Source organism: Pantoea sp. SGAir0430, assembly GCF_043549295.1.
This window is the reverse complement of sequence record NZ_CP039428.1, coordinates 1-115,343: the sequence shown is the minus strand read 5'-3', so window position 1 is coordinate 115,343 and position 115,343 is coordinate 1. Positions and strand designations below refer to the sequence as shown.

Sequence of the window (115,343 nt, the reverse complement as noted above, 5' to 3'; positions counted from 1 at the left end):
TCTTGGGGGCACTTCCAGACCATCAACGTGCTCGGCCAGTTCCCGGCGGCGGTGATTGGCCTGACGCTGGTGCAGAGCGCGTACAGCGCGGAGATCATTCGCGGCGGGTTTCTCGGCGTCGATCACGGCCAGTTTGAAGCCGCTTCGGCGCTGGGATTATCGTCGTCGCGCCGCACGTTTCGCATCATTCTGCCGCAGGCGCTGCGCGCGATTATTCCCACCACCTTTAATGAGATCATCAGCCTCGCCAAGGGCACCTCGATGGTGTATGTGCTGGCGATGCCCGAGCTGTTTTACACCATCCAGATGATCTACAACCGCACCCAGCAGGTGATCCCGCTGCTGATGGTCGGAGCCGCCTGGTATCTGATCATCACCACCGTGCTGTCGCTGCTGCAGCACAGCGTCGAGCGCTGGCTGGCACGCAGCGTCACGCGTGAACCGCAACCTTCGCGCTGGCGCCAGTGGCGCAACCGCAGCGTGAACCCTGCCGTCAACGAGGAGCTGTCTCATGTCCGAAGCCATTGATTACCGCTATCTGCATACCACCGGCGCCATCAGTATTACCGGCGTCAGCAAGACGTTTGGCCGGCATAAAGCGCTCGATGATGTGTCGCTTGAGCTGGCTCCCGGTTCGGTGACGGTGATCCTCGGACCGTCCGGTTCTGGCAAATCGACGCTGCTGCGCACCATCAATCATCTGGAGCGCGTGGATGAAGGCTTTATTCAGATCGATGGCGATTACATCGGCTATCAGCGGCGCGGCGATAAACTCTATGAGCTGAAAGAGAAGGCGATTTTGCGGCAGCGCATCAACGTCGGCTATGTGTTCCAGAACTTCAATCTGTTTCCGCACCTGACGGTGCTGGAAAATCTGATTGAAGCGCCGATTGCCCATCGTCAGCTGTCGCGCCGGGCAGCGATCGATCGCGCCGGTGAGCTGCTGGATGTGGTCGGCCTGCGGCATAAAGCCGATGCCTGGCCGCGGCATCTCTCTGGCGGTCAGCAGCAGCGCATTGCGATTGCGCGTGCGCTGATGCTCAACCCGCGCGTGATGCTATTTGATGAGCCGACTTCGGCGCTCGACCCGGAACTGGTGGGCGAAGTGCTGGATGTGATTAAAAAACTGGCGCGATCCGGCACCACGCTGGTGATTGTCACGCACGAGATCGGCTTTGCGCGCGAAGTGGCGGATAACGTGGTGTTTATGGTTGACGGGCGCGTGGTTGAGCAGGGCAGCAGCCAGCAGGTGCTAAATCAGCCGCGTCATGAGCGCACCAAACGTTTCCTCGCCAGGGTGCTGTAATGAAGCCGGTGATTATACTCGCGCTGACGGGTGCGGTGCTGGCGGCACCCGCGACAGGTGCGCAACAGCTGGACGCCAGTAACAACGAAACGCCGATCACCATGGCGGCCAATCCGCAGGCGATCGCGAAGATCCCCGCCGGATTTCATTTTGTTCACCCCGGCTATTTAACCGTCGCCACCTCAGCCAATAATTCACCGCCGATTGGCCTCTGGGCGTCCGATAATAAAACGCTGATCGGCAGCGACCCGGACATTGCGCGCCTGCTGGCCGACAGCCTCGGTCTGAAACTCAGGCTGGTGCCGGCGGCGTGGGAGGACTGGCCGCTGGGCATCACGGCAGGGCGCTATGATGTGGCGATGTTTAATATCGCGGTGACCGAGGAGCGCAAGCAGAAGTTTGATTTCGCCACCTATCGCGCGGATAACCACGCCTTCGCGGTGAAAGCGGACAGTAAAATCAGCGCGATTCGTCGCCGGGAAGACGTGGCCGGCAAACGGATTATTGTGGGTTCCGGCACCAATCAGGAGCGAATATTACTGAGCTGGGATGAGAAAAATCGGGCGCAGGGCCTGGCCCCGGTGCAGCCGATTTATCTCAACGATGATGCCTCCGCCACGCTGGCGCTGCTCTCTGGCCGGGCCGATGCGTCATTTGGCCCGCAGGCCATGGCGGCGTGGAAAGTGGCTTCGCGCGGGCAAACCAAAATTGTCGGGCACGGACCGTTTCGCGCCTGGGTGGCGGTCACCACGAAGAAGGGCAATGGCCTGGACGTCGCGCTGCAGCAGGCGATCAACGGCGCTATCGCTGGCGGCCAGTATCACCAGGTGCTGGCAAGATGGGGTGAAGAGGGCGAGGCAGTGGAGATTTCGCAGGTTAATCCGCCCGGGATTGTTTATCAGGATAATTAGGGCGGGGTGGCAGAGCGGCGAGATGAGTTTTCACCCGTTCAACAACACAGGCAATAGCGGTAACGGCGCAATTCATTGCGCTATGTCGGGATGGGCATGGCGCTTCTGAACATCAGCGCGATAAATCGCGCCGCTACAGGATGTGCGGTTTACAAGTACCGGAATGACACTTCGCACGTAGCGTAGCGGCGCAATTTATTGCGCTATGCCGGGATGGGCATGGCGCTTCTGAACATTCGCGCGATGAGTCGCGCCGCTACAGCATCGTGCAATGTGATGTATTGCGTGAGGACACAGCAATCCGTCCACACGTCATCCCGCCCGGTTTATCCTGCTTTTTTTATCCACTGTAATGCTTCGGCGGCGGGCAGCGGGCGGGCAAAATGGTAACCCTGGAATAAATGGCAGCCCTTATTGCGCAGGTGCTCGAAATACTCCTCGCTCTCAATCCCTTCCGCCAGCACGTTCAGCCCCATCGCGCGCGACAACTCAATGGTCTTTTGCACCACAATCGCCGCCGATTCGTTTTCAAAAATGTGCATAATCAGGGATTTATCAATCTTAATATCATCAATAGCGAAATCACTCAGCGACTTAAGCGAAGAGTAGCCGACGCCGAAATCGTCGATCGCCCATTTGATCCCTAACTGGCTGAAGTGGTTGATGACATCCCCAATGCGCTGCTGATCGTAAATAAAGGTGGTCTCGGTAATTTCAAACTTCAGCCGCTCGGGACGGATTTTGTAATGCGACAGCGTCAGCAGCGTGTCATGGGTGAAGTCGCGGTGCATCAACTGCAGCGGGCTGATATTGATGGAAAACACCAGCGGGGGCAGCCGCAGCACGCGATCCCACTCAACGATTTGTTGCAGCATGCGCTCCAGCACCCACTTGCCAATATCGATAATCAGCCCGCTTTTTTCGGCTACCGGAATAAACACTTCCGGTGAGATAAAGCCTTTCTCCGGGTGCTTCCAGCGCAGCAGCGCTTCAAAACCGATGAGATTTTTGTCGCCATCGACCTGCGGCTGATAATAGAGCTCCAGCTGCTGGCGCTCGATGGCGGACGCGAGCTCGCGCTTGATAAGATCGGTGGCGGAATAATTGCCGCCATAGGTAAACACGGTCGACAGCAGTGCCGTCACCGGCACTGCACAATTGAAAACGGTAAAAACGGCTTCCTGCGGAATATTCAGATGAAAACGATTATTTTCCCAGATCAGACCGGTGGTGACAAAAAACAGATAACACAGCAGGCATAGCAGCGGAAATATTTTACTCAGATAAAAGGATTGCTGGCGCAACACCAGTGCCGAACCGACGATCAAGGCCACCAGATAGTTATATTCTGAACGCTTGCCGGCAGCGTGGTGATTATCCACCAGCAACAGCACGATGATGGTAAATAATAACGCATGGGTAATGACCGCCAGATGCCGCTCCAGCCGGTCGCTGAAGGCGCCGATGATGATGTAGCCCCCCAGCGCTATACTGGCGATATACAGACAGCCAATGTCATGATGACCGCGACTGAAATTCAGTGTTGCCATAAAGATACCGGCCACGATACTGGCGACGCCGGCAATCAGCAGCGTCAGGCGGAGCTTTTTTCCGGGCTATCACCCTGCAAAATGAAGGGCAGATTACGGATGCGCGACCAGGCTGAACTCAACAAAGGGTTCATAAACGGTTCCGGGTTTTATTGTCATGACGCGTGAAGGTGTAAACGCCACATAATATATTTAAGCGAGACGACTGTCATAATTGTTTTCAGATTATTTGCGCGTTAAGCGCGGATTTTTATATTTGACATAAGCGGCGTCAAATAGCGCTATTAACGCATTCAGGTGCAATATTTAACGCCGCCAGCGATAAGCGATGCGCTATACCGGCGAAGGCGCGCGCAGCGCGACCCGATTGTTCCTCGCCAGTGACGTCGCCGCAGAGTAGAATGACCATGCGGCGCGGCGACAGCGTGCCGGACAATAACAGCCGGAACCGCAGCCGGATACGCGTCACCAGGTTGGACTAACCCACTTTCAACATACTGATTGCAATGAAAATTCGTTTCTTATCTGCTAATGAACTCAAGCTGGCCGAGGTGCGTACCATCCTTGAGCCGGTGGGTGTCGAAGTGGTGCCCATTGCGCGCCGTATTGAAGAGATTCAGACCGAAAATGAGGTGGAGCTGGTTCGTGACAAACTGACTAAAGCCTTTTCAATCATTGGCCGCCCGCTGTTTGTCGAGCATACCGGCCTATATCTGGATGGGCTCAATGGCCTGCCCGCCGGTCTGACGCGCATCTTCTGGAGCCGGCTGAACGCAGAACGCTTTACCAAACTGGTGAACGGACTGGACAGCCCGGGCGTGACCGCCAAAACCGTCCTCGGCTACTGTGACGGGCGCAAAATGTACCAGTTTGAAGGTCAGCTGCGCGGCACCATTGCCCGGGAGCCGGCGGGGCCGCGCGAATTTCAGTGGGACTGCGTCTTTATCCCGGAAGGGCACACCCAGACATTCGCTGAAATGGGCGAACTGAAAAACGAAATCTCGATGCGCCGCCTGGCGCTGGATCGCTTTGCCACCTTTCTGAAAACTTCGCGGGGACTGGCATGAAACCGGAACTCAAACGCGCTTACGATGCCGGCAAACTGATTCTGTTCGCCGGTGCGGGCATCTCACGCAATCTCGGACTGCCGGAGTGGCACGAGCTGATTGCACATCTGGCTAATGAGCTGGGCTACGATCCGAAGATCTTCAATACCTACGGCACCCATTTGTCGCTGGCGGAGTATTACAAACAGCGCAAAGGCTCGCTCGGCCCGCTGCGCAGCTGGATGGATCGCGAGTGGCACCGTCCGGACATCGACGTGCGCAGCTCTGAAATCCACACCATGATCACCCAGGGCAATTTCTCGCGCATCTATACCACCAATTACGACCGCTGGCTGGAGATGGCGCATGAAGCGCACAACGTGCCGTACAGCAAGGTCGCTAATGCCGCCGATCTGGTGTCGCTGACCGAAGATAAGCGCCATATTATTAAACTTCATGGCGATTTTGACGATGATACCTCCATCGTGCTGGATGAGAGCAGCTACTTTGAGCGGCTCTATTTTGACTCGCCGCTGGATATCAAACTGACCCATGATGTCATGGGTAACTCCGTGCTGTTTGTTGGCTACAGCATCAGCGATTTCAATATCCGCCTGCTGTTTTATCGCCTGACCAAAATGTGGGGCCGCACCGGGCTGGCGACCGCACGACCTAAATCCTACCTGTTCACCAACCGTAATAATCCGGTGGCGAAAGAGGTACTGGGGCAGTGGGGCATTGAGATGATCGTGTCTGAAGAGGACGATCCACGCAAAGCGCTGGCAACCTTCCTCGAAGAGCTGCTGGCTTAAACGGCGAGCAGAAAACCGTTGGCGAAATAAAGCTGAATGAAATATACTGTATATAAACACAGTAAATGAGGTGCATCATGGCAGTCGAAACCAAATATGTTGTGGTCAGAAAGGGTGAAGAGAAGATGACGTTTGCCAATAAAAAAGACGCAGATGCATGGGACAAGATGCTCGATATGGCCGACGCGTTCACCGACTGGCTGCAGCAACATCAGCCAGCGATGGATGAGGCTCAGGCCGAAGCGCTGGGTATGCTGCTGGCCGAACAGAAAGACGCGGTGCAACACATTCTGCGCACCAGCAAACTGCCGGACGCGGTGAAAGACAGCGGCGAAACCGCTGCTGACGACAGCGATACGGCTGCGCCGGAAAAAGAGAAGAAGGTGCGTGCGGTCAAAGCCGCCTGAGGAACAGCGCGTTCGCTTTGCACTGCTGCTGAATCCGGGCCAGCCTCTGTGCTGGCCTGGGAACCGTGCTAAGGATCAGTGCGTGAAAAGAGAGAAGGTGCCTGAGTAGTAACTGACCATCCACGCCACATACATCAGCCAGACCACCATTAACCCTGCCAGACTCAATTTACCTGCCATGTTGCATTCCTCTTGTTATGCGGCGCGTTGCGCCCGTACGCAATAACCTGACAGCACAACGAAGTGGCGATCTTGCGCCAGATCAAATTCCCTCTTTTTTACTGCATCGTCTTAGCGTTTTTAATGGCGACCCGACGCCACAACAGCAGTTGATGGTTTTCTGATCGGACCTGCCAGGCCATCAAGTTCCCGGATTGTGCGCCGATAGAGTGATTACAGGGATGCAGGTGCACAGGGCGTGATTCTTTTTCAGTAATAAAGTGTCAACACCAGGAGCGCCGACATGGCCACAACCGTATCTAATAAGAAAAAAATGAGCACCCGCACACAAATGCTGCTGACGGGCGCCTTAACCATCACCCTCGGCTTCGCCGTGACTATCGGCGTGCTCAGCTGGCAGTCCAGCAATGAGCAAAAATCGCTGGCGGAAAGTTACTTACAGCAGATTGCGCAGAGTCAGGCGCTGCAAATCCAGCAGGAGCTGAGTTACGCACGAGATGTCGCTCACAACCTTGGCCACAGTCTGATTGCCCTGCCGGCTGCCGGTGTGCAGGACCGTAAAGTGGCCGATAAGCTGCTGGTCTCTGCACTGCGTGATAATCCGGACTATCTCTCTATTTCGGTCATCTTCGAAGAAAACGCATTTGACGGACGCGATGCTGAGTTTGCCTCTCAGGCTGGCGCGGCACCTAAAGGACGTTACGCCTATTTCGTCGATCGCGACCAGGGCGGCAATTTTGCCCTGCATCCGCTGACCTCAATCTTTACGCCAGGCCAGGGCGATTACTATCTGCTGCCGCAGAAAAGCCAGAAAGATACGCTGATCGAACCTTATAGCTATGCCTATAACGGTGTGCCAACGCTGCTGACCTCGGTGGCCGCGCCAATTATCAGCCAGGGCAAACTGTGGGGCGTGGTGACGTCCGATATCTCACTGGCGTCACTGCAGGAAAAAGTGAACAGCATCAAACCGTGGGAAGGCAGCGGTTACGCCATGCTGCTCTCGAGCGCGGGTAATGTGGTGTCTTATCCGGACAAAAGCCAGACCAGCAAAGCCTGGAAGGGCGACACACATAATTTCAGCAGTACGGTCACCGAACAGCATGACGCTATTCTGGGCGAGGATGCGCTGGTGGCCTGGCGGCCGGTGGTGATCGGTAACAGCGATCAGAAATGGTATCTCGGCGTGGTGGCCCCGGTGAGCAAAGTCATGGAAGCGGCGCACCGTCAGCTGATTAACGCGGTGATTTTAATGGTGATTAGCATCCTGGTGGTGTGCGCACTGCTTGGGCTGGTATTTAGTCGCAAAGTGCTGAAGCCGATTGGCGGTGAGCCACTGACCGCAGCCACCATTGCGCTGGCTGTGGCCGATGGCAAACTGGATAACGCTATCCCGCTGAAAGCGCGCGACAGCAGCAGTCTGTTCTTCGCCTTGCACACCATGCAAAACCAGCTGCGCGAGATTGTCGGGCAGATTCAGGATGCCAGCGCGTCGGTGCGCCAGGGCGCAGGTGAAATCGCCAGCGGCAACCTCAACCTCGCGTCACGTACCGAAGAGCAGGCGGCCGCGCTGGAACAAACTGCCGCCAGCATGGAGCAGATTACCGCGACGGTGAAACACAACGCTGCTAACGCGCATCAGGCGACGACGCTGACCGATAACGCCACGCACATCGCCAGCCGCGGTGAGTCACTGGTGGGCCAGGTAGTGCAGACCATGGCGCAAATCGACGACAGCGCGAAGAAAATCGGCGACATCACCGCCATTATCAACAGCATCGCCTTCCAGACCAACATTCTGGCGCTCAACGCCGCGGTTGAAGCGGCGCGCGCCGGGGAACAGGGACGCGGTTTTGCCGTGGTGGCGTCGGAAGTGCGTAATCTGGCACAGCGCAGCGCCAATGCGGTGAAGGATATCGCTGCGCTGATTGAAGAGTCCGGGCAGCGCGTCGGCAGCGGGGTGCAGCTGGTGCAGGATGCCGGTAAAACCATGCAGGAGATGACGCAGGCGGTAAACTCGGTGCGCACCATTATCGGCGAGATTGTTACCGCGTCAGACGAGCAGGCGCGCGGCATCAGCCAGGTAACGATCGCGGTGAACGAGATGGATGGCACCACCCAGCAGAACGCTGCGCTGGTTCAGCAGATGTCAGCCGCCGCCAGTTCGCTGGAAGACCAGGCGGCACAGCTGGCGCATACCGTGGGACGTTTTCACCTCAGCTGAGGTCGGTGACCGATCGCCGGCACGCTGCGTAAATCAGGACGGTCGCCACCTCAGGCGACCGTCCTATTCCTTTCATCCGTTTCGCCGTGACGGCATCATGCGCAGCAACGTATTGTCTTTAATCAGATAATGATGCACCAGCGCGGCCGCCGCGTGCAGACCAATCAGCCAGTAGCCGTATGGCGCGAGGGTTTCGTGCCAGTCGCTCAGCATATCGGCAAAGTCCGGCTCCGGGCTGGCGCTGACCGGCATCGGAATCGCAAAAATCCACCAGTTACGGCCCATGTAGAAGCGCGAAAGGATGCCGAGAATCGGCAGCACGATAAAGAACAGATAGATCGCCAGATGCATCAGATGCGCCAGTCCGGTTTGCCAGTGTGGCGGCTGGGGTTCGATTTTCGGGCTGCGATGGCGAAAACGCAGCACAATGCGTGACAGCATCAGCAACAGCACGCAACTGCCGGCGCTGAAATGTCCGACGATCATGGTGTAACCTTGCCAGGATCCGCGCGTGAATAAGCCGCGAAACTCCATGGTGCAGTAAGCGGTGGCCACCAGTACCAGCGTCAGCCAGTGAATAAAGATTTGCGCAGGGGCATATTTGTTACGCATAGCCAGTCCGAAAATAAGCGGTGTGGGATGCTTAACATAGCGAAAAACGCGCTGAATTAATTCATTTTTTGCCACATCCCGTCCGGCTTACTGTTCTGCTGCCTGCAACAGCTGACGCAGCAGGGCGGCAAGCTGCTGCTGCTGCCGATCGTCCAGCGTGGCCAGCAGCGCGTTCTGCGTTTGCGTATGCACCTGCAGCGCCTGATCAATCTTCGCCAGGCCGGCCGGCGTCAGCATCACCAGCGTGCTGCGCTTATCATCGGCATCGGCAACACGCGCAATCAATCCCTCTACTTCCAGCCGGTTAAGCCGGTTGGTCATGGCACCGGAGGTGACCAGCAGCGATTTGTAGAGCTGCGTGGGCGACAGCCGGTAAGGTGCGCCGGCACGCCGCAGCGTCGCCAGTACATCAAATTCACCGTCGCGAAAACCAAAGGGCGCCAGCGCCTCAGCGCGCTTTTTCGCCAGATGCTTCATCAGGCGCAGCATGCGGCCAAAAATCGCCATGGAAGAGGCGTCCAGCTCCGGCATGGCGCTGGCCCATTGCGCAACGACAAAATCTACGTGGTCAGTCATGTTAACTCTCATCAGTTCACGGCGGGCAATGTGTCGCTTTGTGCGCACCCGCTATCGTTCTTCCGCAAAGTATCTTAACGTTAAGATACTTTGGCGTATGGAGACAGAATGTGAATCGTACCTTACCTGCTATTGGCATGTTTGCTTTACTGGTTTTTGTGGTGGCGCTGAATTTGCGTCCGGTGATGGCGGCCATCGGACCGCTGTTCCCGCAACTGCAACACGATGCAGGGCTCAGTGCCACACAGCTGAGCCTGCTGACGACGCTGCCGGTCATTATGATGGGGCTGGCGGCGCTGGCCGGGCCGCTGCTGCGCAGGCTGGGTGAAGCGCGCGGCATTACCGCTGGCCTGATAGTGCTGGTGCTCGCGGGTGGCGCGCGTGGCGTTGATCACAGTGCCACCATGCTAACCGCCAGCGCGCTGCTGGCCGGCTGCGGCATCGGGCTGATCCAGGCGCTGATGCCCGCGCTCATCAAACGTCACTTCGCCTCGCGTGCCGGTACGTTAATGGCACTGTTCACCACCGGTATTATGGCCGGAGCTGCAGTGGCCGCAGCCAGCGCCGCACCGCTCGCCAGCCATGCCGGACTGACGATCGCCCTGATGCTGCCGTCGCTACCGGCGCTGATCGCATTGATTCTGTGGCTGCGCCTGCAACCTGTGACCACAAGAGTAAACACGCCACCGGCTGGCGGCGTACACCGCACGCCGCGTGCCTGGCTGTTAATGCTGTTTTTTGGCATCGGCACCGGTGCTTACACGCTGGTGCTGGCGTGGCTGCCGCCATTTTACATGCAACACGGCTGGCTGCCGGCGCAGAGCGGCTACGTGCTGGGCGCATTAACCCTGACCGAAGTCGCCGCCGGATTTATGCTCTCCGCGCTGATTCATCGCTGCCGCGATCGCCGCTGGCCGTTGCTGGTGGTGCTGGCTTCCATTCTGCTGGGGCTAATCGCACTGCTGTGGCTGGGCGGCGAACGCGCCTGGTTGCCGACGCTGCTGCTGGGATTGGGGATCGGTGCGCTGTTTCCGCTATCGCTGATCGTCACGCTTGATCATGCCCGCACGCCAGAAGAAGCCACTGCGCTGCTGTCGTTTGTGCAGGGCGGGGGCTATATGCTGGCCGCGCTGATGCCGCTGATAGCCGGCATTGTGCGCGATCGCGCGGCATCACTCGACAGCGCGTGGCAGATCATGGCGGCGGGCGTGCTGCTACTGATGCTGATGGCGCTGCGACTCAAACCCCAGCGATAACGGCAGGAAACCATTGTCAGGCGGGGTGCGCTGTTTTATAAACCGTGCAGAGTGAGAGGATCGATAAATCAGGAGCAATGATGTCCCCGCAGGTCGGTATTGGCGTATTAATTTTCCGCGATGGCAAGCTGTTGCTCGGCCAGCGTAAAGGCAGCCACGGTGCCGGTGACTGGTCGGCGCCGGGCGGCCATCTGGAGTTTGGTGAATCCCCGGAAGCCTGTGCGCGGCGGGAAGTGCTGGAGGAGACCGGTTTACAGCTGCACAGCGTACACAACGGCGCCTTCGTCAGCGATGTGTTTCCGGCGGTCAACCGGCACTATATTACGCTGCTGATGGTGGCGCCGGACGCCAGCGGTGAGCCGCAACTGCGGGAACCGGATAAGTGCGCAGGCTGGCACTGGTTCGCGCCTGAGGCGCTGCCTGAACCGTTATTTGCCCCGCTGCAAAGCTGGCTGGCGCGCGACGGTCTGGCAGCACTGCAGGCGCTGGCCCAGCGCAAAGATCGCTAACCGTATTGCTTCATCGAGGCTTCGGCATCTTCTCCGGCCGGGATGCGCATCGGTGCGGCGGGATCGGTCGCGGCACGCCACACGGCAGCGGCAACGTCCTGTGCTTTAGTGGTTGGCTGGGGCTGCTGCATGCCGGCGATGATGCCATCAAACATCGGCTGGTAAGGCTCGAGCAAGGTGTTTTCCATGCGCGGCCGGGCATTTTTGCCAAAGTCGGTGGTGGGAGCCATCCCGGGTAATACCAGTTTCACCTGAACATTAAAGGGTTGCAGTTCCAGCGCCAGCGACTCGGTAAAGGCGTTGACTGCCGCTTTGCTGCCGGTATAAACCGCCAGCAGCGGCAGGGATTTCAGCGTCACCGTCGAGGTCACATTGATCACCATGCCACTGTTTTTCGCACGGAACTGCGGGATGACCGCCTGCGTCATGGCGATGGTGCCCAGCGTGTTGGTTTCGAACACTTCCCGCACCGAGGACATCGGCGCGCCTTCCAGCGAGGTTAATAATCCGATGCCGGCATTGTTGACCAGCACATCAATCTCTCCTGCTTCAGCCAGCGTTTGCCTGATGCTGGCGGCATCGGTGACATCCAGTGGCAGCAGGCGCAGATGGGCGGATTCGGGAAACAGTTCGGCGCGCGGGGTGCGCATGGTGGCGATGACTTTCCAGCCGCGCTCCAGAAACCAGAGCGCGGTAGCATGACCAAAACCAGAAGAGCAGCCGGTGATTAAAATGGTTTTCATGGTTCACTCCTGCATTGCATTGGGTAAGAGCTCACTATAGAGTGCCACTACCGGACTCACTACAACATACAGTCCTGGTTTCATTTGCAGGAGTCCATTATGATCGATCCGCTCGCCGAAATGGTGTCACTGTTACAGCCCGGGGCGGCTTATTCCAAACGCGCGCGTGCCAATGGATTATGGCGTGTGCAGCGCAGTGAGACCGGCCAGCCGTTTTACTGCGTGGTGCTGGAGGGGCGCAGCCGGCTGGAAATGAAGGGTCATCCTCCGGTTGCGCTTGAGCAGGGGGATTTTGTCCTGATTCCGGCTGCGTGGGAGTTTTGCATGACCAGCGAGCAGCCACCGGCCGCAGATGCGCCTGATTCGATGCCGGAGATGCTTGCGCCGGGCGAAGTGTGGCTTGGCGATCGGCAGCAGCCAGCCGAGGTTCAGACGCTGATTGGTTACTGCCAGTTTGCCGCACCCGACGCGGAATTGATTGTCTCGTTACTGCCACAGTTTATTCATGTGCGTGGCGTATCGCGCCTGACCACGCTGGTGCAGCTGGTCAGGGATGAGTGCCGTGCACAGCGTCCGGCACGGCAGATCGTGCTGGAACGTTTGCTGGAATTACTGCTGATCGAAGCGCTGCGCGCAATGCCAGCGGCGAATGCATCGCCTGGCGTGATGCGGGGACTGGCCGATGAGCGGCTGGCCGGGGCGATTCGCGCCATCCACGCCAGGCCTGCCCATGGCTGGACGGTACCCCAGCTGGCGAAACATGCGGCGCTATCGCGCTCGGCGTTTTTCGTGCGTTTTCGCGATGCAGTGGGCATGGCGCCGATGGCGTATCTGCTGACGTGGCGCATGGCGCTGGCAAAAAATCTGCTGCGCAGCAGCCGCCTGTCAGTAGCCGACGTGGCTGAACGGGTGGGTTACCGCTCTGCCAGCGCCTTCAGCATCGCTTTCACCCGCTTCACCGGCCAGACGCCGAGCGGCTTCGCTGGCGCTGAACGGCGCAGCGGCACCGCAGAAGCTGAGCCAGCAATCGCTCGGGTAAGTTAACCACGCCCGGAGCAGCGGCCAGCGTAAGACGGGCCGCCATAAAGCGTGCAATGCCGTTCAGTTTAAAAATCACCCTGTTAATGCCGGTGCGCATCAATGCGCACCCTACAAAACAGTGCCATACCCTGTCGGGTCACCATTTATGGTGACCTTGGACACGTTAAAAACCGCGCAATTACCCTGTAGGGTCACCATTTATGGTGACCCAAAACATATTATAAAACCGCGCAGTTACCCTGTAGGGTCGCCATTTATGGCGACCAGGGAATACTTGCCTGCGCCACAGACGACCATACAAGACAGCCATAACGCTACAATATCGTTAAGCCGTTTTCACCGGTCAGCCAATCACCGGCTTAGCGTTTCGCCACCTGCTCGCCATCCGGGTTTTTGCCATGCCCGGCAGCAGCCAGCTCGGTATTAAAGTGGGAGACCAGCACCGAAAACGTTTCCTCTGCTTTCATGCGGTACAGCTGTTCGGACGGATGAATACAATCGGGTGACATCAGCGACTGCCAGTCTTTCATCTGCTGTATGCGCTGATACTGACGCGCCAGCGGCACCGATTCTGCTTTAGCCAGCGCGTCCAGTTTGGTGACGTAAGGTGCAACGTGCCATTTCTCCGCGCGGCCACAAATCGGGTGCGGCTCCTGTAATATCACCTGCTTACCCTCTTCACGGGCAATAGTAATCAGCTGTGTCATCACCTGGGTATATTTATCCGGGCTAACCTGGTAATCCTTTTCTATATCGCGGAAATGGAAATGGCGTGCATCGTTGGTGGCAAAATTCAGCAAAATGATTTTTGCCGGCGATTTCTTCATCTCTTCGCGCCAGCTTTTATTATTCTTGTAGAAATATTTGCCATTTAACAGGTCCATGGCCTGCGATGAGGACGCGCCTTTATTCACTACGCGAATGCCATCGCCATACTTCTCCTGTAGCCACTGGTTAATCAGAGCAATCTCATTGTCTTTAATATAAATTGCGCGCAATTTGCCATTTTCCTTTATCGCCATGGCACCGCGCGTACTGGAACCGCCATAGGCTTCAATAATAAAGTTATTATCGGGCTTGCCGCTTTCGGCGAATGCGGTATTGCACAGACAGGCTGTGGTAATCAGCAAAGTGACGATGCCAGATAGCGCTCGTTGCATAACAAATTTCCGCCTTTTGATACTCAAGGTTACATGGAGAATCGGTTGTTTACCGTAAGCGAATTACCTTAACAGGGGAGATTGCGGGTCAACAATCCGAAAGCACGGTTGCCGGGTGAAAATTAGGCCAACTCTGAGAAAAAAGCTGCTCGCTGAATAAAAGTTATTTAAATACAGCGACATAAAAACAAACCTTACCCAACAGTCACCCTTCAGCCAGAAAATCCCGCAGTGACGCCTGCTTAAAACATCATGGTTGCTTCAGGATATAACGCAGTTTGATTAGCGAATTTTCGCACTGCGAGTCGAACCGGATAATCCACAACCTGTTGTAAAGGAGCGGGTTTTCGCTGCTTTTCCGGCGGTTAGCTGCGAATATGCGCTGCCTGACGATAACTTTTACCATCAGAACATTCTGGCTTAAGCTTTATGGCCATTGCACAGTGGCATTCTTTACACTATGGCGAAATTCCGAAACGTTTCTAAACATAATGTATACAGATTAATCCGGTGTTAGCATTCTGACTGAATCATTATGATTGCGTTACAACTCATTTCAGGATGTGCAATGTGAAAACAGAATCCTTTTTATCCAGCCGTAATATTGGCCTGGATCTGCTGCGTGCCGGCCTAATTCTGGAAGGGGTGTTATTACACGCCTCACGGAGTTTGCCGGGAGAGAATGGCTGGTATTATGTCGCGCAGCGCGATCCCTCGGAAATATTTACGGCACTGCTGAGCATGGTGCACACCTTCAGGATGGAAGTGTTCTTCTTTCTTTCGGGCATGTTCTCCGCGCTGATTATTTTGCGAAAAGGGCAGAAATTCTTTACGGATAATCGCCGTAAGCGCGTCCTGATTCCGCTGATATCAGCCTATCTGTTTATTCCGCCGCTGATGTATTTTATCGCGGGACAGATGAATAACACCCCGCTGAGCCTCGAAGGCTGGCTAAACAGCTATACCATGATGCACCACCTGTGGTTCCTCGTGTCATTGTCGGTGATGTCGCTGCTGGTACCCGGCGCGTTTTATCAGTGGAGCGCCCGTCAGTTGGGCAAAATGTCGTTGCCAATGCTGATCGCCACGCTGGTGATTCTGGGTAACGCCTGCTTCGTGCTGAAGTTTCTGGTGAAAGGCCGCGGTGAATTTGTCGAGCTCATCCCGGTGACCGCACGTTTCCTCGTCTATTACACCGCCGGTTTTGCGTTATACGTCAACCGCGAGAAAATTGCCCGGTACGCCAACAGTAAACTGATGAATGGCTGGCTAGTGGCCGCGCTGGTGCTGGCGGTGTGGGCCGCCTGCTATGTCGTCGCGCATAACCACATCACCGGGGTGATGAAATATGTGCCGGTGATGCTGGGCAGCGTGCTGTCGGTGATGCTGTCCTACTGGCTGGTGTTTAGCTTCGAACGCATCAACGTGAAAGAGAGTCGCATTCTGACGGCAATTGTGGATTCCGCGCTGATCATCTATTTGCTGCACTATCCGGTGGTGATCATTTTCTCATGGCTGCTGGATGTCTGGTTACCGGATAACCTGTCAGTCCTGTATGTCCTGATCGATTTTGCCCTCGGCATTGCGCTGAGCGCGGTGTGTTACGCTATCGTCAAACGTTCACGCTTCGCCTCATTCATGTTTGGCCTCAAGCCGAAAGATAAAAAGGTGGCGGTGCCGGTCGAAGCGCGACTGTAATTGTCATCATGCCCGGCCGCCACTGGCGTGCCGGGTATTATTTCCCGCCATCTGATTTTTGCCATTTTCTGCATTTTTAGTTCCAGATAATTATCTCAGGCCGTTAGCGCAATTCCTAAAGCTTATCGCCGTCATCACAATTCCTTAAGTCAAACTGGACGTTGTAACCTGATCGCGGTAATACTCATTTCAACGGATTTCCAGCCGTAAGCTATTACGACAATATATTTCGCTTCGCTATTTCCCCGCACTGCGCATTCGCTGTGCGGCATTTGTCTTTTCTCTGGTGAGGAAAATAGTGTGTTTAAATTAAATCCCTTGTTACTGAGCCTGCTTGCTGCGCAGGGCTTAATGCTGTCTGCCACACCGGTATCGGCGGTGGTATTAAAACCTTTCACTCCCGAACGCAACGACAATAAAGTTGGCGCTTATTGCTTATGTAATGGTTCCACCCAGACGCTAAGCGACATACCGCGCTTTACCGCTGGAGAAAGTGGCATGAGCAGCGTCACGCTGGGTGAACTACAAAAGATTGGGCGTATTATTAATGACAATTTAATCGGCGAGCCCCGCCTGCAACTCGGCGCACAAAATTACGCTATTGGTATTCCGGATGAAGAAACAGGCAGTTATCGTGTCTATCAGGTTTATAACAGTGCGGAAATGATTGCGCCGGCGGAAATTAATGGCGCTACGGTAGTGCCAGATTATTATGATGTGAACGATAAGCAATATATTGATGCGCGCGTGGCGACAGTCACTAATGGCCGGTTAAATATCAATATTGGTCAGCAAGGCGCAGCCGCTAACGCCAGCACCAATCGCTGGTCAATGGCGGCCAAACAGAGTCAGTTATTTGCCAGCAGTAATAACGGCCAGATTAACTGGGACAGTAATAACCGCATCCGCTTTACCGCCGCCACGCCGCCGTACGGTGGCGATCGGCTGGCATTTGATGCCGGAGGTGTGGTGACCTACGCCGGTCTGTTTGATGTCACGCTCAAGGATGGCAGCAGCAACGCCTATTACGTCAGTAACCTCAATGAATTGCGTAACTATAACGACTGGCTGATTGACCAGATTAGCGGCGGCAACCTGAGCCCGGAAAGTTATAACGCCGCGCTGAACCAGGCGTTCAGCCTGCGCGACGGTCGTGTGGTTTACCGCATGAGCACCGGTAATTACGATGATGAAGTGGCTGCCGCACTCGGCGATCAGGTGGTGCTGAGTGCCGATGGCGCGAAAGCCAGTGTGAAAATCAATCGCGGCAAAACGCTGGAAGTGGCCAACAGCGCCAGCGCCGTGATGCGCGCCAGCAACGGTGCAACGGCGATTATCGCCGGAAAACTGGCGACCAGTAACGCGCTCTCATCCGAAGCGGGCGCGCTGGAGCTGATCAGCGGCGCGCGCGGTATCAATAATGGTGTCATCAACAGCGGTTTTTTCAACGCCGCCAATGGACGGGGCGTGGCGGAGGATTCCCTCGGCTATGCGGGCACGGCGGTGTCAGCGATTTATGACAGCGACTTCCGCAATAACGGCGTGCTCAATGTGCATATCGGTGATGCGCCGTGGGGCACCGCCGGCTTATTCCTCGGCAGCAGCAGTGCGGTCAACCACGGCAATATTAACATCGGCATTCACGATGTGGCGAACGGCTCCTCAGCAGCGGCGGTGAGTTTCAGCGGCGAGGGCAGCTTCGTCAACGCGCGCGATGGCACGATTTATCTCGGCCGCACACCGCAAAATCACAAGGGCGACGTCACGCAGGATGTCGCGGTCAGCCTCGGCGGTGGCATCAGCGCCATTTCCGGCCTGCTCGACTCACGTGCCATCAATGATGGTCGTATTGTTATCGGCTCAAAAGTCGAGAACGCCGTTGGCATGCGCATCGAGGCCGGGCCCAATGCGGTGTCACTGAATAACGGTGTTATCGATGTCAACGGTATGGCGCAGGCGCTACCGCGCGAAAATATCGCCATGCTGGCGATGGATTCCGGCAGCGGCGGCCAGGTGGGTAACCGCGGCACCCTCAATCTAAATGGCTATAACAGCACCGGCCTGAAAGTGATCGCCACGGCGGGCAACCAGGCGCACGCCTTCTCCAGCGGGGCGATCAACGTGGCGGGTGACGCCGACCGCTTTGGCGGCACCAACAATACGGCGGTGTGGGTAACTGGCGAACCGGGCGGTCACGCCAGTGCCGATATCACCGGCCCAATCCGGCTCAGCGGTAAAGCGGGCATCGGGATTCGTGCTGAAGGCCAGGCAACGGTAAACGTCAGTGCCGGCGGCATTCCCACCTCCAGCGGCAGCGACAGCATGCTGGATAGCGGACAGATCAGTTTCTACCGTATCGGCCCGGATGCGCGCATTAATTTGCCGGCCAACGGCCGCTACAGCGCCTCCGTGTGGAACGGCACGATTTTTCGCGTCGAGCAGGGCGCGGATTTTGACGGGCGCGGCCTGACTTTGTCGATGAACAGCCCGTTTGCGACCGGTGTGTACGGCAGCGGTGCCGGCACCGACATTAATACCCACGGCGCGACGCTGAACATCGCCAGCTTTGCCAGCGGGCTGACTATCACTGATGGCGCCCGCGCCACCATTGATGCCGCAACGCGTATTCACCTCAACGGGTCTGATGCCCGCGTCGCCATCGCTGACGGTAATCGCTATACGCTGCAGGGTAACGTTGTTAACCCTAATACGCAGTTCGATCCGAACACTTTACTGATCAATCAGGCGGCGATAGACGGCCGCACCAATAACCAGCAGCCGTTTACCGTGATGAATCATGCGCGGCTGGTGAATCGCGGCGCAATTTCCCTGCGGGGGGAAGGCGTAACGGGTATCTACGCGCAGTATGGCGCCACGGTCGACAACCGCGGCGATATCAACATTTTGCGTAATGGCCGGGCGCTGTTCGCCGATGGCTATCCGGGCGCCGACGACGGCAAAACCCTGACGGAGATTAACAATAGCGGCACGCTTAATCTCTACAGCGGTCAGAGCACCCAGCAAACCACCACCTTCGGTGCGGTCTCGTATCACCAGCTGGGGCGGATTAACCAGAACGGCACAATTAATCTGTACGGCGATAACGTGGTCGGCGCGAAAGCCTTTGCCGGCGGCCGTATTACGCTGGGCGCGAACAGCCGTGTGGTGTTCCATGACGCGCATCAGATCGGCTATCAGGCTTTTGATCCCGGCTCACGCCTGATCGTCAACGGCAGCCCGGTTGATGTCAGCAGTCGTAACTCGACGCTGTATGAAATCCGCAACGGCGCGTGGCTGTACAACCAGGGCTTTGGCAACGTCACGCTGAGCGGCAGGGACAGCACCGGCATCGTGGTCAGCGGGACGGATGCGCTGGTATCCAGCACCGATGTTTATCAGGTCACCGGTAAGGGTGCCACCGTGCTGCGTGCCAGCGATCGCGCGCAGGGGATTATTACCAGCCTAATCGCGCTGAACGGCAAAAACACCCTCGGCGCGCAGGCGACAGGCGATGGCACCGAGGTCTACGCCGCCTCGCTCATCACCGGCACCGGGCGCAACGCCACGGCGTTTGATGTCAGCGGCGACGCGCGCCTGTTTAATCAGCAGCAGGGCGTAGTGGATTTGCGTGGCCGCAACAGTACCGGGGCCCGGGTGCACGATGGCGGTAACTTTATCAACCGCGGCACGGTTAGCGTCGCCAGCGGCACCGGCGTGGATGTCAGCAGCGGTTATGGTCAGTATGTACCGCTCGACAGCACCTTACGCGTGAATGACGGCACCGCCGCGCTGCGCGTGGGCTCCGGCGGCGCGATGAAAATTTACGGCGACGGGCAGGGGGCCAGCACGCTGGCGGCTTACGGCAAAGCCGATGGTTTGCTGCTCGACAGCGGTGCGCAGCGCTTTGAAGCCAACGACATCATCATCGGTGCTTACGGCAGCGGCGCTGCGCTGAACAATCGCGCCGGCATCAGTGATATTTCGCTGAGTAATGTGCGCTTTGAGGCCAACGGTGGCACCGGCATTCGCTCTGCCACTTCGTTCGATCCGGCGGGTAGCGCGCAGATTCACGTCGGCGCAGGCGGTACCGGCTATAGTTTTGAAAACGCAGATGGATCGACCACGGGCAACGATTTAGTGATTGGGCGCGACTACCGCATTGAAGTCAACGGCAGTGGCACCGGCGTGCGTGCCAACACCCGTGGACGGGTGATCGCTCAGGGCCTGATTGATATCCGCGATGCCGATGGCGGTTCGGCGATTGTCACCCGCAGCGCCAGCCAGGTGGTTAACCAGGGCACCATCCGTTCACAAAGCCGCGTCGCACCGCTTATTGATCTGCGCGGCGGCGAGACGGTGTTTATCAACCAGGGCACGCTGGATGCGCCGTACGCCGATCAGGTGGTAGTGGCGGGCGGCGCGACCCGTGATGTGGTGGCACTGCTGGCGGGCAAAGTCACGGGCGAAGTGAACACCGGTAACGGCAGCGATACGCTGCTGGTAACGGGCGGTACGCTGGATGGCGGCCTGAGTATGGGCGACGGCAGCGCGAATCAGGCGACGGTGCAGGCTATCAGCCTGAACCAGACCCGCCATATCACCAGCGGCGGCGCGGATAGCACGCTGAACCTCAGCCAGCTCAATGCGCGCGGCGGTTCGTTCCGGCAGGACGACCTCACCAAAGGCACCAACCTCGGCGCGGGCTGGAGCACGCTGAACTTCATCGATACGCAGTGGACGCTGAGCGACAACATTAAACTGGCGCACAGCACCATCAATATCGATACCGGATCCACGCTGTTCGCCGGCGATGGCGTCAACGCGCGGCTGCAGGGGGCCAGCAATGATTCGCTGGTAGTGAATAATGCCGGCACGCTCGACCTTACCAACGGTGGCAATGTGGCGGCAAATACCCTGACCATCGAAGGTAGTCTGGCCTCCGCGCAGGGCCGCCTGAAACTCAATTCGACAGCCACCCACAGCGACGTGCTGCTTGTTAACGGTAACGCCAGCGGCACCACCTGGGTGGATGACCGCCTGCAGGGCGGCGGGCTGCTGGACAGCAATCGCGACAACGTCATCGCGGCCAGCGAAGGCGTCTCACTGGTGCAGGTGACCGGCAGCGCCAGCGCCGACAGCTTCAGGCTGAGCAATGGCTATGTGGCAGCCGGGCCGTGGCAGTATGGTCTGTACAGCTTTGCACCGGGCAGTAGCGCAGGCGGCAACGTATGGGACTATCGTCTGGCGAACAATTTCATCTGCAGCGATGGCTCACTGTGCCAGCCGCAGGCGGGCAGTGCGGTTAAGGCGGTGCGTCCGGCGGTTACGCCGCAGGTGCCGTCCTGGATCTCCGCACCGGTCGGGCTGGCGTACTACTCGCTGGCAGTCACTGACGATCTGCATAAGCGTCTCGGCGAACTGCGCCAGCAGCCGGCAGACAACGCAGAGATGTTTATCCGCTACCTCGGTTCGGATTTGCAGTATCGAAGCAATCGCGGCCTGGACGCCTGGGGTTATGACTTCGACCTCAACTACAGCGCCGTACAGCTGGGCGGCAATTTGCTGCGCGCCGATGGCGCTGAAGATAGCGTACGTGGCGGCGTCGCCTATACGCGCGGCAACACGCGCATTCGCCCGCATGCCGCTGACGGTTACAGCTCCACCAGCTTTGATAGCGATACGTTGTCACTTTATGGCACCTGGCTGCGCAGCAGTGGCTGGTATGTGGATGGTTCGCTGAGCTGGAGCGACTACCGTGGCGAAACCGACATTGCGCGGCAGAAAGCGGTCGCTAAACCCAAAGGGCACGGCTGGACGGCGTCAGTCGAGTCTGGCTATCCGCTGATGCTGGCGGGTGATGTGCGCCTGGAACCGCAGGCACAGGTTAGCTGGCTGCGTATGAACATGGACAGTTTTACCGATGCTGACGGCGCGCGCGTCTCCTATAACGATTACGATCAAACCATTGGCCGGCTCGGCGCACGTGTGGCGCGCAGCTGGCAGGACAGCAGTCAGAACCAGTACACGCCGTATCTGCGCGCTAACTACTATCGCGGCTGGGGCGGTACGGCGCAGGTCAGGGTCGGCACCAGCGACAGCGACCTGAGCCAGAGCTTCAGCAGCGGCAAATTTGGCCAGATGTGGGACGTCGGCCTCGGCGGCACGGCGACCCTCATCAACAACGTGGCGCTGTATGCCGAGGCGGATTACCGCAAAGAGATTGCCGGCAACGGCGTCAAAGGCTGGCGCTACAATGCCGGGGTGCGCTGGTCGTTTTGAACGCTTAAACGTGCAATTACAGGCGGCGCTGTGATGCGGCGTCGAACAGCATCGCACGTTCGCTGTCCAGCGTGACCGGTAAAATATCACCGGCGCGCGCGCCGGAACGCTGGGTGGTAAACAGCATCAGCGGGTGGCCAAACAGTGAACCGTGAATCAGTTCGGACAAGCCGGTCGGCTCCACCAGCGACACTTCAAGGGGCAGCGCATGCTGCTCACCCGGCTGCGCCAGGCTGATGTTTTCCGGACGGATGCCGTAAATGACGTCACGGCCAGCGGCCTGTGCCGCCCAGTGCGTATTCAGGGGCAACTGAGCGCTGTCGCTGATACGCACGCCGCTGGGGGTCATCACGCCGTTGATAAAATTCATCGACGGTGAACCGATAAAACTGGCGACAAACTTATTGGCCGGTGTGTCGTACAGCTCCAGCGGTGTGCCCACCTGCTGAATGACGCCGTGATTAAGCACCACGATGCGGTCAGCCAGCGTCATGGCCTCAACCTGATCGTGGGTAACATAAACGATGGTGTTGTGCATTTGCTGATGCAGTTTTTTGATCTCCACGCGCATCTGGCCGCGCAGTTGCGCATCGAGGTTGGAAAGCGGCTCATCAAACAGAAACACCTGCGGCTGACGCACAATGGCGCGGCCCATCGCCACGCGCTGCCGTTGTCCACCCGACAGCTCTTTTGGCCGGCGATCAAGCAGGTGTGTCAGGCTGAGAATCTCCGCCGCTCGCCGGACTTTCTCCTCAATCTCAGCACGCGGTCGTTTCTGAATTTCAAGGCTGAAGCCCATGTTGCGCGCGACTGTCAGATGCGGATAGAGCGCGTAGCTCTGGAACACCATCGAAATATCGCGGTCTTTCGGCGCCACCTCGTTCATCAGCTGACTGCCGATATGGATATTACCGCCCGTCGCTAACTCCAGGCCGGCAATGGTGCGCAGCAGGGTGGATTTACCACAGCCGGACGGGCCGACCAGCACCACGAACTCACCATCTTTAATGGTCAGATTGATGTCGCGCAGAACCTCAACGTTGCCATAGCGCTTTTCAATTTGCGCCAGCGTAATTTCAGCCATTATTTACCCCTTAACCGCACCGGCGGTGAGTCCCTGAACCAGATAGCGTTGAATGAAAGCGAAGAACAGACAGGCTGGAATTAACGCCAGCACGGCGGCAGCCATCATTTCGCCCCACGAAACGGCGAATTTGGAGACGAAACTGAGCAGCCCGACCGGAAAGGTCATGACTTCGTTTTTGTTGATCAGCATCAGTGAGAACAGCAACTCACTCCACGCGGCGGTGAAAACGAAGCCGAGCGTCGCCGCCATGCCGGGCAGCGTCAGCGGCATCAGCACGCGGTACAGCGCCTGAAAGCGGGTGCAGCCTTCCAGCATGGCGGACTCTTCGAGATCTTTCGGGATGGCATCAAAAAATGACTGCATCAGGAAGGTGGCGAACGGGACATTAAAGGCGCTGTAAATCAGAATCAGCCCCAGCAGACTATTCGTCAGTCCCAGCGGGGCCATCACCCGGTAAATCGGCGCAATGATCATCACCAGCGGAAACATCTGCGTAAACAGCAGCAGGGCCGCCATCACCATCTTGCCGCGAAACTGAAAGCGGGAAAAGGCATAGCCGGCACCCGCGGCAATCAAGGTGGTCAGCGCGGCAGTGCTGCAGGAGACAATGAGACTGTTCATAAAAAACGTGGGGAAATCACTGTCGGTCAATACCTTGGCAAAGTGGCTCAGGGTGAAACCGCCAGGTAACAGCGTCACGCCCTGACTGAACAGTAACCTGTCCGGCGTGACGGCAATTTTAATGATCCAGTACAACGGAAACAGCGCAAACAGCAAATAGGCGGCGATGCTGAGACGATGACCGATCAATGGTAACAGGCGCATGCGGACTCCTTACTTAAGTAACTGATGGCGGATGCGCAGCAGTACCAGCGCATAGCAGGTCATCAGCAGTAACAGACACACCGCCATCGCCGAGGCATAACCAAAATCCAGTTTGCGATAAGCGGTGGTGAAGATGTAACTGGAAAGAATCGAGGTTGAACCGGCCGGACCGCCGTCGGTCATCACCACGATCAAATCGGCAAAGTTAGCGATCCAGATGGTACGCAGCATCACGGTAATGGCGATCATCGGGGCGAGAAACGGCAGGGTGACTCGGCGAAACTGCTGCCAGCCGCTGGCACCGTCAATGGCTGCTGCTTCATACAAATCTTTGGGAATCGACTGCAGTGCCGCCAGTAAAGTGATGGAAAAAAACGGGATGCCGAACCAGACGTTAGCAATCACCGGCCCCCACATCGCCAGTTGCGGATCGGAAAGAATATTGTAGGGTTCACTGAGAATGCCCACGTCGCTGAGCCACTGTGGCAGCGGACCCACAACCGGGTTGAGCAGCCAGGACCAGGTCAGGCCGGAAAGAAACGCCGGCACCGCCCACGGTAAGAACACCAGCGCCTGCACCCAGCGGCGAAAGCGAAACTCGCGGTTAAGCAGCAGCGCCAGCGCGAGGCCGAAAAAGAACTGCAGCAGCAGTGAACTCAGCGTCCAGTTAAGGGTATGGCCGAGCGCGCGAAAGAAGCGGCGATCGTCGAGCATCTGCGCAAAGTTCGCCCAGCCAACCCAGCCGCTCTCCAGCGGATTGAGCAGGTTCATGCTCTGAAAAGCGTAAGAAATGCCGATCGCCATCGGCACGAAGATGAACAGGGCGATCAGCAACAGGCCCGGTGACAGATACCACCATGGCTCCGCAAGCCGGGTCCAGCGCCAGCGGCGGCGCGCCGGGCTGGCAGGAAGAGAGATTTCAGGCGTCATTTCAGGGCTCCGGTTTACGCGGGATTACTGGCTGGCGAGCCAGGCTTTTTGCTCTTTACTCAGATAGCTGGCCCAGTCCTGCACCATATCTTTGGTGTCGTTTTCGCCCAGTAACGTCTCCTGGCTGCTCTCTTTCACGATCACTGAATTGAAATAGCCCCAGCCTTTGAGATGGGTCGGCATGGTGAGCGGCACATAATTTGGATCGTTCAGCTCCTTAAACCAGCCGGCAAACTGCGGCGTCTGATAGAACGGGTCCTGTTCCGCACCTTTATAGATGGGTAGCGTGCCGACAAACTTCGCCCACGCCAGGTTGTTGGTTTTATTACTGAGGAAGGTAATCAGCGGCCAGGCGACATCGTTTTGTTTACCCTGTTTGAACATCGCCCAGCCGGTATAGCCGATGGTCGGGAAGGCTTTACCGGACGGTCCGACCGGCATGGGCGCCACAGCAAAATCCTCAGCCGCCATGCTATTTTTAATCGCGATCAGCGCGTCCGGATCCTGATCGAGCATCGCGCATTTGCCGGAATAGAAGCCCGAGACAATCTCGTTAAAGCCCCAGTTCACGCTGTCTTTAGGCGCGCCGCCTTGCTGATACAAATCGACCAGCAGTTGTGCTCCCTTTATCGCCCCCGGCTGGGTTAAGGTACTGTTGCCGTCTTTATCAAAGAAAGCAGGCGAACCGTTCATCGCCGCCATAAACATCATCCACGCATTGGTTCCCCCGACACCGCCGCGCATGCAGTAGCCGCTGATACCGTTACCTGACTGACTAATACGCTTCGCGTCGCTGGCAAACTCGTCCATTGTTTTCGGCGGCTCACTCAGTCCTGCCTGCTTAAACAGCTTTTTATTCCAGAACAGCGCCCGCAGGTAAAAACCGTACGGTACCATGGTGGCTTTGCCGTTCGCGGCCCGCGCCATTGCCAGCGTTTTGTCCGTCAGCTGGGCGCTTTCAGGCCAGCTTTTCAGGCGGGGTTCCAGATCTTCCAGCATATTGTTGCTGGCGTATAAGCCTTGCCAGGTATCGGGCATCTCCACCACATCCGGAACCTGTCCGCTCTGTAACATGGTGCCCAGTTTTTCAAATGCCTGACCCCACGGCAGCGAAATCAGCTCAATCTCGGTACCAGGATGCTGCGTCTTGTATTCGTCGAGCATTTTTTGCAGAAGCGCGGTACGTGGCGGGCTGGTGATGACTTCCACCACGGTGAGTTTGGCGGCGAGGCTGCAAAAGGCGCTGCCTAAACCCACGGCGAGTATCAGGGCTTTCAGGGCGAAACGTGTTGTCATGGCTGGTTCTCCGGAGCGTGATTAACGGTGAGTGGCGGCAGCAAGTGCCTGAGTCAGATCGGTCCAAAGATCGTCGGTCTCTTCGAGGCCAACAGAGATACGGATCAGGCGCGGCGAAACACCAAAATCCTGGGCTGAATTAAATTCACTGGCCTGATTAATGACCGAAATCGCCGGCATCACCAGGCTCTCGAAACCTCCCCAGCTGACACCCATGTGGAACAGTTGCAGGGCGTTGCAGAATTGCGGTATGTCGACCTGTTCGGTCACGGCAAAGGAAAACAGCCCGCTGTAACCGCGCAGCGTGGACCATTCAGGGGGATTGAGCCCGGGATGGCAAACCGCGCTGACCTGCGGATGGTCACGCAGCTTTTGCGCCAGCTGCAGGGCGCTTTGCTGATGCTGCTTCATGCGCAGCGGCAGCGTGCGCAGGCCACGCATCAGCAAAGACGCTTCGTTCGCAGACAGTTTGCCGCCAAGGAACGGACTAATGTGACGGGCAATGTTGTTGATGTGCTGGTGGCTGGCAATCACCAGGCCGGCCACTACATCGCTGTGGCCGCTGATGTACTTCGAGGCGGAGTGCACCACGATGTCGATACCACTCAGCAGCGGCTGCTGGAAAATGGGCGAAGCCCAGCTGTTATCAATCAACGTGACGACGCCCGCATCGCGCGCCAGCGTGGCCAGCTGCCGCAGGTTCTGTTCACTCATCACCCAGCTGGAGGGACTTTCCAGATAGAGCAGGCTGGCGCCGGACAGCGCGGCGGCCACCGCCGCTTCATCGTCGCCATCAACAAACTGCGTCGTGATGCCGAAACGCTGACAAAAGCCGCGCAAAAAGCGGTAAGTATCGGGATAGACATGATTGACGCAGACCACTTTCGCGCCTGGCTGAACCACACTCAAAATCGCGTTGCTGATGGCGGCCATGCCGCTGGCAAAGGCGAGGCAGGCGTCACCGCCTTCCAGCGCGGCAACTTTATCCTGTAGCGCTTTGACCGTCGGATTATCAACGCGGGAATAGAGCGGCTGGTCGCTCTCACCGCGAAAGCGGGCGATCATGCTGTCGTAATCGCTGAAGGTAAACAGCGAGGACTGATAAATCGGTGGCGTTACGGCGCCCTGTTCGTGGCGCTGGTCGTGGGTCAGCAGTGTCTGTTGCGCAATAGGTTTAGCGTTTGGCATGGATCACGTCCTTCATGTCGCGTTCGGTGATATCAAGAATCTGGTGGCAGAGGGCGCGCGCGGCCTGGCTGTCGCGGGCGCGGATGGCGTTAAACAGTTCACGGTGCAGGGGAAACGAGTCTGAAAACAGTGCCTGCTCTGGCGGGGATTCGAAAAAGGCGTGCAGCGTGTCGTAGACGCCGTTAAGCATCTGCAACAGCAGCGGATTACCGGCGGCGCGGTAGATGCTGGTGTGGAAAGCCCAATCCTCCGGCCCGGCGGAACCGATAGCCAGGTGCACACGCTCCATCTCTTCCAGCCGCCGTTCGATTTCCAGCAGGTCGTCGGCGCTGGCGCGCTGCGCGGCCAGCACGCAGGATTCGGACTCAATGATGCGGCGCACTTCCAGCGCATGAAGCATGTTGGCGGAGTCGTTTTTAAAGCGCAGAGAGAGAAAGCTGTCATGCAGACCGACTTCCGCCTGCAGAAAGGTGCCGCTGCCTTTTTTGCGCACAATGATGCCAAGTGCTTCCCAGCGCTTGAGCGCCTCGCGCACCGTATTACGGCTGACGCCCAGTTTCTCCGCCAGCTCGCGCTCCGGCGGCAGGCGACTGCCCGGCTGCGCGCCGGCATGCGCCATGTAGCGCGTGAGCGCATCAAGAATCAGCGTATCGCTGCGCGTCGGAATAATGGGATGGAGTTCAGCCGGGTCATGCATCGCTTTGCCTTAATTGGTCCAACATCTCTACCAAAGGCTTAGCAACCCGCATGCCAGAATCGTGAGCTTTTGATTTAGCGAGAAATTTGATGTCTTAATAAGTGCAGATTATGAGATCTGCTGGTGCAAAACCCGCCAGGGTGCACCGTGGTGTGGCGGTACACAGCCGTTGCCCAGGGAACGATAGTGGTGCGCGACCAGGCAAATCAGCAGCAGGATGTTGCTGCACTTAGCCGCGACACCGAGCACGCTAATGACAGCATCAGCCCGATTTTCGACAAAGAGAAGGAGCAGAAACGCCTGCAGACGGCTCAGCTGATCGGTGAACCAGGCAGCCAGGTTGCTGATATCGCCCGGACGCAGGGGCAGATTGAGGCGACGGAAGCAGGTAAGAAGGAACTGGCAAAAAACAACATAAACCAGCCGGATGCCGACGCGCCTGCGGCTGAAAAGAAAGCGTATCAGGAAGCGCTGGAAAACAGCAGTGATTATAAGAAGGCCATGGCACTCTGGGGCACCGGCAGCGATATCCAGAAGGGGATTCAGGCGGCGACTGCGGCGATTCAGGGTTTGGCGGGTGGCAATCTGGCGCAGGCAGCCAGCGGCGCAGCGGCACCGTATCTGGCCGAGCAGATACACAAATATACCGCTGACAATCAGGCCGCAAAAGCGATGGCTCATGCAGTGGTAGGTGCGGTAACATCGTGGGCGGCAGGCAACAGCGCGGCAGCAGGCGCGACCGGTGCGGTCAGCGGAGAGCTGATGGGTCAGTTGATCATACATTCGATGTATCCGGGTAAACAGGTGAGTGACCTGCAGAAGTCGGATAAGCAGATCATCAGTCACTGAGTACCCTGGCTGCAGGTCTGGCAGGCGGCGTGACCGGCGGCAGTAGCGCCAGTGCGCTGGCCGGCGCTCAGGCAGGGAAGAATGCGGTTGAGAATAATGCGCTGAGTGCAATGGCTGGCTCAGACCTTGGGTTCTGGCTGGGTAAAACACCAGAGTGTGATACAGCGTGTAAGGCCGGGATAGCCAAAGGGGTTGCAGAGGGTAACCTTGTTGTCTCTGCTGGCGTAAGTGCTGTGGCAGGAGGGGCAACGATTGTTGCCGCCACTCCTGAAATTGCTGCTCTCGCTAAGGCTGCACTGGAAGGATGTAAAGTAGCTCCAAGGATATGCCTGAATAATGCTGGTTTGCAGGTTGCTGAAGCTGTGACACCAGGGGGCGTAGGTGTTGCTGGCGCCATCGGGGTTGGTAAGACAGCGGTAGAAGCGATGGCAGCGAAGGCTGAAGCTGTAGCAGCTAATACGGCGAAAAATAGTCAATTAGCTAGTAATTCCAAAACATTAAATATTGCATAACATATTGGGATGTTACGTGATGCAGCTAAAGTAAATAAAGGAAACTTTGGCTTAGGAAATGCCACAACTAATGAAGCCAATATATTAGGAGAAGCATGGGGGGGGCCGGGTTACAGAATATCCAAAGATGGAACATCATGGGTAAGTGCTGATGGCTTAAGAGTCTATCGGCCACCTTCAGCTAAACCAAATAGTACAAAAGCTACAACAGGAATTCAGGCTAATTTCGAGCAAAAAGTAGCGCGTGGAGAGCCGCCGATTAGTAATGGCCATTTGGATATAATTAAATGAAAGCTTTATTAAAAGAATTACGTTCATTAGATATAGAAGATGATTTGCTCTTCTATTGGCCAGACGACCCTGAAGTTTTTGGGAGTTGGGTTAGGGCGATGATTGGCCCTGATAATGAAGAAGGAGCTGAGTATTTCGACATATTAATTTGTACTCCTAAATGGTTAGCCCTGGAGGCTGAAAAAAAAGACGTTTTTTGGGGTAAAGGGATGATCATCATTAATGAGTATAATTACGATAAAATTTTAGCCTTTATAAAAAAACAGATCGCTGATTGTCATGCAGATGATTGGCCCGAGATTGCTCAAAAGCTCAGCCGTTTTAGTTTTTGGCAATATGAGGACTATCAGCCTTATTAGAGTGAATCCCGGTCATTGCACCGGGATTTGTACATAGCCTGCCAGCCGGATGATTATCTGCCCCGGTTGTGCGATCACCTGGCTCCGCTTCGTATTCGAAAGCCATCACTTCCGGAAGTTGCCTGATAACTTTTTGTTGCGCCTGTGTCACGTCGCAAATTGCCTAAAACTGCAACCCCGGTTGGCATCCGGGAGCAACTTGATATCAATAAGATCAGTGAGTTATATGGATACCTGAGATCTGCGCATTATACTGGCTTCAGTTAACGCCGCCGCTTTGTCACTCAAAGCACCGTTCCTCACGCTGCGGTTGTCAGTCCACAATCCCTGACGTGCCGATCCATCCCGCAAATTTCCGCTCTCTGCCTGGTAAAGGCGCGCCTGCCTGACTACACCTTAAGCATCCTTGTTATCACTGTCCTTTCCGCTGCTTAAGCGGTTTTCAGCCTGCGCGACGGCATCCTGACGCGCCGGCACCTTTAGCGGCCAGACATGAGCTCTGGCCTGATTCGGAGTGAATGATGAAGAGTCGCAACCTGGCGCGATCGGCGGTCGCGTTTGCCACATTGAGTTGCCTGTATGTGCCGTTTAGCGCCCTGGCGTGGGATAACCTGACGGTTTTCGGCGATAGCCTGAGCGATGGCGGTAATGTCGGGCGCTTTACTTATGATGGCGCGCAACATCCACTGTATGACGAGATCCTCGCCGCACAGCTCGGGCAAACGCTGCAGCCGTCGTCGCGCGGTGGCAGCAACTATGCACAGGGCGGCGGCGTTACCGTGCCGGCGCTGGATGCCAGCCTCAATACGCAAGACCAGCTGGCTGCTTATCTGCAATCCACCGGCGGCCGCGCAGATAGCAACGGACTGTACATTCACTGGGTGGGCGCTAACGATATCGCGGCGGCGGTGACCAATCCGCTTACCGCGCGCGAGACCATCAGCAACAGCGCCAGCGCGGCGGTGTCGCAAATCAAAACCCTGCTGGATGCCGGTGCGGGGGCGGTAATCGTGCCAAACGTGCCGCAGCTTGGCTCCACGCCTTTCATGGTGCAGGCGGTGCTGAGTGTGCTGGGCCCGGCGGCGCAGTCGGCGATGGTCGCGGCGTTTGCCTCGCTGGACAGCCATGCCACGCCCGACGTGGCTGCGCGCCAGCAGGCGGTGCGCGACGCATTCGATCAGGCCGCCGCACAGGTATCGACCATCCCGGCGCTGCGTGCCGCGCTGGCGCAGCAGCTGTTTTCGGGCTGGCAGGTGCTCAGCGAGCAGGTGACGGCCCTCTCCGATGGCTATAACCAGCAGGAAGAGGCCGGGCTGGTGGCGCTGAATGGCAACATTGTGCGTGCCGACATCGCCGGCCTGTTCAACGAGGTAATTGCCAATCCGCAACGCTATGGCCTGAGCAATACGCTGGGGATGGCCTGTCCGGTCGGCACCTCTGCCGCCGAATGCACCTCATCAACGCCCGGTTTCAGCAACGCGCAGGCCTATCTGTTTGCCGACCGGCTGCATCCCAGCCCGGCGGTACATGCCATGATCGCCGACTACATTCAATCGATCCTCGACGCACCTGCGCAGGTGGCGGCACTGGCACGGGCGCCGCTGATGCTGTCGCGGGATATGCAGAACACCCTCGACGGCCATTTACAGCAGCAGCGTCAGCAGCCGGCCAGCGCCGGTCAGGTCAGCGTGTTCGGCGGCTATGCCGGTCAGCATATTGATTATCGCGGCGACAGCCTGCTTAACGGCGACGCTGATACTGGCAGCCTGACGCTGGGATTAGGCTATCAGTTCACGGATAACTGGCAGGCGGGTCTGCTGTTGTCGAGCACCGCGCAGCACCAGCATCCTTCGGCGCACTATGATTACAAGCTGCGCGGCAATTTGCTGGCGCTGTATAGCCAGCTGACGCTGCTGGAGCAGGGCTGGATCAACGCGGATGTGCATTATGCCGATCTCGATTTTGACAGCATCGAACGTCGCATCGATATCGGCCCGGCAACGCGCACCGAACAGGGCAGCAGCAGCGGCAAAATGCTCGGGCTGCGGGTGCAAACCGGCTGGGATGTGCCGATAGGCGAACACCTTTCTACCGGTCCGGTTGCCAGCTACGCACTGGATTATGTGCGGGCAGGGGGCTACAGCGAAAACGGCGACAGCAGCACCGCCATGCGCTTTTCCGATCAAACCCTGCATTCGCAAATCGGCGCGCTTGGCTGGCGTATCGACAGCAAACTGTGGCCGGTGAATCCGTGGGCGCAGCTCAGTTATAACCACCAGTTTGACGATACGCAGAACGCGGTGCGCGCCGGGCTGAAGTCAACGCAGACCGGGTTTGTACGCAGCGTCAGCGCCGGTGATAAAAACTGGCTGGATATGTCGCTGGGGGCCAGCGTGCCGCTGGGTGAAACGGTCAACGCCTTTGCCGGGGTTTCTGCGGTCGGTGGCAACAGCGCCTATCATCAGCTGAGCTGGAATATTGGCCTGAACGCGACATTTTGACGGCAACGCGCCAGTCGAAAATTTTCACTGGCGCGTTATCTCGCGTAAAAAATTAAACTGATGATCGCCGGAAATATTTCGATAATTCAAGCCATTCTTCTTCGTAAGTCAAATTAATCAGAACGTTCGTACCGGCGATTACCACAATTATTCTGCGATAAATCTGTAAAACGTAATTTTGTCGCTTCGCTTTCCTTCCGGAATCATATCGTTATTCTCTCTCGCCACATCACGCCGCTGAAAAGCTCCCGTATAAGCTGGTACAGGTCAATATATTAATTTTCAATCACTTATACTGCTGATGCTCTGTCGTATTACGTTAATAATTTATGGGGAACACCATGGCGAATACATCTGGCACCACCAGCACTACCACACCATCTGCCACCGGGACGGTGATTCAATTACATACCATTGACGATTTACGTAAACAGGAACCTGTTTCGATTGGCGAAATTGCGTCGGTGCTGGAATACAGCCGTGGCAGTCGGATGGGCGGCGGCGTGTTTGTCTACGATGCCACCGACAACAGCACGCCCGATGACGGCGGGCTGAATTTTGTGACGTCCGGTAAAAAGCGCTGGAAAAGAGTAGTCCTCGATTACAGCGCGGTCACGGTGGTGGATTTTGGCGCGATAGCCGATGGCACCACCGATTGTATTGATGCGGTGATCCGCATGTTTAAATGGTCGCAGCGTGTTTTACCCTCCGCGGGCATTCGCTTTACCGCCGGTGAGTTCAGCCTGTCCGGCTTTGATTTAGCGGAAGTGCTGGGCAGCGACAGAGAGATTAACCGCTTTAAAATTTCCGGCGCGCCGGTCAACTTCGGTTATTTCCCCACCACCACGCTGAAATTTAACTGGGGACCGAAACCGCGCAAAACCCATTTCTTCAGCGTGCGCGCACGCTATGTGGAAATTTCCGGTTTTGTGGTGAAAGGCATGAGTTCTGACAGCGGCGAAGACGGCGGCACGGCGTTTAATAATGTCGGCTTCTTTACCAACAGTATTATCGGTGGCCAGTTTCTGCGCGTCAGCAGTATGGAGTTTCGCTACCTCGGCGGGCGGGCGCTGGAACTGATTGATACGCTGGACTGTAAAATCGACCAGTTTTATTCACGTGGCTGTCAGGGCAGTATTGTCTATGCGCGCTGGTCCGATCGGGAAAAAGGCGCCTGGGATCATTCGACCGCGATTGAACTCTCCAACTTTAATTTGCAGCGCAGCACCAGACAGCCGGTATTCGATCTGCCGCGCTGTACGCAATCGTTTATTCGTAATGGCTGGATCGAGCACTCCGAATTCGCCGGCGATCTCACCAATGGTCAGTGGACGATTGAAGGGCTGGTGATTGAATCGACGCAAAATCCCATGAAGATGGGTTATTGCCGCGCGATGATTATCCAGAAAAGCGTGCACCGCGATAGCGCGGGCTTTGACTTCAGCAAAGAGGGTATTGAGCCATGGACGCTGCTGGCGGAAGGCGATCGTGGCGTGATGGAGATTTCCGATCTTGGCGCGATCATTCAGGGATCGCTGAGTTATGACTTCACCACCTCGCAGCATCACATGGATAACCGTGGCAAAGACGCGAAATGGTTTTACGTCGGCGAATTTAATTTTTCCGACGCCACCTCACAAATTCACGTGCGCATTGTCGGCAGTGCGCAGTATGTTTCCCAGTCGGAAACGCAAACCGATTACAGCTACCGGACACCGGAGGGCGTGGCGCATATTTATCTGCAGGCGCGCAACGACGATAACACCATTGGCAGCTGGTACAGCGAAGGCTCCTCACCCGTAATTAAGGTGCATATCGAGGGCAAAGGCGCACACACCAAACTGTACGTTAAAATTCCGGCCTATACCGGCTTCTCGATTGCGCTGGTGGAAACCAACGGGCGCGATCGCTACCAGTCCGGTCAGTGTTTTATTTTCCGCAAAAGTTTTACCGCCTGCAGTGCGGAAGAAGCTACGGCGCTGGACAACCAGCCGGTCGTCGCCTTTGAACAGCACTGGGTGGGCAATAAAGATGTCGGCTTTGGCTACAACAATAATAAAGAACTGCTGCTGCGTGGGCCGTTTTTTGAACGGCAGGAGCAGGACGCCACGGGGAAGTGGATCACCCGCCGTTTCCTGAAAGTCCGCGTGAACGGCGTGCCGCGCAGTATTGAATTACTCGATCCGGATAACCCGCGCTAACGCTTCAGGCCAGCAGAGGAATACTGCTGGCCTGAATAAATCATTTTCCCCAGCGCTGACGTAAATAATCGACTGCCTGCTGCGTCTGCGGCTGATTAAGGTAATCTTCGCGAAACAGAATGGTGCCGTCGATGTGCGGCAGCGATTCATTCAGATCGAGCTGTTTTTTCAGTTCGGGAACGCCGCCCTGAACCGTCCAGTCCGGCTCACTTTTCGAGGCTTCACCCACCTTATACAGCGCCACGCCGATGTACAGCCGGGTGTGCGTGGGCTGTACTACATTGGCCCACCAGCGCGCCAGGACGTCATAGCGCGCGGCCTGACGGGCAAACGGCCAGTACAACTGCGGCGCGATGTAATCCAGCAGGCCAAGCTGCACCCAGCGGCGCGTGTCTGCATAGGCTTCATCATAAGCCGCCGCACCGCGCGTATCGGAGCCGGCTGCATCGTGCGACAGATTACGCCATACGCCCGCCGGGCTGACGCCGAACTCAACGCCCGGCTTGAGCTGCTTAATCGTGTGGGAAACCTGTTCGATCAGCAGCTGGGTATTGTGCCGCCGCCAGTCGGCTTTGCTGGCAAAGCCCGCGCCGTACTGGCGGAAGGTGGCGCTGTCATTGAGCGGCGATGCCGCGGTTTCGGTGTAGAAATAGTCATCGAACTGAACGCCATCAATGGCGTAGTTTGACACCACTTCCGCCACGATGCTGGTGATCCAGTCGCGCGCCGCCGGAATGCCCGGATCGAGCACGAAGCGGTCGCTGGCGGTGCGGATCCAGTCGCGATGCAGCACAAACACGCTGGCCGGCTGCAGCTGGAGCGTGTTGTTTAACGCCGTCACAGTCGCAGGTTTGGTATTGGTCGACACGCGATAAGGATTAAACCATGCATGCACCTTCATACCGCGTTTGTGCGCCTCGTCGAGGATAAATTGCAGCGGATCGTAACCCGGATCCTGCCCGATATTGCCGGTCAGGGTATCGGACCATGGCAGGATGCGCGAACGCCACAGCGCGGTGCCATCGGGCTTCACCTGGAAAAACACCGTGTTGATACCCAGGCTGTGCAGCTTATCCAGTTTGGCCGTCAGCGCCTGCTGCTGCTGGCGAATACGCAGCGCCGGGCTGGCTGTAACGGAGGATATCGGCGGCCAGTCGAGGCGCGACACCGTGGTGAGCCAGACGCCGCGCAGCGGTTCAGTCTGCGCTGCGGGTTTAGCCGGAACAGGAGGTTTGGTCGGCGACGGAAACGGGGTGACCAGCGATTTAGGCGGCTCCGAGGCGCAGCTGGCCAGCAATAGCACGGCAGACAGCAGACGGGCGACGCGTTTAATGTGGGTAACAGAGAGGTAACGCGCTGAACAGGCTATGGTAAACTCCGTTTCTTGTAGTCCGTTATTCGCAGGCGTTCATTCTCTGATCCTCAGACATAATGTCAAGACATTGGCTGAGATGAATGCCGCCGCGGCGCTGTCGCGCGTCCCGCATCTTACAGGAGTTCTCACTATGCAATACGAAGACCTTTATCGCCGCATTGGCCAGATCATTTTTAGCTGTGGCCCCGACGGCGCGCAGGTGCTGGTGGTGCAGGCGGAGCTGTTTGCCGATGAGGAGGGCGGGCAGTTTCAGTTTAACTACCTTGATGAAAACGGCGAACCGGACTGGTTTGAGCCGGACGCGCGCGCGATTGGCGATCTCAGTGCCGCGCTGAAAGACTTTCAGCAATACTTTATCGAACATGAGATGACTGAAGGGCAGCCGGTGTGGACGCACTGCACCGTGACGATTAACGTGGCGGATGAGTCGATCAGTATTGATGTGCAGTAACGGCGGGCTTCCGTGCCCGTTAAGGCGAGCGTTACGAACGCAGCGCTACCATCTCCTCGCTGTTTTTACGCGCCGCGCGCTTGCGGTGCACTATCTGGCTGGCAACCAGCACCAGCAGCGTTAACAGCCCGGTGGCGATAATTTCTGAACGATGCTGCGCATTGAACAGCATTGACGTCAGTACGCCAACAATGAACACCATGGTGGCCCACGTCAGACCCGGGAACAGCCACATGCGATAGCTGAGCTGCTCGCCGCGCGCCTCGCGCTTTTTCCGCAGCACCAGATGCGAAGCGGCAATGACCAGATAAACCAGCAGCGCAATGGCGCCGGAGCTGGCCAGCAGGAACTCAAATACCGCGCTTGGTGCCAGATAGTTGGCGATCACCGCCAGAAATGCTGCGGCGGTAGACATCAGCACTGCGACCCACGGCGTGCCGCTGCGCGTGGTGCGCGAGGCCGCCGCTGGCGCATCCTGACGACGCGACAGGGAATAGAGCATGCGCGACGCGGTGTAAAGCGCAGAATTAAGACAGCTGCATACCGCGATCAGCACCACCACATCGACAATCTGCCGGGCATACGGCACGTTCATCATCTCCATCGCCGTCTGGTAAGACCCGGCTTTCATCAGCGACGGCGTGTTCCACGGCACCAGCGCCACCACCAGAAAGATCGACAGCAGATAAAACAGCGCAATACGCCAGATCACCGAGTTGGTGGCGTGGGTAATTTGCTTGCGCGGTTCGTTAGATTCGGCGGCGGCAATAGTGACGATTTCCGTGCCCATGAAAGAGAACATGGTGGTGAGAATGGCGGCGAGCACGGCACTGATACCGTTAGGCATAAAGCCGTTAGTGTCGTACAGATGTGAAATACCCTGCGTGCTGCTGCCGGGCAGCAGGCCAAACAGCGCCAGGCTGCCGGCACAAAGAAAGGCGACGATAGCCACCACTTTCAGCAGCGCGAACCAGAACTCAAACTCACCGTAGTTTTTCACGCTGAACAGGTTGCTGATGGTCAGGAAGCTGGTGATCGCCAGCGTGTATTCCCACACCGCCACCTGCGGGAACCAGCCGTGCAGAATGGTGCCGGCGGCGTTGGCCTCCAGCGGGATCACCAGTACCCAGAACCACCAGTAAAGCCAGCCGATGGTAAAGCCGGCCCAGCGGCCAAGAGACTTGTCGGCGTAAGTGGAGAAGGAACCGGAGTCCGGTGAGGCGACCGCCATCTCCGCCAGCATGCGCATAATAAGCACCACCAGCGCGCCGGCGGCGATATAGGCCAGAAGCACCGCCGGTCCGGCTTCGGCAATCGCATGGCCGGAACCGACAAACAGCCCGGCGCCAATCACTCCGGCAATCGACAGCATGCGCACGTGGCGGGGTTTCAGGCTTTGAGCCAGTACATCGGCATTCTGAGCAGTCATCAATATCTCTCCAGATCGTCTCTCAGGCAGGGCAGACCCCGCCTGTTATGCAGGTGAAACTTGCCTGCACGCGGCAGGCAAGCGATCGGACAATGGGTGGAACGCTAAGGCTGGCTGAGCAGGCTGTCGAGAATATCCAGCGCCTGACGGAACTGGGCATCCGGAATGGTGAGCGGATAGAGGAAGCGGATCACGTTACCCTGCGGGCCACAGGTCAGCAGCAGCAGACCGCGTGCCATCGCCTGTTGCTGCAGCGCCTGCGCCTGCTGCGCACTGGCAAACTCCACCGCTACCATTGAGCCCAGCGCACGCACGTCGGTAATCGACGCGTTAGCGCGGCGCGCGCGGTGCAGCAGTTCACTCAGCGTCGCGCCCAGTTCGCTGGCGCGCTGGCACAGCTGTTCTTCCTCGATGACATCCAGCACCGCATGCGCGGCGGCAATCGACAGCGGATTGCCGGCGTAAGTACCGCCCAGCCCACCCGGACCGGGCGCATCCATGATGTCAGCACGACCGCTCAGCGCCGACAGCGGCATACCGCCCGCCAGGCTTTTCGCCATGGTGATGAGATCGGGCTGCACGCTGTAGTGCTCCATGGCAAACAGCTTGCCGGTGCGGGCAAATCCGCTCTGTACCTCATCGGCAATCAGCAGGATGCCGTGCTCATCGGCCAGTGCGCGCAGCTGCGTAAGAAACTCTGCCGGCGCGATGTGGAAACCGCCTTCGCCCTGCACCGGTTCCAGTACGATGGCGGCCACATCCTGCGGCGCGATGTCGTGGCTGAACAGATCGTGCAGGCTGGCGATAGCGTCCTCAACGCTGATGCCGGTGACCGCGTTAGGGTAGCGGGCGTGAAACACCGAGGCCGGCATCGGGCCAAAATCGCGCTTATAGGGGGCCACTTTGCCGGTCATCGCCATGGTCATGAAAGTACGGCCGTGAAAGGCGTTACCGAAGGTGATGATGCCGTGACGACGGGTGGCGGCGCGCGCCACTTTAACCGCATTCTCTACCGCTTCAGCGCCGGTGGTGAAAAAGGCGGTTTTGGCTTTACCGGCAATTGGCACCCGCTGATTGATGCGTTCCGCCAGCGCCACATAGCTCTCATACGGCGTGACCTGGAATGCGGTATGGGTGAATTTTGCTAACTGATCGGCAATGGCCTGCACGATACGCGGATGACGGTGGCCGGTGTTGAGCACCGCGATGCCGCCAGCGAAATCAATCCAGCTATTGCCCTCAACGTCACGCAGGGTGGCGTTTTCGGCCTGATCGACATACCACTGACAAAGATTACCGGTGCCGCGCGGCAGCGCGTCATCTTTGCGTTGTTGCAACTGGCTGTTTTTACCTTCCATAACCTTTCCTTAGCGATAAGCGTCTTTACAAATCACGACAAACACGCTTATTTATGCCTGCACTGAGCGCGGTTGCCAGAGCCAATTTCACTGAGAAGGATGGAGCCAATTGCGGAGTTTGTACGCCGATCATGTATTGGAACGACTACAGTTTGTCGCGGAAGGCACGCTGCAGCAGCGCCTGCTGCACTGCATGCAGGCGGCGATTGTAGAGGGCATTTTCCCGCGCGGCTCACGCCTGCCGGCGACGCGTGATTTAGCGCGCGAGCTGGCGGTGTCGCGTAATACGGTGCTAAACGTTTATGAAAATCTGGTCGCGCAGGGATATGTCAGCGCGCGCACCGGCAGCGGCACCTGGATTGCAGAAAACCTGCCGGAAGGGAGCCTCAACAGCACGCCGGCGCTGCCGCTCAGTGAACCCCTGATGAGTAAACCGGCGGCGATTTCAAAACGCGGCGCCACGCTGCTCGGTCACGCCAATGCCTCGCCTTATCAGTGGGGCGCATTTGTACCTGGCGCGCCGGATGTGCGTGAGTTTCCGCATAAGTTATTTAGCCAGATTCAGTCGCGCCTGAATCGCGAACCTGACATCGAGCGGCTGATTTACAGCAGCAACGGCGGCTGTCCGCAGCTGCGCCAGGCGCTGGCTGAGTATCTCAGCGTGGCGCGCTCGGTGCGTGCCGACGCCGATCAAATTATCATTACCGAAGGCATTCATCAGGCGGTGGATCTGGTGACGCGCGTACTGTGCGACGCGGGCGATCCGGTGTGGATCGAGGAGCCAGGTTACTGGGGCACACGCAACCTGTTACGCATTAACGGACTAAAAATTCAGGCCAAAGCGGTGGATGAACAGGGCATTATCCCGGAGCTGGCAACGCGCAGCAAAGCGCCGAAGATGATTTTTGTGACACCGTCACACCAGTATCCGCTGGGTGTGCATCTCAGTCTGGAGCGGCGCAGGCAACTGCTCGACCTGGCGCGCAAACACAAAAGCTGGCTGGTGGAAGATGACTATGACAGCGAATTTCGCTTCGCCGGCCAGCCATTTCCGTCGTTGCAGGGCTTTGAGCCAGATGCGCCAGTGATCTACATGGGCACCTTCAGTAAAACGCTCTATCCCGCACTGCGTCTCGGCTATCTGGTGGTGCCGAAAGCGCTGGCGCAGCCGCTGCGCGTGGCGGCGGCCGAACTCTATCGCGGCGGCCATCTGCTGGTGCAGCGGGCGCTGGCGGAGTTTATTCAGAAAGGCCACTACATGACGCACATCCGCCGCATGCGCAAACTCTACAGTCAGCGCCAGCGCTTTATGATGACGCTGATTGAACGCTACCTGGGCGCGGCCTTTATGCCGGTGGTCAATCATGAAGCCGGACTACATCTGGTGCTGAATCTGCCTCCGGGCTGCGACGATGTGGCGATTGCCGCGCTGGCGCTGCGACGCGGCGTGAAGGTGCGGCCGCTGTCGCAATACTACATGCATCCGCAGGAGCGACGCGGTCTGCTGCTCGGTTACGCCTGCGTGGATGAGCGCCAGTGCCAGGATGCGTTTGGTGTGCTCAAAGCCTGCCTGGTGGAAGCGGGCATCGCCGGACGGGGATAGCCCCGGCATATGCCTTACGCCCGACCAATGCTGTCCAGTTGCGCAACCACCTCCGGGCTCAGCGTCAGCGCCGCGCTGGCCAGATTCTGCTGCAGATGCTGCGGCGAGGAGGTGCCGGGAATCAGCAGAATATTATCTGAACGCTGTAACAGCCAGGCGAGCGCCACCTGCAGCGTACTGGCGTTGAGCGTGCTGGCCACCGCGCTGAGCTGTTCCGACTGCAGCGGCGAAAAACCGCCGAGCGGAAAGAACGGCACGTAGGGAATGCCCTGCGCCGCCAGCTGGTCGATCAGCGCATCATCCTGACGATTGGCGAGATTATACAGATTCTGTACGCAGGCAATCGGCGTCATATGCTGTGCCTGCGCGACCTGACTGGCGGTCACGTTACTCAGGCCAATGTGCCTGATCAGGCCACGCTGCTGCAGTTTAATCATCGCCTCGATTTGCGGCTCCAGCGAGCCTTCTGCTGGCCCATGAACGCTCAGCATCGAGCGTAAATTGACTACCTCCAGCACGTCGAGCCCCAGATTACGCAGGTTATCTTCAACCGCCTGCGTCAGTTCCTCCGGCGTGCTGGCGGGCAGCCAGCCGCCTTTGGCATCACGTCGGGCACCCACTTTGGTCACCAGCACCAGATCGTCGGGGTAAGGATAGAGCGCTTTTTTGATCAGCTGATTGGTGATGTGCGGCCCGTAAAAATCACTGGTGTCGATGTGATTCACACCGGCAGCCACGGCATCGCGCAGCACCTGTAGCGCGCGGGCTTCATCTTTTGGCGGGCCAAATACGCCGGGACCGGCCAGCTGCATGGCACCGTAGCCGAGACGGGCAACCTGACGGTCGCCCAGCGTATAAGTAGTTGTAGCCTGTGACATGTAAACCTCCTTTATCGGATAGTGTTTAAATTGTAATCACAACGGTGCTGTGCGACTATCCGTGTAAATCAGGACAGACTGTACGGAGTGACGCACAATGGCGCTGGATATGGCGTTGCTGCATGCGGTAGTAGCGGTGGCAAAAGCCGGCGGATTTCGCGAAGCGGCGCGCATGAGCGGCAGCAATCCGTCGCGTTTGAGTGATGCGGTGCGGCGCGCCGAAGAGCAACTGGGCGTTCGGCTGTTCAATCGCACCACGCGAACGGTGGTACTGACCGAAGCGGGCCGGGCGCTGATGTCACGGCTGCTGCCCGCCATGAACGAAGTGGATGCGGCGCTGGATGCCCTGAACACGTTCCGTGACACGCCGGGCGGCACGCTGCGGCTGAACGTGCCGGTCAGCGCGGCGCGGCTGGTATTACCGGCGATTGTGCCGGGATTTTTGCAGCGCTATCCGGACATCCGGCTGGAGATCGTGGCGGAAAGTAATGTGCAGGACATTTTTCGCGACAGCTGCGATGCCGGTATCCGTTATGACGATCATCTGGAGCAGGATATGGTGGCGCTGCCGATTGGTCCGCGCGTGCAGCGCTTTGCCGCAGCCGCGGCTCCGGCCTATCTGGCGGCTTACGGTACGCCGCAGCATCCGCGCGACCTGATGCAGCATCGCTGTCTGTATGGTCGTTATGCCACCGGGGTGACGGCCGAATGGGAGTTCAGCCGCGGCGCGGAACGTATCACGCTACAGCCGCAGGGGCCGCTGATTTGCAGCATCGGTGCGGCGATGGAGCTGACGGTGTCAACGGCCATCGCCGGTGCTGGCGTGGTCTATCTGTTTGAGGACTGGCTGAAGCCGGCGCTGGCAAACGGCAGTCTGCAACCGATTCTTGCCGACTGGTGGCTCAGCTTTCCCGGCCTGTGGCTGTATTACAACGACCGCCGGCTGATCCCGGCACCGCTGCAGGCGTTTCTCAGCTGGATACGCGAACTCAATGCGACGCCGGGTTGACCAGCAGCCCGGAAACCAGCAGCCGGAAAGCCTGCACCGCACGCGGCAGCGCCGCGACCGGCTCATCGGCAGCGGCAATCCACAGCGCGGCATTGAGCGCGGCGCCGTTGACCAGTTGCGCCGCCGCTTCGGTATCGACCGGTTTCACCGTACCTTCCTCAATCAGCTCCGCCAGCATGGCGGCGGTGGTGCGCAGACAGGCGGTCTGATTAGGCCAGCGTGACGGATCGCCCAGCACCGCCGGGCCATCCAGCAGCATGATGCGCTGGACTTCCGGCTCCAGCGACATCTCGATATAGGTAATGGCTTCCGCCAGAAACGCGTGCCAGCGAGTGTGATACTGCTGTCCGGCTGCGCGCATCTGCTCAAGAATCTCACCATCAATCTGGTCAATAACCGCCTGCAATAACCCTTTCTTGTCGCCGAAATTATGATACAGCGCACCGCGCGTCAGCCCGGCGGCTGCCGTGAGGTCATCCATTGACGCTTCGCTGTAACCCTTCTGCGCAAACGCGCGTCGTGCAGCGGCAATCAGTTTGCCGCGTGTCTCTTCCACCTGGTCTGCCCGTCGTCTGGCTGCCATCGCTGTTCCTTAAATTTTTGCATTGACATACGCCGCGTATGTAAAACATAGTAATACATACGCGGCGTATGTTAAAGCGAAAGCGGGCATAGATAACCCGCTTTCTTCACTCATCTTCAGGAATACGATTATGAACAAACGCGATGCTGTTTTTCCAGCGGGCCGTCAGGCTTTGTACAACATCAATAAATACTCTGCGGCGATTCGCTCCGGCGACCTGCTGTTTGTTTCCGGCCAGGTGGGCAGTCGGGATGATGGCACCGCCGAGCCTGATTTTACGCGTCAGGTTAATCAGGCGTTCACCAATCTCGCGGCGGTGCTGAAGGCCGCCGGTTGCAGTTTCGATGACGTGGTTGATGTCACTACGTTTCATACCGATCCGGAAGCGCAGTTCGCCACGGTGAACGAAGTACGGCTGCGCTTCTTCGGCGATGAGCCTTATCCCAACTGGACGGCGGTGGGCGTTAACTGGCTGGCGGGCTATGATTTTGAAATCAAGGTGATTGCGCGCATTCCGCAGTGAGCCAGCGTGCGGCGATCAGTCTGTAACCCATAAAAAAAGCCGCTAACCGTTGCCGGTTAGCGGCTTTTTTACTTCACGCCTAATCAGGCGCTCAGCAGTTGATCAGCAGTTTTTTCTACCAGCGCCAGCAGCAGCTTGATGTCTTCCAGCGTGACGGTCGGGTTCAGCAGAGTCAGCTTCAGGCAGGTCACGCCTGCATGCTCGGTCACACCGACGTTAGCGCGGCCAGACTCCAGCAGCGCATCGCCGATACGCTGGTTGAACAGGGCGATCTGCGCGCTGTCGCTCAGCTGGGCTGGACGATAGCGGAACAGCACGCTGGCCAGCTGTGGCTGCATTACCAGCTCCAGACGTGGCTCAGATTCAACGAACTGCGCAACGTCCTGTGCCAGGCTCACACCGTGGTCGATAATCGCGGCGTACTGTTTCTGACCCAGCGCTTCCAGACCCATCCACAGTTTCAGCGCATCGAAACGACGCGTGGTCTGCAGTGATTTGGACACCAGGTTCGGCACGCCAGCTTCTTCATCGAACTCGGAGTTCAGGTAAGCCGCCTGATAACGCATCAGCTCATAGTGACGCGCGTCTTTCAGCAGGAACGCGCCGCAGCTGATGGTCTGGAAGTATTGTTTGTGGAAGTCGAGGGTGACGGAATCCACCAGCTCCAGACCATCCAGGTAATGACGATACTTTTCAGACAGCAGCAGCGCACCGCCCCAGGCCGCATCCACGTGCACCCAGATGTTGTGCTCAGCGGCGATGGCTGCGATTTCACGCAGCGGATCGATGGCGCCGGCATCGGTGGTGCCTGCCGTCGCGACGATCGCCAGGATCTGTTCGCCGTTGGCTTCAGCCTGAGCCAGTTTGGCTTTCAGGTCATTTACGTCCATACGGGCGAACTGATCCGATTTCACCTGCACCACAGACTGATAGCCGTGACCCAGCAGCGCCATGTTCTTCTGCACGGAGAAGTGGGCGTTTTCTGAGCACAGCACTTTAATCTTGCGCAGATCGCCAGTGATGCCGTGCTGCTGCACGGAATGGCCCTGACGCGCATAGAAAGCGTCACGTGCCAGCATCAGGCCCATCAGGTTGCTCTGCGTACCGCCGCTGGTGAACACGCCCGCATCACCGGCCGGATAGCCAACCTGCGCACGCAGCCACTCAATCAGTTTGATTTCAATAATGGTGGCAGAAGGGCTCTGATCCCACGAATCCATGCTCTGGTTAGTGGCGTTGATCAGCACTTCAGCCGCCTGGCTTACCACCAGGCTCGGACAGTGCAGGTGCGCAACGCACTGCGGATGGTGCACTGCCAGACTGTCTTTGAGGAAATATTCAATCGCACGTTCAATCGCGGCCTGGTTGCCCAGGCCGTTTGGATTGAAGTCGAGCGTGATACGCTCGCGCAGTTCGGCAACCGTTTTGCCCTGGTACATCTCAGGCTGTTGCAGCCACTGCACAACCGCGGCGCTGCTCTGGGCAATCGCCTGCTGGTACGCCTCAATGCTCGGGGCCGAGGCGGCCAGAATCGGGTTTACTTCAGACATTTACTCTTCCAGTCAAACAGGTTTGACGCCAGCGCCCAGCAGCGCCTGCTCAAATTTATCCAGGAACACGGCCAGCTCTTCGTTGCTGATTAGCAGTGATGGCAGCAGGCGCAGTACCGCACCGTGACGACCGCCACGCTCCAGAATCAGACCGGCTTCGAAGCATTTTTTCTGCAGCAGTGCAGAGAGTTCGCCGTCGGCCGGGAAGCTGCCCATGTGGTCTGCTGGCTCGTGTGGCTTAACGATTTCGATACCGATCATCATCCCGAGGCCGCGTACGTGACCAATAACCGGGAAGCGTTTCGCCATCGCGTTCAGCTGGGCTTTCAGCCATTCACCCTGTTCTGCCACTTTGCCGGCGATGTTCTGCTCGGTCAGGATCTTCAGCGTCGCCAGACCGGTTGCCATCGCCAGCTGGTTGCCGCGGAAGGTACCGGTGTGGTGGCCAGGTGACCAGGCGTCAAACTGCTTTTTGATACCCAGCACGGCCAGAGGCAGACCGCCGCCCACCGCTTTAGACATCACGATGATGTCTGGCTCAATGCCCGCGTGTTCGAAGGCAAAGAACTTACCGGTACGGGCAAAGCCAGCCTGGACTTCGTCGAGGATCAGCAGAATGCCGTGTTCCTGAGTCACTTTGCGGATGCGCTGCAGCCACTCAGCTGGCGCCGGGTTCACGCCGCCTTCACCCTGAACCGCTTCGAGGATCACGGCCGCAGGCTTACGCACGCCGCTTTCAACGTCGTTGATCAGGTTTTCGAAGTAGTAGGTCAGGGCTTTCACGCCAGCTTCGCCGCCGAGGCCCAGCGGGCAACGGTACAGGTGCGGGTAAGGCATGAACTGCACTTCCGGCATCATGCCGTCAACCGCTTCTTTCGGCGACAGGTTGCCGGTCACGGACAGCGCGCCGTGGGTCATCCCGTGGTAACCGCCAGAGAAGCTGATTACGCCGCTGCGGCCGGTGACTTTTTTCGCCAGCTTCAGCGCCGCTTCAACGGCATCAGCACCGGATGGACCGGTGAACTGCAGGCAGTACTCTTTACCCTGACCTGGCAGCAGCGAGAGCAGAGATTCGGAGAACTGATCTTTCAGAGGCGTCGTCAGATCAAGAGTATGTAACGGCAAGCCGCTGGTAATGACATTTTGGATGCTCTGCAGAACATCAGGATGGTTATGACCAAGTGCCAGCGTCCCTGCGCCAGCCAGACAGTCAAGATATTGTTTGTTTTCAACATCCGTAATCCACACGCCATTGGCTTTGGCAATCGCTAAAGGCAACTTGCGCGGGTAACTCCTGACGTTTGATTCAAACTCAGCCTGACGGGCTAAGAATGCGTCGTTGTTTCCGTTGAATGAGTTGGCACCAAAAGTATCAATACGGACTTTATCCGTCATCATATCTCTCCTTCAACCGGGGCTCGAACAGGCTGGCCGATTGACTAGTTGAACAAAAAAGTATCAGTGGCTCAAAAAACGCGGCCAATATAGAGCCTTTTGACGCACATCACAATGATTAATTTTGTTTAGAATTGTTTATTCTTTTCATATAGGAATCAGGACGTTGGACAGAAACTGGCCACTTATTTTAGCGCCGCGATATGAACAGGCGATTAAATAATCGTGTGAATAAAAAGACTTATGCCCGCCAGTGCCAGCCACGGACCAAAGGGCAGCACGTGATACAGCTCGCGTTGCCAGCCTAATCGGGCCAGCAGAACAAACAAAATTGCGCCTGTGCAAGCCAGTAACAGCACAAAGGGTAAAAGCACCCAGCCGAGCCAGGCACCCAGCGCAGCCAGCAGTTTGGCGTCTCCGCCACCGAGGCCGGGGCGCTTTTTTATCAGCTGATAGAGTCCACCCACTAGCCACAGCGCGCTGTATCCCGCAACTGCGCCGAACACCGCGTCATGCAGCGTTCCGGGCAGCCAGTGCAGCGCTTTGAACAGCAGGCCAAGCCACAGCAGTGAAAGGGTGAGAGCGTCCGGCAACAGCAGATGCTCAATGTCGATGAGGGTCAGCGCCAGCAGAATCCAGGCGAGCAGCAGGGCGGCAGGCAGGCGGCTATCGGGCGGCAGCAGCCAGGCCAGCGCCAGGCTGATCGCGGCGGTAAGCAGTTCCGTCAGCGGGTAGCGCAGGCTCACGCGGTGGTGGCAGTAGCGACAGCGTCCGCGTAATAGCAGCCAGCTCAGCAGCGGTAGCATATCGATCGCCCGCAGCGTGGTCTGGCAGTGTGGACAGTGCGAGCGCGGCAGCAGCAGGGGAATGCCGGGTTGCGGGTTCATTACCTGCTGCGGCAGGCGATAAATGACCACGTTGAGAAAGCTACCGACGCACAGCGCCAGCAGTGTACCGATTAGCCAGTAGGCGATTTCCATGATGTTTTCTCCTGCTGTCCATGCAGCGTTGGGTTTTTCTGTCGCCATCAATGGCGATCGTGCAGATCATGGCGCGGTTGCCGTGGGGGCGTATTTGTGCGTACCGGTGTGAACGGGGCGATTTTTTGCCCGGTTGCACGGCAGATTGCCATAAAGGTGCCGCATAACCTGTTTGCGCGATAAATCGCGCCGCTACCAGTTCTGTGCGGTTTGACGACAGGTCACCATAAATGGCGACCCTACAGGTTTCACTGCGTGCGCATTTATGCGCACCGCGAAATCGCGCCGCTACGGATTTGTGCGGTTTGACGACAGGTCACCATAAATGGCGACCCTACAGGTTTCGCAGGGCGCGCATTTATGCGCACCGCTATCAGTTCTGTGCGGTTTGATGGCAGGTCGCCATGAATGGCGACCCTACAAAACCTGTAGGGTGCGCATTGATGCGCACCGCGATCTGTCGCCAACCCTGGCCGGTGTGCGAGAGGCACAATACGCCGGTGGAGACGGCGTGGCGAGCAGCAAAGCGGCGTTGCAGCGATTTGCAGCAGGATTTACGAGCGGGTTCCAGAGAACAGAGGAGATATAAGCGGGGGATGCCTGAATGCTGTAGGCAGGCAATGACCAAATCGATGCGAAGACAGGCAAAAATCCAATCGATGGGCCAGCTGAGGCGGGCAACAATCTAATCAATACGCCAGCGGAGACAGATCATAATCCAATCAGTGCGCCAGCGAATTTACTGGCTCTGTAATTTACTGGCTTTGTTTAAACTGCTGCATGGCTTCCAGCACATTGCTGGTGGCGAGCGACATCACCCATTCGCTGTTGCGAAACACGTCGTAATGGCCGGCGTTATAGCGAAACACATACAGCTCACCGCGGAAACGCAATCCTTTTGTTTTCACGCCAATGTGATGCCGGCGCAGTGCTGCCTGTGAAAGTCTGTCAGTCGCGGTTCTCATCATCATTCTCCTGTCCAGCCTTTGGCGTCACTATCCCAGGGAAGAATAAGCAGCCAACCTTAGGATAACCTTAAGAACAGTATAGTCTCTTGGTTAATATATTGAAAAATAGCCACTTTAATTGCCGTGTGTCGTCATGCAGGCCAATGATGTCTGATCCGATGCTGATTTCCGGCCCCGGCGCGCAATCTTCTACCAATCTTCAACATCACGTAAAAAAGTCAGCGTGCCGCTTTGCCATTTAATGTTCAGTTAAGTTTTCCTCCGTATTTTGGTTTCTTATAGCGATAAAACAGACCTGCTTAAGTTTTGTTGCGCGCAGATGACAACAGCATATCAAACGCACTCGTTTAAGTAACGTTTAAACAAAAGGTTACAGCGTGTTTCATCAGGTTGTCATGCGCGGCAATAACGCTTGTTTTATTTTTCAGCATGTTTTCAGGCACAACAGTAAGGTTATCTTATGAGTTTCCTTCCGTTTTCGCGCCCGGCATTGGGTGAGGAAGAACTGGCCGCGGTGCAGGCGGTATTTGCATCGGGCTGGATTACCACCGGACCGCAGAATGCTGCGCTGGAGCAGGCGTTTTGTCAGCTCACCGGCAACCAGCACGCTATTGCTGTCAGCTCCGCCACAGCAGGCATGCACGTCACGTTGATGGCGCTGGGTATCCAGCCCGGCGACGAGGTGATCACCCCGTCGCTGACCTGGGTTTCCACGCTCAATATCATTACGCTGCTGGGCGCCACGCCGGTGATGATCGATGTGGATCGCGATAACCTGATGGTGAGCGCAGAACAGATCGAAGCGGCCATTACGCCGCGCACCCGCGCCATCGTGCCGGTTCACTATGCCGGTGCGCCGGCGGATATCGACGCCCTTCGCGCCGTCAGCGCGCGCCACAATATCCCGCTCATTGAAGATGCGGCCCACGCGGTAGGTTGCTATTACAAAGGCCGGCACGTCGGGCAGCAGGGCACCGCAATCTTCTCGCTGCACGCCATCAAAAACATCACCTGCGCCGAAGGTGGCATCGTGGTGACCGATGACGCGCAGCTGGCTGACCGCCTGCGCAGCCTGAAATTCCACGGCCTCGGCGTCGATGCCTACGATCGTCATACCCATGGCCGCAAACCGCAGGCCGAAGTGATCATGCCCGGTTTTAAATACAACCTGCCAGACATCAACGCCGCGATTGCGCTGGTGCAGCTGCAAAAGTTGCCGGCCATCAATGCACGTCGCCAGGCCATCGCCGCGCGCTATTTGCGTGAGCTGGCAGATACGCCGTTGCTGCCGCTGGTGCAGCCGGCGTGGCCGCATCAGCATGCGTGGCATCTGTTTATCATTCGCGTGGACGAAGCGCGCTGCGGTATCAGCCGCGATGCGCTGATGGAGCAGTTGAAAATCCATGACATCGGCACCGGCCTGCATTTCCGCGCCGCGCATACGCACAAGTATTACCGTGAACGCTATCCGCAGCTCTCGCTGCCGGCCACCGAATGGAACAGTGATCGTATCTGCTCGCTGCCCCTGTTCCCCGACATGCACGATGACGATGTAACGCGTGTGATTGCTGCCTTACGCCACCTTGCGGGAGCCTGAGATGCTGGAAGAAAAACCGATTCGCAAAGTCTCCGTGGTGATCCCGGTGTACAACGAAGAACAGAGCCTGCCGGAGCTGGTGCGCCGTACCGACGCTGCCTGCCGCACGCTCGGACTTGACTATGAAATCTTACTGGTGGATGACGGCAGCGCCGACCGCTCCGCGCAGATGATCGCCGATGCGGCGGATATGCCGGGCAGTCACGTGGTCGGCGTGCTGCTGAATCGCAACTACGGACAACACTCAGCGATTATGGCCGGTTTCAGCCATGTTTCCGGTGATGTGATCATTACGCTGGATGCCGATCTGCAAAACCCGCCGGAAGAGATCCCCAATCTGGTCAAAGCCGCGCAGCAAGGCTACGACGTGGTCGGCACCGTGCGTCAGAACCGTCAGGACAGCTGGTTCCGTCGCCGCGCTTCACGCACCATCAACCACCTGATTCAGCGCGTGACCGGCAAAGCGATGGGCGATTATGGCTGCATGCTGCGCGCCTATCGCCGCCACATTGTCGATGCGATGCTCAACTGCCACGAACGCAGCACCTTTATCCCGATTCTGGCAAACACCTTCGCGCGCCGCACCATTGAACTGCCGGTTACGCATGCCGAGCGTGAGTTTGGCGACTCCAAATACAGCTTCATGAAGCTGATCAACCTGATGTATGACCTGGTGACCTGCCTGACCACCACGCCGCTGCGTCTGCTGAGTATTGTCGGCAGCTTAATCGCGCTGGCCGGTTTCGCCTTTTCTCTGATCCTGATTGTGCTGCGACTGTTCCTCGGTGCCAGTTGGGCCGGTGACGGTGTGTTCATGCTGTTTGCCGTGCTGTTTATTTTTGTCGGCGCGCAGTTTGTCGGTATGGGCCTGCTGGGCGAATACATCGGTCGTATTTATAACGACGTACGCGCCCGTCCGCGCTACTTCATTCAACGTGTTATCCATCCGCAACAAGATGCCCCGTCTGTACAGGAAATTAAGCAATGAAAACTATCGTCTTCGCCTATGCCGAAATGGGCTGTGCAGGCATCACTGCGCTGCTGAACGCAGGCTATGAAATCAGTGCCATCTTCACCCATGCGGATACCTCGCCGGAGAGCCATGCGTTTCCTTCGGTAGCACGCCTCGCGGCTGAGCAGGGCATTCCGGTTTATGCGCCGGAAGATGCTAACCATCCGCTGTGGGTGGATCGCATCCGCACCATGCAGCCGGATTTTATCTTCTCGTTTTATTATCGCGCACTGCTGAGCGACACGATCCTGAACTGCGCGCGGGTCGGCGCGTTTAACCTGCACGGTTCGCTGCTGCCTAAATACCGTGGTCGTGCGCCGCTTAACTGGGTGCTGGTCAACGGCGAGACGGAGACTGGCGTAACGCTGCACCGCATGGTGAAACGTGCCGATGCCGGCGACATTGTGGCGCAGCAGCGCGTGGCGATTGACCCGCAGGATAATGCGCTGACGCTGCACCGTAAGCTGGTGGCCTGCGCCGGCCAGCTGCTGGAAGGCGCGCTGCCGCCGATGAAGCGCGGTGAGATTGCCGCCACGCCGCAGAACGACGCGGAAGCGACCGTGGTCGGTCGCCGCACGCCGGAGGATGGCCGCATCAACTGGGAGCTGCCGGCGGCTAAAGTGAATAACCTGGTGCGCGCAGTCACCGATCCGTGGCCAGGTGCGTTTGCGTATGCCGGCACGGTGAAATTCGTGGTGTGGAAAGGGCGGGTTCACCAGGATGCGCCCAGCGCCAAACCGGGCACGGTGCTGTCGGTTGAGCCGTTCCTGATTGCCTGCGGCGAGGGCGCGCTCGAAGTGGTCACCGGGCAGAGCGACAACGGTGTTTACATGAACGGCAGCCAGCTGGCGCAGAGTCTGGGCATGGTGCCGGGTGCGCTGCTTTACTCGCAGCCGGTTGCTGCGGTAAAACGCCGCACGCGGGTGCTGATCCTCGGCGTAAACGGCTTTATCGGCAACCATCTCACCGAACGCCTGCTGCAGGATGATAACTTTGAGGTTTATGGCCTGGATATCGGTTCCGATGCCATCAGCCGTTTCCTGGATGAACCGCGCTTCCACTTCGTTGAAGGGGATATCAGCATCCACTCTGAATGGATTGAGTATCACATCAAGAAATGTGACGTGGTGCTGCCGCTGGTGGCGATCGCCACGCCGATCGAATATACCCGTAATCCGCTGCGCGTATTCGAGCTGGATTTCGAAGAGAACCTGAAGATTATTCGTGACTGCGTGAAGTATAAAAAGCGCATCATTTTCCCGTCGACCTCCGAAGTGTACGGTATGTGTACCGATCAGCATTTCGACGAGGATCACTCCAACCTGGTGGTCGGACCGATCAATAAACAGCGCTGGATCTATTCGGTGTCGAAACAGCTGCTGGACCGGGTGATATGGGCCTATGGCGAAAAAGAGGGGCTGCGCTTTACGCTGTTCCGTCCGTTTAACTGGATGGGCCCGCGGCTGGATAACCTCAACGCCGCGCGTATCGGCAGTTCTCGCGCCATCACCCAGCTGATCCTTAATCTGGTGGAAGGCTCGCCGATCAAGCTGATCGACGGTGGTGCGCAGAAGCGCTGTTTCACCGATATTCGCGACGGCATCGAAGCGCTGTTCCGCATTATCGAGAACAAGCACAACAACTGCGATGGCCAGATCGTTAACATTGGTAACCCGGAGAACGAAGCCAGTATTAAAGAGCTGGCGGAACACCTGCTGGCCAGCTTTGAGCGCCACCCGCTGCGCGATCGCTTCCCGCCGTTTGCCGGTTTCCGTGAGGTAGAGAGCAGCAGCTATTACGGCAAAGGCTATCAGGACGTGGAGCACCGCAAGCCGTCGATTAAGAATGCCCGCCGACTGCTCGACTGGACGCCAACCGTGGCGATGGATACCACCATCGACAACACGCTGGACTTCTTCCTGCGCACCGTTGAGCTACAGGAAAAGCCATGAAGCGAGTGGGTTTGCGTGTTGATGTCGATACCTGGCGCGGCACGCAACTGGGCGTACCGGCGCTGCTGCAGCAGTTCAGCCTGCATCAGCTGCAGGCCAGCTTCTTCTTCAGCGTTGGGCCGGACAACATGGGGCGCCACCTGTGGCGCCTGATGAAGCCGCGCTTTCTGTGGAAGATGCTGCGTTCGCGCGCGGCCTCGCTGTACGGCTGGGATATTTTACTGGCCGGTACCGCCTGGCCGGGCCGCGAAATAGGCAAAGGGCTGGCTTCGATTATTCGCGCCACGGCAGATCACCATGAAGTGGGGTTACACGCGTGGGATCACTTTGCCTGGCAGACCTGGGCTGGCGTCTGGTCGCCACAGCAACTGAATGCGCAGATTGCGCGCGGTAAAGCGGCGCTGGAAGCCATTTTGGGTGACAGTGTCACCTGTTCTGCGGTGGCAGGCTGGCGCGCCGACAGCCGGGTACTGGATGCCAAGCAGCCGTTTGGCTTTCGCTATAACAGCGACTGTCGTGGCAGCGGGCCGTTCATTCCGCGCCTTAACGATGGCAGCCTCGGCACGGTGCAAATTCCGGTAACTCTGCCAACGTGGGATGAAGTGGTGGGCCAGCAGGTCAGCGCGGAAGGGTTTAACGACTTTATTCTCGCGCAGATGCATGCCGCCAGCGGTACGCCGGTCTATACCATTCACGCAGAGGTCGAAGGCATCGTCGGTTTGCCCGCCTTTGCCGATCTGCTGACGCGCGCGCAGCAGCAGGGCATACGGTTTTGTCCGCTGAGCGAGCTACTGCCGGACAATCTCAGTACGCTGCCGCAGGGCCATGTGGTGCGCGGGCACATTGCCGGCCGGGAAGGCTGGCTGGGTTGCCAGAGTTAACATTTTACAGGACCCAAGTATGGAAACACCGATGCGCAGCCGCACCCGCATAGTGCTGCTGATAGCGCTTTTTGCTCTCTATTATCTGATCCCGGTGCCGTTTCGTGATCTCTGGCAGCCGGATGAAACCCGCTATGCCGAAATTAGCCGCGAGATGCTGCTGAGCGGTAACTGGGTGGTGCCGCATTTTTTTGATTTGCGCTACTTCGAGAAGCCGATAGCCGGTTACTGGGTCAATAATCTTGGCCAGCTGTTATTTGGGCATAATAATTTTGGCGTGCGCGCCGGTGCGATTATCTGTACCACGCTGTGTGCCATGCTGATCTACTGGCTGGGCAAGCGGATGTTCGCCAGCCGCAAAATAGCGCTCACCGCCAGCGTGATCTTTCTTACCTCGCTGCTGGTTTACGGCATCGGCACTTATGCGGTGCTCGATCCGATTCTGCTGCTGTGGCTGGTGGCGGCGATGTGCAGCTTTTGGTTTGCTGCGCAGGCGCACAGTACCTCACAGCGGCTGACGGGGTATGTGCTGCTCGGCGCGGCCTGTGCCATGGGTTTCATGACCAAGGGCTTTCTGGCGCTGGCGGTGCCGGTGCTGGCGATTGTGCCCTGGGTGCTCTGGCAGCGACGTTTTGGCGAACTGCTGCGCTGGGGCCCGCTTACTGTGCTGGTGGCGGCCGCGATCAGCGCGCCCTGGACGCTGTCAATTCAGCATCAGGAAGGCGATTTCTGGCACTACTTCTTCTGGGTCGAACATATTCAGCGCTTCGCGGAGAGCGATGCGCAGCATAAAGCCCCGTTCTGGTATTACCTGCCGGTGTTGGTGGCGGGCTGTTTACCATGGCTCGGCCTGCTGCCGGGCGCGCTGAGCGGCGCATGGCGTCAGCGTCAGCAGCACGCTGCCGCGATCTATTTACTTAGCTGGGTTGTACTGCCGCTGCTGTTCTTTAGCATCGCCAAAGGCAAACTGCCGACTTATATCCTGCCGTGCTTTGCGCCGCTGGCGTTGTTGATGGCGCATTATGCGCACGGTAACACCGCGCGCCAGAAACAGGCGTTGGCGGTAAATGGCTGGATCAACCTGCTGTTTGGTCTGGGTGCCACGCTGCTGGTCGTAGTGGTGCTGGCACCCTGGGGGCTGGCGCACCATCCGGTGTACCCGCGCGATGAGTTGCTGCGGGTACTGTGCGCTGCGCTGGCATTTGCCGGCTGGGCGGTGATGGGCTGGTTAAGCCTGAAAACAGGTCGCTGGCAACTGGCTGCGCTTTGCCCGCTGGTATTGGCGCTGCTGGTCGGGTTTGCTATCCCGCAAAAGGTGCGTGATAGCAAACAGCCGCAGAGTTTCGTCAGCGCCGTTCGGCCTCAGCTGGCGCAGAGCCGCTATCTGGTGGTGGACAATTCCGGCATCGCTTCTGCGGTCGCATGGGAATTGCGCCGCAGCGATATCACTTTCTTCGATGAAAAAGGTGAGCTGGAGTACGGACTGGGTTATCCCGATGCAAAAACGCGCTACGTCGACGGGGAAGCTTTCGCCGACTGGCTGCGCCTGCATCGCCGACAGGGTCCGGTAGCGCTGGTGCTGCTGCTAAATTCTGACGAAAAGCAAGCGGATGCGCATCTGCCGGTGCCGGACGATGTCTATCAGCAGGGACGGCTGGTCTACTACGGCTATAACGCGACACCATGAATCTGCTGCTGATCCTGCTGGTAAGTCTGCTCAGTTGTGCCGCCCAGCTGTGCCAGAAACAGGCGGCCCACTGCGGCGGGCACCGCCTGTTCGGCTGGCTCGTGCTCAGCCTGCTGCTGCTGGGGACGGCGATGCTGCTGTGGCTGGTGGTGCTGCGCACCGTGCCGGTCAGCGTGGCTTACCCGATGCTGAGCCTGAATTTTGTACTGGTGGCGGTGGCGGCGCGCGTCATCTGGCGTGAGACCTACACGCGACGGCAGTGGCTGGGTACGCTGGCGATCGTTGCCGGGGTTGCGCTGATGGGGAGCCATCTGTGAAGGGCTGGCTGCTGGCGCTGGCCAGCGTGCTGCTGGTGTCACTGGCGCAGCTGCTGCTGCGCACGGCAATGCTCGCGCTGCCACCGCTGGATACAAGGACCGCGCTACCGTGGCAGCACGGCCTGATACCGTTAATCGGCGGACTGGCAGCTTACGGCTGCTCAATGCTGTGCTGGCTGCTGGCGCTGCGGCTGTTGCCGCTCAACCGGCTCTATCCGCTGCTCAGTCTGAGCTATGTGCTGGTGTGGCTGGCCGCCATTTCCCTGCCAGCCTTGCATGAAACCTTCCGCTGGAGCAGTCTCGCTGGCGTCATATTGATCGTCTGCGGCCTGCTGTGCGTGGCGCTGCCGCGCCGTTAACCGTTAATGCTGCTGCCACGGGTGATATTCACCCTGGCGGCGGCCTGGCGCCGTTTCCGGCAGACGCAGCAGGCCGAACAATGAAATCATCCCCAGCACTGCAACATACAGCGCCAGACCATACCAGTGGCCGTGGGTCACCTGCAGAATTTTCACCGCCACCAGTCCGAGTACGCCGCTGCCGATCAGCGAACCGATCTGCCAGATCACCGCGATACCGCTGCAGCGAATGTGCGTGGGAAACAGTTCGGGGAACCATGACGCCTGCGGGGCATAACACATGCTGTGACCCAGCGTCAGCGCCACGATCATCGCCAGCTGCGTGAGCCAGTAGCTGTTGTGCGCCAGCGCGAGAAAAAATGGCACGATCGAGAGCATGATCAGCAGCGTGCCGATCAGATAAACCGGCTTGCGACCGATGCGGTCGGAAAGGGCACCCATCAGCGGGATCGCCAGTACTTCGAGGATCACCGCGACGATCATACTGTTCATCAAAATGCCGGCATCAAGCTGATTAGCCTTACCCCAGGCAAGGATGATGACGGTAAACAGGGCGAAGGCGCAGGCTTCGATCAGTTTCGCTGCCACGCCGTTGACCACCAGCCGCGGATTACCACGCAGCACCTCTTTTAACGGCCTGGATTCTGCCGCTTTGGTTTCACGAATGGCGGCGAAGACCGGCGATTCATCAATGCGCAGGCGAATAAACAGGCCGACAATCACCAGCAGCGCGCTGAGCAGAAAAGGCACGCGCCAGCCCCAGTCCATCATCTGCTCCGCGTTCAGCGCGGCATTAAGCACAGCGAACAGCGCCAGCGGCAGCAGAAACCCGACCGGGGCACCAATCTGCACCCAGCTGGCAAAGAAACCGCGCCGGGAAGGCTGCGCATATTCGGCCGTCATTAATACCGCGCCCGCCTGTTCGCCGCCGACGCCAAACCCCTGCAGCAAACGGATGGCAATCAGTAATACCGGGGCCCAGACGCCAATTTTTTCGTAGGTTGGCAGCAGACCAATACAGAACGTGCCAAGGCCCACGATCAGGATGGTCGCCACCAGCGCCTTTTTGCGTCCCACTTTGTCGCCGATGTGCCCAAACACCATGCCGCCAATGGGACGTGCGAGGAAGCCAACCGCATAAGTGGCGAAGGCAGCGAGTGTGCTGACCAGCGGATCGTGGCTGGGAAAAAACAGATGGCCAAAGAACAGTACCGCTGCCGTACCGTAAGCGAAAAAGTCGTAATACTCTGCCGCCGTGCCTATCGCCGAGGCGCTGGCGACGCGGCGGATCAATGATTTAGGGTGAGCTTCAGCGGTATCAGATTGAGCAACAGTTGAAGAGGCCATGACAAATCCTGAAGAGGTTAAAGAGTGACTACCATACAAGAAGGTTTGTGCAGTTGTTGCGCGATTGATCACAAAGCGTGGCGACTCCCGGCGTAAAGGGGCCGATCTGCTGTGCTTCCATAACCACCTCGCCCGATCTTCATTCTCCTTATTTCGGCTGATGTAAATCCATCAAAATAAACCGGTCAAAAGGCTTGAACTCACAATTTGAAAAGCAGGTTTCAAATATAAATTAACATGAAATAAAAATGCCGATAGCCTGGACGCGCTGCTTTGTTCTGATGCTTTTCCTAACGCATTTTTTACCAGGAGGTATTATGGAAAAAGAACTTTATCTCTCCACCAACACCGCGTCCGGCCCCAACAGCACAACAAAAACCGAACCCTTCGTAAAAATCATCGCGCTGGTGGCGACACTCGGCGGGTTGCTGTTTGGTTACGATACCGGCGTGGTATCCGGCGCGCTGCTGTTCATGCGCAGCGATTTACATCTCACGCCGTTCACTACCGGGCTGGTGACCAGTTCACTGTTATTCGGCGCTGCCTTTGGCGCACTGCTGGCAGGGCACTTCGCGGATGCCCTCGGCCGCCGCAAAATCATCATCACGCTGGCCTTTATTTTTGCCCTCGGCGCGGTCGGCTCTGCCTTCGCACCTGATGTGGTGACGATGATTGCGTCACGCCTGTTTCTTGGTATTGCCGTTGGCGGGGCGGCTGCCACTGTGCCGGTGTATATCGCGGAAATTGCCCCGGCGAATAAACGCGGTCAACTGGTGACGCTACAGGAGCTGATGATTGTCTCTGGCCAGCTGCTGGCCTATGTCTCCAATGCGACCTTCAATGAAATCTGGGGTGGCGAACATACCTGGCGCTGGATGCTGGCCATCTCCACCGTACCCGCCGTGCTGTTGTGGATCGGGATGATCTTTATGCCGGAAAGTCCACGCTGGCACGTCATGCGCGGCAACACCGCTGGCGCGCGCAGGGTGCTGGAGAAAACCCGGGCGGCGGAAGACGTAGAGTGGGAGCTGGAGGAGATCGAAGAGACCATCGAAGAGCATCGCCAGCAAGGCAAAGGTCGCCTGCGTGACCTGCGCACGCCATGGTTGCGCAAAGTGTTTTTACTGGGAATTGGCATTGCCGCCATCCAGCAGCTGACCGGTGTGAATACCATCATGTACTACGCGCCAACCATGCTCACTGCTACCGGCCTGAGCAACGATGCGGCGTTGTTCGCCACCATCGCCAACGGCGTGATCTCGGTAATCATGACGCTGGTGGGGATCGTGATAATCGGTAAGGTTGGCCGTCGTCCGCTGGTGCTGATAGGGCAGATGGGCTGTACCGCCTGCCTGTTCTTTATCGCCACGGTGTGCCTGCTTATGCCGGAGTATCACGCCGGTGGTGCGGTTAATCTGCTGCGGGCCTATCTGGTACTGGCCGGAATGCTGATGTTTTTATGTTTTCAGCAGGGCGCGCTGTCACCGGTAACCTGGTTGCTGCTGTCGGAAATCTTCCCGGCGCGCATGCGCGGAATTTGCATGGGTGGTGCCGTTTTTGCCTTGTGGTTTGCCAATTTCGCCATTTCCATGGCCTTCCCGCTGTTGCTGGCCGCCTTTGGCCTGGCCGGGGCGTTTCTCACCTTCGCCGTGATCGGCATCGGCGGCGCCCTGTTTGTACTGCGCGCTATCCCGGAAACCAAAGGGCGCAGCCTGGAACAGGTCGAACACTATTTCTATGAATTGTATGACGGCAAAGGCTAAATGTGAGGGCGATCAGATGGCGCTCAGGCTGATGTAAATCACTCAAAGAAGCCGCAGAGCGGGCAAAAAAGATAACTTACTATCAGGGCATGTCAGTACCTTGCAGCAAACAGAACCTTACCCAGTGATTATTATCCAGGAAAGATCATGACCTACAAAATAAGCAGTGACCGATTCTGTGTTAACCGTAAAATTGCCCCTCATCTCAGCATGGCGGAATTCTTCGCGCTGGTGGAACAGCTGGGATTAAATAAAGTTGAAATACGCAACGATATGAAAAGCGGCAGCGTGACCGACGGCGCAGGCGGTGAGGAAGTGCGTCGCCTGGCAGCGCAGCATCAGCTTGAGATCGAAACCATCAACGCGCTATATCCCTTCAACCAGTTAGATGATGCGGTGCTGGAAAAAACGCGCGCGCTGTTAGCCGATGCGCGCGCCACCGGGGCGAAAGCGCTGGTACTCTGTCCGCTCAATGATGGTACGCCGGTAAGTAATGAGCAAACCGTACAGGCGCTGCAAACCCTGGCGCCGCTGTTTGCCGAATATGGTGTTGCCGGGCTGGTTGAACCGCTCGGTTTTCCGCAGAGTTCACTGCGCTCCACCGCGCTGGCGCAGCAGCTTATCGCTCAGGCCGGCGTGCCGTTTAACATCGTACTCGATACCTTCCATCACCACCTGTACGAAGGCGCTGAACAGGATTTCGCCGGTGGCGTAGACGTGAATCACATCGGCCTGGTGCATCTCTCTGGCGTAACGGATGCGCGCCCGACTCATCAACTCACCGACGAAGAGCGCATCATGCTGAGCGCGGATGACCTGCTGAAATCCCGCGAGCAGGTGCAGCGCCTGGAAGAGATGGGCTATCGCGGTGTTTATGCTTTTGAGCCGTTTTCTTCGGTGATGGAGAGCTGGAGCGCTGAGGATATTGCGCGCGAAATCCGCAGCAGCATTGACTACCTCAACCACTAACCAATCCGACATTTCGCTGAAGGAACCTCGCATGACACTCAATATTGGTGTAATCGGCACTGGCGCTATCGGCCGTGAACACATTCGTCGTTGCAGCCAGGTGCTGCAGCATGCGCGCGTGGTCGCGCTTAATGATATCAATCGCAACAACTGTGAGCAGGTGATTAACGAGCTCGGCTTGCAGGCGGAGATTTACGACAACGCGCACGATTTAATCGTCGCGCCGGAGGTGCAGGCCATTCTGGTTACCTCATGGGGCCCGACGCATGAAGAGTTTGTGCTGGCAGCCATCAAAGCCGGCAAAGCGGTATTCTGCGAGAAGCCACTGGCGGTGACCGCGCAGGGCTGTATGAATATCGTCGAAGCGGAAATTGCCGCGGGCAAAAAACTGGTGCAGGTGGGTTTTATGCGACCGTACGACAGCGGCTATCGCGCGCTGAAAGCGGTTATCGACGGCGGCACCCTGGGTGAGCCGCTAATGCTGCACTGCGCGCACCGCAATCCGGCGGTTGGCGATGCTTATACCACCGATATGGCGATCACCGATACGCTGATCCATGAACTCGACGTGCTGCGCTGGCTGCTGAACGATGATTATGTCAGCGCGCAGGTGATTTACCCACGCAAGACCCGCCACGCGTCATCGCACCTGAAGGATCCGCAGATTGTGCTGCTGGAAACCGCGAAGGGCATCCGCATTGATGTCGAGATCTTCGTGAACTGCGCCTATGGTTACGACATTCAGTGTGAGGTGGTTGGCGAGAGCGGCATTGCCCGCCTGCCTGAACCAATGTCAGTACAAACCCGTCACGCGGCGCAGCTCTCCACCGGCATTCTGACCGACTGGAAAAAGCGTTTTATCGCTGCGTATGATGTTGAGCTGCAGGATTTCATTAACAACGTGCTGTCGGGCAAAATGACAGGCCCGTCGGCGTGGGACGGCTATGCCGCCGCCGTGGCGGCCGATGCCTGTGTTGCGGCACAGAACAACGGTGACATTGTCCCGATTACCATGCCGCCACGTCCGGCTTTTTATCGTTAATCCCGCCACATCGCGGCTGGCGCACCCTAACCGGTGCGCCTTTATGTGACATTGTCACCTCTTGACAGCCATCTTCCCGTCAGTCACCGCCGCGCCTCACATTTGTTACCGATCCCGTGTATCATCGCCGCCTTTATGTTGTGCAAGGAAAAGTGTGATGACGGAGAGCGTAATGGCGCGCCGCCAGCCCTCGGTATGGTGGGGCGCCATGATCATCTGTGGGACGGTAGTGGGCGCCGGTATGTTTACGTTGCCGATCGTGATGGCCGGAGCGTGGTTTGGCTGGGCGCTGCTGCTGCTGGGCATCAGCTGGGGCGCAATGCTGCTCTCCGGGCTGCTGTTTATGCGTGTCAGCCTGCATTATCCGCCGGGCGCGGGTTACGATACGCTGACGCGCGATTTGCTCGGGCGCGGCTGGGCCAGTATCAATGGCCTCAGCATCCTGTTTGTGCTGGGCATTCTCACCTACGCTTATATTTCAGCCAGCGGTCCGGTTTACCAGCACTCGCTGAATCAGCTTGGCGTGCCGCTCTCAACCGCCGGGGCCAAAATCGCGCTGACGTTGTGTGTCGCCGCCGTGGTATGGCTCGGCACCACCGGCGTCAGTCGTTTGATGACGTTCTGCGTGCTGGCAAAAATCCTGCTATTGATTTTGCTGTTCGGCGGACTGTTAACCCAGGTCGATGTGCCCTCACTGTTCGCTGCCGCCGCGCCGGGAGACAGCTACTGGCCTTACGCGCTGGGCGTGCTGCCGTTCTGTCTGGCCTCTTTTGGCTATCACGGTAACATCACCGGACTGGTGAGTTATTATCAGCGCCGCGAGTCGCCGGTGACACGCGCGCTGGTGCTGGGTACGCTGATGTCGCTGGCGCTGTACCTGTTCTGGATTGTCTGCACCATGGGGAATTTGCCGCGCGCTGCGTTTCCTGACATCGTGCAGCAGGGTGGAGATATTGCCGCGCTGATGGCCGCGCTGCGCGATCATCTGCACGTGCGCGCGTTGTCGCTGATGATGTCGGTGTTCTCACATTTTGCGGTGATTGCCTCGTTTCTCGGCGTGACGGCAGGCCTGTTTGATTTCATCGCCGACCGCCTCGGCTGGGGGCATTCCCCGCGCGCGCGTCTGCAAACCGCCTGCCTGACATTTTTGCCGCCGCTGCTCGCTTCGCTATGGTGGCCGCATGGCTTCGTCGCCGCCATCGGTTTTGCCGGTCTGTTTGCCACGCTGTGGGCGGTGATTATTCCGGCGCTGCTGGCGCGGCGTGCGCAACAGCGTTTCGCCGATCGGCCGCGTACGCCACTGGCGATTAGCCTGGTGCTGCTTTTCGGCGCGCTGAATGTGCTGGCATGGACGCTGAGCTGGCTGGGTGTGTTACCGCAATTTGCTGCGGCCTGAGTGGCGAGAACCATGGGGTTCATAGGTATTCGTAGCGGCGCGATTTATCGCGCGAATCTGGCCACCGCGCCGTTGTAGATTGTGCGATAAATTGCACCGCTTACGGTCACAGCACCAGCTCGTAGCGGCGCGATTTATCGCGCGAATCCACCCGCCGCAGCGTTGAAATTATGCAATGAATTGCGCCGCTACCCGGCACTGGGGCTACGACTGGGTTGAATAATTCACTCTGCTTAAATCAGCGATAAGACCCGGTCCTTTGGGCTGCCAGTTGAGCTGCTGGCGCGTCCAGGCACCGCTGGCACGCAGATCCAGCCTGGCGAAAGCGGCGAACCAGCCGAAATGCTCCGCGGCCTGATCGGGTTTCAGCGAAACAGCAGGAATACCCAGGCCTGCTGCCACGGTTTCAGCAATCAGCCGTGAGGCAATGCTTTCCTCTGCTACCGCATGATACCGTTTGCCGCGTTCGCCTTGCTCAAGCACTTTTACGTACAGCCCGGCGACGTCATCAACGTGTGCCGCGCACCAGGCGTTTTCACCTCCGCCGATATAAGCTGCCGCGCCTTTCTCCCTGGCAAGAGCGATGTAATAGCTGATTAATCCCTGACGTTCAGTGTTGTGAACCTGAGGTAAACGCACCACACGAAGATCGATCCCCGATTCAAGGAGCTTAATGCCTTCCATTTCCGAGGCAACGCGTGGGTTAGGGTGTGTCGGGTTGAAATTCTGCTCAAGAGCGGGCTGGCCACCGCCGTCATCACCCATTCCGGTACCAGAAGTGATGAGCAGCGGACGCTGACTGCCCTGTAACACAGAGCCAATCGCGCGAATAACGCGGCGGTCTTTTTCGCAATTTTCGACAAAACGGCTGAAATCATGATCGAAAGCGGTGTGGATCACCGCATCACATTGGTCAATGCCGGCAATCCACGCCTGGGGATCTTCCAGCGTACCGCGCTGGGCTGTGGCGCCCTTATCTTTTAACCGCTGAGCTGCTTCTTCTGAACGGACAAGACCGGTCACCTGATGGCCGCGAGCCAGCAGGGCCGATACAACGCGTGAGCCGATAAAGCCCGTCGCACCCGTTATAAAAATACGCATAGCCTGTCTCCTGAGTGATTTAGTGCGACAGCGTAAGCGCGGATCTTTTACTATTAAAGTAGTGAAGTTATCAGGGTATAAACATTAACAGGGTGATTTATGACGCTGCTTTCTGAAAATCCGCTGGGTGAGTTTTTAAGGGCACGCCGTCTGGCAATTGACCCGGCTTCGTTTGGTTTTTTGCCCGGCCGCCGCCGTACGCCGGGCCTGCGCCGCGAAGAGGTTGCCCAGCTCGCGAATATCAGCCCGACCTGGTACACCTGGCTTGAGCAGGGCCGCGGGGGAGCGCCCTCGCGTGAGGTACTGAACCGCATTGCTGCCGGGCTGCGGCTTACGTCTCCCGAACGCGATCATCTGTTTATCCTCGCGTTTGGGCATCCGCCAGAAAACCGGGTAAGTCGGTGCGACAGCATAACCCCACGGCTGCAACGCGTACTGGAAAGCCTGACGATTCCGGCGATTATCAAAACCGCCACCTGGGATGTGGTGGCATGGAATCACCCGGCGACGGTTGTGCTGAAGGATTACGGGCAACTTCCGCCCTCGCGGCGCAATATTCTGCGCCTGCTGTTTACCGATCAGGAAGCGCGGGGGATGCAAGACGACTGGGAGGGCGTTGCCCGTCTCATCGTCAACGCCTTTCGGGCGGATGCCGCGCGCCTGGGGGCTTCAGAGGAAATTGATCGACTGGTTGAGGAGCTATCCGCTCAAAGTGCTGATTTCGCCCGCCTGTGGCGTAACAACGATGTGGCCGGGCATGGCGAAGGGTTTAAGGTGCTGCATCATCCGCAAATGGGGACGATTGCCCTGGAGTTCTCGACCTTTTCTGTTGAAGGCAGGCCGGATTTAACGATGATGCTCTTTAACCCGGCAACCGATGAAAGCAGAGCGAAAACAGAGCGCTGGATTTCACAGAACCCAGCTCAGCGCGAAAGCTGAGTCAGGCAGTTTTTAATGCGTCAGCCAGCACGCTATAGCAATCACACCAGTCGAAAAAAAACAGGCTTACCCTGTAATGGGCAGGAGAAACGAAATAGAGGTTCTCCTGCCTGATTCAATCGCTTAACGAGGCAACGGTTCAACAAAACGTACTGGTATAAATATACCGTCCGCAGCGCCTTTTTTGCTTAGTTGCCGCGATAGGTGGAGTAGCCGTACTGGCTGAGCAGCAGTGGAATATGGTAGTGCTGATCGGCATTATCCAGGTTGAACATCACCGGGATTTCCGGGAAAAAGGTCGGCTGAGCGTTTTTTTTGTAATAGTCACCGGTTTTAAAAATTACGCGGTAAATCCCGGTCTGCGCCTTCTGGCCCGCCGGGTAAAGCGCTGGAATACGTCCCTGTTCGTTGGTGGTGCCCTGCGCCAGTTTCACCCACTCTTCCCCCTGTTTCTTATCCAGCTCGACCTCAATACCTGCGGTCGGTACGCCGGTTTGCAGATTCAGCACATGCACGCTCAGGGGATTTTTCATCTCAGCGGCCAGGCCGCTCATGCTGAAAGCGCAGAGCGCGCCGCCCAGTAAATAATGCTGCAATTTCATCTCATCTTCCTTTTGGTTAATTGGCCGGGAAAGCATAAGACGAAAACAGTGCAGTCGCGCACAATGGGCTGAAATCTGTGAAATTTCCCAGAGCAGAACCGGCAACCGGGCGGCTGCCGGTCAGGGAAACTACTGGTTGCTAATCAGGGTGCCTTTCAGGCCGTGCGGTTCGGAACGCAGATACTGAGGCGGCGCTTTGGCCTGCGCACCCAGTTCGGTGGCGGCGTGCCATGGCCAGCGTGGGTCATACAGCACCGCGCGTGCCAGCGCGATCAAATCGGCATCTTGCTCCTGCAGCGCCTGCTCGGCCTGTTTCGGTTCGGTAATCAGCCCCACGCCAATCACCGGAATCGAGACCTGCTGGCGAATCTCGCGGGCGAATGGCAACTGATAACCTGGACCGACGCTGATTTGCTGCTGCGGTGCCAGCCCCCCGCTGGAGACGTGAATATAGGCGCAGCCTGCGGCTTCGAGCTGCTGGCTGAAAACAATCGATTGCTGATTATCCCAGCCGCCCTCGATCCAGTCGGTGGCGGACAGCCGCACGCCAACCGGGATTTCCGCCGGCAGCGCAGCGCGCAGCGCCTTAAACACCTCAAGCGGAAAACGCAGACGGTTCTCTAATGAGCCGCCATATTCATCGTCACGCTGGTTGCTGAGCGGCGACAGAAACTGGTGCAGCAAATAGCCGTGCGCAGCATGCAGTTCGACCAGCTCAATGCCGATGCGTACCGCGCGCAGGGCGCTATCGACAAAGGCCTGTTTCAGCTGCGCCAGATCCTGTTTGCTGAGTGCGGCCGGCGGACGCTCATCCTGTCCAAACGGCTGCGCAGACGGCGCGACGGTCTGCCAGCCGCCGTTTTCCTCAGAGAGCTGCGCACCGCCTTGCCATGGCGCAGCACAGGACGCTTTGCGCCCGGCGTGACCCAACTGAATGCCAATCGGCAGGGTAGCGTAGCGCCGCACGTCCTGCAGCACGCTGGCCAGCGCGGCTTCAGTGGCGTCGTCCCATAACCCCAGGTCGCCCGGCGTGATACGGCCAATAGCTTCCACCGCCGTTGCCTCGATAATCAGCAGTCCCGCGCCGGAGAGCGCCAGCTGGCCCAGATGAATGCGGTGCCAGGCCGTTGCCTGACCTTCTTCCGCTGAGTATTGGCACATCGGTGCAATCACAATACGATTTTCCAGCGACAACTCGCCAAGCTGCGTCGCGCTAAACAGTAAACTCATGCATACCTCATATCCGCACGTTAATGACTCCCTACAGCATAGGAGCTGCAGCCGGATTTGCAGCAATGCCAGATGTAAGCGGCAATGACACCCATTAATTACAACATACTATTAGTGATTAAAGTAATGGTGCCGGGTTCGGCTAACGTGCCGTTAAGGCTGACTAGCGCCATTTATTCAAACCAGGGGCTGAGGTTTAACAGAACGCAAGCTAACGCTAAGGAATTCTGGACAGGCGTAAACCTGGCGGTCCAAAATAACTCCTCATGTTAAAGAGGGATCTGATTAAGTATTATCGAATTATTGGCTAATCAAAGGAACTGTGAAATGGATGAAGCACTACTCGCAATGATGCGTTCAAATGGGCGCAACAGGGCCTGGGCAGAATCGATGGTCAATCTTGAAGCCCGTAAGCTGATTGAAACGGCTAACCGTGAAGCCGGGTTTCACATCAGGGATGGACTTACACGACTCCAGTTTGTGCAGGAAATAAGGGATGTGATTGAAGAGCAGTTCTCGATTGCCCGGCGAGCAAAGTCTGATGAAGAGTGCATGGCCTGCGTAGAAAACCTCAGGGCAGAGACCGAAAATCTTGCAGAGCAGGGGCAAATGCTGCGCAGGAATACTGCGAAACTTTACGCCAAAGTGGAGTTCGTCCGGGAAAATAACAAAATTGTCGGTTATGTGATTTCTGCTGTTCATATTGTGGTATCAGGTGCAGCGCTGTTTGGCGGAATGATCATGATGTCGACAATGACTCCTTTAGGAATACTTGCCGGGGCGATACTTTTTGTTGATGGTATTAATGGGATCACAAAAGAGGCCAGCCATCTTCGTTACGGCGAACAATCCAAATCAGAGGGAATATTTGCAGACAGTTCTATGGAGGCTGCTAAGTATCTGGGTTTTAAACCTGAATCAGGGCTGGCATTTTATAATGCAGTAACCTTGAGTGCTAGTGTTTATAGTATTTTTGGTCTTGCAAGAAAGCCTGGTGCGTGGCGATTATTCAGATGGCTTCCTCGGGATTATTACCGAAAAGTTGAAACCATGAGCAAACCAAAATTAACGATGAAAATTGTTGGTTATGGTGTAAAAGCAAAAGTCATTTTTGACCTTTTGACCCCTGAGAATAACTGAACCTAACTCCGATTTATTCTTTTATAACGCCAGGATTTATAGGCAAGCACCGGCGGTTGTACAAATATTGCAACCGCGATACCGCAAAGTAGCCCGACAGAGCCAGCGAAAAGGTTTTCAGCTGAACCAAAGAGAACCAGCAAAACAAAAACGGCAAGGCAACCCGTTACAACAAAAGTCGCTATGATAAAGCGATTTGCCAAATCCTGGATGGTATCACCCATTGAACCACCGTAATTTTCGGTATTATTTTTAATTTTCTGGATATCTTTATGACTGAAGCCGGACTCCAGCAGTGATTCTTCGCTAATTTTCATGGATTTCATCCTTAAAATTCACCATAACATCACCGGTAAGTTTACCCGAAAACAGGCGATAAATCGCCATCTGCGAATCATGTTTCGATGTTAGTTAACTTAACTTTAAAACAGCAGCTTACGTCATTAGTCATGCTTGCTGGTTACTTGTAATCAATTTACCAGAGAAGCAGCACAAAACCGGCAGCGATGACCGGCGGCAGCAACACGTACGGCAGTACGGACAATTCTTCACTGAACGCATAGCCGGCTTTGTTGATACCTGTCCACATGTTGATGAATGCGATTATCACCCAGACGGCGATGAAACTTTTCGTGGTTAACTCACTGGGAAAAGGTTCTAAATGCCAGAGCCATCCAAATGCCAGGAAGATGCCAAATAGCGCAAAGCCACAGATAAGGATGACAACGGTGTGCATTTCCGGCGCTCCTGTTTGCATGGTAAAGCGACCGGCGAGCGATCCCGCCGGTCACGGCTGTTACCCTTCACACGACGGTGCTTTCGCTGGCGTCAGAAGATCGGACAATCCAACCCGATGTAGCATTTCGGCGCGCAAACGGTCGATGACCGCAAAGCCGATATTCGCGCCGTCTTCGGACGGATCGTTATGCACACGAAATGGACGTGTACCAAACGGCATACCGACAACATCGGTTATCTGTGCTGCAACGCGCGCGGGATCGGCATCCTCCGGCACTATCCCCGCAAAGGTCTTTTGCACAACATCGCCGAATCCGGCATAAGGACCTGCTTCATACTCCGCGACACGCCCGGTGTCGGCAGGACTTCCTGAATGGGCAAAATGGTTGGTCCCTTTGGTAAAGGCTCCCGGCACGATGATTGTCGTCTCAATGCCGAATCGGCTGAGCTCGCGCGCATACTGAACGGCAAGCGTATCCATCGCCGCTTTGGCGGCAAAATAAGGGGCCAGATAGGGCGGTGTGCCGCCGGTCACGCTGGAACTGGAAATCCAGACCAGCAGGCCTTCACGTCGGGAGCGCATATGCGGCAGTATGGCCCGGTTGACGCGCTGCGTTCCCAGCACGTTAACGTCATATTGCTGGGCGAACTGCTCTGGCGTGAAGGCTTCGGCCGGGCCGAACATCATGTGGCCGGCATTGTGTACCACCACATCAAGCTTCCCGGCGGCGGATATTACCGTTTCAATGGCAGCATCAACCGATATGTCGCTCTGAACATCAAGTTCCAGCGGCCGGAGGTCAATTCCCTCCCGCGTGGAAAGTTCGCTTAACTGGCGGACATTTGTGGCATTACGGCCCGCAATATCCCGCATCGATGCATAAACGGTATGGCCAGCACGAGCCAGCGCTTCGGCAGTCATGCGACCGAAGCCGCTTGACGATCCGGTCACCAAGATAATCTTCTGAGACATAACAGTACTCCTTTGACTCAATCTGCAGTTTGCGGCTCAGACCATTCCGCCATTGGCGCGCAGGATCTGTCCGTTCATCCAGCTGCCCTGTGGTCCGGCGAGGAAAGAAACAACACTGGCGATATCCTCAGGCGTGCCGAGGCGTTCCAGCGGATTCATTTTGGACATGCGCGCGATCAGTTCATCGCTTTTCCCGTTGAGGAAGAGGTCGGTCGCAGTCGGACCGGGCGCGACGGCATTAACGGTGATGCTGCGTCCGCGCATCTCTTTGGACATGATGGTTGTCAGTGTTTCGACGGCCGCTTTGGTCGCGGCATAGACGCCATAATTCTCAAGCTTAAGCCCGACAACCGACGTGGAGAAGTTGATGATGCGCCCACCAGAACGCAGGCGGTTTGCCGCTTCGCGCAGGGTGTTAAACGTCCCCTTCAGATTGATGTCAATCTGCTTGGTAAAACTCTGATCGTCGGCGCTGGCCAGCGGAGACAACATCATTACGCCGGCATTATTGACGAGCACATCAATACCACCAAACGCAGATTCGGCTAAATCGAACATGCGTTTGACCTGGCTGGCATCAGCAACGTCCGCCTGCGCGGTGATAGCTCTGCCACCGGCAGCTTCGATCTCCTCAACCACGGCGGCAGCAGCCTCTGCGTTGCCGGCATAGTTCACCACGATGGCAAAGCCGTCCGCAGCAAGCTGCCTGGCAATGGCGGCACCAATTCCGCGGGATGCACCGGTTACGATTGCAACTTTCTCTGAAGCAGACATAGGTATTCTCCGATTTTCGCGCGGTATCGCGCCTGAACAAGGAGAAATCTAGCACTGTATCTTTTCCGGATAATCAGTCACTATCTGGCATCAGAATCCGAAAATTGCAAACAATGCCATGGACAGAATTGATACGATGCGCGTCTTCACGCGTGTGGTAGCGCGCCGCAGCTTCACAAGGGCGGCGGAAGACCTCGGCCTGCCACGCTCGACCGTAACGGACGCGATTAAGCAACTTGAGTCGCGCCTGGGCATTAAGCTGCTGGAACGCACCACGCGTCACGTCAGCCCGACGCTGGACGGTGAAGCCTACTACAAGCGCTGCGTTTCTATACTGGACGATATCGAGGATGCCGAGGGCGCGTTTGCCGGTGCCCGACCGAAGGGATTGTTGCGTGTCGATGTTCATGGCACGCTGGCAAGACATTTTGTTCTGCCGCATCTTCCTTGTTTTCTCGAAGCTTATCCTGATATCGAAATCTATCTGAGCGAGGGTGACCGGCTGGTCGATCTGGTGCGTGAGGGAATTGATTGTGTCCTGCGTGTCGGAACGCCGCAGGACAGCGATATGATCGCACGCTGCGTCGCTACGCTGGAAGAGGTCACGGTCGCTTCGCCCGGTTACGTCTCCCAATTCGGGCTTCCGTCGGATCCGGATGAACTGCATTCCGGCCACAGGATGATCGGATTCCGCACCACGGGCAGCAGCGGCATACTCCCTCTGGAATTCAGGGTGGACGGCAAACGCATCACTACGACGATCAAAACTTCAATTACCGTCAATGCGGCTGATACCTTTGTATCCGTGGCGCGCATGGGACTCGGCATCATTCAGGTGCCGCGTTATCACGTGGAAGATGATCTGAAGACGGGGGCGCTCGTCGAATTGCTCAAAGCCTTTCCACCTGAACCGTCTCCCGTCTCTGTCCTGTATCCGCGTAACCGACAGCTTTCACCCAGAGTCAGGGTCTTCATCGAATGGCTAAAAGAACTCTTCCTGCAGCACAACGTGGATAGCAATGCCGGCAAGTAATCTGTGTGAAAATCGAAAACGGTGCAGAGACGGCTGGCGCCGTCACAGATTACATAGATATTGATAGAGCTCCGCGTCCCGCTGATCTGGCGTAAAGCGCGGGCAGCTGTGGCACTGCTGGCTCAGCGTGCGGTAGTGCTGCAGTAAACCAAGTTCACGCAGCATGCGCAGCCAGCCCATCGGGCCATAACACTGCTGCTCATAAATTTTGTCGCGGATACTTTTCACGTCCACGCGCAGCAGCGTGGCGTTGAGATCACTGTAATCCGGGTGCTTTTTGGTGCCGCCGACCTGTTTGAACAGGAAATTGCGCTCGTAAAACGCAGCAACCTTCTCTTTGACCTGAATAAAGATGTCATCCACCTGTTCAATGAAAATGGTGTAGATCATGATTTTCAGGTACAGCATAAACACAATATTTTCACTGTCTGCCTGATAGCGTACCGACAGCGTGCCAAGCTCTACCACTTTGCGCTTTTCCAGCTGCAGGGCGGCCATCTCTTCACGAAAAAGTTTGCTGCACGGCAGACGGTTATTGTGATTGGCGATGACGCTTAGCGTGCCGAGGATATCCTGGCCTTTGCGGGCGAGAAACAGCGTGCTTTCCGGATTCAGCAGCCCTTCGTTATAGAGAAAAATTGAGCGTTTTTCCTTAACGATTCCACTGCGCCGGTACTGTTCATTGGTCACCTCCATCCCTTTAAGGAAGTCAATCAATCCGCTTGCCGGTGTAATGCTGATGTGCTGATCGATACCATTAAGTATCCTGCACATTCTGTGGGTTCTTTTTGTCAGTACGCCATCAGAGATAGCGCTGCTAATCACTGATTTCCTTGTTAAAAGCACTGTAATCCTCAACCAGTCCACATTAAATTTTCGCTAATATAATAAATATAATTTAATGATTGAATAAATTTTTGCTGCAAATTTAGATCGCCTTAAAAGCGTGGCGGCAGCGGATGAGGCGCGTTGCAGGGGAGAAAGTACGGGCGGTAACAACCGGAACGATAGCAGGGTTAATGATTAGCGTGATTTAATATTCGTCGTCGAACAAACAGCATGGCGCTGGCTGATTTCAACGCCTCGTCGCGACAAAGGATTTTAGCTGATCAATAAACGCTCTCAGCGAGGCCGACATATGGGGATTGTTAACGTAATAGAGATGAAGCCCTGAAAATACTGCAGACCACTCGCTCAGCACCTGCCTGAGTTCGCCGCGTTCAATCCAGGGTTGGGCGAACTGATCGCTGATATAGGCCAGCCCGGTTCCTTTTAACGCCGCGTCGAGCACAAAATCCGTTTCGTTGGCGGTGACAATGCTTTCAACATTCACGCTGTGCGCGCCTGCCGGCCCCTGAAATTCCCAACGTTGCAGCACACCGGTATCGGCCCAGCGATAGGTCAGGCATTGATGCTGGCGCAAATCCTGCGGATGTTGTGGCTCGGGATGGCGTGAAAAGTAGTCCGGGGAACCGACCACAATCATCCGCATGTCGGGCGTCAGCCGCACGGCAATCATATCCTGCTGCACGAGTTGTCCCGATCTAATGCCGGCATCGAATCCCTTGCCGACAATGTCTGTGAGGCTGTCATCAATAACCACATCAAGAGAGACATGCGGATAGTTCTCCCTGAATGACGGCAGCATGGGCGCAATCAACATGCGGGCAGCAATACGCGGCAGATTGATGCGAACCCGTCCACGCGGCTCCTCCTGACAGGCACCGACGTCCCTGACGGCCGAGGCGATCTCCGCCATCGCCGGCATCAGGCGATTGAGCAGGGCCTGTCCTGCTTCTGTCGGCGCCACGCTGCGGGTGGTCCGGTTGAGTAACCGGCTACCCAAACGCTCCTCGAGCGCGCGGATGGTATGACTCAGCGCGGAGGGCGACACACCCAGGCGCTGCGCCGCCCGTCTGAAACTGCGTTCCTCCGCGACACACACAAATGCCCGGAGTTCGCTATATTCGCTGCCTTTCATTATTGCTTCCCGGCTCAACAAGCTGTGTCGATTATAGCGTATTGTTATTCATAATCAGAAGCCGGAGACTAACAACACCAACAAAATTAATGACCTGGAAGGGCTTTACGATGACAAAACACATGCGACGCTGGGAAACAGACGCCATCGGGCGCGATAACCTCGAACTGAGAACGGTCGCGATGCCGGTTCCGGGTCCGCAGCAGGTGCTGGTGAAAGTTGAAGCCGTCGCCCTGAATCACCGGGACAAGATGGTGATTGAGAATGGCCGGGGCCTGCCGCTTGCGTTTCCTTTTACACCGGGTTCCGATCTGGCCGGCGTCGTTGTTGGCCGGGGGGAAGGTGTCAGCCGCTTCAGCACCGGTGACCGGGTTATCTCAACGTTCACGCCCGACTGGATCGACGGTGTGCGTCCCGGCGATGCGCGCACGCCGGCCTATAAAACGCTGGGCGGTTATTATCCCGGCGTGCTGGCTGAATATGTGGTTATGCCGGAAGCGTGGCTGGTTACCGCCCCCGCGACGCTTAACCCGATTCAGGCTGCCACATTGCCCTGTGCCGGTCTCACCGCCTGGTTTGCGCTGGTCGAACGTGCCGGCGTGCAGGCTGGCGACATTGTGCTGATTCCCAGTACCGGCGGGGTTGCCCTGTTTGGTTTGCAGATTGCCAAAGCGCATGGCGCGCAGGTGATCGTCTCCGGCAGAGCCAGCAACGCCGACCGGACGAAAGCGCTGGGTGCCGACCATTATGTGGATCGCCACCGGGAAGACTGGATGGAAGAAATTTACCGCATCACCGCCAATCACGGTGCCGATCATATCCTTGAAGTTATCGGTGGCGATCATCTGGGGAAATCCGTGCAGCTGGCGGCGGTCGGTGGGCACATCTGCCAGATCGGCGCGCTTGAGGGCTTTGACTTCAGCTCACCGGCAATGCCGCTGATGATGAAAGACGTGACCCTTCATGGTATCGGCACTGGTAGCCGTTGCGCACTCACACGCCTGATCCGTGCCGTTGATCGGACCGGCATAAAGCCGGTGATCGACTCGGTGTACGCGTTTTCTGACCTGCCATCAGCGCTGGACCATCTGGACCGGGGGCCTTTCGGTAAGGTGGTCATCACGATGAGCAGCGAGTGAGACGCGCGCTGATCGCTGGCGATTTATGCAGCATTCACCCGTCGTTCAGCGGCCATCGCCACGCCTGACATCTTTACCGCCTTTAATCCTGAAAATCCCGTCGCTGATTATGTGCTTAACTTAGCGTTGAGACAGCAACAGGGTGAAACATGACGTTTAAAAGGAAAAATGAAGCGGCAATCATTTCAGGTTCCTCGCTGCTGCGCAGTATTTTGCTGTCCGGCGGATTGCTGATATGCGCGATCATTGCGCTCACCCTGTGGACGCTGCGCGAAGACTGGCACGGCGCGGTGCGCCAGACGGAAGAGATGGCGGTCAATCTTTCCCTGTCACAGTCACGTCAGGCGGAAGATACCGTGCTCCAGACCGAACTGGCCCTGCGTGAAGTGCAGCGCGACCTGCAGGCGCAGCCGCTGGAAAAACTTAACGCCGCCAACCTGAGCCAGATTATGCGCGATCTGCAAAGCCGTCTGCCGCAGCTGCATGGGCTGTTTTACTATGATGAGCAGGGACGCTGGATCGCCACCTCCACGCGCAGCGTGCCGGTGGGCACCAACAACTCTGACCGTGAATATTTCCGCTATCACCGCAACAACAGCCGTGACAGTTTGCACATCGGCCCGGTGATCCGCAGCCGCAGCACTGGCGATCTGGTTATTCCGGTTTCCCTGCGCGTCAGTGATGCCGCGCGTGATTTCAAAGGCATCCTGTTAGCCACCATTAAAGTGGATTATTTCCGCCGTTTTTACAGTTACTACGAGCTGGGGCCACGTGACGTGCTGGTACTGATGCTGGCAGACAGCACGGTGCTTTATGCCCGTCCGATGCCCGACAGCTACATCGGCAAGAGTCTTTCCGCCAGCCATCTGTTCCAGCAAATGCTGGTGAAAGCCGATCGCGGCAGCGGCGAGTGGAACGCAGCGCTGGATGGGCAGGTGCGCATCTTCGGTTTCGCCAGCTCAGAACGCTATCCGCTGGTCGTCGCGGCGGGTTATGACAAGCGCAATCTGTATCTGCGCTGGGTGAAAGGAAGACTGCAGGATATTTCCCTGAACGTGGCGCTGCTGGTCGCGATTATCCTGCTGGGACTGTTTGTCATTCGTCAGGCTCGGCATAGCCAGCATTATCAGGAAGCGCTGCTCAAACTAAAAAACGACCTCGCCGATGCCAATCACCATCTGGATCAGCTGGCGTTTTTCGATGGGCTGACCGGTCTGGCTAACCGCAGACAGTTTGACCGCTTTTTGCAGAATGCTTTGCATAATCTGCGGGAAAAAGCAGCACCGGTGTCGCTGATTTTGATGGATATTGACTACTTCAAACACTACAACGATCGCTACGGGCACGTGGCAGGCGATCACTGTTTACGCCAGGTGGCCGACGCGCTTAAACGCCTTAAGCTACGGCAGAGCGACATGGTCGCGCGCTATGGCGGCGAGGAGTTTGCCATCATCCTCGCCGGTGCCGATCAGCATGCGGCGCTGAATATTGCGCGTAAGGCAGTACAGGCGATTGCTGACCTGCATCTGCCTCACGCCGCTTCCGCACTGCCCGACGCGCAGGTGACGCTCAGCGCGGGCTGTGCGACCACCTGGCATGACGATCAGGCCGGCAACCTGATCGAGCATGCTGATGCGGCGCTCTACCAGGCCAAGCATAGCGGACGCAATCAGGCGCAGGCCCGGCGGGCGGTGAGTGATTAACGGTTAAAACCTGGAATGAAGCGTGAAACATCAACTTCCATAAACTGCGAACGCTGGAAGTTGTGTTTCAGGTCATACGGTACCGTACAGTCAAAAATGGTTTTACAGGTAATGCCATGGGCGCGAATCGAGTTGCTGAAGGCCGGATCCTGTGACGGATCGAGAGGGTGACAGCGCACGCCCGGAATAAAGATAGTATCTGCGTCGCCCTGGTAACGCGTGGTCATCGCCCAAATCACGTCATTTAAGTCGAACACATCAACATCCTCATCGACCAGGAACACGTGCTTCAGCTCTGAAAAGGCCGAGAAAGCCAGCAGGGCGGCCTGACGCTGGCGTCCCTCATCCTGCGGGCCGCGCTTATTGATTTGCAGCACCGCAACATATTTCCCGGTGCCTGGCGAAGGGCAATGCACATTCTTCACCAGACCCGGTAACGCACGCTCAACCATATCAAGAATGCTGGCTTCGGTCGGGATTCCGGCCAGATTGGTGTGCTCGTCGCTCGGTCCGATGCAGGTTTGCAGGATGGGATTTTTGCGGTGCGTCACGGCTTTTACTTTAATCACCGGCACTGCCGCCTGCGCTTCACCGGTATAACCCGGGAATTCCGGCATCGCTTTACCGCTATGGGTATGCTGATCTTCCTGTACGCGATAATCCGGCACCAGTTCACCCTCAATCACGATCTCTGCATGGGCAATGGCGCGGGCATCAACGGCGACACCCTTAACCAGCTCAACCGCCCGACCGCGCAGACCACCGGCTATCGCCAGCTCATCAAAACCGAGCGGCGTGGTCGGCGGCTCGAAACACGCGCCAATTTCGATGGCCGGATCGACGCCAATACTGATGGTAATCGGCAACGCTTTGCCCGCCTGCTCAGCCTTAATGCGGAACTGATCAAGATGGCGGCCTGGCACAAAGTACATCGAGATCTCATCTTTGCCCTGAACACACAAGCGGTGAATAGTGACGTCATGTTCGCCGGTTTCCGGATCGGCGGCATAACACATCCCCATGGTGAAATAGGGGCCGGCATCTTCAGGCGTGTTGGTTGGCGCGGGCAGCAGGCGGCGGATATCAAAACCGTCGTCCGCGGCGAGGTGCACCACTTCCTGACAAACCGCCTGCTGCTGGCTTATTTCCACCGGTGCAATGGCGTTGTGTACCGATGAACGCAACAGATGCGCCAGCTTTTCTTTCGGCACTCCTAGCAGGCGCGCCACGCGCTGCCGTGAAGCCAGCAAGCCAATCAGTACGCGAAAGTTGTCGTAACCTTTGATGTGATTAAACACCATCGCCGGTCCGGTCTGCGTGGGACGCATCACGGTACCGCCCGCGCCAACGTAACGATAGACACCGGACAGTTCCGCTTCGGGATTCACCGGTTCATCGGTCTCAATATACTCACCATCAAATTGTTTCAGCAGTTCGATGGCAGAACGCAGATCGTAAACCTCACTGCTGTGCGAAGAGGAAGATGTGTTTGACATAGGCTTGTTCCTTAGTTTGAGAGTGTCTGGTCATCACTGGCGGGATGCAAACCCTGCCAGCGCGTGGCGCCAGCAGTGTCGATGCCAAGCTGATCCAGCACGCGACCCACGATATGATTTTCCACATCAGCAATCGTGGCCGGATGGTTGTACCAGGCCGGCACAGGGGGAATCAGGCTGACGCCCATGCGTGACAGCGCCAGCATGTTTTCCAGATGAATGGTGTTGAGCGGGGTTTCGCGCGGTACCAGAATCAGTTTGCGCTGCTCTTTCAGGATGACATCGGCGGCGCGGCCAATCAGCCCTTCCGCATACCCGCTGCGGATACCGGCCAGCGTTTTCATGCTGCAGGGAATAATCACCATCCCATCGGTGACAAATGAGCCCGAAGAGAGAGTGGCGGCCTGGTCACCGGCGGGATGAAACACATCGGCCAGCTGTTTGATTTCATTGAGAGAACAGTTGGTTTCATGTTCCAGCGTCACTTTTCCCCAGCGTGACAAAATGAGATGCGTTTCGATGTGCGGAATGTCCGCCAGCTGCCGTAGTAATCGCAGCGCGAGTGGGGCACCGGTGGCGCCGGTTATGCCGACAATGATGCGCATAAGGCCTCCTGTGAAAGGCAAAAATTTCCGGCGCGTTCCTGCCGTCGCCGTCCTGCAGGCAAAGATAATGCGCTCGCTAATTAGGGTCTAATTGGTATTATACTTTTATTAATAACGAATCCTTATCAGGTGTGGCATGGATTACCGTAAGCTGCGTTCTTTTCTGGCACTCGCCGATACGCTGCATTTCGCACGGGCGGCGGCGGCGGTTAACCTCACGCAACCGGCGTTGTCTCAGCATATTCAGGCACTGGAGCAGCAGTGGGGCGTGAAGTTATTTGCGCGCGACAAGCGTAAGGTGAGTCTGACGCGCGAAGGCGCATTGCTGCTCGGGGAAGTCCAGCAGACGGTGCAGCGTGTGGAGCATCTGCAGGACACGATTAAGCAGGTGGCCGCCGGACGACGCGGCATGTTACGCATAGGCTATGTGGGCACGTCCATGCTGGAGCCGGCGCTGGTCAAAATTATCCGTGCCTTCAGACGTGATTTTCCCCTGATCGCGCTGCAACCCGTGGAGTACAGCGTCAACCAACAGTTAAGCCTGCTGGAGAGCGGCGATTTGGATATCGGCATCCTGCGCGGGCCGCTGCCCGAACGTCGCCAGATTAGCCGGCAAATTCTGCATCAAACCTCGCTGTGTGCGGTGCTGGCCGACGACCATGCGCTGGCGCAGCAGACCTGCGTCACGCTGGCTGATTTAGCGGCGGAACCGCTGATTTTGCAGGAAGATCCGGAAGGTATCGGGCTGGGTGGCGCGGTACTTAATCTCTATGCCGCCGCCAGGCAGATTCCCGCCAGCGTGCTCCGCGCGCGCGATGTGGCCACCGCCGTCGACCTCGCCGCGCTGGGGCTGGGCGTGACCTTCATCCCCCACGCCCCGGAGAGATTTTTGCGGCAGGATGTGGCACTGCTGCCGCTGGCGCAGCAGGATGTCACGACGGCACTCTACCTGTGCTGGAAAACCGGCGCGGCCAACCCGGAGATCCGGCGCTTTGCCGGGTACGCGCAGTCACACTATGGTGAGGAACCCGCTGCGTAATCAGACGGGCATTCCAGCCTCAGCGGCGTTATAGGGATCAATATGGCGAATTGCTATGCCATATCGGCTAAATTGTGATTCACTGACGTATCTATTGTCAGATTATGCGTGAGAAGCGTAGTCATGAAGCCAACACTGAATCAGCTAATGAGTTTTTGTACCGTGGCAGAAGTGGGGAATATAGGCCGGGCAGCAGAAAAACTGAATATTTCGCAGCCACCGCTAAGCAGACAAATAGCCCAGCTCGAACGTGATGTGGGTGCGAAACTGTTTACCCGTAATGCCAAAGGCATGAAACTTACCTTTGCCGGCGAGCAATTCCTGAAAGATGCTTACGCCGTATTAAGAATGATGCAGCAGGCGTGTAGTAATGTGCAGGCTGTTTCAGAAGGGCAAATGGGATTGATTAAGCTGGGCGCAACCATGTACGCATCGTACAGTGTGGTGCCACAGCTGGTCATGAAACACAGAATGAATTATCCCAGTATTGATCTGCAATTCCAGGAAATGATCCCGACCGGGTTAAACGCTGCGCTAGAGGATGGGCGGCTGGACGTTGCGATCAGCTTTTCGGAAGTTACCAGCTCCGCGATTAACTCGCTGGTGTTATTGTGTGAACCGTTAATTGTTGCGCTTCCTGCGGACCATCCCCAGGCAAATGTCGAAAATTTCACCCTGGAAACGCTGGCCAATGACCCGTTTATCATTGTGCCTCGCCCTATGTCGCCGCTGCTTCATGACAGAATTTTTAATCAATGTCTGAAAGCCGGTTTTAGTCCACATATTGGCGTTGAGGTTTCAGTCCAGCAAACCATCGTTAATTTCGTCGCTCATGGATTAGGGGTAGCCATCATTCCGGCAAGTATGGCGACGGCGCAGATAAGAGGCATTAATTATCGGAAAATTGCGGACGCAAATACCATAGAAAATATTCTGATGTGGTCTTCTAATAATAAAAATCCAGCGCTGGAACACTTTGTTAACCAATGCCGTGCCCTCGCAGAGGAGTTAAGCACGGCATCGGATACCCGCATCAGTTCTTAGCAATCACGATTTCGATCAGGCTGGGTTTACCGCTGGCGATAGCCTCCTCGACAGCCGCAGCGATCTGTGAAGCCACCTCAATCTTACGCGTTTTCAGCCCCAGCGCGGTGCCAAGTGCCTGATAATCAATCACAGGATCTACCAAATCCATGGCGATAAAGCGATTGGTTTGCGCCGAGGTATAATCTTCTTTAGACCGCATAAAGTTCTTAAGAACATTATATTCAGTATTGTTCATCACAATAAAGGTTACCGGCAATTGCTCATGGGCGGCGGTCCACAGCGACTGAGGCGAATACATTGCCGCACCATCCCCCACAAAACAGACAACAGGGGCTTTGCCCAGTCCGAGGGAATATCCCACTGCAGCGGGCATTCCCCAGCCCAGACCGCCACCGCGCATAAAAGCATATTGATCTGCTCTGTTACTCGACAGCGATCTACGCAGCGATTGTGAGGTCGCAATGGCCTCGTCAACAATTGTTATATCCGGACCAATAGCGCGCGCGGCCTCAAATGCGGCGATCAATGGCGTGATCTTCGTGGCCGACTGCTGCTCTTGTACCGACTGTAATAAGTTCTCTTTAGTTTGTTCGAACTGTGCTGCCGCAGCCGCGAAACGACGCTGATAATCCGGGCGATTATGCGCGGTAGCCTCTTTCAGCTCAGGTAGCAGCACCGCCAGCGATAATTTAATATCGCCGAGAGTTGAGAGCTCGCTACGATAAGTTCGTCCCAAATCGCCTGCATCGGCTGAGAGCTGGAACACTTTACAATGCTCCGGCACGGCACGTCCCTCGGTGTAGAGGATGGTGATGAGCGATTTACCGCCGAGCGCAAAGATTGCATCGTATTGATCAAGCGCTTTGGCAATGTCCGTCGCCTGAGTAGAGAGATTGCCTCGCCACAGAGGATGCGCGGTGGGATACGGAATCCGATTCGGCCAGGTTGAGCCATAAACGTCAGCGGCCAGCAACTCAGCCAGTGCGACAACTTCCGCAGCCGCGCCGCTTTGATGAATCTCATCGCCGGCAATAATCGCGACCTTGCCGGGGGTAAAGGCGGCTAATTTTTTGGCTAACAGCGGCAGTGAACCTGCGACCGCTTTACGATCAACGTTAGACGGCGCGCCGATGTCAACGGCGCTCATGGCTTCCATCACATCCATCGGCAAAGAGAGGAAAACCGGGCCTTTGGGCGCGGCATCCGCATCATGAAAAGCACGGCGAACCAGGATTGGCAGCTGGTCAACGCTGGTGACTTCCTTCGACCATTTGGAAAAAATCTTACCCATACTCACTAAATCCCCCAACAGCAGGGGATCGGTGATGCTGTGGCGTAAATCCTGCTGGCCAGCCGTCACTACTAATGGCGTTTGCGAGCAAACCGCATTGTGCAGATTGCCCATGCCGTGACCCAGACCACCGGCCGTGTGCAGATTGAGAAAACCGGGCTTACCGGCGGCCTGCGCGTAACCATCGGCCATCGCAACCGCACTGGCTTCCTGCAAGGCAAGCACATAGTTGATGTTGGGATTTCTGAGCAGGGCGTCCATGAACGGTAATTCAGTCGTACCTGGGTTACCGAACACATACTCAACGCCTTCGCTCTCTAACACTTCCAGCAGGACATCACCACCGCGGCGTACCGGGGTGTCGTTTAATTTTGCAATGGGTTTATTCATCGTTGTTCACCTCTGACTATCGGTTAATAATCCGCCAGTTTCCGGGCTGAATTTATCTTAGAAGCAGGGTGAGCGTTGATTCCAATACTAAGATTGGCCTGTTTGATACCCTAAAAGGTATGGCTATGAAGCAAAGCCGCGTGATTAAAGGTGCCCATTCATCAAATCCACCATCGCCCCGGCATGGGCATCAACGTGGCGAATGTAGCGCATCACCGTTTCCGGCTTCTTCCAGGTGCCTTCCTGCATGATCTGCGCGGTGCTGTACTTATTGCTGGCCATGTCGATGGCGGCACCGACCCGGGTGCTATGTCCCGACCAGCCGCGATAGCGATTCTTATTGGGTTGCAAGCCGGTGCCCGGTCCCGCTTCACGCCACGCACGGACGAAAATATCCTCCAGCGCGCGGGTCGAGAGCGGTTTATCGCAGACAATCTGCGCCTGGTTGGCGCGGTGCACCGGGCCAAAAATGAACGCGTCGGGTTCAGCGATCAGCCCGGATGCAACCAGCCATTCGGTCAGACGTTGTGATGAGAGATCCCCGAGTGCCTTAATTAGTCCCCCGGTCATCACAATGGTTTTGGTCCAGGCGACATCGAGAATGATACGGCCATCGGCCGAGCGCGAAATGTCACGCACCCGCAGGCGGCTCAGTTCACTGATGCGTAACAGCGTGGCGTAAGCCACATGCAAAAATGCCAGATCGCGCTGCTGTTGCAGGCGGTCAGAGCCCGCCCAGCGCTGATCCAGCTTAAGTAAATCGCGAATGCGAAAGGGGATAGCCTGACCGGCACGTTCACCGGCTATCACCGCGCTGCGATTGATTTTTTTCACGGCGCGGAACACCAGCGGCGAAACATTGGGCGGCACCAGACCGGCGTTACGGTGTAACATGGAAATTAACGCCGCATGAGTCGCGATGGTCGAAGAGGCGCGTCCCGATGCCTGAAGCCATAGCAGATAATCACGCAGATCGGCAGGATCCATCGGCAAAAATTGCCGGCCATGTTCAGTCGCCCAGCGGCTGCCGATGCGCATAACGCTCAGCAACTGTCGCCACGTGTTATCAGAAAACGCTTCTTTATCACTGACAAATTCTCTCAGGCGTTCAGCAATATCCTCATCAGTACTGTGCATCAGGGCCGGGCTGGCGGTAATCCCGGGCAGGGTGTCCGTTTTACTCATTAATTTATGACGTCGCTACGTGAATTCTGTGCATGTTGCAGGGTCATCACCCGCCAGATTTAACGTAGCAGTGCCGGTTTTTTATGCACGGCGTGGCGCTGACACACTGCATCATGTTAACCAAAGGTGATGATCCTGCGGATCCTGACTTCATATAATGCCAATTATATGAAGTCAGCTATTCTAACCGCTGAAAATCTGGATGGACAGCGGTAAAGAGAATGGAAAACGGTGATGGTGAAGTTTTTTCAACTGACAATCGCGCCGTCAGCTGTCAGGCTAAGGATGGGCAGTGTGATAGCGCAGATTAGCGCCTGATTTTGCAGGTTTTTTGCCCAACCTTTGCTTACTGACCCTCAGCACGAGCCTGGTGCAGGCAACATGAAGTTAGCTCATCTTGCTTTGAAATTTAATCACTTTTCCTCACGCAGGGACTCTGGCATAACTAAGGTCATGTTAAATATTTTCGACAACATGACCACTGCTGAATTTGCAAACCTGTAAACGTTTTGAGAACTCCGGTAAAGGAGAGAACAGCGTCAGGTTGCAAGCAGAAATCAGGATGCCCGCTCGCGATGAAAAATGATTTTACCTTTAGTATAAAAAGCACGCGCTTCGATGAGAATTACAATCCCTCCAAAGATACGCGCATTACCACCAATTTTGCCAACCTGGCGCGCGGCAGCAATCGTGAAGAGAATCTGCGCAATGCGCTGATCATGATGAATAACCGTTTCAATTCGCTGGCAAACTGGGACAACCCGAAAGGCGATCGCTATGCGATTGAACTGGATATCATTTCTGTGGAAATGAATCTGGGTGCAGGCGGCGAGGGCAAAAGCTTTCCGGCGATTGAGATCCTGAAGACCAACATCGTTGATAAAAAAACCAGTGAGCGCATTGAAGGGATCACCGGCAACAACTTCTCTTCATACGTGCGTGATTATGATTTCAGCGTTCTGCTGTCCGAGCATAATAAAGGCCGTTCCGGTTTCAGTATTCCGGATGACTTCGGCGTGCTGCACGGCAATATTTTCCGCCATTTTGTCAACTCAGAGACGTATAAAGCCAACTTCCGCAAAGCGCCGGTCATTTGCCTCAGCGTCTCCAGCAAAAATATCTACCGTCGTACCGGTAACCAGCATCCGGTGCTGGGCATTGAGTATCAGCAAAATGAATCTTCATTGACCGATCTCTATTTTGCAAAAATGGGACTCAGGGCGCGCTATTTCATGCCGGCCAACAGCGTGGCGCCGTTCGCCTTCTACTTCGCCGGTGATTTGCTCAGTGATTACAGTAACCTGGAGCTGATCAGCACCATCAGTACCATGGAAACCTTCCAGAAGATTTACCGCCCGGAGATTTACAATGCGAACTCACCGGCGGGCATTGAATATCAGCCAGACCTTTATCATCAGGATCACTCGCTGACCAAAATTGTTTACGATCGCGAAGAGCGTACCCGCCTGGCGATTGAGCAGGGTAAATTTACCGAAGAGCAGTTTATTAAGCCTTACCACAGCATTCTGAAACAGTGGTCTGATCATTTCGCTCTTTGATTAACGAATAAATAAGGTTATTGATTAATGAAAACATTATTACCGACGTCAACGGCTGGCAGCTTACCAAAACCTTCCTGGCTGGCGCAGCCAGAGACATTATGGTCGCCGTGGAAATTGCAGGGCGATGAGCTGATTCAGGGCAAACAGGATGCGCTGCGTTTATGTCTGGACGACCAGCAGCAGGCTGGTATTGATATCGTCAGCGACGGCGAGCAAACGCGCCAGCACTTCGTCACCACCTTTATAGAGCACCTTAACGGCGTTGACTTTGAAAACCGCAAAACGGTGCGCATCCGTAATCGTTATGATGCCAGCGTACCCGGCGTGGTGGGCGAAGTGAGCCGGCAGAAACCGGTCTTTGTTGATGATGCCAAATACCTGCGTCAGCTGACGCAGCGTCCAATCAAATGGGCGTTACCGGGCCCGATGACCATGATCGACACGCTGTATGACGATCACTATAAAAGCCGTGAGAAGCTGGCGTGGGAATTCGCTAAAATTCTCAACCAGGAAGCGCGCGAATTAGAAGCCGCTGGCGTTGATATTATTCAGTTTGACGAACCCGCCTTTAACGTCTTTTTCGACGAGGTGAATGACTGGGGCATTGCCGCCTTAGAACGCGCCATCGAAGGACTTAAATGTGAGACCGCGGTGCATATTTGCTACGGCTACGGCATCAAAGCCAACACCGACTGGAAGAAAACGCTGGGTACCGAGTGGCGCCAGTATGAGGAGATCTTCCCTAAACTGCAGAGTTCCGGTATCGATATCGTTTCGCTGGAGTGTCAGAACTCACGCGTGCCGATGGATCTGATTGAACTGATTCGCGGTAAAAAAGTCATGGTTGGCGCGATTGATGTCGCCACCAACACCATCGAAACACCGGAAGAAGTGGCGGCCACGCTGCGTAAAGCGCTGCAGTTTGTGGATGCCGATAAACTCTATCCAAGCACCAACTGTGGCATGACGCCACTGTCGCGTCATGTGGCTTACGGCAAGCTGCAGGCATTAAGTGCCGGCGCAGAGATTGTGCGGAAAGAACTGCAAGGCTAACGCGTAACGCCTTATTTGTCTCTGACTCAGTCCGCAGGGTTTAAATATCCTGCGGACTGAGCCTCGGTAATCAACATCCTTGCCGTGCCGCCTGTCTGGCCTCGCTAAAATATCCTTTGTAAATACACGCTCCGACCATTACAAATTCCCCATTTTTATCTGACTCCCTCTCTGCATCTAATCCGGCGGGCAGCCTGAATATCATCGTCTATACTCAGCAACGCGAAGTGATATATGCCGCTGCTTTTCACGCTGCGCTGACGTTAATTCAACCAGCCTGTGTGAACAACAGCCGCATTGACTCATCAGTACACGCTGTTTTCCGTGCTTTCATCCTCAAGGGACTTCCTGGTATGTTGCAATCTCAATCCTCCCGTTTGGGCAGTTTACTGCTGCTGCTGGCGGCACTCATCGGCTTTGCCGTCGCGCTGTATGCCTGGCTCACGCCACTCACCGGTGTCACCGGCACCATTGGCGCGCTGGGCGTCGCTATTGCCAGCGTCGTTCTGGCGGTGCTGACCTTCCTGCTGCGCGCGGCAACCGGCCGTACCGGTCGTATTTTCCTGATAGTCATTACGCTGCTGCTGTTATGCGCGATCGGTTTTGCTGCCGCGCTGCTGCATCAGGGGATCATTACACTGGCAATGGTCATCGGGCTGATGGGTCTGATTATGCTGGCGCGCAACCCGGCGCATCGCGTTCGCCACGCCACTGCACAAGGAGCTAACCGTGCATAATGAAAAATACATTCCGCTGCTCAAAGTCGGCATGACCGCCCTGGCGCTGCTGATGGCACCTGCCACGCTACGCGCCGAAGATAAAGCCGCTGAGGCGTCGATGGGTACGCAGGAGAAACTCAACGTGGATGCGGCCGATCAGCAGGCGCCCGGCACCACGCACGCCACCGATGATGTCTCCAGCGGCAAGCGCGACGGCGAGAAAGTGGCCTCCGCCAGCCAGCCGGCCACGCCGCTGGTGCCCTCCACGGCGACGTGGGACAGTTTTCACGGCCAGCTCAACGCGCAGAAATACAGCCCGCTGAAACAAATCACCGCTGACAACGTCAGCAAGCTGAAAAAAATCTGGGAGTTTCACACCGGTGACGTTTCGGATGGCAAGGGCGACACGCCAGCGACCGTCTGGTCCGCCACGCCAATTTTTGCCAACGATACGCTGTACATCGGTACGCCATTTGATCGGCTGATTGCGCTGGATCCGGGCACCGGCAAGGAGAAGTGGCACTACGATACTAAATCGCCACGTCAGGCGCTGACCCAGCCGGTACTGAAAAATCGTGGCGTCTCTTACTGGCAGGCGAAAAATCCGCAGGCGGGTCAGGCCTGCCAGAAAATCGTTTATATGGGCACCGTTGACGGCAAGCTGTACGCACTGGATGCCGATTCCGGCAAGCTGTGCGAAAACTTTGCAGATAAAGGTGTGCTCAACGTCAACCAGTGGAATACGGTTAACGCTAAATTCCCGCTGTCTCTGCTCCAGCCGCCGACGGTGGTGGGTGATCACCTGATCGTTGGCTGGGCGGGCAAAGACTGGGCTTACGCAGAAGCGCCGCCGGGCACGGTGTTTTCAATCAACGCGCAGACCGGGGCACGTGAATGGACCTTTGACGCCATCCCGGCCAGCATTCGCCCGCGCACCGGCACGGCTAACGTCTGGACCCACATGTCGGCCGATGAAGCGCATGGCCTGGTTTATCTGCCGGTGTCATCACCTTCGCCAAACTACTGGGGCGGCAACCGCGTCGATCCAATTCCGCTCGGCACCTCCACGACCGCGCTGGATGTGAATACCGGCAAAGTGGTGTGGTCGCGCCAGTGGGTGCACCATGATGTGTGGGATTACGACATTAACTCAGCACCGACGCTGATGGACATTACCGTGAACGGCAAGCAGATTCCGGCGCTGATTCAGGCCACCAAGCAGGGCTTCCTGTTTGTGGTCAATCGCCTGACCGGTGAAGATGTCTGGCCGATTGAGGAGCGTCCGGTGCCGCAGGGGGATGGTTCGGTGCAGGGCGAGAAACTGTCGCCGACCCAGCCGTTCCCGACCAAACCGGCACCGCTGCTGGATCAATCCAAAAAACCGGCGATCTGGAAGCTGGCCGATATTGTTGGTGCCGGTCAGTGCTCACGCCTGTGGGATAAACTGAGCTATGACGGCATGTACACGCCGCCGACTACCAAAGGCGAAGGCGCACTGACCTATCCGGACAGCGCGGGCGGCGTGCAGTGGGGCGGCGTGGCGTTCGATCCGCAAAAACAGATCGCCATTGTGAACACCTCACACATCGTGCAATACGTGAAGCTGTACAGCCGCGCCGATTACGACAAGGCCGATAACGGCTCGGGTAACGAGAGTGGTTTCGCCCCGCAGGAAGGCGCGCCTTACGGCCTGCGCCTGATGGTGGCGAATAACTGGCTGGGCATGCCGTGCTGGCAGCCGCCGTTTGGCGAGATTGTTGCGCTCGATATGCACACCGGTGATGTGAAATGGCGTCGACCGGTCGGCGCGTCGCAGCAGTACGGCTTCTTCATGCCGGAAAGCTGGGGCTCGCCAACCATTGGCGGTCCGGCAGTCACCGCCGGCGGCGTGATCTTTATCGGCGCCTCAATGGATGCCAAAGTGCGCGCCTATTCACTGGATAGCGGCGAAGAGCTGTGGTCCGATCAGGTCGAAGCGCCCGCGGTTGCCAACCCCTCGGTGTATGAATACAAAGGCCGGCAGTATGTTGCCTTTGTCGCCGGTGGTAACACCATCCTGAAGGATCAGGTGGGCGATCAGGTGGTGGTTTACGCACTGCCGGAATAATCCAGCGCAGTCAGCAAACAGAGTGGAGCCACAGCGCTCCACTTTTTTTATGCCTGCAATAAAAACGGCGGCCATTGGCCGCCAAAACCTCAACAGGTGGTTGCCGTTGAGGAAGCAGTGGTACTGATGAATCTTTACCCTTTTACACCGCCCGCCGTCAGTCCGCTCACCAGCCAGCGCTGCGCCAGTAAAAACACCAGCGTGATGGGAATGGCGGACAGCACAGCCGCCGCGGCGAAATCGCCCCACAGATAGTTCTGCGGATTAAGATACTGCTGCATCCCGACCGCGAGGGTATAGCTGTTGACGTCGCGCAGCAGCAGCGAGGCGACCGGTACTTCGGTGACCGCAGCGATAAACGCCAGGATAAACACCACCGCGAGGATTGGCACCGAAAGCGGCAGCAATACCAGACGAAACGCCTGCCACGGCGTGGCACCATCCAGCGCCGCCGCTTCCTCCAGCGAACCATCAATGGTTTCGAAATAGCCCTTAATGGTCCAGACGTGCAGCGCGATGCCGCCCAGATAGGCGAAGATCACGCCGCCGTGGGTATTGAGGCCGAGAAACGGCAGATATTGCCCCAGCCGGTCAAACAGCGCATAGAGCGCCACCAGCGACAGCACCGCCGGGAACATCTGAAAAATCAGCATGCCTTTTAACAGGCTGGCGCGACCGGCGAAGCGCATGCGGGCAAACGCGTAGGCGCAGGTGGTCGAGAGCGCCACAATCCCCAGTGCGCTAATGGCGGCGATCTTCACCGAATTCCACAGCCATAGCAGCACCGGGAAGGGCGGCGGCGTCACGCGACCATCGGCATGGGTGACGCTGAACCCGAGCGCCAGCCGCCAGTGTTCCCATGAAATCTGTTCCGGGATCAGACTGCCGGTGGCGAAATTGCCGCTGCGTAGCGAGATGGCAATCACCATCAGCAGCGGGAACAGAATTGCCGCGATAAACAGCAGCAGCAGCAGATGCGTCAGCAGCAGACGCAGCTTCTGCGATTTCGGTTGTACCATGGCCATAACGCCTCCTTAATCAAACTTCATGCGTAGCGCTTTCAGGTTAATCACCGCCAGCGCACCGACCAGCAGGAAGATCAGCGTGGCGATGGCTGCCGCCAGGCCGAAGTCCTGACCGCCGCCGCCTTCAAAGGCGATGCGCCAGGTGTAGTTGACCAGCAGATCGGTGTAGCCCGCCGGCGTAGTGGTGCCGAGTCGATCGGGGCCACCATTAGTCAGCAGCTGCACCAGCACGAAGTTGTTGAAGTTAAAAGCAAAGCTGGCGATCATCAGCGGCAATAGCGGTTTCAGCAGCAGCGGCAGCGTAATCAAAAAGAAATTCTGCAGCGGCCCGGCGCCATCCATCGCGGACGCTTCATAAAGATCGTCCGGGATCGCCTTGAGCAAGCCCATGCACAGGATCATCATGTAGGGATAACCCAGCCAGGTATTGACGATCACCAGCATGGCGCGAGCCAGCGTCGGATCGCTGAACCACGCTGGCTTGAAGCCAAACAGCGCATTGAGCATGACGTTGATTTCGCCAAAACTCTGGTTAAACAGCCCTTTGAAAATCAGTATCGAAATGAATGCCGGTACCGCGTAGGGAAGAATCAGCATCACACGATAGATGGCCTTGCCCCGCAGCGCTTCCCACTGCACCAGACACGCCAGCACCATGCCCACCGCGACCGTCAGCAGCACGGTCAACAGCGAAAACAGCAGCGTCCAGCCAAATATTGCCAGGAACGGTTTCTGAATGCCCTCGTCGGTGAACACGCGAGCAAAGTTTTTCCAGCCCGCGCCAACGGTAAAGCCAGGGCTGAGCTGTTCGCTGGCCCAGCTGCCATCTGCATTGATCTGCTGATAGAACCCCGTGTCCCGGTTAGCCTGATAGCGGGCGCCGTTTTGCTGATTTCTCAGCTGTCCCGGTGCGTCCAGCACATACAGCGGCCGCGTGCCGGAAAACTGGCGCAGCGAACTCATCACCAGCTCGCGACCGTCCGGCAGCCGGGCAGTTAACTGACTCAGCGCCTGACGGTTTTGGGTGATGGTTTTTAAGCTGGCGCGCGCGGTGGCGGGCAGCGCGGCTGGCGTGAGGCTGAGCTGCTGTTCACCACCCAGCGTAAACGGCGCAGACAGAAAGCTGTTTTCGCCTGTGCTGAGCGCCAGCTGCCAGCGATCGCCCTGCGAATAGAGCGCGAAGTTCATCGCGTCCCCGGCCTGATACTGGCGACTCAGCAGCACCTGCTGCGCGCGCGCCTCACTGAGCTGATTGGTGCTGCTGTAGTTGGTGAAGGCAATGGCGACGGTACAGGCCAGTGGAAACAGGACGAATAGCGCCATGCCGGCCAGTCCCGGATACACATAGCGCCAGGCATAGGCGCGCCGGTTGGTGTAAATCCACAGGCCTGCCGCGCTGACTACCAGCGTGACCAGCGCAAACAGGTATTCACCCTGAGCATACATCAGCACCAGAAGGTAGCCGACCAGCAGACAGCCGATCCCGACCAGCAGGCTGCGCAGCACCAGGCTGTGCCGTCTCTTTTGCGGTATTCCTGACATGATACGGTGTTCCTTAACAGCCAGTGGCGAGCCGACAGCCGTCGGCTCCGTAACAGCATTACTTATTGAGACGCGCCTGCGCATCCTTCAGCGCCGCATCAACGTTTTGACGACCGCTCAGCGCATTCAGCGTCGCGGTGCGCATCGCATACCAGAAGGCCGCCATCTGCGGGATGTTAGGCATGATGTCGCCATTACGCGCATTGCTCATGGTGGCGGCGATGCGCGCGTCTTTCTCCAGCGTTTGCTGGAATGACTTCAGGGTGACCGCGCCCAGCGGCTTGTCCTTGTTAACCGCATTGAGACCGGCGTCAGTCAGCAGGTAATTTTCCAGAAACTCTTTGGCCAGCTCTTTATTAGGACTGGCCGCGTTGATGCCCGCGCTCAGTACGCCGACAAAGGTTTTGGTCGGCTTGCCGTTCAGCGTCGGTAACAGCGTAACGCCGTAGTTAATGCCGCTTTTGTCGATATTGCTCCACGCCCACGGACCGTTGATGGTCATCGCGGTTTGTCCTTTATTGAAGGCCGCTTCGGCAATCGAATAGTCGGTATCGGCATTAAGGATTTTGGCTTTCACCTGATCGACGAGGAACTGCATGCCTGCTTTCGCGCCGGCGTTGTCGACGCCGGTATCTTTCACGTCATAGCCGCTGTCGGTCTTTTTGAAAGCATAGGCGCCACCGGCGGCCAGCAGCGGCCAGGTGAAATAGGGTTCCTGCAGGTTAAACATGATGGCGCTCTTGCCTTTGGCGCGCAGCTGCTTATCCAGCGCCGCCATCTCTTCCCAGCTTTTCGGTGGGGTGGGTAGCAGATCTTTGTTGTAAATCAGCGACAGCGACTCCACAGACACCGGATAGCCAATCAGTTTGCCGTTGAAGCGCACCGCATCCCAGGTAAACGGAAACAGTTTTTGCTGGAAGTTTTGATCCGGTGTGACTTCGGCGAGCAGCCCTGACTGGGCATAGCCGCCAAAGCGATCGTGCGCCCAGAAGATAATGTCCGGACCGTCACCCGTGGCGGCAACCTGCGGGTATTTCTCTTCCATTTTGTCAGGATGTTCGACCGTCACGCTGATACCGGTGTCCTGCTCGAATTTTTTGCCTACCTCGGCGAGGCCGTTATAGCCCTTATCACCGTTGATCCAGATGACCAGTTTACCTTCTTCAATTTTGGCCACGGCCGAAGCCGAAAACACTACGGCCGTAAGGGCGGAAAGGGCCAGAACGCGTGCGCCGGTTTTCATTGTCATAACTCCATCCTGTTAGCGGAAGCGGAAATCATTAGTGGCATCATTGTGCGGCGTTATGCCATTTCCTCATCCTCCTGCGCTCTACGCCCAACGGCACTAAGCCGTGATCGCGCTTGCAAAACAGCGCCTTAATACGCGCTGGCGCACACTATTGACGCGTCAGCTCTGCGTGACAGCTCACAAAATTGCCGTGAACGTCGCGCCGGCGCGGCTGGCGTGCGCGTACTCCTCCTCCCGCCTCATCCCCCAGTAAAAACCCACACGGTGGAGGATGCTGCGCCGTCTGCGCCTGCCCATAGTGGTCGCCGGAGTCTGCCTGCGGTGCTGCAGGCAAGCATGAGCCTGCGAAGAGGAAAGCATCATGGCGAGCGTTGCGTTACACCATGTCACCAAGGCCTGGGGCGATACCGAGGTATCAAAAGACATCAATCTGGAGATCGGCGAAGGGGAATTTGTGGTGTTCGTCGGTCCCTCCGGCTGCGGCAAATCAACGCTGCTGCGCATGATCGCCGGCCTGGAAACCATCACCCGCGGCGATCTGCTGATTGGCGGTCAGCGTATGAACGATGTTCCGCCCGCTGAGCGCGGTATCGGCATGGTGTTTCAGTCTTACGCCCTTTATCCACACCTTTCGGTGGCCGAAAACATGTCGTTTGGCCTGAAGCTGGCTGGCGTAAAGCGCGCTGAAATCCAGCAGCGCGTCAATCAGGTTGCGGAGGTGTTACAGCTGGCGCACCTGCTGGAACGGCGGCCCAAAGCCCTATCGGGCGGACAGCGGCAGCGCGTGGCCATCGGGCGCACGCTGGTGGCCGAACCGCGTGTGTTTCTGCTCGACGAGCCATTGTCCAATCTCGATGCCGCGCTGCGCGTACAGATGCGCATTGAAATCTCACGCCTGCACAAGCGCCTGAAGCGCACCATGATTTACGTTACGCACGATCAAATCGAAGCGATGACGCTGGCCGACAAGATCGTGGTGCTGGACGCCGGTCGCATCGCCCAGGTCGGTAAGCCGCTCGAACTCTATCACTATCCCGCTAACCGCTTCGTTGCCGGCTTTATCGGCTCGCCGCGCATGAATTTTCTGCCCGTCAAAGTGACCGCCACCGCCATCGATCAGGTGCAGGTGCGTTTGCCCAACGATCAGCTTGTATGGCTGCCGGTGGAGAGCGCCGGCGTCCAGGTCGGCAGCAACATGTCGCTGGGTATTCGTCCGGAACATCTGCTCTCCAGCGACATCGCCGATGTCACGCTGGAGGGCGAAGTGCAGGTGGTTGAGCAGCTCGGCCACGAGACGCAGATCCATATCCAGATCCCCGCCATTCGTCAGAACCTGGTGTACCGCCAGGAGGACGTGGTGCTGGTAGAAGAGGGCGCCCTGATGGGTATTGGCCTGCCGCCGGAGCGTTGTCACCTGTTCCGCGAGGACGGGAGCGCCTGCCGCAGGCTGCATCAGGAACCCGGTGTTTAGCCCTGCAAAACAATAAAAGCAATGACCTCAGGAGATAGAAAATGTTAACTCTGCGCAAACTTCCCGTCGCGATTGCCATCGCAGCGGGTACGCTCACCGCTCAAGCCATGGCGGTCGATTTTACGGGTTACGCCCGTTCGGGTATCGGCTGGACCGGCAGCGGCGGCGAGCAACAGTGCTTTCAGGCTACCGGCGCGCAAAGCAAATACCGTCTGGGCAACGAATGTGAAACCTATGCTGAACTGAAACTGGGCCAGGAAGTGTGGAAAGAGGGCGATAAAAGTTTCTATTTCGATACCAACGTCGCCTATTCCGTTTCCCAGCAGAATGACTGGGAAGCGACTTCACCGGCCTTCCGTGAAGCCAACGTGAAAGGAAAAAACCTGATCGATGCGCTGCCGGGTTCCACCATCTGGGCCGGTAAACGCTTTTATCAGCGTCACGATGTTCACATGATCGACTTCTACTACTGGGATATCTCCGGTCCGGGCGCCGGTCTGGAAGATGTCGATCTCGGGTTTGGTAAGCTCTCGTTCGCCGCGACGCGCTCTTCCGAAGCGGGCGGCTCTTACACTTTCTCCAGTGACCAGATTCGTGATTACGCCACCAGTACCGCCAATGACGTTTTTGATGTGCGTCTCGCCGGCCTGGAAACTAACCCCAATGGCGTGCTGGAACTGGGTGTCGACTATGGCCGCGCCAACGCGCGTGACGGTTATCGCTTAGATGACGGCGCGTCGAAAGATGGCTGGATGTTCACCGCGGAACACACGCAGAGCATGCTGAAAGGCTACAACAAGTTTGTGCTGCAGTACGCCACTGATGCGCTGACCTCGCAGGGCAAAGGCCTGCCGCAGGGCAGCAACATCAATAACAACGGCAATATGTACCGCATCCTCGATCACGGTGCGATCTCGCTGGCCGATCGCTGGGATCTGATGTACGTGGCGATGTACCAGAACGTCGATCTGGATAACAACCGCGGAACTGAGTGGTACACCGTCGGCGTACGGCCTATGTACAAATGGACGCCGATCATGAGCACCCTGCTGGAAGTCGGCTATGACAACGTTAAGTCCCAGCAGGTCAGCGAACGCAACGGCCAGTACAAAATTACCCTGGCGCAGCAGTGGCAGGCTGGCGATAGCATCTGGTCACGTCCGGCGCTGCGCCTGTTCGCCACCTACGCCAAATGGGATGAGAAGTGGGGCTACAGCAAAGACGCCTCCGGCGATATCACGTCGCTGGCCGCGGCGGACAGCAGCGGCAACGGTCTGTTCACCAACAGCCGTGGCGACAACGATGAGTGGACCTTCGGCGCACAGATGGAAATCTGGTGGTAAGGCGCTGCGCAGGTTAAGCAAACACCCGCCGTGCGCCAGAAGCACGGCGTTTTCGGACAGCGGCAGCCATTGCCTGGCCAACGCCGCTGCCTGACAGCTTGTTGGGATATCACAATGAAAAAACATCTTATCGCCTTCTGCCTGAGCAGCGCGCTGCTGACCGGCGTCATTATGCCAGTTCAGGCCGACATCAATCTGGTGCCGCAGGATCTTTCCGCGGCACCCGCCATTCCCACCGCGCGGCTGCAGCAGCTCAGCTGGCAGCCGGTGGATGCTTCACGTGCACAAACCACCACGCTGACACAAAGCGCAACGCCGCTGGATGTACGTGGCGTAACAGGGGCCATTGCAGCTTACAGCCTGCCTGCCAATCAGGGCGAGCTGACGGTTACGCTAAGCAGCGAGGTGGTACACAATCAGGTCTTTGCGCCAAATGTGCTGGTACTGGATGAAAACCTGCAGCCGGCCGCGTGGTTTCCGAGCCGCTTCTTTAGCTATCAGCAGCCCGGCGTGATGAGCGCCGACCGGCTGGAAGGGGTGATGAAGCTGACGCCGGTGCCGGGCCAGCAGAAGATCTATTTGCTGGTGTTCACCACCGATCAGGATTTAACCCAGACCACAACGCTGCTGGATCCGGCCAAAGCTTATGCCAAAGGCACCGGCCATGCGGTACCGGATATTCCCGATCCGGTGGCGCGTCACAGTCGCGACGGCAAAATCAAACTTAAAGTGGCAACCAGTTCCGGCTCCTCGATTCTGGTCGGCCCGCTGTTTGGCTCAGCCGCGCCTGCCGCTGTCACCGTTGGCAGCACCCGGCCGGCCATGGCCGCCACGACGGCGCGCGCGCCAGCGCCTGAACCGGCACCGCTGGTGAATGAGACGGAAAGCTATTTCAATCAGAGCATTCGTCAAGCGGTGCAACAGGGCAATATCGATAAAGCGCTGAAGCTGCTGGATGAAGCGGAGCGTCTGGGATCGACATCGGCGCGGCAAACCTTTATCAGCAGTGTTAAAGGCAAGGGGTGAAACTGCCCCGACAGTGCTGAGTTGCCCCACCTGGTGCGCTTCGGCGCACCTTTTTTATGGCACTCCGACCTGCACGCAGCAGGTCGGTTTCGTGCTACTTACGCTGACGCTGACGTGATTGTACCGCCGTCAGCAACGCATCGATTCTGTCATCCTCCGCCATCGCTTCCAGCGTTACGCTTAGCTTACGTCGCCAGTTGGGATACTGATCGACGGTGCCCGGCACGTTGACCGGCAGTGCCATATCCAGCCACTCTTCCGGCTGCAAACCGAGCAGTGCACACTGGCTGCGGGCCAGATAGCGATGGATCGCCTGACTAAGCTGATGACTCATGCGGACGCTGGCCCGCCGGAAGCGGCGGCGCGGCGGCAGATCACCGCTGCGCAACAGCGTACGCAGCAACGCCTGTTTAGCCAGGCGCCGATCGCGATGCAGGCCAGCGAGAATCGCCCGATCGGGGTAAAGCCCCAGCGCACTGCCCAGCCGCAAATCGTCACTTTGCCACCAGCCGCGCAGCGTCGGCATATCATGAGTGGTGGTAACGGCCATCGCCTGACGCGGCCACGTCGCTGGCACGCGGAAGTGGCGCTGCGATTCCTGCTCAAAGTAGAGCACTTTGTAGGAGTACACCCCGGCGTCGCGCAGTTTATCAACGATGGCTTCCGGCACGGTGCCCAGATCCTCGCCAATCACCATGCAACGATGGCGCTGGCTCTCCAGTGCCAGAATCGCCAGCAAATCATCCACCGGATAGTGCACATAGGCACCGTGCGCCGCGCTTTCGTCCTTCGGTATCCACCATAAACGCAGCAGCGCCATCACATGGTCAATGCGCAGCGCGCCGCAGTCGCGCATGCTGGCGCGCAGCAGGGCGATCCACGGCTCGTAGCCGCGCGCGGCCATCACCTGCGGGTCCATCGGCGGCAATCCCCAGTTCTGACCGAGCGGACCGAGGATATCCGGCGGCGCGCCAATGCTGGCGTCCAGGCAGTAAAGCTGCCGATCGCGCCAGGTTTCCGCGCCATCCGCCGCCACGCCCACCGCCAGGTCGCGATACAGCCCGATCGCCATCTGCTGCTGCTGACACAGCTGCCAGCAGGCGGCGAATTGCTCTGCCGCCAGCCACTGCAGCCACATGTAGAAACGCACCTCGTCGCTGTGCTCGATGCGGAACGCCAGCACTGCCGCACTGTTCGCCTGCTGCCATTCGCCCGGCCAGTGTTGCCAGCCATAACCCGTGCCATCCTGGGCGCTGCGCGCCGCGTGCAGCGCATCAAACAGCCCCTGATGCAGCAGGCTGTCGCCCCCGGCACGCACAAACTCCGCAAACGCCTGCGCCTGTCCATCATCTGCCGTGCGCCGGCGAAACTGCTGCCAGGCAAGCCGTAGTCCCTGCAACTTAAGCCCGGTGACGGCAGTGTAATCCACCCACGCGGCGTCTCGCGCTGACCGGAGCGCCTGCTGCGTCTTCTCAGCTTGCCACCAGGCCTGCGCCGCGTCGCTGAGGCCAAAATCTGCCACGGCGCTTACGTCGATATAGAGGATGTTGAGCCAGCGCCGGGAAGAGGGACTGTAAGGGCTGGCGCTCTCCGGTGCGGCAGGAAACAGCGCGTGCAGCGGATTGAGCCCGACAAACGCGCCGCCGCGCCGCGCGGTTTCAGCGATCATTTGCCGCAGATCGCCGAAATCCCCGATGCCCCAGTTAGCCGCAGAGCGCAGCGTATACAGCTGAATACAGCTGCCCCACAGCGATTCGCCCGCCAGCAGTTCCGCAGGTTCGTAGCAGCGGCGGGGTGCCACTATAATCGGGCAACAGTGACACTGTAACTTCTGGGTCAATGTCAGCTGGTGATAACCGGCGGGCAACGCGGGCAACACCAACGCTTCACCCGGCTGGCAGCGCCCGGACCAGTTTTCGCCGCTTTCGCTCGTCAGCTGCCATTCCGCGTCGGCGCTGAGCACCGGTGCCAGACTCAGTGGCTGTCCGACATAAAAAATCACCACCGGCGGCAGCGGTGCGGAGCCGTTCGCAGGGGCCTGCATCAGCGCAGCGAGACGCTGATGGGTAAGAGCAGAAATCTGCCGCGGTTTTCCGTGCGCATCAATATATTCCGCAGCAATAAGCGCGTCAGCACGGCGATCAAGAGCATCTTTGGGTTTCATGGCGTTCCTTAGCGGCTGGCCTGCCAGATACGTTGCTGATAGTCACGAATGGCGCGATCGGCACTGAACATGCCGCAACGCGCGGTATTGAGGATTGCGGCGCGCGTCCAGGCCTCAGGATCGGCCCACAGCGCTTCAACCTGCTGCTGCGCGTTGAGATAGTGGCGAAAATCAGCCAGTACCAGATAAGGATCGCCGCCTTGCGCGCCCAGGCTGTTGACCAGATCGCTGAACGCCGTGCGGTCGCCGTTACTGAAGGTGCCATCTTCCAGCGCGGTCAGCGCGCGATCCAGCTGCGCGTCCTTACTGCGCCAGTTCAATGGCGAGTAACCGGCCTGTTTCAGCGCGCTGACCTGCTCTACGGTATGGCCAAAGATGAAGATATTCTCTTCACCGACCTGCTGCGCGATTTCAACGTTGGCCCCATCCAGCGTACCGATGGTGAGTGCACCGTTCAGCGCCAGCTTCATATTGCCGGTACCGGATGCTTCTTTGCCCGCAGAAGAGATCTGTTCCGAGAGATCGGCGGCCGGGATCAGGCGCTCGGCAACCGACACGTTGTAATCAGGGATAAAGACAATTTTCAGCCGGTCGCCGACGCGCGCATCGTGGTTAATGGTCTCTGCTACTTTATTGATGGCGTAAATGATGTTTTTCGCCAGCGCATAACCCGGCGCCGCTTTGGCACCAAACAGCATCACGCGCGGAGCCAGATTGGCCTGCGGATCGCTGACCAGCGTTTGCCACAGCGCAATCATGTGCAGCAGCATCAGGTGCTGCCGTTTGTATTCGTGCAGCCGCTTGATTTGGACGTCAAACAGCGCATCAGGCTGCACCGCAATGCCGGTTCGGGCGGCGATCCACTCTGTCAGTGCCTGCTTGTTGTGCTGCTTAATGGCGCGATATTCGGCGCGGAAGGCGGCGTCATCGGCGAATGGCGTCAGATCCTGCAGCGCATCGAGATCGTTAAGCCACGGACGCTGCAGCGTTTTGTTGATCAGCGCCGCCAGCGCCGGATTGCACTGGTTGATCCAGCGACGCGGCGTGATGCCGTTGGTGACATTGTGAAACTTCTCCGGCCACAGCGCGTGATACTCGGGGAACAGGTCCTGTACCACCAGCCGCGAGTGCAGCGCCGCCACGCCGTTGACTGCAAAGCTGCCGACCACGCACAGATTTGCCATGCGCAGTTGCTGATCGTGCACCAGCGCCAGTTTTGACCAGATCGCCTGATTACCCGGCCAGCGCGCCTCAACCTGCTGTTTTAGCTGCGCATTGAGCGTATTGATGATCATCAGATGGCGCGGCAGCAGGCTGCGCACCAGGCGCAGGTTCCAGCACTCCAGCGCTTCCGGCATCAGCGTGTGGTTGGTATAGGCGAAGGTGCGCTGGGTAATGCGCCATGCGTCCTGCCAGCTGAGCCGGTGCTCATCCAGCAGCAGGCGCAACAGCTCCGGGATGGCCAGCGTCGGATGCGTATCGTTCAGCTGGATCACTTCATAATCCGCTAACGTTTCGATGGATCGTCCCGCCGCCTGATGACGGCGCAGAATATCCGCCAGCGTACAGGCACACTGGAAATACTGCTGCATCAGACGCAGCTTTTTGCCTGCCTGATGGTTGTCATTCGGGTAGAGCACTTTGGTCAGTTTTTCCGCCTCAATGCCTTGCTGTTCTGCACGCAGAAAATCGCCGTTATTGAAACGCTGGAGATCAAACGGTCGGGCATGCTTTGCCTGCCACAGACGCAAGGGCTGCGTGATGCCGTTGCGGAAACCGACCACCGGCAGATCCCAGGCTTCACCCTGCACAACAAAAGCAGGCTGCCAGTGCGCCACGCCGTCAATGGTGGTCACGCTGCCGCCCAGTCCGACCTGCACGTCAAGCGCCGCGTTGTGGCGAAACCAGGGATAACGATCGCGCTGCCAGTCATCCGGCTGTTCGTGCTGCGCGCCCCCGACAAAATGCTGGCGAAACAGACCGTACTGGTAGTTCAGGCCATAGCCGAGCGCAGGCTGGCCGGTGGTCGCCATCGCATCGAGAAAACAGGCGGCCAGCCGTCCCAGACCGCCGTTGCCCAGTGCCGGATCGGTTTCACGCTCCAGCACGTCACTCAGCGTCACGCCTGCTGCGGCCAGCGTCGCTTTAACGCCGTCGTACCAGCCGAGATTCAGCAGATTGTTGCCGGTCAGCCTGCCCAGCAGAAACTCCATTGACAGATAATTAACGTGGCGCTGTCCGCCAGCGGCCGGCTGCACCGGTATATCCGCCAGCAGTTCGGCCAGCGCGCCGCTCAGCGCGTGCCACCACTGGTCGGGGCTCATTTCCTGCGCATCCGGCAGGCCAAAACGTTGCCACTGGCGCACCAGCGCGGCAGAAAAACGGTCAGGGTCAAATGTGGGCAGTGCCATAGGGAAACTCCAGTCGAATAAATAGGGTTACAGGCAGTGTGACGCTGCCGCCAGGCGGCTACCTCCTCCTGTAAAAAATTCCACGGGGAGGACAGGGAGGGTGGAGAGGCTGAGGTAAATCTGAAAGCGTGGCAGGAGTGTGATAACACTCGCTTTTGTAAAGCGTAACTAATCAGTTCGCTTGCATTCAGTAACCGAATCTCCGAACGTGTATGACTATTAATTACGAAGCGTAAAAAAATGATGCGCTGAACGTTAACGGAGAAGCGTGCGCCCATGTTGATACCCTCAAAACTGAGTCGTCCCGTTCGTCCTGAAAGCACGGTTACCCGCGATCGTCTGCTGCAAAAGCTCAGCGCAGCGGCGAATTACCGGCTGGTGCTGATTGCCAGCCCGGCGGGCTACGGCAAAACCACGCTGGTATCGCAGTGGGCGGCTGATAAAAGCGAGCTGGGCTGGTATTCATTAGACGAGGGCGACAATCAGCCGGAGCGCTTCGCCGATTACCTGATCGCCGCGCTGCAGCAGGCTACCCGCGGCGCATGCAGCCGCAGCGAGACGCTGGCGCAAAAGCGTCAGTACGTGAACCTCAATGCGCTGTTCGCCCAGCTGTTCAATGAGCTGGCCGCGTGGCAGCAGCCGCTGTGGCTGATCATCGATGATTATCATCACATCACCAATCCTGCCGTGCATGAAGCGATGCGCTTTTTCCTGCGCCATCAGCCGGATAACCTGACGCTGGTGGTGCTGTCCCGCAATCTGCCGCAGTTGGGTATAGCTAATCTGCGCGTGCGTGAACAACTGCTGGAGCTGGGCAGCCAGCAGCTGGCCTTCACCCATCAGGAGGCGAAACAGTTCTTCGACTGCCGCCTGAGTGCGCCGCTCGCGCCGGATGAGAGCAACCGTTTGTGTGATGATGTAGCAGGCTGGGCGACCGCGTTACAGCTGATCGCACTGTCCACCCGTCAGGGCGCGGCATCGGCGCAGGACTCCGCTCGCCGGCTCTCCGGTATTAATGCCAGCCACCTTTCCGATTATCTGGTCGAGGAAGTGCTGGATAACGTCGATGCCGCCACGCGCCATTTTTTGCTGAAGAGCGCGTTATTGCAGTCGATGAATGATGCGCTGGTCGCCTGCGTGACCGGTGAAGACAACGGGCGCATGCGGCTGGAAGAAATTGAACGTCAGGGACTGTTTATTCAGCGCATGGATGATTCAGGGCAGTGGTTCAGCTATCACCCGCTGTTCGGCAGCTTTTTGCGTCAGCGCTGCGAATGGGAGCTGGCCAGCGAGCTACCGGCCATTCACCGCGCGGCTGCGCAAAGCTGGATGGCGCAGGGTTTTCCCGGCGAGGCGATTCATCACGCGCTGGCGTCCGGCGATACTGATATGCTGCGCGACGTGCTGCTGCAGCATGCGTGGACGCTGTTCAACCGCAGCGAACTGGCGCTGCTGGAGCAGTCGCTGAATGCGCTGCCGTGGCGCACGCTGCTGACCAGTCCGAAACTGGTACTGCTGCAGGCCTGGCTGATGCAGAGCCAGCATCGATTTTCCGAAGTTAACCGGCTGCTGGCGCGCTTTGAGGAAGGCTGCGACTGCGAAATTGACGCTGCGCTGCAGGGTGAATTCAATGCGGTGCGCGCACAGGTGGCCATTAATCACGGCAACGCCGACGAAGCAGAGCGGCTGGCACGGCTGGCGCTGGAAACGCTGCCGGAAACGCGTCGCTATAGCCGCATTGTGGCCACCTCAGTGCATGGCGAAGTGATGCATTGCAAAGGCGACCTGACCAACTCGCTGGCGCTGATGCGGCAAACCGAACAGATGGCGCGCCGCGATGAAGCCTGGCACTACGCGCTGTGGAGTTTGATTCAGCAGAGCGAAATCCTGTTCGCGCAGGGCTTTTTACAGTCAGCATGGGAGATTCAGGAAAAAGCGTTTGTGCTGGTGAGTGAACAGCATCTGGCGAACATCCCGCTGCACGAGTTTTTACTGCGCATCCGTGCGCAGCTGATGTGGGCGTGGGGCCGGCTGGATGAGGCCGAACACGCCGCGCGCGCAGGCATCAAAGTCCTGAAAGGCTATCCGCCCCAGCAGCAAATCCAGTGCCTTGGGCTATTGATTCAGTGCTCGCTGGCACGCGGCAATCTGGATAATGCGCGCAGCTATCTCAGCCGGCTGGAAAACCTGATGAATAACGGCGTGCTGCACAGCGACTGGATTGCCAACGCCGACAAAGTGCGGCTGATCTACTGGCAGATGACGGGCGATGCGCAGAGCGCCAGCCACTGGATGCGCCATACCGATAAACCCGCCTTTGCCAACAATCATTTTTTGCAGGGCCAGTGGCGCAATGTGGCGCGGGCGCAGATCCTGCTGGGCAACCTCAGCCAGGCCGAAGTGATCCTCGATGAGCTGAATGAGAATGCGCATGCGCTGCGGCTGATGAGTGATTTAAACCGTAACCTGCTGCTGCTTAATCAAATCTACTGGCAAACCGCGCGCAAAGCGGAGGCGCAGCAGGCGCTGCTCGAAGCGCTGAAGCTGGCACGCAGCACCGGCTTCGTCAGCCACTTCGTGATTGAGGGCGAAATGATGGCGCAGCAGCTGCGCCAGTTAATTCAGCTCAATACGCTGAGCGAACTCGATCAGCATCGGGCCCGGCGCATTCTCAGTGAGATCAACAAGTATCACCGGCATAAGTTTGCCCATTTCGATGAGGGCTTCGTCAGCCGGCTGTTGAACCACCCGGATGTGCCGGAGCTGATTCGCACCAGTCCGCTGACCCAGCGCGAATGGCAGGTGCTGGGGCTGATCTATTCCGGCTACAGCAACGATCAGATCGCCGGCGAGCTGGACGTCGCGGCAACCACCATCAAAACCCATATCCGTAATCTGTACCAGAAGCTGGGCGTCACCCATCGCGCCGAAGCGATGCACCAGGCGCAGTCAATGCTGAAACTGATGGGCTACGTTTAAGGCAGAAGTCGTGTGGCGGTGGATCTCATTACCTCGCAGAGCGCGTATAACGCTGGGCATGACTTGATATATGCATGAGGGAGTGAAATACTTGTAATGACATTTGTATGTACAAGAGGTGTAGGACATGGGCAGCATCAACCTGCGTATTGATGATGAACTCAAAGCACGTTCTTACGCTGCGCTTGAAAAAATGGGGGTGACTCCCTCTGAAGCGCTTCGTCTCATGCTTGAGTATATCGCCGAAAATGAACGTTTACCGTTCAAACAGACACTGCTGAGCGACGAAGATGCTGAGCTGGTCGAAATAGTGAAAGAGCGGCTTCGCAATCCTAAGCCAGTTCGTGTGACGCTGGATGACCTTTGATGGCCTATTTTCTGGATTTTGACGAGCGGGCACTAAAGGAATGGCGAAAGCTGGGCTCGACGGTACGTGAACAATTAAAAAAAAAGCTGGCTGAAGTACTTGAGGCACCCCGTATTGAAGCGAACAAGCTTCGCGGTATGCCTGACTGCTACAAAATAAAGCTCAGGTCTTCAGGTTATCGCCTTGTCTATCAGGTGATAGACGAGAAGGTGGTGGTTTTCGTGATTTCGGTTGGTAAAAGAGAACGCGCGGAGGTTTATAACGAGGCCGTGAAGCGCATTCTCTAAAACTAAGCCGGGTATTTCTGTTTCACCTTTAAAGTATCATTCTGCTTTAAGCTAACAGAGTCATCGTATTGCCACTGAATCTGCTCCAGACGCTCCCCGGCGTGCACTGAACCACAACTCAGCTTTGTGCCGCGAGCTGGCGCGTAAGCCACGCATCTAGCTCGCTTTCCGGCAGCGGGCGCGCATAGAAGTAACCCTGCGCCTGATCGCAGCCGTACTCCGCCAGCGCAGCAACGGTGTCGACATTCTCTACGCCTTCAGCCAGTACGGTGTAATCCAGCTGTTTCAGCATGGTAATGATGCTGCGCGCGATAATCCGCGACGCGGTATCTGAGGCGATTTCGCTGATCAGCGCGCGATCAAGCTTGATCACATCCAGCGGCATCCGTCGCAGGTAGCCGATATTGCTGTAGCCGGTGCCAAAGTCATCCAGCGAGATGCCAAACCCACGCAGCTTGAGCATCTCCAGCCCCTGTAGCGCGGCGGGACTGTTAATAATCTGCTCGGTCTCCAGACATTCAATGCCCAGCAGCGAGGTCGGCAGGCGGGCCTGCAGCATCTTCGTTTCCAGCGCATCGGCAAAACCGGGATCTGAGAAGTCGCGACTGCTGATATTGATGGTCACCGGCAGCTGGAGGGGGCTGTGCTGCAGGCGTTTTAACCTGGCGATCGCCTTGTCGGTCACCCAGCTGGTTAAGGTGCTGAGCAGCTCGGTCTGTTCCGCCAGCGGGATAAACAGATCGGGAGCGAGTTCGCCGCGCTGCGGATGCCGCCAGCGCACCAGTGCCTCCAGTCCAATGGGCCGGCCACTGTTCAGGCAGATCTTCGGCTGGAACGCCAGCCACAGGCCCTGATCCTGTTGCAATGCCGCAGCCAGATCGTTCATCAACAGAAAGTCCTGAGTGCGGCGCTGATCGGCTACCAGGCTGAAGCTCATGGCGGGCACCCGGTTGCCAATCGCCTCATGCAGGGCACTTACCGCCCGGCGCAGCACTTCCTGTGCGCGAAGTTCTGCTGGAATGAAAATGACCTCGCCGGTAAAGCAGGTGAGGGCGACAGAGATGCCCGCGTCCAAATCCGCGCTGATCCCTGCCAGGTTTTCCGCCACCGATGCGGCGGTCAGCGGGCTGTTATCCATGGTGAGAATCGCAAAGCGCCCGGTGGCGACGGTATAAATGATGTCGTCCGCACCGGGCTGCAGGCGCAAAGGCAGTAACGTGGTGACGTGCTTCAGCAGGCTTTCCACCGGCCCCATGCCCATGGAGCGCGCCAGCTCGTAAGCGCGCGGCATATCAATGCAGTCGATCAGGATCAGCCGCTGCGGCGTTCGATCCCCGATGGAGGCCAGCCGCTGCAGGTCGCGAATCAGGCGCTGGCGGTTAGGCAGTGCCGTGACCGGATCGGTGAAGCCGGCACAGTGCCACGCTTCGAGGAAGGACATCACCAGATCGGCCAGCAGCTGTAATACCTTCACCTGATCAGCGCTGAACGGGTGTGGCGCGACGTCCGTGACGCACAGCGTGCCCAGCACATAGCCATCGCGATGTCTGAGCGGTACACCGGCGTAAAAGCGGATAAAAGGGGCACCGATGATCAGCGGATGGCGGGCAAAACGCGCATCCAGCAGGGTATCGGAGATAACTATCGCGCCGTCACTGTCCACGGCGTGGCGGCACAGCGAATCCTCGCGGGATGAGTGCTCCAGCGCAAAATTGTGGGCGGCGCAGATATGCTGATGTTCATCATCCAGAACGGAGACAAAGCTACCCGGAATACCCAGTGCCTGACTGGTCAGCCGGACAAAGTTTTGTAATACGTCGTCACGGCTTTCGTCGCGACTGCGCAGCGCCTTCAATGCCCGTGCGCGGCGATCGTCGTCACCGTTGAAATTCATCAGCATAATTTCCTCCGCGCCGGCCTGGTTCCGGTGCGAAATTTAACAGCAAAAAGTACAGTATGCGGCCTGCAACACCCTGCCGCTGGCGTGGTTAATAAGCGTAAATATTATAATGGTCTTTCTCATGGTAGGCTTAACACCGGCATCTGTCATTTTTATTTTCTTTAACGAAATTTTTAAGCAGCGACGATTCTGATAATTTATCGTAATATTTTTATCAGTCTGATTGATAACAGGTTACGCGTCCTTGCTGCTAACTCTAATTAAGTAGAAGGTGCAGGTATTAGACATTGCCAATGAAGACGTTATTAATTTCTGGCAGGGATGAGTCAGGTAATAATACTGGCTTTTAGTGATTGATGAGCAAAATAATAGTATCGCTGCGTATTATTATCCTGATAAAAAACGCACCTGCCGGTATATTTATTACCCCGGCTAATGTTATATAAGCATATTGTTCAGTCCGCTCTGTCACCGCAGACATCAGATTTCCCCCTCAAATTATTCCCCGTTAAGCAAACTCAGCAGGTGTAACACCGTTTTGGCCGGATGATTACGCCGCCAGGCAAAGGCAATGTCGGTGAACAGCGTATTGTTTTCAATGTCACGAAATACCAGCTGTGGATTATTGACGCAGCACAGCGAAGCCGGCACCAGCGCAATCCCGCAGCCTGCGCCCACCATGCCGAGCGAGGAGGTAATCTGCGGAGCCTGCTGAAAGCGTGTTGCATCAAAGCCGGCGCGCAGACAGGCACTGACGATTAATTCGTACAGGCTGGGCGCCACCTCGCGCGGGAAAATAATCAGTGATTCTTCGGCCAGCTGCGTTAGCGCAACACTTTGCTGCTGGCTAAGCGCATGGCTGGCTGGCAGCGCCACTTTCATCTCCTCCGTGGCGATCACTTTCAGGTTAAACGCCTTACTGCTCTCACACGGCAGACGAATGAACGCCGCATCCAGCAAACCTTCCCCTAAGTCCTGCATCAGCAGCGCCATGTTCTCTTCCCGGGTGATGAGCTCCATCGCCGGGTAGCGCGTTTTGAAGGCGCGAATCAGATCAAACACCGGCGCGCCAAACGCCACCGAGCTGGCAAAACCCAGTGACATCTGGCCGCTCATGCCGCGCGCCACGCCGCGCGCCTTTTCCAGCGCCATATCGGCCAGCTGCACAATCGCTATTGCATCGGGCAGAAACGCGCGGCCCGCATCGGTCAGTTCCACGCCTCGCGTCAGGCGCTTCAGCAGCGGCGTGCCGATCTCGTGCTCCAGCCGCTGGATTTGCTGGCTGAGCGGTGGCTGCGACATGCCCAGCAACTCGGCGGCGCGGGTAAAGTGCTGCGTTTCAGCAACGGCAACGAAATAACGCAGGTGGCGAAGTTCCATATCAAAAACGTCTCGAAGTTGGCAGTTTTCACTATTGGATTCTGTGAGCCATGTAGCCCACCATGATATTAACACGGCTTAACTATCTGATTGTGAGGCAGCAAATGTGTAACTTTGTATCTGATTGTTCATGCGAAGATCAGCTAAAGGCATCCGTCACTCAACTGGGACAGCAATCACCAGAAAAGGTTATCTATCAGACCTCCCTGATGAGTGCGTTGCTCAACGGCGTCTATGACGGTTCAACCACCGTCGCGCAGCTGTTACAGAAGGGCGATTTTGGCCTCGGCACGTTCAATCAGCTTGATGGAGAACTGGTGGCATTTGACCGGCAGGTTTATCAGCTGCGCGCCGATGGCAGCGCCAGCCCGGCACGGCCTGAACAACAAACCCCGTTCGCCGTGATGACCTTCTTCAAACCGGAACATCAGCACCGCTTTGCGCATACCGCCACGCGCGATGACGTCCATCAGGTGATTGATCGCATCATCACCTCCGATAACCATTTCTGCGCGCTGCGCCTGAGCGGCCGCTTTGCCTCGGTACAGACGCGCACCGTGCCCTGCCAGTGCCGTCCGTATCGCTCGATGCCGGAAGTGCTCGGCAATCAGCCCACCTTTGATTTTCGCCAGCGCGACGGTGAGCTGATTGGATTCCGCACGCCGCAATATATGCAGGGTATTAACGTCGCCGGCTATCACGAGCACTTCATCACCGACGATCGTCAGGGCGGCGGGCATATCCTCGACTATGTGCTGGAGCAGGGCACGCTGACGTTTGGTGCCATCAGCAAGCTGGTGGTCGACCTGCCGCAGGATCGCGAGTTTTTACAGGCCGATCTCAATCCACAGGATCTGGATGCCGCGATCCGTTCCGTCGAAAGTTAATCGCAGAGGTGATCATGAAACAGCTTAAAACCCAGACGCTGTGGAACAGTGGCGCAGACCTGGTTGTCGCTCAGCTGGAAGCGCAGGGCGTAAACCATATTTTTGGCATTCCCGGCGCCAAAATCGACAAGGTGTTTGATTCGCTGGTGGACTCTTCCATTCAGCTGATTCCGGTGCGTCATGAGGCTAACGCGGCGTTTATGGCCGCGGCAATGGGCCGCCTGACCGGCCACGCCGGCGTAGCGCTGGTGACTTCCGGGCCCGGCTGCTCAAACCTGGTGACCGGCATGGCCACCGCCACCAGCGAAGGCGATCCGGTGGTGGCGATCGGCGGGGCGGTTAAGCGCTCCGACAGTGCCAAACAGGTGCATCAAAGTATGGATACGGTGGCGATGTTTCGCCCGGTGACCAAATTTGCCGTAGAAGTCACTGATGCCTCGGCGCTCGCGGAGTGCGTATCGAACGCGTTTCGTCATGCCGAAAACGGGCGCGGCGGCGCATCGTTCCTCAGTCTGCCGCAGGACATTGTTGACCAGCCGGTGTCAGGCAGCCTGTTACAGCGTTCAGGACACATCACGCTGGGCGCTGCGCCCGACGCGCTGGTGAATGCCGTCAGCCGCGAGATTGCGCGGGCGAAAAATCCGGTGATTCTGCTGGGCCTGATGGCCAGCCAGCCGGAGAACAGCGCGGCGATTCATGAACTGCTGAGCAAAAGCCGTATTCCGGTGACCAGCACCTATCAGGCGGCGGGCGCGGTGCGGCAGGAGCATTTCTCACGCTTTGCCGGCCGGGTTGGCCTGTTTAACAATCAGGCCGGTGACCGCTTGCTCCAGCAGGCGGATTTGATTATCACCATTGGTTACAGCCCGGTGGAGTATGAACCGGCCATGTGGAACAGCAGCAACGCCTTGCTGGTGCACATCGACGTGCTGCCCGCCGAGACCGATAACCACTATCAACCCGACGCCGAGCTGGTGGGTGATATCGCCGGGACAGTGCGCAAAATCGCCGCGCAAATCGCGTCGCCGCTGCAGCTCAGCGACGCTGCCGCCACCATTCTGCAGGATCGCCAGCAACAGCGTCAGCTGCTGGCGATGCAGGGTGCCAGCCTCGATCAGTTCGCCCTGCATCCGCTGCGTATCGTCCGGGCGATGCAGGACATCATTAACAGTGACGTCAGCCTGACGGTCGACATGGGCAGTTTTCATATCTGGATTGCCCGTTACCTCTACAGCTTCCGGGCACGGCAAATCATGATTTCCAACGGGCAGCAAACCATGGGCGTGGCGCTGCCGTGGGCGATTGGCGCCTGGCTGGTCGATCCGTCCCGTAAAGTGGTTTCAGTGTCGGGCGACGGCGGCTTTCTGCAATCCAGCATGGAGCTGGAAACCGCCGTCAGGTTAAAGGCCAATATTCTGCACATCATCTGGGTCGACAATGGCTATAACATGGTGGCGATTCAGGAAGAGAAGAAATACCAGCGCGTGTCCGGCGTGAACTTTGGACCGGTGGATTTCAAAGCTTACGCGCAGGCGTTTGGTGCCGCTGGATTTTCGGTGAACAGCGCCGCTGAACTGGAACCCACGTTGCGGCGGGCGATGGAGGTGGAAGGACCGGCCGTGGTGGCCATCCCGGTAGATTACAGCGATAACCCGCTGCTGATGGGGCAGCTGCACCTCAGCCAGCTGCTTTGATCGGCTGTCACTTGAGCCAGTCCGGACCGGCCGTCAACGTCACGGCGGTCCGGAGTAATGCGCTATTTAGCGCCTGGCTGGCCGTATTGGGTTAAAAGCTCTGCCAGTCCGCGTCCATGCCGTGACCGGCGGCCACGGGTACAGCAGCCGGACGTTTCAGCGCGGAGACCGTTTTCGGGCGCTCAGCAGGTCGCGCGGACCCGGCCAGTGAAAACTGATTCACCAGGCCGGACAGGGTTTGCGCCTGATCCTGCAATGACGCCGATGCGGCAGAGGCCTCCTCTACCAGCGCCGCATTCTGCTGCGTCACATCATCCATCTGATTGATCGCCAGGTGCACCTGCGAGATGCCGGTGTTTTGCTCTTCCGCAGCCGCCGCAATTTCGCTGACTAAATCATTCACCTGGCGGAACGCGGTTTTCAGTCCGGCCATGTTCTCTTCCACCGCTTCGGCCTGTACCGCACCCGATTCCACCAGGCTGTAAGAGGTATCGATCAGCTGTTTGATCTCTCTGGCCGCCTGGGTCGAACGCTGTGAGAGGTTGCGCACTTCACCCGCGACGACCGCAAAGCCCTTACCGTGTTCACCGGCGCGTGCCGCTTCGACAGCAGCATTCAGTGCCAGGATATTGGTCTGGAAGGCAATGCCTTCGATCAGCGTGACAATTTCGGTGATTTTTTTCGAGCTTGAGCGAATCTCCGCCATGGTGCTGAGCATATTGCCCAGCGACACCGCGCTGGCGTCTGAAAGTTCTGTCGCGTTACCGGCCAGACGGTTGGCCTGCCGGGTATTATCCGCCGTCTGACGCACGGTTTCGCTCAGTTCCGCCATACTGGCCGCCGTCTGTTCCAGCGAGGCGGCCTGCTGCTCGGTTCGGGAAGAGAGATCTTCATTACCCGCGGCGATTTGTGCCGACGCCGAACTGACGGCGTGAGAAGCGGTACTGACCTGCGCCAGCGCGCTGCCAACCCGGTCAAGCAGCTGGTTAAAGGCGCGGGCCATGTTGCCGACTTCGTCTTTTTTGCTGTCATCGGCGGTGACGCTCAGGTCAAGGCTGCTGCCAACGTGATCCATCACCTGCCCAATTGCTTTCAGGCTGTGACGAATGCGCATCAGGGTTAACGCGGTGAGCGTACCCAGTAACAGCAGTGTCAGCGTGACCCCGGCACTCAATCCCCAGAATGTGCGGTGATAGATCTCCTGGTTCACCACGCGCAAGCCGTCACCCAGCGACAAATTAAGCGCCATCTGCTGGCGATAATCATTTTTTAACTGACTGATGGCGCCGCCAATACCGCTTTCGGCTTCCAGCATGCCGAGCGTGACGTCATCCTGATGAGCATGTGAAGCAGCAAGAAACGCCGGCAACCGCGACTCCACCAGCCGCAGCGTCGCCAGGCCTTTAATGGTGATCTGCTTGTCTTCGTCGCTGGAGATATCATTGGCTAAATAATATTCTGCCAGCGTTTTAATATCGGCCAGGCGCTGGGCGATCTCTTTCTCGACCGGCGGCATGCGCGCATTGTCAGTCTGGCTTTGATGCTTATATAGCGACAGAGAGAGTTTATTACTGCGATCGATCAGCTCGGATAAATCGCGAATAGAAGGAATTGCGTTAGCCTGTACGTATTCAAAACGGTCCTGAAAACCGCCCAGCAGTCGCACAGAAATAATACCCGTCACCACCAGTGAAGCTGAGAGCAAAATGAAAGCCAGGGTAAGTCTTTGAGTAATATTCATCATCTGTTTACCTGGAAAAAAGTTTAAAAGGAAGAACACAACAACTCAGCGTTAATCGGCATCACATCACAAAAGGTTATTTCAAAAATTATGAATAAATTAACTTCTCAGGATCATTAATTTTGAAGTAATTAAAAAACTTTCAAAATGCGTGGCGTATTATTTAGCGCTAATTACCTGCGCCTTACGGTGTGCTATCCACTCACGATACTGGGCCGGCGTCATCGCCATCACCTGATGGAAGGCTTTACGAAAGGCGGTATCTTCGCTGTAACCGCACTGCAAGGCGGTCTGACGCACGCTGACGTCGGTGCTGGCCAGAATGGTACAGGCCAGTTCAATGCGGATGCGGGTAATAAACTCTTTTGGCGTCTCCTGCGACAGGGCTTTCATTCTGCGCTGCAGGGTGCGCCCGGTAACGTTGAGTGCGGCTGCCAGTTGCGCGGCATTGATGGCTGGATTTTCCAGGCGGATGATCTCCTGCGCCCGCACCAGAAACGGCGTGCTGCTTTTCCCCGTACCCGGCGAGCCGGGAAGGTGGGTGTGCAGCACAGGGTTATCGGCCAGCGACATCTCCCGGGTAAGGTCCGCCACCGCCTTGCCGGCGCTTTTTTCAATGATATACAGGGCCAGCGATATCCACGAAAAACAGCCACCGCTGGTAATGACGCGATCGTCTTCCTCCAGCGTCTTGCCTTTCGCCAGTCGCGCCTGCGGATAGCGCGCCTGCAGCATATGGCTGACCCACCAGGTGGTGGTGTAGAAACGGTCATTCAGCAAACCCGCCTCGCCGAGGATCACGCCACCGGTGCCAGCAGCAGCAACCCAGACACCCTGCTGATAGAGTTTGTTAAACCAGCCAGCAGCCTGACGGATACTGTCAAGGTTGATCGGTTGCAGGTCGGGCCCCAGCAACATGCCGGGCGCAATCACCACATCAACCGCACCGGCCCCCTGAAATGAGCTGTCGATGTGAATCAGGCGGCCTTCCGTATCCCACACCGGATCCCCGTTGGCGCTGACAATCAGCGTTTCAAAAGCTTTATCGGGAAAGCGTGCGGCGTGCACGGGGGAAGAGGCAATCGCTTTATTGGTTATCCAGAAAAGGTCGGTCATTCCGGCAACGGCGGACAGTACGCTGCCTTCCAGGGCGAGTATGGCGATACGCATAAGGGGTTTCCTGTGTTCAGATTGTCGTGATTTGCGTGAAAAATGTGACATTTTCCGCCGCTGAAGCTTTGTGGCCTCAATAGCGGACTCTTAGTTTATCTGGCCCTGGCGGTTGTCATCGGAAAAGAAACCGGCAATACGCGGATATCAGACCAGCAGGGAAGCGAAAAGGGCGCGTGGATGAAGCGATGGGATCGGGCAAATGAGAGGTGTGTGACAGACAACAGGGCGCGTAGCCAGCGCCACTATCATTGTGGCGCTGGTCCTGACATTAGCTGAATCTTTCCGGGCGGAAGGTCGCCAGCATCGGGTGTTTAACGCCGGTGAGTATCTCCTGCGTCAGTATCTCACCGAGGATCAATGCCAGCGTGGCACCGGAATGGGTGAAGACAACAAAACAGCCGGGAACCTGCTGCAGCTCACCGACCACCGGTTCGCCATCGCCAGGAATCGGTTTGAGACCGATTTTCCAGCTGCTGGCTTTCAGCGGCGCGCCGTCAGCGATCAGGTTACCTGCTTCCGCCATCAGCTGGTTAATGACTGCGGTATCAATGCTGTACTGCCCGTCGGCCTGCGCGACGATGTGCTCTTCATACCAGTCGTGATCGACGGCGATGGTGTTGCCGGGATTAGGCCGGACCGCCGCGCGCGGCGTATTCATTACCACCTGCAGCCGGTGATCGCCGGGCTGGCTGGTCACCAGCATAGAGACCGGAGAACCGTTGGGGATGTGCACGCCGAGCGGGGCAACCACTTCCGGCGTCCACGGGCCACACGCTACCAGTACGCGATCGGCCAGCAGCTCACCGCGTTTTTCGCTGCGAATGCCGCTGGCCCGGCCGTCTTTGGTGATCACGCTGGCTTTACCGGCGTGCTCAACGATCTCTCCGCCCAGCGCGCGCAATGCCTGAACCAGATGCTCAACCAGATGCGGCAGGCTGACCCAGCCTTCACCGGGGTTGGCAATCGCCACCTGACTCAGACTGGCCGGATTCACCTGCGCATCGACATCACCGACCGTGGCGCGATTGATCAGCTTTGAGTCGTAGCCCTGCGCTTTTTCATAGTGATGACGCGCTTTGGTGCCCGCGTCATCGTCTGCGGCCCAGTAAATTGCGCCATCGAAGCGCAGCCAGTCGAGCTGCGGATGGCGGGCAAACAGCGTGCGATAGCGGTCAATGCCCGCCATGCGCAGCGCATGGTAAGGCTGCGAACGTTCGCCCGCGGAGTTGAGCCAGGAGAGGGATCGACCGGTGGCGCCGGAGCAGAGTGCCGCTTCCGTCACCAGCGTGACCTGCGCGCCCGCCTGCGCCAGTTGCCAGGCGGTTGAGACGCCGAGGATGCCGCCACCCAGCACGATAACGGTTTTTGCCACGGTTTTGTCAGACAT

96 protein-coding genes (1 of these 96 running past the window's edge) are annotated in these 115,343 nt (G+C 57.3%); 52 read left to right on the top strand and 44 right to left on the bottom strand.

Features of this window, described 5'->3' with window-relative positions; translation table 11 throughout:
- The 3 genes in view from E7738_RS19435 to E7738_RS19425 are tightly spaced (each overlapping or abutting the next) and all read left to right on the top strand, a layout consistent with a single transcriptional unit that may run on beyond the window.
- On the top strand, positions 1–528 hold the 3' portion of the coding sequence (locus E7738_RS19435; protein ID WP_021509060.1) for an amino acid ABC transporter permease. The gene continues 399 nt to the left of window position 1, outside the view; 528 of the gene's 927 nt are visible here — the last part of the coding sequence; its start codon lies beyond the left edge, outside the window; it ends in the stop codon at positions 526–528.
- Positions 512–1,306 carry an amino acid ABC transporter ATP-binding protein gene (locus E7738_RS19430; protein ID WP_058770231.1) on the top strand — a complete coding sequence of 265 codons (795 nt, stop codon included), beginning with the start codon at positions 512–514 and terminating at the stop codon, positions 1,304–1,306. The genes E7738_RS19435 and E7738_RS19430 overlap by 17 nt, the downstream gene beginning before the upstream one ends.
- Complete coding sequence (locus E7738_RS19425; RefSeq protein WP_394516503.1) at positions 1,306–2,217, top strand: ABC transporter substrate-binding protein; 912 nt, start codon at positions 1,306–1,308, stop codon at positions 2,215–2,217. Before E7738_RS19430 ends, E7738_RS19425 begins: the two co-directional genes overlap by 1 nt.
- A gap of 326 nt (positions 2,218–2,543) precedes the next feature.
- On the opposite strand, the gene E7738_RS19420 is transcribed toward E7738_RS19425, so the two are convergent.
- Positions 2,544–3,767 (bottom strand): putative bifunctional diguanylate cyclase/phosphodiesterase, encoded by a 1,224-nt coding sequence (locus E7738_RS19420; RefSeq protein ID WP_394516502.1) that lies wholly within the window; start codon positions 3,765–3,767, stop codon positions 2,544–2,546.
- Positions 3,768–4,273: 506 nt separating this feature from the next.
- On the opposite strand from E7738_RS19420, the gene E7738_RS19415 reads away from it, so the two are divergent.
- From E7738_RS19415 to E7738_RS19400, 4 genes are all read left to right on the top strand, one after another.
- Positions 4,274–4,834, top strand: coding sequence for a non-canonical purine NTP pyrophosphatase (locus E7738_RS19415; RefSeq protein ID WP_010618047.1), 561 nt, complete (start codon positions 4,274–4,276; stop codon positions 4,832–4,834).
- Positions 4,831–5,625: an SIR2 family protein gene (locus E7738_RS19410; protein ID WP_010618046.1), complete on the top strand. Its 795-nt coding sequence runs from the start codon at positions 4,831–4,833 to the stop codon at positions 5,623–5,625. The genes E7738_RS19415 and E7738_RS19410 overlap by 4 nt, the downstream gene beginning before the upstream one ends.
- A 77-nt stretch (positions 5,626–5,702) precedes the next feature.
- Positions 5,703–6,032 (top strand): YebG family protein, encoded by a 330-nt coding sequence (locus E7738_RS19405; RefSeq protein ID WP_058775925.1) that lies wholly within the window; start codon positions 5,703–5,705, stop codon positions 6,030–6,032.
- Between the two features lie 463 nt (positions 6,033–6,495).
- Positions 6,496–8,436: a methyl-accepting chemotaxis protein gene (locus tag E7738_RS19400; protein WP_021509066.1), complete on the top strand. Its 1,941-nt coding sequence runs from the start codon at positions 6,496–6,498 to the stop codon at positions 8,434–8,436.
- Positions 8,437–8,508: 72 nt separating this feature from the next.
- Here the strand turns inward: E7738_RS19400 and cybB are convergent, their stop codons facing one another.
- Complete coding sequence (cybB, locus tag E7738_RS19395) at positions 8,509–9,048, bottom strand: cytochrome b561 (protein ID WP_394516501.1); 540 nt, start codon at positions 9,046–9,048, stop codon at positions 8,509–8,511.
- 87 nt (positions 9,049–9,135) lie between these two features.
- Positions 9,136–9,624: a MarR family winged helix-turn-helix transcriptional regulator gene (locus tag E7738_RS19390; RefSeq protein ID WP_394516500.1), complete on the bottom strand. Its 489-nt coding sequence runs from the start codon at positions 9,622–9,624 to the stop codon at positions 9,136–9,138.
- A 110-nt stretch (positions 9,625–9,734) separates the two neighbouring features.
- On the opposite strand from E7738_RS19390, the gene E7738_RS19385 reads away from it, so the two are divergent.
- Complete coding sequence (locus E7738_RS19385) at positions 9,735–10,880, top strand: MFS transporter (protein WP_394516499.1); 1,146 nt, start codon at positions 9,735–9,737, stop codon at positions 10,878–10,880.
- 80 nt (positions 10,881–10,960) lie between these two features.
- The gene (locus E7738_RS19380) at positions 10,961–11,389 is read left to right on the top strand and encodes a nucleotide triphosphate diphosphatase NUDT15 (protein WP_394516573.1); all 429 of its coding nucleotides are present in this window, start codon (positions 10,961–10,963) and stop codon (positions 11,387–11,389) included.
- On the opposite strand, the gene E7738_RS19375 is transcribed toward E7738_RS19380, so the two are convergent.
- Positions 11,386–12,132, bottom strand: coding sequence for an SDR family oxidoreductase (locus E7738_RS19375; RefSeq protein ID WP_222952109.1), 747 nt, complete (start codon positions 12,130–12,132; stop codon positions 11,386–11,388). The genes E7738_RS19380 and E7738_RS19375 overlap by 4 nt on opposite strands.
- Before the next feature lie 99 nt (positions 12,133–12,231).
- Here E7738_RS19375 and E7738_RS19370 point away from each other — a divergent pair, with 99 nt between their 5' ends.
- On the top strand, positions 12,232–13,176 hold the full coding sequence (locus E7738_RS19370; protein ID WP_394516498.1) for an AraC family transcriptional regulator: 945 nt from the start codon (positions 12,232–12,234) through the stop codon (positions 13,174–13,176).
- A gap of 356 nt (positions 13,177–13,532) precedes the next feature.
- Here E7738_RS19370 and E7738_RS19365 read toward each other — a convergent pair whose 3' ends face one another.
- A complete protein-coding gene (locus tag E7738_RS19365) occupies positions 13,533–14,333 on the bottom strand; it encodes an SGNH/GDSL hydrolase family protein (protein WP_262258222.1) in 801 nt (266 codons plus the stop codon).
- A gap of 570 nt (positions 14,334–14,903) precedes the next feature.
- On the opposite strand from E7738_RS19365, the gene E7738_RS19360 reads away from it, so the two are divergent.
- Together E7738_RS19360 and E7738_RS19355 are read left to right on the top strand one after the other, a co-directional pair.
- Entirely contained in the window at positions 14,904–16,031 is a 1,128-nt protein-coding gene (locus E7738_RS19360) for an acyltransferase family protein (protein ID WP_058759114.1), read from the top strand.
- A 498-nt stretch (positions 16,032–16,529) separates the two neighbouring features.
- A complete protein-coding gene (locus tag E7738_RS19355) occupies positions 16,530–22,310 on the top strand; it encodes an autotransporter outer membrane beta-barrel domain-containing protein (RefSeq protein ID WP_394516497.1) in 5,781 nt (1,926 codons plus the stop codon).
- A gap of 16 nt (positions 22,311–22,326) precedes the next feature.
- Here the strand turns inward: E7738_RS19355 and E7738_RS19350 are convergent, their stop codons facing one another.
- Genes E7738_RS19350 through E7738_RS19325 form a run of 6 tightly spaced genes read right to left on the bottom strand, consistent with a single transcriptional unit; the run spans position 22,327 to position 28,333 of the window.
- A complete protein-coding gene (locus tag E7738_RS19350; RefSeq protein WP_141495940.1) occupies positions 22,327–23,394 on the bottom strand; it encodes an ABC transporter ATP-binding protein in 1,068 nt (355 codons plus the stop codon).
- A gap of 3 nt (positions 23,395–23,397) precedes the next feature.
- Positions 23,398–24,222, bottom strand: coding sequence for a carbohydrate ABC transporter permease (locus E7738_RS19345; protein ID WP_132463028.1), 825 nt, complete (start codon positions 24,220–24,222; stop codon positions 23,398–23,400).
- A 9-nt stretch (positions 24,223–24,231) separates the two neighbouring features.
- A complete protein-coding gene (locus tag E7738_RS19340; RefSeq protein WP_394516496.1) occupies positions 24,232–25,152 on the bottom strand; it encodes a carbohydrate ABC transporter permease in 921 nt (306 codons plus the stop codon).
- Positions 25,153–25,176: 24 nt separating this feature from the next.
- Positions 25,177–26,448 (bottom strand): ABC transporter substrate-binding protein, encoded by a 1,272-nt coding sequence (locus E7738_RS19335; protein ID WP_372774248.1) that lies wholly within the window; start codon positions 26,446–26,448, stop codon positions 25,177–25,179.
- A gap of 21 nt (positions 26,449–26,469) precedes the next feature.
- A complete protein-coding gene (locus E7738_RS19330) occupies positions 26,470–27,636 on the bottom strand; it encodes a PLP-dependent transferase (protein ID WP_394516495.1) in 1,167 nt (388 codons plus the stop codon).
- Positions 27,623–28,333 (bottom strand): FadR/GntR family transcriptional regulator, encoded by a 711-nt coding sequence (locus tag E7738_RS19325; RefSeq protein WP_021509083.1) that lies wholly within the window; start codon positions 28,331–28,333, stop codon positions 27,623–27,625. The genes E7738_RS19330 and E7738_RS19325 overlap by 14 nt, the downstream gene beginning before the upstream one ends.
- A gap of 189 nt (positions 28,334–28,522) precedes the next feature.
- Here E7738_RS19325 and E7738_RS19320 point away from each other — a divergent pair, with 189 nt between their 5' ends.
- The 6 genes from E7738_RS19320 to E7738_RS19295 all read left to right on the top strand — a co-directional run bounded on the left by E7738_RS19320 (position 28,523) and on the right by E7738_RS19295 (position 35,046).
- Entirely contained in the window at positions 28,523–29,182 is a 660-nt protein-coding gene (locus tag E7738_RS19320) for a hypothetical protein (RefSeq protein WP_394516494.1), read from the top strand.
- 29 nt (positions 29,183–29,211) lie between these two features.
- Complete coding sequence (locus E7738_RS19315) at positions 29,212–29,694, top strand: VENN motif pre-toxin domain-containing protein (protein WP_394516493.1); 483 nt, start codon at positions 29,212–29,214, stop codon at positions 29,692–29,694.
- 9 nt (positions 29,695–29,703) lie between these two features.
- Positions 29,704–29,985 carry a hypothetical protein gene (locus E7738_RS19310; RefSeq protein WP_394516492.1) on the top strand — a complete coding sequence of 94 codons (282 nt, stop codon included), beginning with the start codon at positions 29,704–29,706 and terminating at the stop codon, positions 29,983–29,985.
- Entirely contained in the window at positions 29,982–30,344 is a 363-nt protein-coding gene (locus E7738_RS19305; protein ID WP_394516491.1) for an immunity 8 family protein, read from the top strand. Before E7738_RS19310 ends, E7738_RS19305 begins: the two co-directional genes overlap by 4 nt.
- A 518-nt stretch (positions 30,345–30,862) precedes the next feature.
- The gene (locus tag E7738_RS19300; protein ID WP_394516490.1) at positions 30,863–32,845 is read left to right on the top strand and encodes an autotransporter outer membrane beta-barrel domain-containing protein; all 1,983 of its coding nucleotides are present in this window, start codon (positions 30,863–30,865) and stop codon (positions 32,843–32,845) included.
- Between the two features lie 341 nt (positions 32,846–33,186).
- The gene (locus E7738_RS19295; protein ID WP_394516489.1) at positions 33,187–35,046 is read left to right on the top strand and encodes a hypothetical protein; all 1,860 of its coding nucleotides are present in this window, start codon (positions 33,187–33,189) and stop codon (positions 35,044–35,046) included.
- A 40-nt stretch (positions 35,047–35,086) separates the two neighbouring features.
- On the opposite strand, the gene E7738_RS19290 is transcribed toward E7738_RS19295, so the two are convergent.
- Positions 35,087–36,379 (bottom strand): glycoside hydrolase family 10 protein, encoded by a 1,293-nt coding sequence (locus E7738_RS19290; protein ID WP_394516572.1) that lies wholly within the window; start codon positions 36,377–36,379, stop codon positions 35,087–35,089.
- Positions 36,380–36,551: 172 nt separating this feature from the next.
- On the opposite strand from E7738_RS19290, the gene E7738_RS19285 reads away from it, so the two are divergent.
- Positions 36,552–36,872, top strand: a complete 321-nt coding sequence (locus E7738_RS19285) for a hypothetical protein (protein WP_058759124.1) — start codon at positions 36,552–36,554, stop codon at positions 36,870–36,872.
- Positions 36,873–36,903: 31 nt separating this feature from the next.
- Here the strand turns inward: E7738_RS19285 and gabP are convergent, their stop codons facing one another.
- Entirely contained in the window at positions 36,904–38,301 is a 1,398-nt protein-coding gene (gabP, locus tag E7738_RS19280) for a GABA permease (RefSeq protein WP_104093304.1), read from the bottom strand.
- Between the two features lie 104 nt (positions 38,302–38,405).
- Positions 38,406–39,659: a 4-aminobutyrate--2-oxoglutarate transaminase gene (gabT, locus tag E7738_RS19275; RefSeq protein ID WP_104093303.1), complete on the bottom strand. Its 1,254-nt coding sequence runs from the start codon at positions 39,657–39,659 to the stop codon at positions 38,406–38,408.
- Between the two features lie 109 nt (positions 39,660–39,768).
- Here gabT and E7738_RS19270 point away from each other — a divergent pair, with 109 nt between their 5' ends.
- Complete coding sequence (locus E7738_RS19270) at positions 39,769–41,262, top strand: MocR-like pyridoxine biosynthesis transcription factor PdxR (protein ID WP_394516488.1); 1,494 nt, start codon at positions 39,769–39,771, stop codon at positions 41,260–41,262.
- A gap of 14 nt (positions 41,263–41,276) precedes the next feature.
- Here the strand turns inward: E7738_RS19270 and E7738_RS19265 are convergent, their stop codons facing one another.
- Positions 41,277–42,140, bottom strand: coding sequence for an aldo/keto reductase family oxidoreductase (locus tag E7738_RS19265; RefSeq protein WP_283342321.1), 864 nt, complete (start codon positions 42,138–42,140; stop codon positions 41,277–41,279).
- A 97-nt stretch (positions 42,141–42,237) separates the two neighbouring features.
- Between E7738_RS19265 and E7738_RS19260 the strand changes: the two genes are divergently transcribed.
- Positions 42,238–43,149: a LysR substrate-binding domain-containing protein gene (locus tag E7738_RS19260; protein ID WP_058759128.1), complete on the top strand. Its 912-nt coding sequence runs from the start codon at positions 42,238–42,240 to the stop codon at positions 43,147–43,149.
- Here the strand turns inward: E7738_RS19260 and E7738_RS19255 are convergent.
- Complete coding sequence (locus tag E7738_RS19255; protein ID WP_021509093.1) at positions 43,130–43,732, bottom strand: TetR/AcrR family transcriptional regulator; 603 nt, start codon at positions 43,730–43,732, stop codon at positions 43,130–43,132. The two genes, E7738_RS19260 and E7738_RS19255, sit on opposite strands and share 20 nt — an antisense overlap.
- A 130-nt stretch (positions 43,733–43,862) precedes the next feature.
- Between E7738_RS19255 and E7738_RS19250 the strand changes: the two genes are divergently transcribed.
- The gene (locus E7738_RS19250) at positions 43,863–44,255 is read left to right on the top strand and encodes a RidA family protein (protein ID WP_058770208.1); all 393 of its coding nucleotides are present in this window, start codon (positions 43,863–43,865) and stop codon (positions 44,253–44,255) included.
- An 83-nt stretch (positions 44,256–44,338) separates the two neighbouring features.
- Here E7738_RS19250 and E7738_RS19245 read toward each other — a convergent pair whose 3' ends face one another.
- From E7738_RS19245 to E7738_RS19230, 4 genes are all read right to left on the bottom strand, one after another.
- The gene (locus tag E7738_RS19245; protein WP_058770207.1) at positions 44,339–45,805 is read right to left on the bottom strand and encodes a pyridoxal phosphate-dependent decarboxylase family protein; all 1,467 of its coding nucleotides are present in this window, start codon (positions 45,803–45,805) and stop codon (positions 44,339–44,341) included.
- 12 nt (positions 45,806–45,817) lie between these two features.
- On the bottom strand, positions 45,818–47,200 hold the full coding sequence (locus E7738_RS19240; protein WP_021509096.1) for a diaminobutyrate--2-oxoglutarate transaminase: 1,383 nt from the start codon (positions 47,198–47,200) through the stop codon (positions 45,818–45,820).
- Between the two features lie 215 nt (positions 47,201–47,415).
- Positions 47,416–48,180 (bottom strand): prepilin peptidase, encoded by a 765-nt coding sequence (locus E7738_RS19235; protein ID WP_394516487.1) that lies wholly within the window; start codon positions 48,178–48,180, stop codon positions 47,416–47,418.
- A gap of 755 nt (positions 48,181–48,935) precedes the next feature.
- Positions 48,936–49,151, bottom strand: coding sequence for a hypothetical protein (locus E7738_RS19230; protein WP_227746467.1), 216 nt, complete (start codon positions 49,149–49,151; stop codon positions 48,936–48,938).
- Positions 49,152–49,608: 457 nt separating this feature from the next.
- Here E7738_RS19230 and arnB point away from each other — a divergent pair, with 457 nt between their 5' ends.
- From arnB to arnF, 7 genes are read left to right on the top strand one after another with little or no spacing between them, the layout of a single operon-like run.
- Positions 49,609–50,745 (top strand): UDP-4-amino-4-deoxy-L-arabinose aminotransferase, encoded by a 1,137-nt coding sequence (gene arnB / locus E7738_RS19225; RefSeq protein ID WP_058770204.1) that lies wholly within the window; start codon positions 49,609–49,611, stop codon positions 50,743–50,745.
- Position 50,746: 1 nt separating this feature from the next.
- Positions 50,747–51,733 carry an undecaprenyl-phosphate 4-deoxy-4-formamido-L-arabinose transferase gene (gene arnC / locus E7738_RS19220; protein WP_021509379.1) on the top strand — a complete coding sequence of 329 codons (987 nt, stop codon included), beginning with the start codon at positions 50,747–50,749 and terminating at the stop codon, positions 51,731–51,733.
- Positions 51,730–53,709 carry a bifunctional UDP-4-amino-4-deoxy-L-arabinose formyltransferase/UDP-glucuronic acid oxidase ArnA gene (arnA, locus tag E7738_RS19215; protein ID WP_058759134.1) on the top strand — a complete coding sequence of 660 codons (1,980 nt, stop codon included), beginning with the start codon at positions 51,730–51,732 and terminating at the stop codon, positions 53,707–53,709. Before arnC ends, arnA begins: the two co-directional genes overlap by 4 nt.
- On the top strand, positions 53,706–54,590 hold the full coding sequence (gene arnD, locus E7738_RS19210) for a 4-deoxy-4-formamido-L-arabinose-phosphoundecaprenol deformylase (RefSeq protein WP_152390777.1): 885 nt from the start codon (positions 53,706–53,708) through the stop codon (positions 54,588–54,590). Before arnA ends, arnD begins: the two co-directional genes overlap by 4 nt.
- 31 nt (positions 54,591–54,621) lie before the next feature.
- Positions 54,622–56,277: a lipid IV(A) 4-amino-4-deoxy-L-arabinosyltransferase gene (gene arnT, locus E7738_RS19205; protein WP_394516571.1), complete on the top strand. Its 1,656-nt coding sequence runs from the start codon at positions 54,622–54,624 to the stop codon at positions 56,275–56,277.
- A complete protein-coding gene (arnE, locus tag E7738_RS19200; RefSeq protein WP_021509383.1) occupies positions 56,274–56,594 on the top strand; it encodes a 4-amino-4-deoxy-L-arabinose-phosphoundecaprenol flippase subunit ArnE in 321 nt (106 codons plus the stop codon). The genes arnT and arnE overlap by 4 nt, the downstream gene beginning before the upstream one ends.
- A complete protein-coding gene (gene arnF, locus E7738_RS19195; RefSeq protein ID WP_394516486.1) occupies positions 56,591–56,953 on the top strand; it encodes a 4-amino-4-deoxy-L-arabinose-phosphoundecaprenol flippase subunit ArnF in 363 nt (120 codons plus the stop codon). Before arnE ends, arnF begins: the two co-directional genes overlap by 4 nt.
- Before the next feature lie 3 nt (positions 56,954–56,956).
- Here arnF and E7738_RS19190 read toward each other — a convergent pair whose 3' ends face one another.
- Positions 56,957–58,300 carry an MFS transporter gene (locus tag E7738_RS19190; protein WP_394516485.1) on the bottom strand — a complete coding sequence of 448 codons (1,344 nt, stop codon included), beginning with the start codon at positions 58,298–58,300 and terminating at the stop codon, positions 56,957–56,959.
- 317 nt (positions 58,301–58,617) lie between these two features.
- Here E7738_RS19190 and E7738_RS19185 point away from each other — a divergent pair, with 317 nt between their 5' ends.
- The 4 genes from E7738_RS19185 (at position 58,618) to E7738_RS19170 (ending at position 63,470) form a co-directional block, all read left to right on the top strand.
- On the top strand, positions 58,618–60,063 hold the full coding sequence (locus E7738_RS19185) for a sugar porter family MFS transporter (RefSeq protein ID WP_394516484.1): 1,446 nt from the start codon (positions 58,618–58,620) through the stop codon (positions 60,061–60,063).
- Between the two features lie 147 nt (positions 60,064–60,210).
- Positions 60,211–61,032, top strand: a complete 822-nt coding sequence (locus E7738_RS19180; protein ID WP_394516483.1) for a TIM barrel protein — start codon at positions 60,211–60,213, stop codon at positions 61,030–61,032.
- Between the two features lie 31 nt (positions 61,033–61,063).
- Positions 61,064–62,074, top strand: coding sequence for a Gfo/Idh/MocA family oxidoreductase (locus tag E7738_RS19175; RefSeq protein WP_104093294.1), 1,011 nt, complete (start codon positions 61,064–61,066; stop codon positions 62,072–62,074).
- 157 nt (positions 62,075–62,231) lie between these two features.
- Entirely contained in the window at positions 62,232–63,470 is a 1,239-nt protein-coding gene (locus tag E7738_RS19170; protein WP_058776358.1) for an aromatic amino acid transporter, read from the top strand.
- Between the two features lie 204 nt (positions 63,471–63,674).
- Here E7738_RS19170 and E7738_RS19165 read toward each other — a convergent pair whose 3' ends face one another.
- The gene (locus E7738_RS19165; protein WP_394516482.1) at positions 63,675–64,571 is read right to left on the bottom strand and encodes an SDR family oxidoreductase; all 897 of its coding nucleotides are present in this window, start codon (positions 64,569–64,571) and stop codon (positions 63,675–63,677) included.
- A gap of 99 nt (positions 64,572–64,670) precedes the next feature.
- Between E7738_RS19165 and E7738_RS19160 the strand changes: the two genes are divergently transcribed.
- The gene (locus E7738_RS19160; protein ID WP_394516481.1) at positions 64,671–65,510 is read left to right on the top strand and encodes a helix-turn-helix transcriptional regulator; all 840 of its coding nucleotides are present in this window, start codon (positions 64,671–64,673) and stop codon (positions 65,508–65,510) included.
- A gap of 188 nt (positions 65,511–65,698) precedes the next feature.
- Here the strand turns inward: E7738_RS19160 and uraH are convergent, their stop codons facing one another.
- Positions 65,699–66,112 carry a hydroxyisourate hydrolase gene (gene uraH, locus E7738_RS19155; protein WP_058759144.1) on the bottom strand — a complete coding sequence of 138 codons (414 nt, stop codon included), beginning with the start codon at positions 66,110–66,112 and terminating at the stop codon, positions 65,699–65,701.
- A 129-nt stretch (positions 66,113–66,241) separates the two neighbouring features.
- The gene (locus E7738_RS19150; RefSeq protein WP_394516480.1) at positions 66,242–67,342 is read right to left on the bottom strand and encodes an NADH:flavin oxidoreductase/NADH oxidase; all 1,101 of its coding nucleotides are present in this window, start codon (positions 67,340–67,342) and stop codon (positions 66,242–66,244) included.
- Positions 67,343–67,669: 327 nt separating this feature from the next.
- Here E7738_RS19150 and E7738_RS19145 point away from each other — a divergent pair, with 327 nt between their 5' ends.
- Positions 67,670–68,482 (top strand): DUF4225 domain-containing protein, encoded by an 813-nt coding sequence (locus tag E7738_RS19145; RefSeq protein ID WP_394516479.1) that lies wholly within the window; start codon positions 67,670–67,672, stop codon positions 68,480–68,482.
- A 2-nt stretch (positions 68,483–68,484) separates the two neighbouring features.
- Here the strand turns inward: E7738_RS19145 and E7738_RS19140 are convergent, their stop codons facing one another.
- From E7738_RS19140 to E7738_RS19125, 4 genes are all read right to left on the bottom strand, one after another.
- Positions 68,485–68,799, bottom strand: coding sequence for a hypothetical protein (locus E7738_RS19140; protein WP_241798227.1), 315 nt, complete (start codon positions 68,797–68,799; stop codon positions 68,485–68,487).
- A 158-nt stretch (positions 68,800–68,957) separates the two neighbouring features.
- A complete protein-coding gene (locus tag E7738_RS19135) occupies positions 68,958–69,218 on the bottom strand; it encodes a hypothetical protein (protein WP_125311794.1) in 261 nt (86 codons plus the stop codon).
- A gap of 60 nt (positions 69,219–69,278) precedes the next feature.
- Positions 69,279–70,193 carry an SDR family oxidoreductase gene (locus E7738_RS19130; RefSeq protein ID WP_141495986.1) on the bottom strand — a complete coding sequence of 305 codons (915 nt, stop codon included), beginning with the start codon at positions 70,191–70,193 and terminating at the stop codon, positions 69,279–69,281.
- 36 nt (positions 70,194–70,229) lie between these two features.
- Positions 70,230–70,967, bottom strand: coding sequence for an SDR family oxidoreductase (locus tag E7738_RS19125; protein WP_058770188.1), 738 nt, complete (start codon positions 70,965–70,967; stop codon positions 70,230–70,232).
- A gap of 118 nt (positions 70,968–71,085) precedes the next feature.
- Here E7738_RS19125 and E7738_RS19120 point away from each other — a divergent pair, with 118 nt between their 5' ends.
- A complete protein-coding gene (locus tag E7738_RS19120; protein WP_241798228.1) occupies positions 71,086–72,000 on the top strand; it encodes a LysR family transcriptional regulator in 915 nt (304 codons plus the stop codon).
- 42 nt (positions 72,001–72,042) lie between these two features.
- On the opposite strand, the gene E7738_RS19115 is transcribed toward E7738_RS19120, so the two are convergent.
- Together E7738_RS19115 and E7738_RS19110 are read right to left on the bottom strand one after the other, a co-directional pair.
- On the bottom strand, positions 72,043–72,774 hold the full coding sequence (locus tag E7738_RS19115; protein ID WP_241798229.1) for an N-acyl amino acid synthase FeeM domain-containing protein: 732 nt from the start codon (positions 72,772–72,774) through the stop codon (positions 72,043–72,045).
- Between the two features lie 301 nt (positions 72,775–73,075).
- Complete coding sequence (locus E7738_RS19110; RefSeq protein WP_241798441.1) at positions 73,076–73,981, bottom strand: LysR family transcriptional regulator; 906 nt, start codon at positions 73,979–73,981, stop codon at positions 73,076–73,078.
- A 110-nt stretch (positions 73,982–74,091) separates the two neighbouring features.
- Here E7738_RS19110 and E7738_RS19105 point away from each other — a divergent pair, with 110 nt between their 5' ends.
- Together E7738_RS19105 and E7738_RS19100 are read left to right on the top strand one after the other, a co-directional pair.
- Positions 74,092–75,120, top strand: a complete 1,029-nt coding sequence (locus E7738_RS19105) for a zinc-dependent alcohol dehydrogenase family protein (RefSeq protein ID WP_394516478.1) — start codon at positions 74,092–74,094, stop codon at positions 75,118–75,120.
- Between the two features lie 149 nt (positions 75,121–75,269).
- A complete protein-coding gene (locus tag E7738_RS19100; protein ID WP_394516477.1) occupies positions 75,270–76,823 on the top strand; it encodes a GGDEF domain-containing protein in 1,554 nt (517 codons plus the stop codon).
- Here E7738_RS19100 and E7738_RS19095 read toward each other — a convergent pair.
- Positions 76,820–78,319: a UbiD family decarboxylase gene (locus E7738_RS19095; RefSeq protein ID WP_394516476.1), complete on the bottom strand. Its 1,500-nt coding sequence runs from the start codon at positions 78,317–78,319 to the stop codon at positions 76,820–76,822. The two genes, E7738_RS19100 and E7738_RS19095, sit on opposite strands and share 4 nt — an antisense overlap.
- An 11-nt stretch (positions 78,320–78,330) precedes the next feature.
- Entirely contained in the window at positions 78,331–78,924 is a 594-nt protein-coding gene (locus E7738_RS19090) for a UbiX family flavin prenyltransferase (protein WP_394516475.1), read from the bottom strand.
- 136 nt (positions 78,925–79,060) lie between these two features.
- Between E7738_RS19090 and E7738_RS19085 the strand changes: the two genes are divergently transcribed.
- Both E7738_RS19085 and E7738_RS19080 read left to right on the top strand, forming a co-directional pair.
- Entirely contained in the window at positions 79,061–79,963 is a 903-nt protein-coding gene (locus E7738_RS19085; protein ID WP_338671148.1) for a LysR family transcriptional regulator, read from the top strand.
- Positions 79,964–80,086: 123 nt separating this feature from the next.
- Entirely contained in the window at positions 80,087–81,007 is a 921-nt protein-coding gene (locus E7738_RS19080; RefSeq protein ID WP_241798443.1) for a LysR family transcriptional regulator, read from the top strand.
- On the opposite strand, the gene E7738_RS19075 is transcribed toward E7738_RS19080, so the two are convergent.
- Both E7738_RS19075 and E7738_RS19070 read right to left on the bottom strand, forming a co-directional pair.
- The gene (locus E7738_RS19075) at positions 80,997–82,691 is read right to left on the bottom strand and encodes a thiamine pyrophosphate-binding protein (protein ID WP_058770178.1); all 1,695 of its coding nucleotides are present in this window, start codon (positions 82,689–82,691) and stop codon (positions 80,997–80,999) included. The two genes, E7738_RS19080 and E7738_RS19075, sit on opposite strands and share 11 nt — an antisense overlap.
- Before the next feature lie 144 nt (positions 82,692–82,835).
- Positions 82,836–83,876: a tyrosine-type recombinase/integrase gene (locus E7738_RS19070; protein WP_104093278.1), complete on the bottom strand. Its 1,041-nt coding sequence runs from the start codon at positions 83,874–83,876 to the stop codon at positions 82,836–82,838.
- Between the two features lie 575 nt (positions 83,877–84,451).
- Here E7738_RS19070 and E7738_RS19065 point away from each other — a divergent pair.
- The 4 genes from E7738_RS19065 to E7738_RS19050 all read left to right on the top strand — a co-directional run bounded on the left by E7738_RS19065 (position 84,452) and on the right by E7738_RS19050 (position 89,317).
- Positions 84,452–85,435, top strand: coding sequence for a DUF1852 domain-containing protein (locus E7738_RS19065; protein ID WP_058776344.1), 984 nt, complete (start codon positions 84,452–84,454; stop codon positions 85,433–85,435).
- Positions 85,436–85,462: 27 nt separating this feature from the next.
- Positions 85,463–86,491, top strand: a complete 1,029-nt coding sequence (locus E7738_RS19060; RefSeq protein WP_021509410.1) for a methionine synthase — start codon at positions 85,463–85,465, stop codon at positions 86,489–86,491.
- A 353-nt stretch (positions 86,492–86,844) separates the two neighbouring features.
- The gene (locus tag E7738_RS19055) at positions 86,845–87,228 is read left to right on the top strand and encodes a hypothetical protein (protein WP_058776343.1); all 384 of its coding nucleotides are present in this window, start codon (positions 86,845–86,847) and stop codon (positions 87,226–87,228) included.
- A 31-nt stretch (positions 87,229–87,259) separates the two neighbouring features.
- A complete protein-coding gene (locus E7738_RS19050) occupies positions 87,260–89,317 on the top strand; it encodes a pyrroloquinoline quinone-dependent dehydrogenase (protein WP_394516570.1) in 2,058 nt (685 codons plus the stop codon).
- A gap of 134 nt (positions 89,318–89,451) precedes the next feature.
- Here E7738_RS19050 and malG read toward each other — a convergent pair whose 3' ends face one another.
- Genes malG through malE form a run of 3 tightly spaced genes read right to left on the bottom strand, consistent with a single transcriptional unit; the run spans position 89,452 to position 93,133 of the window.
- The gene (gene malG, locus E7738_RS19045; RefSeq protein ID WP_058759158.1) at positions 89,452–90,342 is read right to left on the bottom strand and encodes a maltose ABC transporter permease MalG; all 891 of its coding nucleotides are present in this window, start codon (positions 90,340–90,342) and stop codon (positions 89,452–89,454) included.
- Positions 90,343–90,351: 9 nt separating this feature from the next.
- Positions 90,352–91,884 (bottom strand): maltose ABC transporter permease MalF, encoded by a 1,533-nt coding sequence (gene malF, locus E7738_RS19040; protein WP_394516474.1) that lies wholly within the window; start codon positions 91,882–91,884, stop codon positions 90,352–90,354.
- A gap of 58 nt (positions 91,885–91,942) precedes the next feature.
- On the bottom strand, positions 91,943–93,133 hold the full coding sequence (gene malE / locus E7738_RS19035; protein WP_059010846.1) for a maltose/maltodextrin ABC transporter substrate-binding protein MalE: 1,191 nt from the start codon (positions 93,131–93,133) through the stop codon (positions 91,943–91,945).
- Positions 93,134–93,494: 361 nt separating this feature from the next.
- Between malE and malK the strand changes: the two genes are divergently transcribed.
- The 3 genes from malK to malM all read left to right on the top strand — a co-directional run bounded on the left by malK (position 93,495) and on the right by malM (position 96,973).
- On the top strand, positions 93,495–94,604 hold the full coding sequence (malK, locus tag E7738_RS19030) for a maltose/maltodextrin ABC transporter ATP-binding protein MalK (RefSeq protein WP_058770170.1): 1,110 nt from the start codon (positions 93,495–93,497) through the stop codon (positions 94,602–94,604).
- Positions 94,605–94,645: 41 nt separating this feature from the next.
- Positions 94,646–95,947, top strand: coding sequence for a maltoporin (locus E7738_RS19025; protein WP_278427283.1), 1,302 nt, complete (start codon positions 94,646–94,648; stop codon positions 95,945–95,947).
- Between the two features lie 114 nt (positions 95,948–96,061).
- Positions 96,062–96,973 carry a maltose operon protein MalM gene (malM, locus tag E7738_RS19020; protein WP_238562332.1) on the top strand — a complete coding sequence of 304 codons (912 nt, stop codon included), beginning with the start codon at positions 96,062–96,064 and terminating at the stop codon, positions 96,971–96,973.
- A gap of 94 nt (positions 96,974–97,067) precedes the next feature.
- Here malM and malQ read toward each other — a convergent pair whose 3' ends face one another.
- Positions 97,068–99,137: a 4-alpha-glucanotransferase gene (gene malQ, locus E7738_RS19015; RefSeq protein ID WP_394516473.1), complete on the bottom strand. Its 2,070-nt coding sequence runs from the start codon at positions 99,135–99,137 to the stop codon at positions 97,068–97,070.
- Positions 99,138–99,145: 8 nt separating this feature from the next.
- Positions 99,146–101,548, bottom strand: a complete 2,403-nt coding sequence (malP, locus tag E7738_RS19010; RefSeq protein ID WP_394516472.1) for a maltodextrin phosphorylase — start codon at positions 101,546–101,548, stop codon at positions 99,146–99,148.
- A gap of 276 nt (positions 101,549–101,824) precedes the next feature.
- On the opposite strand from malP, the gene malT reads away from it, so the two are divergent.
- From malT to E7738_RS18995, 3 genes are all read left to right on the top strand, one after another.
- Entirely contained in the window at positions 101,825–104,527 is a 2,703-nt protein-coding gene (gene malT, locus E7738_RS19005) for an HTH-type transcriptional regulator MalT (RefSeq protein ID WP_394516471.1), read from the top strand.
- A 127-nt stretch (positions 104,528–104,654) separates the two neighbouring features.
- Positions 104,655–104,894 carry a type II toxin-antitoxin system antitoxin RelB gene (gene relB, locus E7738_RS19000; RefSeq protein ID WP_058759167.1) on the top strand — a complete coding sequence of 80 codons (240 nt, stop codon included), beginning with the start codon at positions 104,655–104,657 and terminating at the stop codon, positions 104,892–104,894.
- Positions 104,894–105,181, top strand: a complete 288-nt coding sequence (locus E7738_RS18995; protein ID WP_021509424.1) for a type II toxin-antitoxin system RelE family toxin — start codon at positions 104,894–104,896, stop codon at positions 105,179–105,181. The genes relB and E7738_RS18995 overlap by 1 nt, the downstream gene beginning before the upstream one ends.
- A 118-nt stretch (positions 105,182–105,299) precedes the next feature.
- Here the strand turns inward: E7738_RS18995 and E7738_RS18990 are convergent, their stop codons facing one another.
- Both E7738_RS18990 and E7738_RS18985 read right to left on the bottom strand, forming a co-directional pair.
- Positions 105,300–107,081 (bottom strand): EAL domain-containing protein, encoded by a 1,782-nt coding sequence (locus E7738_RS18990; protein WP_394516470.1) that lies wholly within the window; start codon positions 107,079–107,081, stop codon positions 105,300–105,302.
- A gap of 498 nt (positions 107,082–107,579) precedes the next feature.
- Entirely contained in the window at positions 107,580–108,461 is an 882-nt protein-coding gene (locus E7738_RS18985) for a LysR family transcriptional regulator (RefSeq protein ID WP_150059021.1), read from the bottom strand.
- 104 nt (positions 108,462–108,565) lie between these two features.
- On the opposite strand from E7738_RS18985, the gene budA reads away from it, so the two are divergent.
- Together budA and alsS are read left to right on the top strand one after the other, a co-directional pair.
- On the top strand, positions 108,566–109,348 hold the full coding sequence (gene budA / locus E7738_RS18980) for an acetolactate decarboxylase (protein ID WP_031280091.1): 783 nt from the start codon (positions 108,566–108,568) through the stop codon (positions 109,346–109,348).
- Between the two features lie 14 nt (positions 109,349–109,362).
- On the top strand, positions 109,363–111,042 hold the full coding sequence (alsS, locus tag E7738_RS18975; protein WP_058759171.1) for an acetolactate synthase AlsS: 1,680 nt from the start codon (positions 109,363–109,365) through the stop codon (positions 111,040–111,042).
- Positions 111,043–111,133: 91 nt separating this feature from the next.
- Here the strand turns inward: alsS and E7738_RS18970 are convergent, their stop codons facing one another.
- The 3 genes from E7738_RS18970 to E7738_RS18960 form a co-directional block, all read right to left on the bottom strand.
- Entirely contained in the window at positions 111,134–112,783 is a 1,650-nt protein-coding gene (locus tag E7738_RS18970; protein WP_394516569.1) for a methyl-accepting chemotaxis protein, read from the bottom strand.
- A gap of 159 nt (positions 112,784–112,942) precedes the next feature.
- Complete coding sequence (locus E7738_RS18965; RefSeq protein WP_394516469.1) at positions 112,943–113,953, bottom strand: GlxA family transcriptional regulator; 1,011 nt, start codon at positions 113,951–113,953, stop codon at positions 112,943–112,945.
- 271 nt (positions 113,954–114,224) lie between these two features.
- Positions 114,225–115,343 (bottom strand): NAD(P)/FAD-dependent oxidoreductase, encoded by a 1,119-nt coding sequence (locus E7738_RS18960; RefSeq protein WP_021509431.1) that lies wholly within the window; start codon positions 115,341–115,343, stop codon positions 114,225–114,227.

Bases quoted from the DNA above. Each gene is read 5' to 3' on its own strand.
- uraH (WP_058759144.1), bottom strand. From the start codon at position 66,112: ATGAAATTGCAGCATTATTTACTGGGCGGCGCGCTCTGCGCTTTCAGC.
- arnD (WP_152390777.1), top strand. From the start codon at position 53,706: ATGAAGCGAGTGGGTTTGCGTGTTGATGTCGATACCTGGCGCGGCACG.
- E7738_RS19335 (WP_372774248.1), bottom strand. From the start codon at position 26,448: ATGACAACACGTTTCGCCCTGAAAGCCCTGATACTCGCCGTGGGTTTA.
- E7738_RS19075 (WP_058770178.1), bottom strand. From the start codon at position 82,691: ATGAATAAACCCATTGCAAAATTAAACGACACCCCGGTACGCCGCGGT.
- E7738_RS19110 (WP_241798441.1), bottom strand. From the start codon at position 73,981: ATGAAAGGCAGCGAATATAGCGAACTCCGGGCATTTGTGTGTGTCGCG.
- E7738_RS18965 (WP_394516469.1), bottom strand. From the start codon at position 113,953: ATGCGTATCGCCATACTCGCCCTGGAAGGCAGCGTACTGTCCGCCGTT.
- E7738_RS19090 (WP_394516475.1), bottom strand. From the start codon at position 78,924: ATGCGCATCATTGTCGGCATAACCGGCGCCACCGGTGCCCCACTCGCG.
- arnB (WP_058770204.1), top strand. From the start codon at position 49,609: ATGAGTTTCCTTCCGTTTTCGCGCCCGGCATTGGGTGAGGAAGAACTG.
- E7738_RS19185 (WP_394516484.1), top strand. From the start codon at position 58,618: ATGGAAAAAGAACTTTATCTCTCCACCAACACCGCGTCCGGCCCCAAC.
- malK (WP_058770170.1), top strand. From the start codon at position 93,495: ATGGCGAGCGTTGCGTTACACCATGTCACCAAGGCCTGGGGCGATACC.
- E7738_RS19240 (WP_021509096.1), bottom strand. From the start codon at position 47,200: ATGACGGATAAAGTCCGTATTGATACTTTTGGTGCCAACTCATTCAAC.
- E7738_RS19410 (WP_010618046.1), top strand. From the start codon at position 4,831: ATGAAACCGGAACTCAAACGCGCTTACGATGCCGGCAAACTGATTCTG.
- E7738_RS19375 (WP_222952109.1), bottom strand. From the start codon at position 12,132: ATGAAAACCATTTTAATCACCGGCTGCTCTTCTGGTTTTGGTCATGCT.
- malM (WP_238562332.1), top strand. From the start codon at position 96,062: ATGAAAAAACATCTTATCGCCTTCTGCCTGAGCAGCGCGCTGCTGACC.
- E7738_RS19125 (WP_058770188.1), bottom strand. From the start codon at position 70,967: ATGTCTGCTTCAGAGAAAGTTGCAATCGTAACCGGTGCATCCCGCGGA.
- E7738_RS19295 (WP_394516489.1), top strand. From the start codon at position 33,187: ATGGCGAATACATCTGGCACCACCAGCACTACCACACCATCTGCCACC.
- E7738_RS19150 (WP_394516480.1), bottom strand. From the start codon at position 67,342: ATGAGTTTACTGTTTAGCGCGACGCAGCTTGGCGAGTTGTCGCTGGAA.
- E7738_RS19325 (WP_021509083.1), bottom strand. From the start codon at position 28,333: ATGCATGACCCGGCTGAACTCCATCCCATTATTCCGACGCGCAGCGAT.
- E7738_RS19180 (WP_394516483.1), top strand. From the start codon at position 60,211: ATGACCTACAAAATAAGCAGTGACCGATTCTGTGTTAACCGTAAAATT.
- E7738_RS19100 (WP_394516477.1), top strand. From the start codon at position 75,270: ATGACGTTTAAAAGGAAAAATGAAGCGGCAATCATTTCAGGTTCCTCG.
- malQ (WP_394516473.1), bottom strand. From the start codon at position 99,137: ATGAAACCCAAAGATGCTCTTGATCGCCGTGCTGACGCGCTTATTGCT.
- E7738_RS19235 (WP_394516487.1), bottom strand. From the start codon at position 48,180: ATGGAAATCGCCTACTGGCTAATCGGTACACTGCTGGCGCTGTGCGTC.
- E7738_RS19365 (WP_262258222.1), bottom strand. From the start codon at position 14,333: ATGCAACGAGCGCTATCTGGCATCGTCACTTTGCTGATTACCACAGCC.
- E7738_RS19140 (WP_241798227.1), bottom strand. From the start codon at position 68,799: ATGAAAATTAGCGAAGAATCACTGCTGGAGTCCGGCTTCAGTCATAAA.
- arnE (WP_021509383.1), top strand. From the start codon at position 56,274: ATGAATCTGCTGCTGATCCTGCTGGTAAGTCTGCTCAGTTGTGCCGCC.
- E7738_RS19165 (WP_394516482.1), bottom strand. From the start codon at position 64,571: ATGCGTATTTTTATAACGGGTGCGACGGGCTTTATCGGCTCACGCGTT.
- gabP (WP_104093304.1), bottom strand. From the start codon at position 38,301: ATGACTGCTCAGAATGCCGATGTACTGGCTCAAAGCCTGAAACCCCGC.
- E7738_RS19415 (WP_010618047.1), top strand. From the start codon at position 4,274: ATGAAAATTCGTTTCTTATCTGCTAATGAACTCAAGCTGGCCGAGGTG.
- E7738_RS19310 (WP_394516492.1), top strand. From the start codon at position 29,704: ATGTTACGTGATGCAGCTAAAGTAAATAAAGGAAACTTTGGCTTAGGA.
- E7738_RS19370 (WP_394516498.1), top strand. From the start codon at position 12,232: ATGATCGATCCGCTCGCCGAAATGGTGTCACTGTTACAGCCCGGGGCG.
- E7738_RS19105 (WP_394516478.1), top strand. From the start codon at position 74,092: ATGACAAAACACATGCGACGCTGGGAAACAGACGCCATCGGGCGCGAT.
- E7738_RS19330 (WP_394516495.1), bottom strand. From the start codon at position 27,636: ATGCCAAACGCTAAACCTATTGCGCAACAGACACTGCTGACCCACGAC.
- E7738_RS19345 (WP_132463028.1), bottom strand. From the start codon at position 24,222: ATGCGCCTGTTACCATTGATCGGTCATCGTCTCAGCATCGCCGCCTAT.
- E7738_RS18990 (WP_394516470.1), bottom strand. From the start codon at position 107,081: ATGCTGATGAATTTCAACGGTGACGACGATCGCCGCGCACGGGCATTG.
- E7738_RS19190 (WP_394516485.1), bottom strand. From the start codon at position 58,300: ATGGCCTCTTCAACTGTTGCTCAATCTGATACCGCTGAAGCTCACCCT.
- E7738_RS18985 (WP_150059021.1), bottom strand. From the start codon at position 108,461: ATGGAACTTCGCCACCTGCGTTATTTCGTTGCCGTTGCTGAAACGCAG.
- E7738_RS19380 (WP_394516573.1), top strand. From the start codon at position 10,961: ATGTCCCCGCAGGTCGGTATTGGCGTATTAATTTTCCGCGATGGCAAG.
- E7738_RS19260 (WP_058759128.1), top strand. From the start codon at position 42,238: ATGGCGCTGGATATGGCGTTGCTGCATGCGGTAGTAGCGGTGGCAAAA.
- gabT (WP_104093303.1), bottom strand. From the start codon at position 39,659: ATGGAAGGTAAAAACAGCCAGTTGCAACAACGCAAAGATGACGCGCTG.
- E7738_RS19390 (WP_394516500.1), bottom strand. From the start codon at position 9,624: ATGACTGACCACGTAGATTTTGTCGTTGCGCAATGGGCCAGCGCCATG.
- cybB (WP_394516501.1), bottom strand. From the start codon at position 9,048: ATGCGTAACAAATATGCCCCTGCGCAAATCTTTATTCACTGGCTGACG.
- E7738_RS19025 (WP_278427283.1), top strand. From the start codon at position 94,646: ATGTTAACTCTGCGCAAACTTCCCGTCGCGATTGCCATCGCAGCGGGT.
- E7738_RS19420 (WP_394516502.1), bottom strand. From the start codon at position 3,767: ATGGCAACACTGAATTTCAGTCGCGGTCATCATGACATTGGCTGTCTG.
- E7738_RS18960 (WP_021509431.1), bottom strand. From the start codon at position 115,343: ATGTCTGACAAAACCGTGGCAAAAACCGTTATCGTGCTGGGTGGCGGC.
- malF (WP_394516474.1), bottom strand. From the start codon at position 91,884: ATGTCAGGAATACCGCAAAAGAGACGGCACAGCCTGGTGCTGCGCAGC.
- E7738_RS19400 (WP_021509066.1), top strand. From the start codon at position 6,496: ATGGCCACAACCGTATCTAATAAGAAAAAAATGAGCACCCGCACACAA.
- E7738_RS19145 (WP_394516479.1), top strand. From the start codon at position 67,670: ATGGATGAAGCACTACTCGCAATGATGCGTTCAAATGGGCGCAACAGG.
- E7738_RS19060 (WP_021509410.1), top strand. From the start codon at position 85,463: ATGAAAACATTATTACCGACGTCAACGGCTGGCAGCTTACCAAAACCT.
- E7738_RS19425 (WP_394516503.1), top strand. From the start codon at position 1,306: ATGAAGCCGGTGATTATACTCGCGCTGACGGGTGCGGTGCTGGCGGCA.
- E7738_RS19085 (WP_338671148.1), top strand. From the start codon at position 79,061: ATGGATTACCGTAAGCTGCGTTCTTTTCTGGCACTCGCCGATACGCTG.
- malP (WP_394516472.1), bottom strand. From the start codon at position 101,548: ATGGCACTGCCCACATTTGACCCTGACCGTTTTTCTGCCGCGCTGGTG.
- E7738_RS19130 (WP_141495986.1), bottom strand. From the start codon at position 70,193: ATGTCTCAGAAGATTATCTTGGTGACCGGATCGTCAAGCGGCTTCGGT.
- E7738_RS19350 (WP_141495940.1), bottom strand. From the start codon at position 23,394: ATGGCTGAAATTACGCTGGCGCAAATTGAAAAGCGCTATGGCAACGTT.
- E7738_RS19175 (WP_104093294.1), top strand. From the start codon at position 61,064: ATGACACTCAATATTGGTGTAATCGGCACTGGCGCTATCGGCCGTGAA.
- E7738_RS19095 (WP_394516476.1), bottom strand. From the start codon at position 78,319: ATGTCAAACACATCTTCCTCTTCGCACAGCAGTGAGGTTTACGATCTG.
- E7738_RS18970 (WP_394516569.1), bottom strand. From the start codon at position 112,783: ATGAATATTACTCAAAGACTTACCCTGGCTTTCATTTTGCTCTCAGCT.
- arnT (WP_394516571.1), top strand. From the start codon at position 54,622: ATGCGCAGCCGCACCCGCATAGTGCTGCTGATAGCGCTTTTTGCTCTC.
- E7738_RS19355 (WP_394516497.1), top strand. From the start codon at position 16,530: ATGAGCAGCGTCACGCTGGGTGAACTACAAAAGATTGGGCGTATTATT.
- E7738_RS19245 (WP_058770207.1), bottom strand. From the start codon at position 45,805: ATGTCTGAAGTAAACCCGATTCTGGCCGCCTCGGCCCCGAGCATTGAG.
- E7738_RS19135 (WP_125311794.1), bottom strand. From the start codon at position 69,218: ATGCACACCGTTGTCATCCTTATCTGTGGCTTTGCGCTATTTGGCATC.
- E7738_RS19115 (WP_241798229.1), bottom strand. From the start codon at position 72,774: ATGTGCAGGATACTTAATGGTATCGATCAGCACATCAGCATTACACCG.
- E7738_RS19405 (WP_058775925.1), top strand. From the start codon at position 5,703: ATGGCAGTCGAAACCAAATATGTTGTGGTCAGAAAGGGTGAAGAGAAG.
- E7738_RS19265 (WP_283342321.1), bottom strand. From the start codon at position 42,140: ATGTCACAGGCTACAACTACTTATACGCTGGGCGACCGTCAGGTTGCC.
- E7738_RS19255 (WP_021509093.1), bottom strand. From the start codon at position 43,732: ATGGCAGCCAGACGACGGGCAGACCAGGTGGAAGAGACACGCGGCAAA.
- E7738_RS19340 (WP_394516496.1), bottom strand. From the start codon at position 25,152: ATGACGCCTGAAATCTCTCTTCCTGCCAGCCCGGCGCGCCGCCGCTGG.
- E7738_RS19065 (WP_058776344.1), top strand. From the start codon at position 84,452: ATGAAAAATGATTTTACCTTTAGTATAAAAAGCACGCGCTTCGATGAG.
- E7738_RS19160 (WP_394516481.1), top strand. From the start codon at position 64,671: ATGACGCTGCTTTCTGAAAATCCGCTGGGTGAGTTTTTAAGGGCACGC.
- E7738_RS19430 (WP_058770231.1), top strand. From the start codon at position 512: ATGTCCGAAGCCATTGATTACCGCTATCTGCATACCACCGGCGCCATC.
- budA (WP_031280091.1), top strand. From the start codon at position 108,566: ATGTGTAACTTTGTATCTGATTGTTCATGCGAAGATCAGCTAAAGGCA.
- E7738_RS19050 (WP_394516570.1), top strand. From the start codon at position 87,260: ATGACCGCCCTGGCGCTGCTGATGGCACCTGCCACGCTACGCGCCGAA.
- E7738_RS19305 (WP_394516491.1), top strand. From the start codon at position 29,982: ATGAAAGCTTTATTAAAAGAATTACGTTCATTAGATATAGAAGATGAT.
- E7738_RS19250 (WP_058770208.1), top strand. From the start codon at position 43,863: ATGAACAAACGCGATGCTGTTTTTCCAGCGGGCCGTCAGGCTTTGTAC.
- E7738_RS19285 (WP_058759124.1), top strand. From the start codon at position 36,552: ATGCAATACGAAGACCTTTATCGCCGCATTGGCCAGATCATTTTTAGC.
- E7738_RS18995 (WP_021509424.1), top strand. From the start codon at position 104,894: ATGGCCTATTTTCTGGATTTTGACGAGCGGGCACTAAAGGAATGGCGA.
- arnC (WP_021509379.1), top strand. From the start codon at position 50,747: ATGCTGGAAGAAAAACCGATTCGCAAAGTCTCCGTGGTGATCCCGGTG.
- E7738_RS19170 (WP_058776358.1), top strand. From the start codon at position 62,232: ATGACGGAGAGCGTAATGGCGCGCCGCCAGCCCTCGGTATGGTGGGGC.
- E7738_RS19070 (WP_104093278.1), bottom strand. From the start codon at position 83,876: ATGAGTAAAACGGACACCCTGCCCGGGATTACCGCCAGCCCGGCCCTG.
- E7738_RS19120 (WP_241798228.1), top strand. From the start codon at position 71,086: ATGGACAGAATTGATACGATGCGCGTCTTCACGCGTGTGGTAGCGCGC.
- malE (WP_059010846.1), bottom strand. From the start codon at position 93,133: ATGACAATGAAAACCGGCGCACGCGTTCTGGCCCTTTCCGCCCTTACG.
- E7738_RS19055 (WP_058776343.1), top strand. From the start codon at position 86,845: ATGTTGCAATCTCAATCCTCCCGTTTGGGCAGTTTACTGCTGCTGCTG.
- E7738_RS19300 (WP_394516490.1), top strand. From the start codon at position 30,863: ATGATGAAGAGTCGCAACCTGGCGCGATCGGCGGTCGCGTTTGCCACA.
- malG (WP_058759158.1), bottom strand. From the start codon at position 90,342: ATGGCCATGGTACAACCGAAATCGCAGAAGCTGCGTCTGCTGCTGACG.
- relB (WP_058759167.1), top strand. From the start codon at position 104,655: ATGGGCAGCATCAACCTGCGTATTGATGATGAACTCAAAGCACGTTCT.
- E7738_RS19080 (WP_241798443.1), top strand. From the start codon at position 80,087: ATGAAGCCAACACTGAATCAGCTAATGAGTTTTTGTACCGTGGCAGAA.
- arnA (WP_058759134.1), top strand. From the start codon at position 51,730: ATGAAAACTATCGTCTTCGCCTATGCCGAAATGGGCTGTGCAGGCATC.
- malT (WP_394516471.1), top strand. From the start codon at position 101,825: ATGTTGATACCCTCAAAACTGAGTCGTCCCGTTCGTCCTGAAAGCACG.
- alsS (WP_058759171.1), top strand. From the start codon at position 109,363: ATGAAACAGCTTAAAACCCAGACGCTGTGGAACAGTGGCGCAGACCTG.
- E7738_RS19230 (WP_227746467.1), bottom strand. From the start codon at position 49,151: ATGATGATGAGAACCGCGACTGACAGACTTTCACAGGCAGCACTGCGC.